Source organism: Glutamicibacter nicotianae, from assembly GCF_016907615.1.
In the GTDB taxonomy this organism is placed as follows: domain Bacteria; phylum Actinomycetota; class Actinomycetes; order Actinomycetales; family Micrococcaceae; genus Glutamicibacter; species Glutamicibacter nicotianae.
Genome location: NZ_JAFBCH010000001.1, coordinates 2,969,191 through 3,082,800 on the forward strand (window position 1 = coordinate 2,969,191; position 113,610 = coordinate 3,082,800).

At 62.7% G+C, this 113,610-nt stretch carries 106 protein-coding genes, 1 tRNA gene, 4 pseudogenes and 1 other annotated feature (2 of these 112 cut by a window edge); of the genes and pseudogenes, 58 read left to right on the forward strand and 53 right to left on the reverse strand.

Annotated features, from left to right (window positions below):
• Both JOE62_RS14145 and JOE62_RS14150 read right to left on the reverse strand, forming a co-directional pair.
• Window positions 1–50, reverse strand: the 5' portion of a protein-coding gene (locus JOE62_RS14145; RefSeq protein WP_066141310.1) for a hypothetical protein. The gene continues 133 nt to the left of window position 1, outside the view; 50 of the gene's 183 nt are visible here — the first part of the coding sequence; it begins with the start codon at window positions 48–50; its stop codon lies beyond the left edge, outside the window.
• 94 nt (window positions 51–144) lie between these two features.
• Window positions 145–576, reverse strand: coding sequence for a DoxX family membrane protein (locus JOE62_RS14150; RefSeq protein ID WP_204722837.1), 432 nt, complete (start codon window positions 574–576; stop codon window positions 145–147).
• Between the two features lie 161 nt (window positions 577–737).
• Between JOE62_RS14150 and JOE62_RS14155 the strand changes: the two genes are divergently transcribed.
• Both JOE62_RS14155 and JOE62_RS14160 read left to right on the forward strand, forming a co-directional pair.
• Complete coding sequence (locus JOE62_RS14155; protein WP_204722838.1) at window positions 738–1,445, forward strand: TetR/AcrR family transcriptional regulator; 708 nt, start codon at window positions 738–740, stop codon at window positions 1,443–1,445.
• 82 nt (window positions 1,446–1,527) lie between these two features.
• Window positions 1,528–2,760 carry an acyl-CoA dehydrogenase family protein gene (locus JOE62_RS14160; RefSeq protein WP_204722839.1) on the forward strand — a complete coding sequence of 411 codons (1,233 nt, stop codon included), beginning with the start codon at window positions 1,528–1,530 and terminating at the stop codon, window positions 2,758–2,760.
• A gap of 69 nt (window positions 2,761–2,829) precedes the next feature.
• Here the strand turns inward: JOE62_RS14160 and hrpB are convergent, their stop codons facing one another.
• Both hrpB and JOE62_RS14170 read right to left on the reverse strand, forming a co-directional pair.
• Entirely contained in the window at window positions 2,830–5,388 is a 2,559-nt protein-coding gene (gene hrpB / locus JOE62_RS14165) for an ATP-dependent helicase HrpB (protein ID WP_204722840.1), read from the reverse strand.
• A complete protein-coding gene (locus JOE62_RS14170; protein WP_239543401.1) occupies window positions 5,385–6,176 on the reverse strand; it encodes an alpha/beta fold hydrolase in 792 nt (263 codons plus the stop codon). The genes hrpB and JOE62_RS14170 overlap by 4 nt, the downstream gene beginning before the upstream one ends.
• 144 nt (window positions 6,177–6,320) lie before the next feature.
• Here JOE62_RS14170 and JOE62_RS14175 point away from each other — a divergent pair, with 144 nt between their 5' ends.
• The 3 genes from JOE62_RS14175 to JOE62_RS14185 all read left to right on the forward strand — a co-directional run bounded on the left by JOE62_RS14175 (window position 6,321) and on the right by JOE62_RS14185 (window position 9,494).
• Entirely contained in the window at window positions 6,321–6,482 is a 162-nt protein-coding gene (locus tag JOE62_RS14175) for a hypothetical protein (protein WP_204722841.1), read from the forward strand.
• Window positions 6,483–6,776: 294 nt separating this feature from the next.
• Complete coding sequence (gene mgrA, locus JOE62_RS14180; RefSeq protein ID WP_338085802.1) at window positions 6,777–7,838, forward strand: L-glyceraldehyde 3-phosphate reductase; 1,062 nt, start codon at window positions 6,777–6,779, stop codon at window positions 7,836–7,838.
• 273 nt (window positions 7,839–8,111) lie between these two features.
• Window positions 8,112–9,494, forward strand: a complete 1,383-nt coding sequence (locus JOE62_RS14185; RefSeq protein ID WP_204722842.1) for an NAD-dependent succinate-semialdehyde dehydrogenase — start codon at window positions 8,112–8,114, stop codon at window positions 9,492–9,494.
• Between the two features lie 67 nt (window positions 9,495–9,561).
• On the opposite strand, the gene JOE62_RS14190 is transcribed toward JOE62_RS14185, so the two are convergent.
• Entirely contained in the window at window positions 9,562–9,942 is a 381-nt protein-coding gene (locus JOE62_RS14190; protein WP_204722843.1) for an HTTM domain-containing protein, read from the reverse strand.
• Between the two features lie 259 nt (window positions 9,943–10,201).
• Between JOE62_RS14190 and JOE62_RS14195 the strand changes: the two genes are divergently transcribed.
• Complete coding sequence (locus tag JOE62_RS14195; RefSeq protein ID WP_204722844.1) at window positions 10,202–10,555, forward strand: response regulator transcription factor; 354 nt, start codon at window positions 10,202–10,204, stop codon at window positions 10,553–10,555.
• A gap of 17 nt (window positions 10,556–10,572) precedes the next feature.
• Here JOE62_RS14195 and JOE62_RS16665 read toward each other — a convergent pair whose 3' ends face one another.
• The 3 genes from JOE62_RS16665 to JOE62_RS14210 all read right to left on the reverse strand — a co-directional run bounded on the left by JOE62_RS16665 (window position 10,573) and on the right by JOE62_RS14210 (window position 14,464).
• Window positions 10,573–11,286 carry an SH3 domain-containing protein gene (locus tag JOE62_RS16665; protein WP_204722845.1) on the reverse strand — a complete coding sequence of 238 codons (714 nt, stop codon included), beginning with the start codon at window positions 11,284–11,286 and terminating at the stop codon, window positions 10,573–10,575.
• A 99-nt stretch (window positions 11,287–11,385) separates the two neighbouring features.
• Window positions 11,386–11,886: a ferritin gene (locus JOE62_RS14205; RefSeq protein ID WP_204722846.1), complete on the reverse strand. Its 501-nt coding sequence runs from the start codon at window positions 11,884–11,886 to the stop codon at window positions 11,386–11,388.
• Between the two features lie 145 nt (window positions 11,887–12,031).
• Entirely contained in the window at window positions 12,032–14,464 is a 2,433-nt protein-coding gene (locus tag JOE62_RS14210) for a Tex family protein (protein WP_420842180.1), read from the reverse strand.
• A gap of 75 nt (window positions 14,465–14,539) precedes the next feature.
• Here JOE62_RS14210 and JOE62_RS14215 point away from each other — a divergent pair, with 75 nt between their 5' ends.
• Both JOE62_RS14215 and JOE62_RS14220 read left to right on the forward strand, forming a co-directional pair.
• A complete protein-coding gene (locus JOE62_RS14215) occupies window positions 14,540–14,893 on the forward strand; it encodes a hypothetical protein (protein ID WP_204722848.1) in 354 nt (117 codons plus the stop codon).
• 44 nt (window positions 14,894–14,937) lie between these two features.
• Entirely contained in the window at window positions 14,938–15,348 is a 411-nt protein-coding gene (locus tag JOE62_RS14220; RefSeq protein ID WP_204722849.1) for an Hsp15 family ribosome-associated heat shock protein, read from the forward strand.
• Here the strand turns inward: JOE62_RS14220 and JOE62_RS14225 are convergent.
• Window positions 15,345–17,294, reverse strand: coding sequence for a S9 family peptidase (locus tag JOE62_RS14225; protein WP_204722850.1), 1,950 nt, complete (start codon window positions 17,292–17,294; stop codon window positions 15,345–15,347). The genes JOE62_RS14220 and JOE62_RS14225 overlap by 4 nt on opposite strands.
• Before the next feature lie 75 nt (window positions 17,295–17,369).
• Here JOE62_RS14225 and JOE62_RS14230 point away from each other — a divergent pair, with 75 nt between their 5' ends.
• Window positions 17,370–17,909, forward strand: coding sequence for a DUF1697 domain-containing protein (locus tag JOE62_RS14230; RefSeq protein ID WP_204722851.1), 540 nt, complete (start codon window positions 17,370–17,372; stop codon window positions 17,907–17,909).
• 60 nt (window positions 17,910–17,969) lie between these two features.
• The gene (locus tag JOE62_RS14235) at window positions 17,970–18,626 is read left to right on the forward strand and encodes a trimeric intracellular cation channel family protein (RefSeq protein WP_204722852.1); all 657 of its coding nucleotides are present in this window, start codon (window positions 17,970–17,972) and stop codon (window positions 18,624–18,626) included.
• On the opposite strand, the gene JOE62_RS14240 is transcribed toward JOE62_RS14235, so the two are convergent.
• Both JOE62_RS14240 and JOE62_RS14245 read right to left on the reverse strand, forming a co-directional pair.
• The gene (locus tag JOE62_RS14240) at window positions 18,623–19,879 is read right to left on the reverse strand and encodes an MFS transporter (RefSeq protein WP_204722853.1); all 1,257 of its coding nucleotides are present in this window, start codon (window positions 19,877–19,879) and stop codon (window positions 18,623–18,625) included. The genes JOE62_RS14235 and JOE62_RS14240 overlap by 4 nt on opposite strands.
• A 17-nt stretch (window positions 19,880–19,896) precedes the next feature.
• Window positions 19,897–20,451, reverse strand: coding sequence for a TetR/AcrR family transcriptional regulator (locus JOE62_RS14245; RefSeq protein ID WP_038991629.1), 555 nt, complete (start codon window positions 20,449–20,451; stop codon window positions 19,897–19,899).
• Between the two features lie 134 nt (window positions 20,452–20,585).
• On the opposite strand from JOE62_RS14245, the gene JOE62_RS14250 reads away from it, so the two are divergent.
• The 3 genes from JOE62_RS14250 (at window position 20,586) to JOE62_RS14260 (ending at window position 23,719) form a co-directional block, all read left to right on the forward strand.
• A complete protein-coding gene (locus JOE62_RS14250) occupies window positions 20,586–22,103 on the forward strand; it encodes an MFS transporter (protein WP_204722854.1) in 1,518 nt (505 codons plus the stop codon).
• A 292-nt stretch (window positions 22,104–22,395) separates the two neighbouring features.
• Window positions 22,396–22,599, forward strand: coding sequence for a cold-shock protein (locus tag JOE62_RS14255; RefSeq protein WP_013349999.1), 204 nt, complete (start codon window positions 22,396–22,398; stop codon window positions 22,597–22,599).
• A 127-nt stretch (window positions 22,600–22,726) separates the two neighbouring features.
• Entirely contained in the window at window positions 22,727–23,719 is a 993-nt protein-coding gene (locus JOE62_RS14260) for an MsnO8 family LLM class oxidoreductase (RefSeq protein ID WP_204722855.1), read from the forward strand.
• Here JOE62_RS14260 and JOE62_RS14265 read toward each other — a convergent pair.
• The gene (locus JOE62_RS14265; protein WP_204722856.1) at window positions 23,706–24,188 is read right to left on the reverse strand and encodes a hypothetical protein; all 483 of its coding nucleotides are present in this window, start codon (window positions 24,186–24,188) and stop codon (window positions 23,706–23,708) included. The two genes, JOE62_RS14260 and JOE62_RS14265, sit on opposite strands and share 14 nt — an antisense overlap.
• Window positions 24,189–24,209: 21 nt before the next feature.
• On the reverse strand, window positions 24,210–25,475 hold the full coding sequence (locus tag JOE62_RS14270) for an MFS transporter (protein WP_338085803.1): 1,266 nt from the start codon (window positions 25,473–25,475) through the stop codon (window positions 24,210–24,212).
• A 218-nt stretch (window positions 25,476–25,693) separates the two neighbouring features.
• Here JOE62_RS14270 and JOE62_RS14275 point away from each other — a divergent pair, with 218 nt between their 5' ends.
• The 4 genes from JOE62_RS14275 (at window position 25,694) to JOE62_RS14290 (ending at window position 28,642) form a co-directional block, all read left to right on the forward strand.
• Window positions 25,694–26,167, forward strand: a complete 474-nt coding sequence (locus tag JOE62_RS14275; RefSeq protein WP_204722857.1) for an Lrp/AsnC family transcriptional regulator — start codon at window positions 25,694–25,696, stop codon at window positions 26,165–26,167.
• A 135-nt stretch (window positions 26,168–26,302) separates the two neighbouring features.
• A complete protein-coding gene (locus JOE62_RS14280; RefSeq protein ID WP_204722858.1) occupies window positions 26,303–26,566 on the forward strand; it encodes a hypothetical protein in 264 nt (87 codons plus the stop codon).
• A 46-nt stretch (window positions 26,567–26,612) separates the two neighbouring features.
• A complete protein-coding gene (locus JOE62_RS14285) occupies window positions 26,613–27,518 on the forward strand; it encodes a LysR substrate-binding domain-containing protein (RefSeq protein WP_204722859.1) in 906 nt (301 codons plus the stop codon).
• Between the two features lie 59 nt (window positions 27,519–27,577).
• Complete coding sequence (locus JOE62_RS14290) at window positions 27,578–28,642, forward strand: 3-hydroxyisobutyryl-CoA hydrolase (RefSeq protein ID WP_204722860.1); 1,065 nt, start codon at window positions 27,578–27,580, stop codon at window positions 28,640–28,642.
• On the opposite strand, the gene JOE62_RS14295 is transcribed toward JOE62_RS14290, so the two are convergent.
• The 3 genes from JOE62_RS14295 to JOE62_RS14305 form a co-directional block, all read right to left on the reverse strand.
• Window positions 28,639–30,402: an FMN-binding glutamate synthase family protein gene (locus JOE62_RS14295; RefSeq protein WP_239543856.1), complete on the reverse strand. Its 1,764-nt coding sequence runs from the start codon at window positions 30,400–30,402 to the stop codon at window positions 28,639–28,641. The genes JOE62_RS14290 and JOE62_RS14295 overlap by 4 nt on opposite strands.
• A 62-nt stretch (window positions 30,403–30,464) precedes the next feature.
• The gene (locus JOE62_RS14300; protein WP_204722862.1) at window positions 30,465–32,225 is read right to left on the reverse strand and encodes an amino acid ABC transporter ATP-binding/permease protein; all 1,761 of its coding nucleotides are present in this window, start codon (window positions 32,223–32,225) and stop codon (window positions 30,465–30,467) included.
• A complete protein-coding gene (locus tag JOE62_RS14305) occupies window positions 32,225–33,919 on the reverse strand; it encodes an ATP-binding cassette domain-containing protein (RefSeq protein WP_204722863.1) in 1,695 nt (564 codons plus the stop codon). The genes JOE62_RS14300 and JOE62_RS14305 overlap by 1 nt, the downstream gene beginning before the upstream one ends.
• A gap of 164 nt (window positions 33,920–34,083) precedes the next feature.
• Between JOE62_RS14305 and JOE62_RS14310 the strand changes: the two genes are divergently transcribed.
• Complete coding sequence (locus JOE62_RS14310; RefSeq protein ID WP_204722864.1) at window positions 34,084–35,070, forward strand: acyl-CoA thioesterase; 987 nt, start codon at window positions 34,084–34,086, stop codon at window positions 35,068–35,070.
• On the forward strand, window positions 35,067–35,675 hold the full coding sequence (locus JOE62_RS14315; RefSeq protein ID WP_204722865.1) for a phosphoribosylanthranilate isomerase: 609 nt from the start codon (window positions 35,067–35,069) through the stop codon (window positions 35,673–35,675). The genes JOE62_RS14310 and JOE62_RS14315 overlap by 4 nt, the downstream gene beginning before the upstream one ends.
• A 23-nt stretch (window positions 35,676–35,698) precedes the next feature.
• On the opposite strand, the gene JOE62_RS14320 is transcribed toward JOE62_RS14315, so the two are convergent.
• A complete protein-coding gene (locus tag JOE62_RS14320) occupies window positions 35,699–36,250 on the reverse strand; it encodes an acyl-CoA thioesterase (RefSeq protein ID WP_204722866.1) in 552 nt (183 codons plus the stop codon).
• Window positions 36,251–36,400: 150 nt separating this feature from the next.
• Here JOE62_RS14320 and JOE62_RS14325 point away from each other — a divergent pair, with 150 nt between their 5' ends.
• From JOE62_RS14325 to JOE62_RS14345, 5 genes are all read left to right on the forward strand, one after another.
• Window positions 36,401–37,771 carry a sensor histidine kinase gene (locus JOE62_RS14325; protein ID WP_204722867.1) on the forward strand — a complete coding sequence of 457 codons (1,371 nt, stop codon included), beginning with the start codon at window positions 36,401–36,403 and terminating at the stop codon, window positions 37,769–37,771.
• Entirely contained in the window at window positions 37,768–38,433 is a 666-nt protein-coding gene (locus tag JOE62_RS14330; RefSeq protein WP_204722868.1) for a response regulator, read from the forward strand. The genes JOE62_RS14325 and JOE62_RS14330 overlap by 4 nt, the downstream gene beginning before the upstream one ends.
• A 79-nt stretch (window positions 38,434–38,512) precedes the next feature.
• Complete coding sequence (locus JOE62_RS14335) at window positions 38,513–39,394, forward strand: ABC transporter ATP-binding protein (protein ID WP_204722869.1); 882 nt, start codon at window positions 38,513–38,515, stop codon at window positions 39,392–39,394.
• Window positions 39,391–40,563 carry an ABC transporter permease gene (locus JOE62_RS14340; RefSeq protein WP_204722870.1) on the forward strand — a complete coding sequence of 391 codons (1,173 nt, stop codon included), beginning with the start codon at window positions 39,391–39,393 and terminating at the stop codon, window positions 40,561–40,563. Before JOE62_RS14335 ends, JOE62_RS14340 begins: the two co-directional genes overlap by 4 nt.
• 54 nt (window positions 40,564–40,617) lie before the next feature.
• Window positions 40,618–41,217, forward strand: coding sequence for a hypothetical protein (locus JOE62_RS14345; RefSeq protein WP_204722871.1), 600 nt, complete (start codon window positions 40,618–40,620; stop codon window positions 41,215–41,217).
• Between the two features lie 74 nt (window positions 41,218–41,291).
• Here JOE62_RS14345 and JOE62_RS14350 read toward each other — a convergent pair whose 3' ends face one another.
• Window positions 41,292–44,810, reverse strand: coding sequence for a bifunctional proline dehydrogenase/L-glutamate gamma-semialdehyde dehydrogenase (locus JOE62_RS14350; RefSeq protein ID WP_204722872.1), 3,519 nt, complete (start codon window positions 44,808–44,810; stop codon window positions 41,292–41,294).
• A gap of 234 nt (window positions 44,811–45,044) precedes the next feature.
• Between JOE62_RS14350 and JOE62_RS14355 the strand changes: the two genes are divergently transcribed.
• The 5 genes from JOE62_RS14355 (at window position 45,045) to JOE62_RS14375 (ending at window position 52,301) form a co-directional block, all read left to right on the forward strand.
• Complete coding sequence (locus JOE62_RS14355) at window positions 45,045–46,007, forward strand: LysR family transcriptional regulator (protein ID WP_204722873.1); 963 nt, start codon at window positions 45,045–45,047, stop codon at window positions 46,005–46,007.
• Window positions 46,008–46,143: 136 nt separating this feature from the next.
• Entirely contained in the window at window positions 46,144–47,649 is a 1,506-nt protein-coding gene (gene putP, locus JOE62_RS14360; protein ID WP_204722874.1) for a sodium/proline symporter PutP, read from the forward strand.
• 171 nt (window positions 47,650–47,820) lie between these two features.
• Window positions 47,821–49,224, forward strand: a complete 1,404-nt coding sequence (locus tag JOE62_RS14365; protein WP_204722875.1) for an NAD-dependent epimerase/dehydratase family protein — start codon at window positions 47,821–47,823, stop codon at window positions 49,222–49,224.
• A 226-nt stretch (window positions 49,225–49,450) separates the two neighbouring features.
• Window positions 49,451–51,076, forward strand: a complete 1,626-nt coding sequence (locus JOE62_RS14370; RefSeq protein ID WP_204722876.1) for a biotin carboxylase — start codon at window positions 49,451–49,453, stop codon at window positions 51,074–51,076.
• A complete protein-coding gene (locus tag JOE62_RS14375; RefSeq protein WP_204722877.1) occupies window positions 51,066–52,301 on the forward strand; it encodes a serine hydrolase domain-containing protein in 1,236 nt (411 codons plus the stop codon). Before JOE62_RS14370 ends, JOE62_RS14375 begins: the two co-directional genes overlap by 11 nt.
• A gap of 170 nt (window positions 52,302–52,471) precedes the next feature.
• On the opposite strand, the gene JOE62_RS14380 is transcribed toward JOE62_RS14375, so the two are convergent.
• The 9 genes and pseudogenes from JOE62_RS14380 to JOE62_RS16850 all read right to left on the reverse strand — a co-directional run.
• On the reverse strand, window positions 52,472–55,207 hold the full coding sequence (locus JOE62_RS14380) for an aminotransferase class I/II-fold pyridoxal phosphate-dependent enzyme (protein ID WP_204722878.1): 2,736 nt from the start codon (window positions 55,205–55,207) through the stop codon (window positions 52,472–52,474).
• A 246-nt stretch (window positions 55,208–55,453) separates the two neighbouring features.
• A complete protein-coding gene (locus JOE62_RS14385) occupies window positions 55,454–55,612 on the reverse strand; it encodes a hypothetical protein (RefSeq protein WP_204722879.1) in 159 nt (52 codons plus the stop codon).
• Window positions 55,613–55,667: 55 nt separating this feature from the next.
• Entirely contained in the window at window positions 55,668–55,934 is a 267-nt protein-coding gene (locus tag JOE62_RS14390) for an integrase core domain-containing protein (protein WP_204722880.1), read from the reverse strand.
• A 26-nt stretch (window positions 55,935–55,960) separates the two neighbouring features.
• A pseudogene (locus tag JOE62_RS14395) lies at window positions 55,961–56,840 on the reverse strand (IS5 family transposase).
• Window positions 56,841–56,911: 71 nt separating this feature from the next.
• Window positions 56,912–57,538, reverse strand: coding sequence for a hypothetical protein (locus JOE62_RS16345; RefSeq protein ID WP_239543403.1), 627 nt, complete (start codon window positions 57,536–57,538; stop codon window positions 56,912–56,914).
• A 355-nt stretch (window positions 57,539–57,893) separates the two neighbouring features.
• Window positions 57,894–58,124 (reverse strand): DDE-type integrase/transposase/recombinase, encoded by a 231-nt coding sequence (locus JOE62_RS16780; protein WP_420842196.1) that lies wholly within the window; start codon window positions 58,122–58,124, stop codon window positions 57,894–57,896.
• A gap of 5 nt (window positions 58,125–58,129) precedes the next feature.
• The gene (locus JOE62_RS16785; RefSeq protein WP_204722881.1) at window positions 58,130–58,459 is read right to left on the reverse strand and encodes an IS3 family transposase; all 330 of its coding nucleotides are present in this window, start codon (window positions 58,457–58,459) and stop codon (window positions 58,130–58,132) included.
• Window positions 58,457–58,588, reverse strand: a sequence feature (AL1L pseudoknot). It overlaps the preceding gene by 3 nt.
• Window positions 58,484–58,626: pseudogene (locus JOE62_RS16845) on the reverse strand (IS3 family transposase); the annotation flags it as partial. (Overlaps the previous feature by 105 nt.)
• A 57-nt stretch (window positions 58,627–58,683) precedes the next feature.
• Window positions 58,684–58,809 (reverse strand): annotated as a pseudogene (locus tag JOE62_RS16850) (transposase); the annotation flags it as partial.
• 96 nt (window positions 58,810–58,905) lie between these two features.
• On the opposite strand from JOE62_RS16850, the pseudogene JOE62_RS14425 reads away from it, so the two are divergent.
• A pseudogene (locus JOE62_RS14425) lies at window positions 58,906–59,505 on the forward strand (transposase); the annotation flags it as partial.
• A gap of 213 nt (window positions 59,506–59,718) precedes the next feature.
• On the opposite strand, the gene JOE62_RS14430 reads toward JOE62_RS14425, so the two are convergent.
• The gene (locus JOE62_RS14430; protein ID WP_239543405.1) at window positions 59,719–61,284 is read right to left on the reverse strand and encodes an MFS transporter; all 1,566 of its coding nucleotides are present in this window, start codon (window positions 61,282–61,284) and stop codon (window positions 59,719–59,721) included.
• A gap of 30 nt (window positions 61,285–61,314) precedes the next feature.
• Here JOE62_RS14430 and JOE62_RS14435 point away from each other — a divergent pair, with 30 nt between their 5' ends.
• Together JOE62_RS14435 and JOE62_RS14440 are read left to right on the forward strand one after the other, a co-directional pair.
• Complete coding sequence (locus JOE62_RS14435; protein ID WP_204722884.1) at window positions 61,315–61,872, forward strand: TetR/AcrR family transcriptional regulator; 558 nt, start codon at window positions 61,315–61,317, stop codon at window positions 61,870–61,872.
• A 277-nt stretch (window positions 61,873–62,149) separates the two neighbouring features.
• Window positions 62,150–62,359, forward strand: coding sequence for a hypothetical protein (locus tag JOE62_RS14440; protein ID WP_204722885.1), 210 nt, complete (start codon window positions 62,150–62,152; stop codon window positions 62,357–62,359).
• An 82-nt stretch (window positions 62,360–62,441) separates the two neighbouring features.
• Here the strand turns inward: JOE62_RS14440 and JOE62_RS14445 are convergent, their stop codons facing one another.
• From JOE62_RS14445 to mmsB, 5 genes are all read right to left on the reverse strand, one after another.
• On the reverse strand, window positions 62,442–63,257 hold the full coding sequence (locus tag JOE62_RS14445; RefSeq protein ID WP_204722886.1) for a Cof-type HAD-IIB family hydrolase: 816 nt from the start codon (window positions 63,255–63,257) through the stop codon (window positions 62,442–62,444).
• Window positions 63,258–63,263: 6 nt separating this feature from the next.
• Window positions 63,264–64,073: a polyphosphate--glucose phosphotransferase gene (ppgK, locus tag JOE62_RS14450; protein ID WP_204722887.1), complete on the reverse strand. Its 810-nt coding sequence runs from the start codon at window positions 64,071–64,073 to the stop codon at window positions 63,264–63,266.
• 69 nt (window positions 64,074–64,142) lie between these two features.
• A complete protein-coding gene (locus JOE62_RS14455) occupies window positions 64,143–65,207 on the reverse strand; it encodes an ROK family protein (protein WP_204722888.1) in 1,065 nt (354 codons plus the stop codon).
• 9 nt (window positions 65,208–65,216) lie between these two features.
• Window positions 65,217–66,335, reverse strand: a complete 1,119-nt coding sequence (locus JOE62_RS14460; RefSeq protein WP_204722889.1) for an alcohol dehydrogenase catalytic domain-containing protein — start codon at window positions 66,333–66,335, stop codon at window positions 65,217–65,219.
• Window positions 66,336–66,337: 2 nt separating this feature from the next.
• Window positions 66,338–67,282, reverse strand: coding sequence for a 3-hydroxyisobutyrate dehydrogenase (mmsB, locus tag JOE62_RS14465; RefSeq protein ID WP_204722890.1), 945 nt, complete (start codon window positions 67,280–67,282; stop codon window positions 66,338–66,340).
• A gap of 140 nt (window positions 67,283–67,422) precedes the next feature.
• Between mmsB and JOE62_RS14470 the strand changes: the two genes are divergently transcribed.
• Complete coding sequence (locus JOE62_RS14470; protein WP_239543407.1) at window positions 67,423–68,352, forward strand: LysR family transcriptional regulator; 930 nt, start codon at window positions 67,423–67,425, stop codon at window positions 68,350–68,352.
• On the opposite strand, the gene JOE62_RS14475 is transcribed toward JOE62_RS14470, so the two are convergent.
• Together JOE62_RS14475 and JOE62_RS14480 are read right to left on the reverse strand one after the other, a co-directional pair.
• Entirely contained in the window at window positions 68,349–68,891 is a 543-nt protein-coding gene (locus tag JOE62_RS14475) for a P-loop NTPase family protein (RefSeq protein WP_204722891.1), read from the reverse strand. The genes JOE62_RS14470 and JOE62_RS14475 overlap by 4 nt on opposite strands.
• A gap of 192 nt (window positions 68,892–69,083) precedes the next feature.
• A complete protein-coding gene (locus JOE62_RS14480; protein ID WP_204722892.1) occupies window positions 69,084–70,463 on the reverse strand; it encodes an MFS transporter in 1,380 nt (459 codons plus the stop codon).
• 170 nt (window positions 70,464–70,633) lie between these two features.
• Here JOE62_RS14480 and JOE62_RS14485 point away from each other — a divergent pair, with 170 nt between their 5' ends.
• Window positions 70,634–70,987 (forward strand): CHY zinc finger protein, encoded by a 354-nt coding sequence (locus tag JOE62_RS14485; protein WP_204722893.1) that lies wholly within the window; start codon window positions 70,634–70,636, stop codon window positions 70,985–70,987.
• Here JOE62_RS14485 and JOE62_RS14490 read toward each other — a convergent pair.
• From JOE62_RS14490 to JOE62_RS14500, 3 genes are all read right to left on the reverse strand, one after another.
• Window positions 70,984–71,433 (reverse strand): universal stress protein, encoded by a 450-nt coding sequence (locus JOE62_RS14490; protein ID WP_204722894.1) that lies wholly within the window; start codon window positions 71,431–71,433, stop codon window positions 70,984–70,986. The two genes, JOE62_RS14485 and JOE62_RS14490, sit on opposite strands and share 4 nt — an antisense overlap.
• A gap of 45 nt (window positions 71,434–71,478) precedes the next feature.
• Complete coding sequence (locus tag JOE62_RS14495) at window positions 71,479–72,690, reverse strand: NAD(P)/FAD-dependent oxidoreductase (RefSeq protein ID WP_204722895.1); 1,212 nt, start codon at window positions 72,688–72,690, stop codon at window positions 71,479–71,481.
• 120 nt (window positions 72,691–72,810) lie between these two features.
• Window positions 72,811–74,694, reverse strand: coding sequence for a BCCT family transporter (locus JOE62_RS14500; protein ID WP_204722896.1), 1,884 nt, complete (start codon window positions 74,692–74,694; stop codon window positions 72,811–72,813).
• 257 nt (window positions 74,695–74,951) lie between these two features.
• Between JOE62_RS14500 and JOE62_RS14505 the strand changes: the two genes are divergently transcribed.
• Together JOE62_RS14505 and JOE62_RS14510 are read left to right on the forward strand one after the other, a co-directional pair.
• Window positions 74,952–76,136: a S8 family serine peptidase gene (locus JOE62_RS14505; RefSeq protein WP_204722897.1), complete on the forward strand. Its 1,185-nt coding sequence runs from the start codon at window positions 74,952–74,954 to the stop codon at window positions 76,134–76,136.
• A 1-nt stretch (window position 76,137) separates the two neighbouring features.
• The gene (locus tag JOE62_RS14510) at window positions 76,138–76,371 is read left to right on the forward strand and encodes a hypothetical protein (protein WP_204722898.1); all 234 of its coding nucleotides are present in this window, start codon (window positions 76,138–76,140) and stop codon (window positions 76,369–76,371) included.
• Between the two features lie 8 nt (window positions 76,372–76,379).
• Here JOE62_RS14510 and purU read toward each other — a convergent pair whose 3' ends face one another.
• The 6 genes from purU to glyA form a co-directional block, all read right to left on the reverse strand.
• The gene (gene purU / locus JOE62_RS14515) at window positions 76,380–77,240 is read right to left on the reverse strand and encodes a formyltetrahydrofolate deformylase (protein ID WP_204722899.1); all 861 of its coding nucleotides are present in this window, start codon (window positions 77,238–77,240) and stop codon (window positions 76,380–76,382) included.
• Between the two features lie 174 nt (window positions 77,241–77,414).
• Complete coding sequence (gene soxG / locus JOE62_RS14520) at window positions 77,415–78,023, reverse strand: sarcosine oxidase subunit gamma family protein (protein ID WP_204722900.1); 609 nt, start codon at window positions 78,021–78,023, stop codon at window positions 77,415–77,417.
• Window positions 78,016–80,913: a sarcosine oxidase subunit alpha family protein gene (locus JOE62_RS14525; RefSeq protein ID WP_204722901.1), complete on the reverse strand. Its 2,898-nt coding sequence runs from the start codon at window positions 80,911–80,913 to the stop codon at window positions 78,016–78,018. The genes soxG and JOE62_RS14525 overlap by 8 nt, the downstream gene beginning before the upstream one ends.
• Entirely contained in the window at window positions 80,910–81,209 is a 300-nt protein-coding gene (locus JOE62_RS14530; RefSeq protein ID WP_204722902.1) for a sarcosine oxidase subunit delta, read from the reverse strand. The genes JOE62_RS14525 and JOE62_RS14530 overlap by 4 nt, the downstream gene beginning before the upstream one ends.
• Window positions 81,210–81,220: 11 nt before the next feature.
• Window positions 81,221–82,438: a sarcosine oxidase subunit beta family protein gene (locus JOE62_RS14535; RefSeq protein ID WP_038991586.1), complete on the reverse strand. Its 1,218-nt coding sequence runs from the start codon at window positions 82,436–82,438 to the stop codon at window positions 81,221–81,223.
• Between the two features lie 2 nt (window positions 82,439–82,440).
• A complete protein-coding gene (gene glyA, locus JOE62_RS14540) occupies window positions 82,441–83,757 on the reverse strand; it encodes a serine hydroxymethyltransferase (RefSeq protein ID WP_204722903.1) in 1,317 nt (438 codons plus the stop codon).
• A 150-nt stretch (window positions 83,758–83,907) separates the two neighbouring features.
• Here glyA and JOE62_RS14545 point away from each other — a divergent pair, with 150 nt between their 5' ends.
• Window positions 83,908–84,567 (forward strand): GntR family transcriptional regulator, encoded by a 660-nt coding sequence (locus JOE62_RS14545; RefSeq protein WP_204722904.1) that lies wholly within the window; start codon window positions 83,908–83,910, stop codon window positions 84,565–84,567.
• Here the strand turns inward: JOE62_RS14545 and JOE62_RS14550 are convergent.
• Window positions 84,564–84,956, reverse strand: a complete 393-nt coding sequence (locus JOE62_RS14550) for a helix-turn-helix domain-containing protein (RefSeq protein ID WP_204722905.1) — start codon at window positions 84,954–84,956, stop codon at window positions 84,564–84,566. The two genes, JOE62_RS14545 and JOE62_RS14550, sit on opposite strands and share 4 nt — an antisense overlap.
• 242 nt (window positions 84,957–85,198) lie before the next feature.
• Here JOE62_RS14550 and JOE62_RS16855 point away from each other — a divergent pair, with 242 nt between their 5' ends.
• The 9 genes from JOE62_RS16855 (at window position 85,199) to JOE62_RS14605 (ending at window position 94,653) form a co-directional block, all read left to right on the forward strand.
• Window positions 85,199–86,515, forward strand: coding sequence for an SLC5/6 family protein (locus JOE62_RS16855; protein ID WP_239543409.1), 1,317 nt, complete (start codon window positions 85,199–85,201; stop codon window positions 86,513–86,515).
• A gap of 4 nt (window positions 86,516–86,519) precedes the next feature.
• Window positions 86,520–86,984 carry a nucleoside deaminase gene (locus JOE62_RS14570; RefSeq protein WP_204722909.1) on the forward strand — a complete coding sequence of 155 codons (465 nt, stop codon included), beginning with the start codon at window positions 86,520–86,522 and terminating at the stop codon, window positions 86,982–86,984.
• Window positions 86,985–87,164: 180 nt separating this feature from the next.
• Window positions 87,165–87,959: a creatininase gene (locus JOE62_RS14575; RefSeq protein ID WP_204722910.1), complete on the forward strand. Its 795-nt coding sequence runs from the start codon at window positions 87,165–87,167 to the stop codon at window positions 87,957–87,959.
• 1 nt (window position 87,960) lies between these two features.
• Window positions 87,961–89,688 (forward strand): BCCT family transporter, encoded by a 1,728-nt coding sequence (locus tag JOE62_RS14580; RefSeq protein ID WP_204722911.1) that lies wholly within the window; start codon window positions 87,961–87,963, stop codon window positions 89,686–89,688.
• 295 nt (window positions 89,689–89,983) lie between these two features.
• Window positions 89,984–91,237 carry an aminopeptidase P family protein gene (locus JOE62_RS14585; protein WP_038991777.1) on the forward strand — a complete coding sequence of 418 codons (1,254 nt, stop codon included), beginning with the start codon at window positions 89,984–89,986 and terminating at the stop codon, window positions 91,235–91,237.
• A gap of 194 nt (window positions 91,238–91,431) precedes the next feature.
• On the forward strand, window positions 91,432–92,784 hold the full coding sequence (locus JOE62_RS14590; protein WP_204722912.1) for an MFS transporter: 1,353 nt from the start codon (window positions 91,432–91,434) through the stop codon (window positions 92,782–92,784).
• 31 nt (window positions 92,785–92,815) lie between these two features.
• A complete protein-coding gene (locus tag JOE62_RS14595) occupies window positions 92,816–93,589 on the forward strand; it encodes an IclR family transcriptional regulator (RefSeq protein ID WP_204722913.1) in 774 nt (257 codons plus the stop codon).
• Between the two features lie 2 nt (window positions 93,590–93,591).
• Window positions 93,592–94,008 (forward strand): cupin domain-containing protein, encoded by a 417-nt coding sequence (locus JOE62_RS14600; RefSeq protein ID WP_204722914.1) that lies wholly within the window; start codon window positions 93,592–93,594, stop codon window positions 94,006–94,008.
• Between the two features lie 57 nt (window positions 94,009–94,065).
• A complete protein-coding gene (locus JOE62_RS14605; protein ID WP_204722915.1) occupies window positions 94,066–94,653 on the forward strand; it encodes an NADPH-dependent FMN reductase in 588 nt (195 codons plus the stop codon).
• A 16-nt stretch (window positions 94,654–94,669) separates the two neighbouring features.
• Here JOE62_RS14605 and JOE62_RS14610 read toward each other — a convergent pair whose 3' ends face one another.
• Both JOE62_RS14610 and JOE62_RS14615 read right to left on the reverse strand, forming a co-directional pair.
• Window positions 94,670–95,242 carry a dihydrofolate reductase family protein gene (locus JOE62_RS14610; protein ID WP_073707857.1) on the reverse strand — a complete coding sequence of 191 codons (573 nt, stop codon included), beginning with the start codon at window positions 95,240–95,242 and terminating at the stop codon, window positions 94,670–94,672.
• A 128-nt stretch (window positions 95,243–95,370) separates the two neighbouring features.
• Window positions 95,371–95,446 (reverse strand) — tRNA-Ala (locus JOE62_RS14615).
• Window positions 95,447–95,635: 189 nt separating this feature from the next.
• Between JOE62_RS14615 and JOE62_RS14620 the strand changes: the two genes are divergently transcribed.
• On the forward strand, window positions 95,636–96,061 hold the full coding sequence (locus tag JOE62_RS14620) for a VOC family protein (RefSeq protein ID WP_204722916.1): 426 nt from the start codon (window positions 95,636–95,638) through the stop codon (window positions 96,059–96,061).
• A gap of 9 nt (window positions 96,062–96,070) precedes the next feature.
• Here the strand turns inward: JOE62_RS14620 and JOE62_RS14625 are convergent, their stop codons facing one another.
• Window positions 96,071–97,297 (reverse strand): MFS transporter, encoded by a 1,227-nt coding sequence (locus tag JOE62_RS14625; RefSeq protein WP_204722917.1) that lies wholly within the window; start codon window positions 97,295–97,297, stop codon window positions 96,071–96,073.
• A 145-nt stretch (window positions 97,298–97,442) separates the two neighbouring features.
• Here JOE62_RS14625 and JOE62_RS14630 point away from each other — a divergent pair, with 145 nt between their 5' ends.
• Window positions 97,443–98,384, forward strand: a complete 942-nt coding sequence (locus JOE62_RS14630; RefSeq protein WP_204722918.1) for an endonuclease/exonuclease/phosphatase family protein — start codon at window positions 97,443–97,445, stop codon at window positions 98,382–98,384.
• On the opposite strand, the gene JOE62_RS14635 is transcribed toward JOE62_RS14630, so the two are convergent.
• Entirely contained in the window at window positions 98,381–99,055 is a 675-nt protein-coding gene (locus tag JOE62_RS14635; protein WP_204723321.1) for an alpha-ketoglutarate-dependent dioxygenase AlkB family protein, read from the reverse strand. The two genes, JOE62_RS14630 and JOE62_RS14635, sit on opposite strands and share 4 nt — an antisense overlap.
• A gap of 290 nt (window positions 99,056–99,345) precedes the next feature.
• Here JOE62_RS14635 and cobA point away from each other — a divergent pair, with 290 nt between their 5' ends.
• The 5 genes from cobA (at window position 99,346) to hutU (ending at window position 105,219) form a co-directional block, all read left to right on the forward strand.
• On the forward strand, window positions 99,346–100,332 hold the full coding sequence (gene cobA / locus JOE62_RS14640) for a uroporphyrinogen-III C-methyltransferase (RefSeq protein ID WP_204722919.1): 987 nt from the start codon (window positions 99,346–99,348) through the stop codon (window positions 100,330–100,332).
• Entirely contained in the window at window positions 100,332–101,432 is a 1,101-nt protein-coding gene (locus JOE62_RS14645) for a uroporphyrinogen-III synthase (RefSeq protein WP_204722920.1), read from the forward strand. Before cobA ends, JOE62_RS14645 begins: the two co-directional genes overlap by 1 nt.
• 46 nt (window positions 101,433–101,478) lie before the next feature.
• Window positions 101,479–102,387: a carbohydrate kinase family protein gene (locus tag JOE62_RS14650; protein WP_204722921.1), complete on the forward strand. Its 909-nt coding sequence runs from the start codon at window positions 101,479–101,481 to the stop codon at window positions 102,385–102,387.
• 202 nt (window positions 102,388–102,589) lie between these two features.
• Window positions 102,590–103,363 (forward strand): IclR family transcriptional regulator, encoded by a 774-nt coding sequence (locus JOE62_RS14655; RefSeq protein ID WP_204722922.1) that lies wholly within the window; start codon window positions 102,590–102,592, stop codon window positions 103,361–103,363.
• 179 nt (window positions 103,364–103,542) lie between these two features.
• Window positions 103,543–105,219, forward strand: a complete 1,677-nt coding sequence (gene hutU, locus JOE62_RS14660) for a urocanate hydratase (RefSeq protein ID WP_204722923.1) — start codon at window positions 103,543–103,545, stop codon at window positions 105,217–105,219.
• Window positions 105,220–105,301: 82 nt separating this feature from the next.
• Here hutU and JOE62_RS14665 read toward each other — a convergent pair whose 3' ends face one another.
• Window positions 105,302–105,811 (reverse strand): Dps family protein, encoded by a 510-nt coding sequence (locus tag JOE62_RS14665; protein ID WP_038990915.1) that lies wholly within the window; start codon window positions 105,809–105,811, stop codon window positions 105,302–105,304.
• 381 nt (window positions 105,812–106,192) lie between these two features.
• Between JOE62_RS14665 and JOE62_RS14670 the strand changes: the two genes are divergently transcribed.
• The 4 genes from JOE62_RS14670 (at window position 106,193) to panD (ending at window position 109,646) form a co-directional block, all read left to right on the forward strand.
• Window positions 106,193–106,558 carry a hypothetical protein gene (locus JOE62_RS14670; RefSeq protein WP_204722924.1) on the forward strand — a complete coding sequence of 122 codons (366 nt, stop codon included), beginning with the start codon at window positions 106,193–106,195 and terminating at the stop codon, window positions 106,556–106,558.
• Window positions 106,559–106,840: 282 nt separating this feature from the next.
• On the forward strand, window positions 106,841–107,392 hold the full coding sequence (locus JOE62_RS14675; protein WP_204722925.1) for a DUF3060 domain-containing protein: 552 nt from the start codon (window positions 106,841–106,843) through the stop codon (window positions 107,390–107,392).
• A 179-nt stretch (window positions 107,393–107,571) separates the two neighbouring features.
• The gene (gene hutH, locus JOE62_RS14680) at window positions 107,572–109,113 is read left to right on the forward strand and encodes a histidine ammonia-lyase (RefSeq protein WP_204722926.1); all 1,542 of its coding nucleotides are present in this window, start codon (window positions 107,572–107,574) and stop codon (window positions 109,111–109,113) included.
• Between the two features lie 110 nt (window positions 109,114–109,223).
• Entirely contained in the window at window positions 109,224–109,646 is a 423-nt protein-coding gene (gene panD, locus JOE62_RS14685) for an aspartate 1-decarboxylase (RefSeq protein ID WP_058256373.1), read from the forward strand.
• 94 nt (window positions 109,647–109,740) lie between these two features.
• Here panD and JOE62_RS14690 read toward each other — a convergent pair whose 3' ends face one another.
• Window positions 109,741–110,133: a hypothetical protein gene (locus JOE62_RS14690; RefSeq protein WP_204722927.1), complete on the reverse strand. Its 393-nt coding sequence runs from the start codon at window positions 110,131–110,133 to the stop codon at window positions 109,741–109,743.
• A 168-nt stretch (window positions 110,134–110,301) separates the two neighbouring features.
• Here JOE62_RS14690 and JOE62_RS14695 point away from each other — a divergent pair, with 168 nt between their 5' ends.
• On the forward strand, window positions 110,302–110,781 hold the full coding sequence (locus tag JOE62_RS14695) for a DUF6328 family protein (protein WP_058256375.1): 480 nt from the start codon (window positions 110,302–110,304) through the stop codon (window positions 110,779–110,781).
• A 6-nt stretch (window positions 110,782–110,787) separates the two neighbouring features.
• Here the strand turns inward: JOE62_RS14695 and JOE62_RS14700 are convergent, their stop codons facing one another.
• Together JOE62_RS14700 and JOE62_RS14705 are read right to left on the reverse strand one after the other, a co-directional pair.
• Window positions 110,788–111,600 (reverse strand): oxygenase MpaB family protein, encoded by an 813-nt coding sequence (locus JOE62_RS14700; protein ID WP_204722928.1) that lies wholly within the window; start codon window positions 111,598–111,600, stop codon window positions 110,788–110,790.
• Window positions 111,601–111,710: 110 nt separating this feature from the next.
• Window positions 111,711–113,610, reverse strand: the 3' portion of a protein-coding gene (locus JOE62_RS14705; protein WP_420842183.1) for a GH32 C-terminal domain-containing protein. The gene runs 716 nt beyond the window's last position; the window shows 1,900 of its 2,616 coding nt (coding positions 717–2,616); the start codon falls outside the window, past its right edge — the gene reads right to left on this strand; the stop codon is at window positions 111,711–111,713.

Sequence of the window (113,610 nt, forward strand, 5' to 3'; positions counted from 1 at the left end):
TTTTCGACTGCCTCGCCCAGCTTCTTCTTTGCATCATCTAAGAAACCCATTGGTTCTCCTCTTAGCTTGTGGTTCAAATATGGCCGCTGAAAACCGCAGTCTTCAAGATCAACTTAAGGCCAGCTGAGCACTTTGCTCAAGCGTTTATTTCGCTTTCTTGATCTTCTTGGCTGCCTTGCGGCCAAAGATCAAGGCCACAGCAATACCTGCCAGCCAGACATCCTTGGCCAGGGCGGTGCCGTCCGCGGTCGGACGGATGCCATCGGATTCCGTCATGCCCGGGGTGCGCAGGTAGGAAGCCAGCAGCACGCCGGAGAAGGCACCCAAGCCCAAGCCGGCAAGACGCGATGGAATCAAGGGAAGCAGCAGGGCGCTACCCAACGAGATCTCGCTGATGGAGACAGCCTTGCCGAAAACTGCTGGTTCCAGCTCGGCCAGCTGCGGCACGCCGTTGGCTGCCATCTGCTGCAGGCCTGACGCGCTCGCTTCATCGATGCGCAACTTGTTAATGCCGCTGTTGAGAATGAACGCGCCACTGACCAAACGTAGCGCGGCGTTTGCAATCGAGATTCCCATGGGCCCTCACTTCTCTTTCTTTTCGTCCAGAAATGGCGATCTTCTATAGAACGCCCTGATGTTCAGCGTAGTCACGGGCGCAGTAGTTCACAATCATTTGGGCGGCGCGCAAAGCTGAACCCAAGAATCTCCCAGCTTGAATCATGCTAAATTCGTGAATCATGATCGCTTCTTCCGCAGTTCCCCCAGCAGCCTTAGATCTGCTCATTACGCAGGGCTTCGATGCCACCAGCGTCGACGAGCTGGCAGCTGCCGCCGGTATTTCCCGTTCCACCTTCTTCCGCCGTTTCGGTTCGAAAGAGAACATGGTCTTTGCCGACCAGGAAATGATCATTGCGCACGTCGAGACCACGCTTGCAGCCTCGTCGGTGGATGCGATCACTACGCTCATCGATGCTGCGCATGTAGTTTTCGACCAGTACACGGTCAATCCCGAAGGAGCCGCGCTGCGCCACAAGCTGCTCTCCTCTGTGCCATCGTTGCGCGAGCGCGAGCTGGTTTCCACCCACCGCTACGAACGTGCTTTCTATGGATTCTTGAAGCGCCGCGACTTGGCGAAGACCGCAACGGAGAAGTCGTTGTGCCTAGGCGTCAGCGCCGGTCTGGTGGCCATCCATAATGACCATTTGCGCAGCTGGCTGAAGGATGCGCACAGCACTGACCGCACCAAGCTGGCCAACGATGTACGCCAGTTCCTGAACCGCTTCGCAGATCTGCTCGATCCGGACCAGAAAGCAGCCCCTGCCAAGCCCGCGGCCCCCAGCGTGGTGGTCTCGGTGCTGGACGCCGGTGCCGAGGAGAAGGATATTCTCCAGGCGGTATCGCGCGCGCTCAAAGAGCACGGAGAACAATCAATCCCCACACTTTGAAACCTAGTTTCTTGACATGGCACTGCGTTCCACTAGTCTAGTGAATGAAGCTTTTTCACCCTAGCTATTAGGAGCACCCGAAATGTCCCAGCTGGAGCCCGAATTCGAATTTCCCGCAGGCGTTGTCGAACCCGAATACGACCTGTGGTCGGAGGACGTCAACATCGATCCGACCGGAGTCTTTGCCGAAGTCGGCGAAGCGGACAATGCTTGGCGTAACAAGGCCCGCAAGTTCATCCTCGATGAGGTCAAGCGCGACATCCACGAGTACTGGGACAAGGCCGACTACCCGCTGCACCTGGTCAAGAAGCTTGGCGATGCAGATCTCCTGCGCGATGGCCTGAATCTCGAGGGCTACGAGGAAATGAGTCCGTTGGCTGCCGGCCTGGTCAACATGGAAATGGCCCGTGGCGACGGCTCCGTCTCCACTATTGTCGGCGTCCAGGGCGGCCTGGCCCTCCGCTCGGTGCTGTACTGCGGCAACGAAGAGCAGATCCAGAAGTACGCCATCCCCATGCTGCGCGGCGAGCTCCCAGGCTCCTTCGCGCTGACCGAGCCCACCCACGGTTCCGACTCGGTATCGCTGGAAACCCGCGCAACCAAGGTCGAGGGCGGCTACCGTCTGAGCGGCGAGAAGAAATGGATCGGCAACGGCTCCATCGGCGGCGTGAGCATCGTCTGGGCTCGTGATGACGAGGGCAAGGTCCGCGGCTTCATCGTCCACCAAGATGCCGAGGGCTACAAGGCCACCACCATCGAGAACAAGCTGTCCCTTCGCGCCATCTGGCAGGCGCACATCCGCATGGACAACGTCTTCGTTCCGGATGAGGATGTGATGCCGGAAGCCAAGAGCTTCAAGGACACCTCCCGCGTCCTGTTCGCCACCCGCCTGGGCGTCGCCTGGTCTGCCGTGGGCCACGCGACCGCATGCTACGAGTCTGCAGTGAACTATGCCAAGCAGCGCGTGCAGTTCGGCCGCCCGCTGGCTGCCAGCCAGATCGTCCAGGAACGGCTGGCGCGCATGCAGTCCGAGCTGGCCACCATCCAGGTTCTGGTGATGCAGACGGCCAAGCGCGAAACCTCCGGTGAGCTGACCGGGCCGCAGGCTTCGCTGGCCAAGTACACCGCCACCCGCACCGCACGCTCCATCGCGGCGAATGCCCGCGACCTGCTCGGCGGCAACGGCATCCTGACCAGCAACCGCGTGGCCCGCCACTTCGCCGATGTGGAAGCGATCCACACCTATGAAGGCACCGAAACCGTGCAGGCTTTGATCATGGGCCGCGACATCACCGGCTTCTCCGCCTTCGCCTAGTACCCGGACGCAGAAAAGCACGCCGGGACCTGACTCAATCTTCTGAGCCGCGGTCCGGGCGTGCTTTTTCTATTGCTCGCCCAAGCGCCTCTTGGTCTTTGCCGTGGCCACGTGATCCCACGGATTCTCCGGCCAGGGATGCTTCGGGTAGCGCCCGCGCATTTCGGCACGCACCTGGGCATAGGGTCCATTGAAGAAACTCACCAAGTCATCAGTTACCGCCAGCGGCCTGCCACCTGGCGACAGCAGGTGGAATTGCACCGGCAGCTTGCCTTTGACCAGGCGGGGCGAATCCTCCAGCCCGAAACATTCCTGCAGTTTCACCGCAACAACCGCAGGACCAGATTCACCGACCTCGGGGTAGGCCACGGAAATTCTCGATCCGGAAGGCACCTGCAGCCGCTCAGGCACCAGGGAATCGAAATCATGGGCATGCTCCCAGGGCAGCAATGTCCGCAATGCCGAATACAGGTCGACTTTGGCCGCGTTCGTGCCGGAAGCAATCTTCCGCAGCACCGGCTGCAGCCAATGATCCGCCGCGTCAACCAGGCTCTGGTCGTCAACCGGAACAAAAGGTTCTCCGAGCAAGCGGTGGGCCACTGCCATGCGCCGGCGCAAGGCATCGAATTTCTCGTGGGTACCGAAGAAGCGCATGCCATGCGTGGCAAGGGCGCTGGCCACAGCCTGCATCCCCAGTTCCTCGGTGGCCTTGATCGGATGGGCTGCCAGCTCGATCTCGCCGAAGCTTTCGATCCGGCGGGCGGTGATCCTGCCGTCGGACATTTCTGCCACCTCACGCATCTGGTGCATCTGCGGCAACAGGTCTATGGCCGTCTCCAGGTCAATGCCGATGGCCCGCCGGATCATGGCCTTGGATCCGGTGCGGGACACCTCGGCGACCGCGAGAAATTCTTCATGCATCAGCGCGCTGCCCCGAGGCAGTGTGGCCCGGGTTCCCGAGGCCAGCAGGTACTCGTCCGGCCCGGCTTTGCGGGCAATCCATTGCGGGTACGCCAGCGCGCACACCCCTGCCAACGCCGTGGCTGCCGATGCAGCCTGCCTTCCGGTGCTCGGCCCCGCAGCTCCCACGAGCTTTTCCAGGCGCTGCGCTTCATGCTTCCAGGCGCGGTGCGCCGGATGCGAATTCCGGGCCATCGCGGCCAGCAGCTCGTTCAGGTCCGCGCTGGCGATGCGCTCGGAGCTGGCCAGCAAGGCAACAGCATCCGCAGCAGCCCGGGCACCGAAGATCCGGCTTCCCTCCAGCAGCGCGCGGGCGGCACGCGGGTCCGTTGGAATCTTCATCATCTGCTCGCCCAGCGAGGTGATCTGGCCTGCCTCATCCACTGCGTCTAGGCTGCGCAGGACCTGTTCGTCGCTGGCCATGGCTCCAGCTGGCGGTGCCTCCCACATGGCAAGCCCCTCGCCGCGCGGGGTTCCCCACGCTGCCAGCGACAAGCCCGCTGCCACCAGATCTCCTGTGCGGATTTCCGGCGTGGAGTGCTCCGGTGCCGCCGCGAAGGATTTCGGATCCAGGGTGCGCACCACCGTGCCCGGCCCCAGGCGTCCTGCACGGCCCGCCCGCTGGGTGGCTGCGGAACGGCTGGCCACCACGGTCATCAACCCGGAGAAACCGCGCGAGCTGTCTCGGCGCGGCTCGCGGGCGTAGCCGGCATCGATGACCAGGTGCACCCGCGGCACCGTAACCGATGATTCAGCGATGGAGGTGGAGACGATGATGCGCGGGTCGCTGCCGGGTTCCGGTTCGCCCAGGATCCGGTCCTGTTCCTTGGAAGAAATCTGCGAGTGCAAGGCAAAGGCCGGCACGCCGGCGGCAGTGATCTGCGAGCAGACGCGTTCGGCTTCCCGAACGCCGGGCACGAAGACCAACGTGTCCACCGGGGTGCCGCTGGCCGCATTGGCCTCCGCCGCATGGCGTACCGCGACGGACGCTACATGGCGCAGGTAGTCGTCGTTCAGCCCGCGTTCGGCATTCCTGATCCCCGCGAAACTGTCGAAGGCTTCTTGCACCTCGAACTGGGCGGTTTGCGCGCTGAGCACCGGTGCTGCCGTATCGCGCACCATAAGCGCCGACAGCTCGCGTGCATGCAAGGTAGCGCTCATCACGATCAGCGAGAAGTCATCGCGCAATTCGCTGACCTGGTTGACCATGGCCAGCAGCAAATCGGTATCAATCGACCGCTCATGGACCTCGTCAATGATCACCGCGCTCACACCATCAAGATCCGGATCCGCCAGCAGCCGGCGCAGCATCAGGCCCGCTGTCACGAATTCCACACGGGTCTGCGCCGACGCTTTGCGTTCGCCTCGCACGGCGAAGCCGGCGCGCAGCCCCACCTCCGATCCGTCCAGCTGGGCGAGGCGTCGGGCTGCCGCGCGTGCGGCGACACGGCGCGGCTGGGTCACGATGACCTTGCCGGCTAACCCGGCCTGATGCAGCGCGTTGGCTACCGTGGGCGGAACGATGGTCGTCTTGCCGGATCCCGGCGGAGCCTGGATCACCAGCGGCTGTGCGGGATTGGCCGCCACGGATGCGAAGAGCACTTCCCTGCTGGGCCCGAAGGCCAGACCGGAAGAGATCCGGTTCAGGTCGAAGGGGGCAAAACTCATGCCTGGCGACCTGCCCAGAAGGACTCGATGGCGCTCACTACCGGTTCAATCGGGTACAAGGTGCTGCCATGGGTTCTGCCCGGCAGCGCGACCATGCGCGCATTGGGCAGGGTGCGGACCATGATCTTGTTCTGGTCGAAGCGCGGCTGGTCCCGGGTGCCGATCAGCAGCAAGGTAGGGATCCGGATCTTCGCCAGCTCGGATACATCGATGTTCTGCAGGGTCTCGGCAGCCTCGTAGTAGGCGGCCAGCGCCAGCGGGTCATTGGACCTGAAGGCCAGGCGGGTTGATGGATCCAGACGCCCATTCTTTTCCTGCCCGGTGACGAAACCTTCGATATCGCCGCTGCGCAGGACATCTAGATATCTGGGGAAGAAAAGCTTCCCGATTTCCCCGGGGGTGATTTCATAGGTGCCGCCGAGCATGATCAACGAAATCACCTGCTCCGGGTGGTGCATGGCCATGTGCAATCCGGTGCGTGCGCCGAAGGAGTAGCCGACGATATGGATGCGTTCGATGCCCAGGTGATCCATCATGGCGTGGATGTCGCTGACCACCTTGTCCATGGTGTAGTCGGCAACGTCGTGGGATTTGGCTGATTTCCCATGCCCGCGCAGGTCCATGCGGATGGTGCGGCGGTCTTTGCCCAGCGCCTTGGTATAGCCGAGTCCCCGCCAGATGGAGCGGGACAGGGCGGAGCCGTGGAGGAACAGAATCGGTTCCCCGGCAGCACCGTCATCGTCAAAGAAGATTTCGGAACCGTCGGCGGGATTATTGATCATCGGCATGCCTCCGATTAAATCCTGTGGCGACGGTGAAGTCGAAATCAGAGTTCCGTCCCGCCCTCGACAACCGCGCCGAATAGGTGAACACTGAAGACACAGGGTCAAGCCACCCGTTGGGGGTGGCCCACGGAAGTTGGGAGGAAGAGCATGCCTGAACAATCAGCTGCTGGGCAGCCCGAAGGCGTTGAAGAGGAAAAGCTGCGGCTTGCGGAAGAGGAAAAGAAGCACCATGACGAGCACGATGAAGCGCTCGTTGAAGAGTGGGAAGACGAATCATTCCCCGCTTCGGATCCGCCCTCGAATTATTAGCAACAACATTCCCTGAGAGACCGCACACGTAGTGCTCAGCTATTTACAAGAATCAGCTCCTAGTGTTGTTAATACCTTCTCAAGGTGCGAGTGATCTAGATGAACCGACCCGCACAGGCGTTACCTCCTTGGCCTGGCGGGTCGGTTCATCATTTAACGCGATCCACTAATCCTTTACGCACACAGCGGATTTATCTGCCCTCTGTTTGTTTAGTTCAGCCTCTGGCCTATTGTGGAAATTGACTTCACATCGACTTCCGCACGCCAGTGCTTGGCCTGGCAGAAAGGTGCCTCGTGGAATACGAACGCCTCCCGTCCATCCCTGAACTGCACCGCCCCTACACCGCCGCGGCAGACCGCTATGAGCATTTCGGCTACCGCCGCGTGGGCGAGTCCGGCCTGCGCCTGCCGCCGCTGTCCCTGGGCCTGTGGTGGAACTTCGGCGACAACCGCCCCTTCGACACCCAGCGCGAGATCCTGCGCCACGCCTTCGACCACGGCATCAACCACTTCGACCTAGCCAACAACTACGGCCCCCCGGCAGGCTCAGCCGAAGAGAACTTCGGCCGCATGATGCTCAAGGACTTCAAGCCCTACCGCAACGAGCTGGTCATCTCGTCCAAGGCCGGCTACGACATGTGGCCAGGCCCGCACGGCACCTTCGGATCGCGCAAGTACCTGCTGGCCTCCTGCGAGGCTTCGCTGAAGAAGATGAATCTGGACTACGTGGACATCTTCTATTCGCACCGCTTCGACCCGAAGACTCCCCTGCACGAAACCATCGGCGCACTGGACACTCTGGTCCGCCAAGGCAAGGCCACCTATGTGGGCATCTCCTCGTACTCGGCAGAACGCACTGCTGAAGCCGCCGCCATCGCCAAGGACCTGGGGACCCCGCTGGTCATCCACCAGCCGTCGTACAACATCCTGAACCCCTGGGTGGAGCACGGCCTGCTGCAGACCCTGGAGAAGGAACGCATGGGCTCCATTGCCTTCACCCCGCTGGCCCAGGGCCTGCTCACCGACAAGTATCTGGAAACCACCGATGTGGTGCGCCAGGGCGGACGCCGCACGCTCGAAGCCCAGCTGACCGATGAGAACCTCGCCAAGATCCGAAACCTGAACGAGGTCGCCAAGAAGCGCGGGCAGTCGCTGGCGCAGATGGCCTTGGCTTGGCTGCTGCGCGATGGTGCGGCAACCTCAGTCTTGATTGGCGCTTCGTCCACCAAGCAGCTGGACGAGAACCTTGGTGCGTTGGAGAAGCTCGACTTCTCCGAGGCTGAATTGACCCAGATTGCCACGATTGCCCAGGGCGATGCAGGAATCGATTGGTGGCGAACTTCCGCTATCAGCTAGCGATCCACTGATCACAGTGTAATTATCTGTGTTCTGAAGCCGTGGTTTCCAAGACATGACTTGGAAACCACGGCTTTTTCGCTCGCTTCTGTCTGCATCTTTTTCGCAAGCGAAATTCCTGCTGTTCCTTGGTGGCTGAAACTTGTTTCTGCGGATAAGCTCGGAGTAGACGCAATATGAAGTGAATTACATTCATTTATTGTGTGGAGTCCGCTAACGTTAGGGCCACGCGGCTTTCGCTGGCCACTTTTTGTGCAAACGACAGGAGCATTGATGAGCGCCCCAACCTACAAGGTCTTGAACCCGGCTACCGGTGAAGTTGTCGAGGAGTTCGAAGCAGCAACCGACGAGCAAGTCGAGCAGGCATTGGCTGCAGCGCAGACCGCCTACGAATCATGGCAGGACGTTGACATCAACGAACGCGCCAAGATCGTCTCCAAGGTCGGAGCGCTCTTCGCCGAGCGCGCGGCCGAGCTCGGCAAAATCATGACCACCGAGATGGGCAAGCCGCTGTCCGAGGCCGTGGGCGAGGCAGAATTCTGCCAGGAGATCTTCGAGTACTTCGCCACCGAGGGCCCTGCATTGGCTGCGGACCAGGAGATCAAGTCCTTCTCCGGCGGCAAAGCTATCGTGCAGAAGCGCCCGGTGGGCCCGCTGCTGGGCATCATGCCGTGGAACTTCCCGCTGTACCAAGTGGCCCGGTTCGCGGCGCCAAACCTGATGCTGGGCAACACCATCATCTTGAAGCATGCAGAGTCCTGCCCGCGCTCGGCTCTGGCCATCCAGGAAATCATGGATGAGGCCGGCATGCCTGCAGGCGTCTACAACAACCTGTTCGCCACCCACGATCAGATCTCGACCATCATCGCTGATCCCCGGATCCAGGGCGTTTCGCTGACCGGTTCGGAACGCGCGGGCGCGATCATCGGCGAACAGGCGGGCCGCAACCTGAAGAAGGCAGTGCTGGAACTGGGCGGATCGGATCCATTCGTCGTACTCGACTCCGACGACGTCGCCGGCATTGCCGAGACCGCGTGGGGCTTCCGCATCGACAACACCGGTCAGGCTTGCAACTCGAACAAGCGCATGATCGTCATGGAAGACATCTTCGATGATTTCGTTGCCGAGCTGACCCAGCGTGCGTCGGGCTTGAAGGCCGGCGACCCGATGAAGGAAGAGGAAGGCACGTTCGCCCCGATGTCCTCGCGCAAGGCCGCCGAGGATCTTCACGCACAGGTGCAGGATGCGGTCTCCAAGGGCGCGACCCTGCATGCCGGCGGTGTGTTGCACGACGGCCCTTCCGCGTACTACTCCCCTGCGGTGCTGAGCGGTGTCACTAAGGACATGCGTGCCTACTACGAAGAGCTGTTCGGCCCGGTAGCTGTGGTCTACAAGGTCTCCAGCGATGAGGAAGCCACTGAGCTGGCTAACGACACCATCTACGGCCTGGGCGGTTCGGTGCACTCCACCGACGTCGAGCGTGCCTCCAAGGTGGCGCAGAAGCTGCAGTCCGGCATGACTAACGTGAATGTGGCCAGCGCGGAGGGTGCAGAAATGCCATTCGGCGGCGTGAAGCGTTCAGGCTTCGGCCGCGAACTTGGCCCGCTAGGCATGGACGAGTTCGTGAACAAGCGCCTGTTCTACGTAGGCGAATAGTCCGCCAAGCGCAGCGAGGGGCTGTTTCCTGATTATTCAGGAGACGGCCCCTCGGTTTTATCGGGTACTAGACGCTGACTTTTTCGTGCAGCTCTTCATTCCGTTCGTCGTCCACAGTCCTCTTCCCCTCTGGAACGGCAACATCGGCAGGCGTATCCTTGGCTGCCTTCTTGAACCAATTCGCTAAGCGGCTCCAGGTGACGTCACGGATGAAGATGGCATCTACGCCAACCATTGCCAAGGAGAACCACGGAAGACCCATAAAGATGGCAATACCGATATGGAACGACACCATCGCGAAAAGCACCGGTACTCGTGTCCACCGGAATAGCAGTGCCCCTGGGAAGCTGACTTGCAGAACGATTGATCCAATACTCGCGATGGCCACAGACCATCCCATCGTGGTGCGAATAAGCGTATTAATCTGGCCGATAGTGACCTTTTTCACGGGCCGGGATTGCTGGCGTCTTGGCTGCTGCCAATGACATGGATATCGAGTATGGTTCGGATTGCATGTCAGAAGCTGTTCAGGCGGCGAGCGAGTTGAAGCCTGACGTTGTCATCTTGGAATCGTCGCTCAACGGGACAGACCTGCTCTGCTCGATCCGGGAAATATCCGAAAAACCCCAACTACCAAGATCGTTGTACCGGCTACCCGATACCGTCGCGACGAGATCACACAGGCCTACGATGCTGGCAGCTCTGCTTTGCTGTCGAAAAGCTCCATCAGCACTGAATTGCCCAGCGCGTTGCGGATGCTCATCGCCGGGTACCAGCTGTTTACCCAACCCGAAGATGGCTGGGAGCCGACAACGAGTATTGTCCGCCGAGCAACGCAGCAAACTGCCGTACGCAAGCTCAGCGATCGCGGCTTTACGCGCTTGGTCGCGGCGGGGATGACGAACTCGCAGATCGCGCGTATCTCGCACATCTTCGAGGGATCGGTTAAGCTCCACTTGGCACGCATCATGGAGGAACTTGATGTGACCAACAGGGTGCAGCTTGCGGTCATTGCTACAGAATGCGGACTAGTTTCTTCAGCAGATCTGCAGATCGCCTAGCGTTATTGCCCGGTTCGTTAATACACCGTACGCAGCTGGCTGGCAGGGATCCACATTTCTTCGCCGTCACGGTCGATCCGCCGCCACGCGCCCTGTCGGGCCACAATGACAACTGCAGTATCTGCAGGCAGGATTCGCGCCAACGAATAATGGTCGCCAGGACCACGACGCGCGTTCAAGCCAATGGTGGTCAGTGCACGCTGGTTGGGAACGGCAATCAAACCGCCCTTGGCTGGACGCGATGGAATCTCCTGCAAGTACATGCTTGGAACCCAGCCGAGCAATTTGCCGCACTGCACTTGGGACCATAGGCCCTGCTGGAGCATCGAGCGGACCTTGGATCCCTGGTCAATGACCTTGAGTACCGGATAACCGGTGCCGCCGCCCTTGCGCAGATTCAACGTAGCTGTCGTCACATGGGTGGCTTCGATCAATGAATAACGTGAAAGAACCGGCTCGGCCAGTTCGTCATCGTCTTCTGCAACTGCCGGCTCGTCGAATACCGCTGGAATCGGTTCAAGATAGATATTCGGCAACCAACCATACGTATGGTGCACGAGAACGTGCGCCCACGAGCCCTTGACCTCGATCAGAACTAGCTCGGTGCCTTGCTCCAAATGGCTTTGCACTACATAGTGGCGGCCGGCGCCCTTGCGTAGCTTGAGCGGGGCAGTCGTCCGGTGGGTATTGGCAACGGACGACGTCCGCGCCGACTGATGTGGAAAGCCCACCTGGTTCACGACCACCTCAACTGAAAAACTTAGGGAAGCAACCACCGGTTGCTTCCCTAAGTTTATTCCATATTTAGAAGATGCGTGCTTCGCAGCCTCTTAGGATGCGGAAGAGCGCGAACCGAGTTCTGCGTCCAGTCGCAGCAGGCCGCTTCCGTCGCTGCCGATCAGCTTGACGCGGTCCAGGATTTCGCCAACAGTGGCTTCCTCTTCCACCTGCTCGTCGATGAACCAGTGCAGCAGCGGCATGGAGTCGATGTCTCCCTCGGTCTGTGCCAAGCGGTACAGCTCGCGGATTGCTTCGGAGACCTTCTGCTCGTGCGCCAACGAGGCAGCGAACGCGTCGGCAACACTGTTCACGTTGACGGTCGGTGCAGGCTGCTCGCCAATCTTCGGGTGGGCCGAACGGTCGGTCATGTGGGTCATGAACTTTTCCGCGTGCACAATTTCCTCGCCAGCCTGGGCGCGGAACCAGCCAGCAATGCCTGGGAGGCTCAAAACGTCCATTTCAACTGCCAGCTGACGGTAAACCGTGGCTGCGGTTAGTTCGAGAGTTACCTGGGTACTGAAGGCTTCTGCCAGTTTTCCTGTAAGTTCCATGCCTCCAGAATAACCCTGGACAAGGGCCTTGTCACCGAAGTTTGGACTCACTTAGTCCAACCTGAATTAGGGAATCATCCCAAGTTGGGATCAAGTTAACATAGCCGATACTAACCTAGGTTAGGTCAACCGAACCGCTCGCAATCTACTTGCCCAACCCTGCCCGACGCAGTGCCTCAGCCATCGCGGTGTTGCCCGGTGCAGCAGGTTTGCCCTGGGCGGAACGGGCATTGCGGTTCTGCCCGTTCCGGTGCTGGCCAGTGCGTGCAGAACCATCGATTCCCTGCCCCTTCCGCTCGCGCGGTCCGGAGCCCTTGGCTGTTTCCCCGGCCGCGGGCAGTTCATCGTCTAGGCGCAAGGTCAGCGAAATGCGCTTGCGTGCAATGTCCACGTCCAGCACCTTGACCTTGACGATTTGGCCGGAGCTGACCACCTCGCGAGGATCCGAAATGAACTTGTTGCTCATGGCCGACACGTGGATCAGGCCGTCCTGGTGGACACCGAGATCCACGAACGCACCGAAAGCCGCGACGTTGGAGACTGTGCCTTCCATGATCATCCCCGGCTTGACGTCCTTGATGGTCTCCACGCCTTCTTTCAGCGTGGCCGTCACGAACTCTCCACGGGGGTCACGGGCAGGCCGCCGCAGCTCCGCGATCACGTCGCGAATGGTTGGCTCGCCAAACTGCTCAGTGGCGAAGTCCTGCGGGTTCAGCTCCTCAAGCCGGCGGCCCTGGGCCTCGGCGCTGGCCTGCAGGGTCTTGGCCAACGCGTAGGCTTCAGGGTGCACCGAGGAAGCGTCAAGCTTCTCCTTGCCTCCAGTGATGCGCAGGAATCCCGCGCACTGCTCGAAAGCCTTGGCTCCCAGACGCGGTACCTTCAGCAAATCCTTGCGGGTGGCGAACGGTCCGTTTGCGTTGCGGTGATCCACGATGTTGCGGCTGAGCAGCGGTCCCACGCCGGCCACACGGGCCAGCAGCGACGGAGATGCGGTATTCACATCGACACCCACGGCATTCACGCAGTCCTCGACCACCGCGTCCAGTGCGCGGTCCAGCTTCGAGGCAGTGACATCATGCTGGTATTGCCCCACGCCGATGGACTTCGGATCAATCTTCACCAGCTCGGCCAGCGGGTCCTGCAAGCGGCGGGCAATCGATACCGCGCCACGCAGTGACACGTCCATGTCCGGCAGTTCCTGGCTGGCCAGTTCCGAGGCCGAGTACACAGAAGCGCCAGCTTCCGAAACGATGACCTTGCTGATGCCCTCGCCGCCCAGCGCCTTGATGGCTTCAGCCGCCAGTCGGTCCGTTTCACGCCCGGCCGTGCCATTGCCCACCGCAATCAGCGTCGTGTCGTGCTTCTTTGCCAGATTAGCCAGCACTGCGATGGATTCATTCCACTTATTTGCTGGTGCGTGCGGATAGATCGTCGCGGTTTCCACCGATTTGCCGGTCAGGTCCACCACGGCAACCTTCACACCGGTGCGCAGGCCTGGGTCCAAGCCCAGCACGGCCTTGTTGCCAGCCGGTGCAGCCAGCAAGACGTCGCGCAGGTTTGCCGCGAAGATCTTCACCGATTCATCTTCGGCGGCTTCGAACAATCGCGAACGCAGGTCGGATTCGAAACGGGTCAGCAGGCGGGCTTTCCACGCCAACCGAACGGTCTGCGCAATCCATTTGGCTGCAGGTGCATCGCCAGGAACATTCAGCCCCAGGGACGCGGCAATGGCGTTCTCGTAATTGCCTCGGGCGTCGGCCAAAGCCTGTTCATCTCGTGGGTCAGCTTCGGCAAGCTGCAGATTCAGCACCCCTTCACGTTCGCCACGCAACAGGGCAAGGACCCGGTGAGAGGGCAAGCGATCAAGATCTGCCACGTAGTCCAGGTAATCGGAGTACTTTCCCTGTCCTTCTGCGGTCGCGCCGGTGGCGACGCTGGCACCGATCTTTCCGGTCTTCCACAGGCGTTCTCTCAATTCCCCTGCGAGAACTACATCTTGGGATACCCGCTCGGTCACGATGGAACGTGCGCCAGACAGCACATCGGCATCGGTGGCAAAACCTGCCTCCGGGTTCACGTAGCCGGCAGCCGCCCGCACCGGATCCGTCGATGGATCAGAGAGCAGCAGATCAGCCAGGGGTTCCAGTCCGGCTTCGCGGGCAATCTGGGCTTTGGTGCGGCGCTTTGACTTGAATGGCAGATACAGGTCTTCGAGCTCCGCCTTGGTGCCCGCCTCACGAATCGCTTGGGCCAGCTGGTCTGTCAGCTTTCCGGCTTCGGCAATGGCTTCAAGTACAGCCGCTCTGCGGTCCTCCAGCTCGCGCAGGTACCGCAGACGTTCTTCGAGCAAGCGCAGCTGGCTATCGCTGAGCATGCCGGTGACTTCCTTGCGGTAGCGAGCAATAAAGGGAACCGTTGATCCGGAGTCCAAGAGCTCGATCGCGGCCTTGATCTGCCATGGTGCCACAGCGGATTCGCTGGAAAGTTCCCGGGCCAGTTGGGCGATGATGTGCTGCCCGGTCGCGCTGTCTTTTGCGGTGTTCTTCTGCTCGCTAGTCACCGATCCATTGTGCATCATGCGGTCCGATCTTCTGATGATCGACTCGGTTGGCATTCAGCAGAAACTCAATCTCCGTAGCTATGATTTGTTGTCATGGGGATTGTGAAAGTTCGAAAGTCAGCGGCGCTAATTGCTATTTCAAGCATGGCGCTTTTGAGCAGCGGATGCGCATTTGTCGAGGACACTGCAGCCGATGCAGCCAATCAGTTGACTGATGCAGCGTCCAAGGAAATCGTGCGCCAGGCGTGCGCTCCCGTCCAGGACGGCACGATCGACGCAAGCGAACTTCGCGTCCTCTCATCCATAGTGAAATCAGTTCAAGGTGGCGGCCTGCCACAGGAATTGGTTGATGTGCTCCAAGAGCTGGCGAACTCCGGAGACCAGGCACCCGAAGCCCTGCAGCAGCGCCTGGTCGAGATTTGCGACGAAGCGGAAATTTCCAACTAGCCGCCGTGGGCTGCACCAAGTATCCGGTGATCTAGACTTCTCTCATGGTCGACATTCCAACAAGCGGCAAAGTACGTCTCGATGCCTGGCTGTGGGCGGTGCGCATCTACAAGACCCGTTCGGCTGCGACCACTGCCTGCCGCGCCGGGCATGTCCGCTTGAACGGCGACCCGGTTAAGGCTTCGCAAGCTGTGGTTTCCGGTGATCGCATCCGTGTGCGCAAAGACGGTTTCGACCGTGACCTGGAAGTCAGCGGGCTGATCTCGAAGCGTGTTGGCGCGCCAGTTGCCGCCAAATGCTACATCGACCACACGCCGCCCCGCGAGCGCCTGGTCATTCCCCAGGTACCGATTCGCGAGCGTGGCGCCGGCCGGCCCACCAAGAAGGACCGCCGCGAAATGGATCGCTTGCGGGATTCCTGGCAGGCCCCTCAATCAGGTTCTGATCTGTTCTAGGACAGTTCAATCGCCGGAACGTCGGTGGTGAATCCGAAGATCTGCGCGTAGAAAGCCAAGGAGCTTTCCAACGCCTTGATGATGTTTTCCGACTTCCTGAAACCGTGCTGTTCCCCTTCAAAGAGGATGTAGGCATGGTCGATGCCGCGTTCGGCGAGCGCGTCAGCTACCACCTGCGACTGCGCCGGCGGCACCACTTTGTCTTCATCACCCTGCAGCAGCAGTACCGGGCAGGAAATCTTGGATACGTGGTTGATTGGCGCGCGCTTCTCATACAGTTCAGCGGCTTGAGGGTACGGTCCCACCAGCGAGAACATGTACTGGGATTCGAAGTCGTGGGTGTCCTGTACCAATCCCACCAGATCCGAGACGCCGTAGCGGCTGATGCCTGCGGTGAAGGCGTCTGAGAAGGTCAGTGCGCACAGCACGGTCCACCCGCCAGCACTGCCTCCTTCGATGCCGATGCGTGCCGGGTCGGCGATCCCCTGCGCCACCAGCGCATTGACCACGGCGACAGTATCGGCCACATCAACCACGCCCCAGGCACCGCGCAGGCGGTTGCGGTACTCACGTCCGTAGCCGGTGGAGCCGCCATAGTTCACGTCGACAACACCGATTCCGCGCGAGGTGTAGTAGGCCACCGTGGCGCTGAGCGTCGGCGAGGCTTGGCTGGTTGGCCCGCCGTGCACGAAGGTGACGAATGGCGGCAGTTCACCTTCCATTCCTGCATAGCCTTCCTGGGATGGGCGGTAGAGCAGGGCATGGACGGATTGTCCCGCGAGGTTCTTGCACTCGAATTCCTCGACGTCTGGAAGCATCGCTGGGTTCGGCAGCTGGGCGATCGCTCGGGTCACCGCGTGATGCTCCAGCGTATCTAGGTTGATTAAGGTAATTTCTTCGCCCTGGGTCATCGATGACGTGCCGGCGAGCAGCCAGCCCTCACGCACCGCGAACGGTCGAACGCGGGTAAACGGCAGGTCGAGGTCCTCCAGTCCACCGGTATCCGCGTGCAGGCGTGCCAGTCTGGTGGTTCCCGTGCCGTAGGAGCAGAGCATGGTGCGGGCGCTTTCTGCCAGGTACCACCCGGTACCTACCTGCCAGAGCGGGCCAGCGAATTCTGCGGGACGGTCAACGAGCCGGGTGATGCGCGCTGAGCTGTCCTGGTAGAGATAAGGGTTCCACCAGCCGCTGGCATCCGAGATGAAGGTCAACTGGTCATCGTCAAGCCACTCTGGCTGCATGACCGAGATATCGGTTCCACCGGCAATGACAGTGTCCTTGAGTTCGCCTTCGCCAGCGAAATCGGCCAGGTGCAGTTCGGTGGAGTCCCACGGCATATTCGGGTGTTCCCAGCTGATCCAGGACAACCGGGTTCCAGCTGGATTCATCCGAGGCGCTGCGACAAATCGCGCAGGGGCGCTGAGCATGCGGATCTTGTCCAGGTCTTCGGCTGCGCTGCCGTCCAGCGGGATTTGCACGATATGGCGTACCGGATCTGCTCGCAGGTCTTCCATGATGGCCAGGATGGTGCCTTCCGGGCCTTCGGTGAATTCTGCGAATCTCAGCTGCGGGTCTGCGCCGTTGCCGCTGGCCGGTGTCAGTGCCGTGGGGTTGTGCGTGCCTGCAGTCTGGGAGTACACCCGCTGGTCAGCGAAGTTCGCGAAGACAATGGCCGGCGTGCTGCTTTCAATGAGCATCCAGCTGGAGCCGCCGTATTCGTGGACTCGGGAGCGCACGTTGTACGGGGCCTGGATGAGTTCTGCGCCGGGCGTGCCGTCGGTGCCGTATTCCATGAGCGTGATGCGCCCGCCTTCGGCGGGACGGCCTTCTTGGACAATCAATTTGTCCCCGTAGAAGCAGGCACCGCCCAGTGGCTTGGTTCCTGCTGCAACGTCATGCGCGGAAATCGATGATGGCCAGGATCCAAATGGCAAGTGCGTAGGCATATTCTTGATCCTAGCGATTTTTGCGATTCATCACGACCCTCGACAAGAATCAATTCGATGCGCTTGGATTGATCCATGACGAGATATGCAGTTTTCCTGCGTGGTGTGAACGTCGGCGGGGTCAAGGTCCTGATGAAAGATCTGGTCCGCCTGCTTGAAGATGCTGGTTTCACCGATGTGAAAACGCTTCTGGCCAGTGGCAATGTCGTGCTCAGTGCGCGCAGTGCTGACCTGCTGGCCGTCAAGGAAAAATGCGATGCGGTCCTGGCCGAACACTATCAGCGGCCGATTCCCACGATTGTCTGCACCGTAGAGGAAATCCAACGGCTCTCCCAGCCTTTCCCGCTGCCTTTGCCTGAACCGGCCAGCGAGCACCACGGGTATTACTCGCTCTGCGAATCAGCTGCGGATGCCCAGGCGTTGGGCTCTGCCATCCAGGACCTGGCTGAGCCCGCAGCCCATCTGGTCCAGGACCGTGCCGTGGCATGGATTGTCCGCAAGGGGCAGAGCACCACGAATCCCGTCGGGAAGCTCATGGACGCCCAGGCTAAGCAACGCCTGGTGACGACCAGGAACCACAACACCCTGGTCAAGGTCGCAAAGATTCTTGGCTGAGATCGCCGGTGAGCAATAATTGAGCCTTGTCCCCCTGATTGACCTGCAAAAGGCTTCGGAATGTACATCCTGTTCGAACTCATTGGCATTTTCTTCTTCGCCGTCGCGGGTTCCTTGATGGCCGCGCGCCGCGGATTCGACCTGCTCGGCTCCGCCTTCCTCGGCGGAGTCTGCGGTTTGGGCGGTGGAGTGGTCCGGGATTTGATTCTCAATCAATCACCGGCGACGTTCGAGCACCCAGTGTATTTTGTGCCCCCGCTGCTCGCTGCACTGTGCGTTTACGCGTTTACCCCAGCGGTGCAGAAATTGCACCGACTGGTCCAGCTCTTCGATGCGGCGGGGCTGGGCCTGTTCTGCGTCACCGGTACGCTCAAGGCCCTTGAAAACAACTTTAATCCGGTTACGGCGGTCTTGCTCGGTGTCATCACGAGCGTGGGCGGCGGCTTGATGCGCGATGTCATCTCCAATGTCACCCCTGATTTGTTCAACCCGCGCGACATCTATGCGCTGGCCGCCATGGTGGGCGCGGCGCTTACCGCCGTGGCATGGCATCTGGGTGTGATGAACGTTCCGGTGGGTGCGGGCATTGCCGCTTTGGCTTTCGCTATCCGCGTCGCGTCCATCCGCTTCAGTTGGTCGGTGCCGCTGGCCGCTGGCCATTGGCATCGATCCCATCCCGCGCCGGGGCCCAGTGATGGTCCCCAGCGCCACTATTAGTCGATGCGCTCGAGCTTGCCCAGCTCTTCGGTGCCTGGCGAATCGTCTTCGATGGTGCGTGGCGGGTTGATGATGATCGCACCGATCAGCATCACCACGACGCAGCCACCGAGCATGGAGAAGGCTGCTCCCCACGAATCGGTGGCCTTCTGCACCACGCCGAAGAGCATCGGAACCACTGCGGCGCCTGCGTAGCCCAGGCCCTGGGCGAAACCGGAGAGTACCCCCGAGCCGTATGTAGTGCGCGAGCGCAAGTTCATCATCAGCAAGGCGACGGCAAAGGTGCCCTGCCCGAGCCCGGCCAGGCAGATCCACAGCGCCGTATTCTGTGTTGGCGACAGGTAGATGCCAAGGTGGCCGGAGATCCAGCAGGCGGTGAAGACCAGCACTGCAATGATCGGATGCTTCAAGCGCGGTACCCAGAGCGGGACCAGGAGGCTGACCGGCAAGCCGAGGATCGCGAAGAGCGCGAGCATGTTGCCGGCAGCCAGTTCGTCCAGGCCGCGGTCCTGCAGGTACGGCGGAAGCCAGGTGAAGTAGACGTAGGTCTGCGCCGAGTTGCCCGCCAGGAAAATCGCCAGGCCCCATGCCACCTTGGACGTCCACGGGTTGATCTTGGCGATCGGCTGCGGTAGCCCACTGGGGTGCACCGGGTTATCCGGGCGTTGCGTCCCGCGGTCGGCGAAAAGCTGCACCACCCAGGGCACCAGAACGATGCCCGACAGGGCGGCCCAGGAGCCGATGGACACCTTCCAGTCGCTGAGGTTGGCCAGCGGGACAGAGAACTGCGGGGCCATCCAGGTGCCGACGGCCAGCATCGTGACATAGCCGCTGGTGACCATGCCGATGCGGTCCGGGAAGTACTTCTTGACCAATGGCGGCAGCACCACGTTGCCCATGCCGTAGCCGGCCAAGGTAATGATCGACAGGGCGAGGAAGGAGTAGACCTCGGGCATGAAGACCCGGGCGACCTGGCCGATGACTGCCAATGCCAGCGAGATCATCAGGGTTTTTTCCAGACCGAACGCCTTGATCAGCCGCGGGGTGAGCAGCCCGAAGACCGCGAACGCAATGGGTGCGAGCATGGCCAGCAGGCCGATGGTGAACTCCGTGAATTCAATGTCCGACTCAATGCGGGAGAGCAGTGGGGATACGGAGACCACTGCGGCGCGGAGCGAGAGCGCCAGCAGCAGGATGCCAAGCAGTGCTCCAACTCGTCCTCTGATTGGAGAAGCGACGCTCTGGTTCTTCATTGATTTCTACCTGCTCGCTATTCGTTGAGGTTTCCCAACTTTTTTATTTTCGAAACTAACTCTAGTAAGCGATCGAGCTCACCATCAAAATTGCGCTCGTACCAAGTCCCGGGCAGGGCCAGGTTTGCGTAGAGCCCCTCGCCGGCAAGCATCACCAGATGCGCGATGTCCTTGCTGCCGACTTCATCCAGAATGCACCGGTACCACCGCTCATTGGTGCTCTCGATTTTCTCCGTCGCCGCCTTGACCCCGGCCTGGGCCAGGCGTTGCAGGGCCACCAGATGCCGGTCCAATTCGGTATCGACTTCCGCGCTGGTGCGCACGTAATAAACCGACGCGCCCTCCGCCGCGGTGCGCATCGACTCCGCATCCCGGGCAACATGCTCCTCCGCGGCTTCGATGACTGCGTCGGCCAGGGCTTCCTTGGAGGCGAAGTGGTACAGCAGCCCTCCCTTGGAGACTCCAGCGCGTGCGGCCGTGGCGTCCAGCGTGGCAGCCCGCTCCCCTTCTTCGCACAATAGTGCGATGTAGGCGTCAAGCACTTTGCCGCGGGCAGCGGGTGGGCGAGCCATAGTTCTCCTTTTCCAGGGCATAGTTCGTGATCGATCTGACTTTACCAACAATTGTAACTATACCGTCTAGACGGTACAGTTATTAACTGCGGCAGAGAGCCGCGCATTCCACTTCCTACCCAAGGGCGAACGTCATGACCTCGAATATCTCCGAACGCGCACTCATGCTCAGCAAGCCGCGCCGTTGGGCGGCGCTGGTTGTCCTGCTGTTCCCCGTCCTGCTGATTTCTGTCGACAACACTGTGCTGTCCTTCGCGGTGCCGTCAATCACCGAAGCACTGTCCCCAACCGGAAACCAGCTGCTGTGGATCATCGACATCTACCCGCTGATCCTGGCCGGATTGCTGGTGCCGATGGGTTCACTGGGCGACCGCATCGGCCGGCGCAAGCTGCTGCTGATCGGCGCTACCGGCTTCGCGCTGGTGTCTGCCCTGGCTGCATTCGCCACGGACCCCACACAGCTGGTCGCAGCCCGCGCCCTGCTGGGCATCTTCGGCGCCATGCTGATGCCGGCCACGCTGTCGCTGATCCGAAACATCTTCCCGGATGATGTTGAACGCCGCACCGCCATTGCGGTCTGGGCGGCTGCATTTTCCGGCGGCGCAGTGCTGGGCCCAATTGTCGGCGGCGTGCTGCTGGAGCACTTCTGGTGGGGCTCGGTCTTCCTGATGGCCGTGCCAATGCTGCTTCCCCTGCTGATCGGCGGCATGATCCTTGTTCCCGAATCCAAGGACCCGAACCCTGGCCGTGTGGATCCATTCTCGATCCTGCTCGTGGTCTTCACCCTGCTGCCTTTCGTCTACGCGATCAAGACCGCGGTCAGCGCGCCGTGGTACTTCTCAGCCGCGGCCATCGTCCTCGCCATTGTGTGCGGCGTTGCTTTCGTGCGCCGCCAGCTCAAGACCCAGCAGCCGATGCTCGATGTCCGGCTGTTCAGCAACGCGCTGTTCTCGGGCGCGCTGATGGTCAACCTGATCGGCATCTTCTCGCTGGTGGGCTTCATCTACTTCGTCTCACAGCATCTGCAGCTCATTGCAGGGTTCTCCCCGCTCCAGGCGGGGCTCTGGATGACGCCCGGTCTGGCGCTGACCATGGGCTTCGGCTTGCTCTCGGTGGCACTGTCCCGCCACTTCGGCACGCCGAATGTCATGGCCATTGGACTGATCCTCTCCGCGGCCGCCTACCTCATGGTGATCATGGCAGGAGAAGGTTCCAACACTTTCCTGCTGCTGGCCGCATTTGCAGTCCTGGGCACGGGCATCGGCATGACCGAGACCTTGTCCAATGACATGGTGCTCGCCGCGGTTCCAGCGTCCAAGGCCGGCGCGGCCTCGGCCATCTCTGAAACCGCCTACGAGGTGGGGTCGGTACTGGGTGTCGCGGTGCTGGGGACCATCTTGAATACTGTCTATTCCTCGCGGCTGCTGGTTCCGGGCTCGCTCACCGACACCCAGGCGCAGCTGGCAGGTGAAACATTGGGTGGTGCACACCATGTGGCCGCTTCGCTGCAGCCTGCCGACGCGCAGGCCCTGCTGGACTCCGCCGCGCTGGCTTTCGACCACGGCGTGGTGCTCACTTCCGGTATCGCCGCAGTCTTGTCACTGGTCGCTGCAGCAGTGGTGTTCCGCGTTATCAAACCCGCATTTCGATGAACTCCCCGAACCAGTTACCCAAATTTTTGATTAATTGGTTCAAAGTTGTTCATTTGTCGTCAGCAAACACGTAGGCTAGGCAATGTAGTTCCAAAGTAATTCGCGAAGTACCCGTTAGAAGTTTGTGAATGTCTTACCACCTCGGTTGACGCGAGCCCCTTCTAGACGTGAAGTGAATGACTTGGCTGCTTCGCATCATTCGTAATCCTTCCCGGATGCCGAACGGTGCGTAGATTACAACCAAGCTCGCCAGCTAAACGGCGAGAAACGTCTGAAAGGACCAAATAAGAATATGGCAACCGGAATCGTCAAGTGGTTCAACGCTGAAAAGGGCTTCGGCTTCATCGCTCCAGACAGCGGCGATCCAGACGTCTTCGCACATTTCTCCGCAATCCAGACCCAGGGCTTCCGCACCCTGGACGAGGGCCAGAAGGTGGAGTTCGAAGTCGTTGAGGGTCCAAAGGGTCTGCAGGCTGCAGACATTCGCGCTCTCTAAAGCAGGGCTTTGGCACTTACGCCAGACTTAGCCTAGGAAACGGCTATCCGCACAGCGGGTAGCCGTTTCCTGCGTCTGCGGCAGAAATTGAAGGAATATTTCCTAGCCATCGGCGGTTGTACCGGATGTGAAGCTTTCTATCCTGGATCTGGCACCGGTTGCACCCGGGTCAACGATTTCCGATTCTTTCAAGTCCTCCGTCCGCCTGGCGCAAACCGCAGAACGCCACGGGTATGAACGCGTCTGGTACGCGGAACATCACAATATGCCCACCATCGCTTCCAGTGCGACCTCGTTGCTGATCAGCCACATTGCCCACCACACCGAAACCATCCGGCTGGGCTCGGGCGGCATCATGCTGCCAAACCACTCCCCGCTGGTGATCGCCGAGCAGTTCGGCACGCTGGCCGAAATCTACGGCGACCGCATCGACCTGGGCTTGGGCCGCGCCCCGGGCACCGACATGACCACCTTGCGCGCCTTGCGCCGCGATCCCTCGGCCGCAGATTCCTTCCCGCATGACGTGCTGGAACTGCAGGCTTACCTGGCCGGCGAATCCCGGGTTCCCACCGTGGCAGCCACTCCGGGTGCAGGGACCAACGTCCCGCTGTACATTTTGGGATCCTCGCTTTTCGGCGCAAAGCTCGCAGCCCAGCTGGGCCTTCCATATTCCTTCGCTTCGCATTTCGCACCTGCGGCGCTGCATGAGGCAATCCGCATCTACCGCGACGAATTCACCCCATCAGAGCAGCTGGCTGAACCGTATGTCATTGCCGGAGTAGGCGTACTGGCTGCGGAAACTGCCGAGCGCGCGCATGAACTGCTGGAAGTTGCCCAGCGCCATCGGGTGGCCAGCTTCATCGGCCGCTCGGCGAAGAAGGAGTTCACCGAAGCAGAGGTCGATATGCTCATGGATACTCCGCAGGCGCAGCAGATCCTGGACATGATGCGCTACACGGCAGTGGGCACCGGGGAGCAGGTAGCTGAATACTTGCGCCACTTCGCTTCGGCAGCGCAGGCGGATGAACTGATCACCATCCATTACCCCACCGAGGAGCAGGCCCGGCTGGATTCGGTGATGATTACCGCCGAGGCCTGCCAGCTGGCTATTGCCCAGTAATTCCGATCCAGCGCTTTGCTGCCATCACCAGCAGCGCCACCAGGGCGAGGGTCAAGCAGAACTCGACGCCAATATAGGCATAGTGCCATAGCGATCCGCCATCCGAATTTCCTGCAAGTACCGCATCGGTACGCGCGGAAAGTCCAGGGCGGATCGCTGCGGTTTTAAGCAGCAGCATCAATCCGACCAGCCCTACGCCCCAACTCCATGCCTTGCCGGCACCACGCTTGAGCGAACCGGCAAGCAGGGCGATGAAGAACAGGATCTCGACCATGTTCATGGCGAAAAAGACCCGGCGGCCAATGCCCAAGCCCAAGGGAATGGTAATCCCGGGTGCGGTGAATTTCAGTGGAGCCTCGATGAACGAGATGCCGATAATCAGGCCGAGCCACAGTGCAGGAATGTAGATCCGTGCGGCCATAGCGCACTTGGCGCCCGTGCTGGCAAGCGCGTGCAAAGAACTAGTCATGCTTCCACAGTACGCCGGATCCTAGCGTGCTCGGCGCAGTCCCGTCCATGCCCAGATCGTGAGCGCAGCGGCCACCACGGAGCAGAAGAGGGAGAAGACCAAGATGCTTTGCTGCTGTCCGAAGACTCCCACGGCCCAGCCCAACGCGATGACCGGAACAGCGCTGCCAAGGTAGGTCACCAGGTAGATGGTGGACACCGTTTGGGCGTGCTGATGGTCGCTGACTGCATCCACAGCGGAGGCGAATGCGGTGCGGAAGGCGATGCCCTGGCCCAGGCCAAGGAGCACCAAGGCAGCGATCGCCCAGGCCAGCTGGCGATGCTCGGCGGCCACCGCCAACCCTACGGTGGAGGTTGCCATCAGCCCGAGTCCAATCGGCAGCAACTCCTTCCCGCCACGCACCACCAGCTGCGACAGGGCGGAGATGCCCAGTGGCAGGCCGGCAATCAAGCCAATGGCCAACAGCGACTCCAGGCCGAAGGCACTGGCGAAATAGCCCGGGGCCAACGACAGCACGAACCCGAAGATGGCAAAGCTCAAGAAGCCGACCAGGGCAGCGATCCAGAATTGCTCCCGGGCCGAGCTGGGGATGCCCAAGGGGCGTGGGGCCAGCGCCTTGCTCCGCTGACCGCGTTCGGCCAGTGCGATTGCGGGACGTGCCTGCAGGGTGCTCAAGGGAATCAAGACCAGCAGCAGCAAGAATGCCTGCACCACGAACACTGTGTGCCGTCCGCCGGGCAGATCCGCGAGGGCGCCGCCGAGCACCGGACCGAAGGCGACACCTCCAGAAGATGCCAGCAGCGTGAAGCGCGAGGCCCACTCGGGCCGGGATGGAAGCAGCTCGCGAAGCGCCGCTGCGCTGGCGCCTGTAGCCAAGGCGACCCCGGTGCCCTGCAGTCCACGGCCAAGGCACAGTTCCAGCAGATTGCTGGCCGAAGCGAACACGAGGGTACCGGCGATCGAGACGACGACTGCTACCACCAGCGCTGCACGGCGGCCTATATGATCCGACCAGTGTCCCACCGTCGAGAGGAAGAGCATCAGCGAACAGACATAGCTTGCGAAGGCCACTGTGGTTCCCATGGCACCCAGACGCAATTCGGCTTGCAGTGCCGGGTATAACGGGGTAGCCAGGTTGGCCCCGACCAGCAACAGGAAGCTGACTGCCACGGTGATCACCAGCCGGGCGGTGAGCCCCGGGTTCCAAGAGAGGACGCGATGGTTCATGGGCTGCATGCGCAGCTCGCTGATGACCGACAAATTCACTCCCAGAATCAAAGTAGCCACTACCAATTGGGCAAGAACGGTGCCCGGAAAAGTTTTTACCGGTGGGGCCACTCGCTGCCCCACCGGTGAGTTGAGCGTTCTGCTTGCGTTTGTCTACTGCAACAGAGCGTTCAATCACTAATATCCGCTCACCAGAAGCAAGCAGGGATCTTTCTTGATAGAATTTGAGCAGTTTGTTCAAAAAATTGACCCCGCAGTTGACCCGGAGTGAGCATATAGTGCGATTAGATGATGTAGACCTGAAAGTGCTGCTCGCGCTGATCATGGATCCCCGCATCCAGATCTCTGAACTCGCAGATGAGGTCGGTGTTGCGCGCAACACAGCGCAGTCGCGCTTGCGCCGGTTGCAGCGTGCCGAAATCCTGCGTGATGGCGGCCGTGACGTCGATTTGAGCAAGCTCGGCTATGACGTCCTGGCCTTCGTGACCCTGGAGGTGAACCACCGCGACCTGGATTCGGTCATCACCGCACTGCGCCAGATCCCCAACGTGCTCGAAATCCATGAGACCTCCGGACGCGGCGATGTCTGGGTGCGGCTCATCGCCACCGACACCCACCAGCTGCAGTCGGCGTTGCGCCAGATCCTGCGCATCAAGGGGGTCACCCGTTCGGAAACCACCTTCGCGCTCCATACGCATTTGGCCTACCGTGCCGCTCCCCTGCTGGAGCATTATGCGGAACATGACCACTAGGAAGTCATTCACTATCCACTGCAGAAAACAAGTCTTTCGTTTCGAGTATTCGGGTCCTACTCTGGGAATACGAGAAGTCACGAGGTAAATCCCCGGCTTCCGGCGGATCCCTCGTATTCGACGAAGGAGTACGCAATGAGCAAGGATTTCGACACTACAGAATTTGCGCCGGAGTACGGCAACGATATCTACGAACCCGATGACGGTCGGGATTCCCAGGCTTATGAGGGCTCCAGCGACATGCCCGAGACGATGCGCAATCTCGACCCGCTGGCACAACGCCACTACCTCTATGACGATGATCTGGAAACCGAGGATGATCTGGACAACGAATTCACCTCAGAAGAAGACGAGGACGGGGAAAATTCGGAGCTCGTTGATCTTGAGGACGAACTCTAGTCCGCGGGCTAAGCAAACCTTGGGCTAAAGGCCATAGACTTTAGAAGTGATTAATCCAGTTCATCTGCGCACATTGCTCGAAGTGGTGGCGCATCGTTCCTTTGCCACGGCCGCAACCCGCTTGGGCTACACGGCCAGCGCTGTCTCCCAGCAGATGACAGCATTGGAGCGGAGCACCGGAACCACGCTGTTCCTGCGCGGCGCACGCTCCATCACCCCGACGCCAGGGGCGGTGCGCATGGTGCGCCACGCCAAACGAGTCCTGACCGACCTCGACGCACTCATGGCAGACGTCGCCACGATATCCACCGAGCCTACTGACCTTGAGGAAATCAAGCTCGGCATCTTCCCATCGCTGGCCACCTACGCACTGCCGCAAATTCTCGAGGCCCCGGATTGGTCCTCCTTGGGCATCAACCTGCGCCTGTGGATCGGCGAACCCCAGCAGACTGTCGCGGGGCTCGGCACCGGCGGCGACCTCGACCTCGCACTGATTTTCCAGGTGGGACCCGGCGGACTGTCCTGGCCGGCATCCCTTGAACGCACCTGGCTGGGCGATGACCAATTCCGCGTGGTCATCCCGGCATCCTGGCCAATCGCCGAAGACTCCCAGCTGACCGTGGACCAGTTGGCCGAATGGCCATGGATCTTCCACCACCCGGGCACCTCGGACGCCACCCTGATTTCCCGGTTGTTCTCGTCCTACAACATCCACCCGCAGGTGGCCGCCTACTGCGATGACTTCAATGCGTCGCTGAGCCTGGTGTCCTCGGGTCTGGGAGCCGCATTGGTCCCCGATCTGGCCATGGCCAACGCTCCGGAAGGCATCCGCATCGTGGATGCGCCCGAAATCCGGCTGGCCCGCTCCATCTTCGCGCTGAAGCCTGAGAATTCAAGGAAACCGAAGGCAGCGCTGGTCTTGGACCGGCTCGCCCAGGTCCTCTCCCGCTAATTCATTGCGCCGCGGCCCCAGCGATGGCCGCCTGAGTCCCAAGAAAGAGGAGTATCCCGGTGGAGAACCCAAGCCCTGCATCCTCCAGCGACAGCGTGGTCATCTCGGCCGTGCATGGCCCCATTGGCCATATCCAGCTGAACCGCGCCGGCAAGCTCAATGCGCTGACTCTGGAAATGCTTACCGAGCTGGGCCGGGTGCTGCGCGCATGGGCCGCGGACCCTTCGATTTCCCTGGTGTTGCTCACCGGCCGCGGCGAGCGCGCCTTTTGCGCCGGCGGGGATATTGCCGATTTCCATGCAGCGGTCACCACCGGACGGCACCAGGATTTTGTTGATCTGCTCTCCGCCGAATTCGAGCTCGACTATCTGATCTCCGCCTACCCCAAGCCGCTGATCAGCTTGGCCCACGGCATCACCATGGGCGGAGGCATCGGGTTGGCCTCGCACGCACCGGTGCGTCTGGTGACCCCGAACGCCACCATGGGAATGCCCGAAGCGAAGATCGGCTACACCCCTGATGTGGGCGGCAGCCACCTGCTGGCCAACGCACCGGGACACTTCGGCGAATACTACGCCATGAGCGCGCAGTCCTTCACCGGAGCAGATGCAGTGCTTCTCGGCTTCGCCGACGTCGTGGTCACCGAGGAATTCGCCGCGAACATCCTCGATGAGCTAGAGGAATTCGCCGGGCTGAATGCCGGCGAGATCGCGGCAGCCATCGAGGTCATGCACGGAGCCCCGGAATCCTTCGCCTTGGAGATGGACCGCGGCTGGATCGACCATGCTTTCAGCGCCGGCTCCCCGCAGGAAGTCATCGAGCGACTGGAGCAGATGATCCATCCCGCGGCGCAGCGTGCAGCGCAGCTACTGGCAGCGAACTGCCCCACCAGCATGGCCAGCGCCTTCTACAACGTGCGTGCCGCCCGTGCTGAGCAGGACCTGCGTTCGGCATTGGACCGCGAACTGCGCTCGGCCCGCTACCTGATGCACCGCCCGGATCTTGCCGAGGGAATCCGTGCCCAGGTCATTGACAAGGACCGCAATCCCACATGGATTCCGTCTTCGCTGGACGAAGTCGACCACGCGGCCTTGCGGTCCCTGGCTACTGGTTCCGAAGGCTAGCTGTCGGCCCCGGGCTTGCCTTCTGGCCGGGTCACATCCGCATGCACCGGACGCACCTTCGCTGATTCCCGCGGCTCGATGCGCGGTGCGCTCACCGCATCTTCTGGTTCGTAGACCGTCGACGGGGTGATGTCCACGCTCCTGGGTGCCGCATAGTCCAGCGGTGCATGCTCGCCGAAGTGGTCCGCATCCGCCTCGTCCCAATCGTCCTTCCAGGAACTTGGAATGTCCTCTAGCAGCTCGCCAGGACGCAGCCACTGGAACAGCGAAGCGTAGGAGCGGGTGGACTGCAGGTTCACCCGGCGGCGCAGCATCCTGGTGTTCAGCTGTTCCGGGCTGGTCAGCCCCATCGAGGCCATGATCTGCGCGCATTCGGTCACAGTCAGGCGATGGTAGTTGTAGACGCGGTGCCCCTTGTCCTCCACATCCAGTGCGCGCATCAGGCGCTTGTTCTGCGTGGCAACGCCCACCGGGCAGTGGTTGGTGTGGCATTGCTGGGCCTGGATGCAGCCGGTGGCCATCATCATGGAGCGTGCCGAGAAGGTGAAGTCCGCACCCTGGATCAGCCGCTTGATGATGTCCGAGCCGTTGGCGACCTTGCCCGCGGCGGCGAGGCGGATTTCATCGCGCAATCCGGCACCCACCAGGGTGTTGTGCACCAGCATCAACCCTTCGGTCAGCGGCGCGCCGACATGGTCTTCGTATTCCAGCGGGGCGGCGCCGGTGCCGCCCTCGGCACCGTCAATGGTGATGAAATCCACCAGGATTCCGGTTTCCAGCATGCCCTTGCACAAGGCCATGACGTCGGTGCGGGAACCGACGCAGAACTTGATCCCCACCGGCTTGCCTCCACTCAGTTCGCGCAGCTTCGCCACGAAATGCATCAATTCGCGCGGGGTGGAGAACTCTGCGTGGCTTGCGGGCGAAATGCAGTCCACGCCCATCGGGACATCGCGGGCCGCGGAGATCTCTTCGGTGACCTTGGCAGCTGGCAGCACGCCGCCGAGCCCGGGCTTGGCGCCCTGGGAGAGCTTGATGGTGATGCCCTTGACGTTCTCGTGGTTCGCCTTGGCCGCAAAGGTTTCAGGGTTGAAACGGCCTTCCGGGGTGCGGCAACCGAAGTAGCCCGAACCGATTTCCCAGAACAGGTCGGCACCGTATTCCAGGTGGTACTTGGTCAGCCCGCCCTCGCCGGTTTCGTGGACGAACTCGCCCATCGCCGCTCCCTTGTTCATGGCGAGCACGGCGTTGGCGGACAGCGACCCGAAGCTCATCGAGGAGATGTTCATCAGCGAGATCTCATAGGGCTTCGAGCACTGGCTGGAGCCCACCCGGACGCGGTGCTGCGAGGTTGCCGGAGCCACCGGGGCCGCCGAATGCAGCAGGTATTCGTGGCCGACTTCATTGACGTTCAGCTCCGTGCCGAAGGCCTTGTGGCTATCTGCGCCCTTGGCCCGTGCATAGATCAGCGAGCGGGTATCGCGGCTGAAGGGACGTCCATCGGTATTGCGCTCGATGAAATACTGCTGGATCTCGGGGCGGATGAACTCGAAAAGGTAGCGGGCGTGCCCGACGATCGGGAAGTTGCGCAGGATCGCGTGCTTCTTCTGCCACAGGTCCCTGATGCCCAGCAGCACCAGCAAGCCGGTCAGCACGACAAGGATCCACCAGACCCATTCTCCGGAGGTGCCGGCAAGGATCGCCGTCACCACGAAGCCAGTGAATAGGACAGCCAGAAACAGGAGAACCACTATTCGCATCATATTGCGAGCCTAGTACGTCCCTTCCAGCTTGTCAGTCCCCTCAAACCAGCGCCCATGAATCAGCTGGGCAGGACCCTGTCTGCTTCGCGCACGGACATGCGGGAGAACAAGGATTGCTCGTCGGCCAGCAGATCCTGCGCCGCACCGCGTTCGCACACCCGGCCATCGCGGAGCACCAGCACGCTTTGTGCCCGGTGCAGGATCGAGAGCCGGTGGCTGATCATCAGCACCGCCATCCCTTCGGCGCGCCGGCGCTCCACAGCATCCAGGACCAGCTGCTCGCTGCTGGCGTCCAGCGCGCTGGTGGATTCATCGAGGATCAGCACCGCAGGCTGGCGCAGCAGCGCCCTGGCCAGGGCCACCCGCTGCCGCTGGCCGCCGGAAAGCCGTGCAAAGCGATCCCCCAGCCGGGTCTGCAAACCGTCCTTCTGCTTGCGCAGCCATGGCCCCATTCCCAGCTCTTCAAGGACCGCTTCCATCGCCGCGTCGCTGATCCCCTCGGCACCGAGCAGCAGGTTCTCGCGCAGCGTGCCGCGGATCATCACCGCCTCTTGGGAGACCAGGATGATTCGCTGGCGCAATTGCGCCAAGCTCGCCGCTTCCAGCGGCACATCAGCAAAGCTCGTCATGCCTTCCGCTTCCACCGACCCCACGAGGGCGGCGGCGATCGAGGACTTGCCGGAGCCACTCTCGCCCACCATGGCGATCAAGGATCCCGGTTCGAGGTCGAAGTCCACGCCCTGAACGGCGCGACAGCCGTCGAATTCAACACAGAGATCCGAAACGCGCAAGGTGCCGGTGGCAGGCAGTGGCAGCGGGTTGGCCGTTTCATGCACCGGATGGCTTGCTGCTGCGGTGGCATGCAGCCGGCGAGCGCTGGCCAGCGAATCCTGCAGGCCCAGGATGAAGCCGTCCACGGCGCGCACCGCTTCATAGGACGGGACCAGGGCGCAGCACACCAGGAGCAGCGTGCCGAATTCCCCGGCGGATCCCAGCAGGACAAAGAGCGTGAGCAGGCTGCCCCAGATCACCAGCTGGGTCAGCGTGGCCCGTACTGCGGTCCAGATACCGGCCGAGCGGGTGGCCTTCCTGGTCTGCTGCAGGCTGCCGCGCAGGCTCTCCATGACCGATTTGCCGGCGTTGAAGCCGTGGATCACGTCGATGCCAGCCAGCGTGTCGGTCAGCAGCTGATTCTGGACGCCGCGGGCGGCGGCGGTGCTCCTGGCGCTGGAGCGCAGGGAGCCGACGCCGATGGCCGGGATGAGCACGCCAATGAGCACATAGCCGGCGAGCAGCACTAGGGCTGGTTCGCTGCCGAAGAGCGTCCAGGTGCCCCATGTTGCCAGGACGCTGACCACCACGGCCGCCACGGCCGGGGGCAGGGTGTGCGCGAAGAACACCTCGACCTTGTCGATGTCGCTGGTGGCCTTGGCGAGCATCCCGCCGGAATTCTTGGTGCCCGCATTGAATGGCGCTTGGCGTTCGAAGGCCTCGTACATGCGGTTGCGCAATCGCGCCAGCGAAAGGAACGCCACCCGGTGGCCAACATACTGCTCCAGGTAGCGCAGTGCTCCCTTGGCCAGTCCTAGGAAGATCACCGCGGCTGCTAGCATGCCCCAGTCGGTGCCGGCTGGCAGCATCCCGGTGTCCAGCTGCAAGGCCTTGGCCAGGCCGAGGCCGGCGATGACGTAGATTCCCAGGGACGCCAGCCGGGTGGCGCAGGCGAGCACGCAGGCCAGCAGCAGCGGCGGGAGCAGATCCCTGGTGCTGCCCAGCAGCCAGGCGACGGTCTTGAGCGTGGAGGTTTTCCGCGTATGCATCAGTTTCCCTCCCCTATTTCGGTCCGGCCGCCGGTGTGCAGGGCTTCGGCGCGGTGGCGGAATCCGTCCATTGCCTCTTTGAGATAGCCATCGGTGGCAAGCAGTTCTTCGCGGCTTCCGGCCTGGATGAGCTGTCCCTGGTCCATGACCAGCACATAGTCGTAGTCGGCGAGCAGACCCAGACGGTGGGTGACGGTAATGACCGTGGTGCTGCGGTCCAAGCCGCGCAGGGTTCCGAGCACCTCCGCTTCGCTCTGCACATCCAGGGCGCTGGTCGGTTCATCGAGCAGCAGTATCGGCCGCTGCGCGAGCAAAGCCCGGGCAAGCGCCAGGCGTTGGGCTTGGCCTCCAGAGAGGCGTGCCCCTCCTTCGCCCAGGCGTTGGTCCAATCCATCGGGCTGTCCGTCGAACCACGGTCCCAACCCGACCCGGCGCAGCGTGTGGAGCAGTTCGCCGTCGCTGGCGCCGGGCGCGCCGAGCAGGAGGTTCTCGCGCAGGCTCATGCCAAAGAGCGTTGCCTGCTGTTCCACCACGGCGGTGCTGGCTTTCAGGGTTGCCGGGCCCATGGCCTGGCGGGCATCGCGGATAGTGCCCTCCGACGCCTCGAGCTGGCCCTGGAGCACGCGCAGCAGGGTCGTCTTGCCGCTGCCCGAAGGCCCGATGATGGCCGTCCGCGAGCCTGCCGGGAAATGCCAGGAAATGCCGGATAGCGCATGCTGCCCGCTGTCGTAGCCGGCGCTGACGCCTTCCAGGAGCAGATCGCGATGGCGCAGGTCCACGTCCAGCGGGTTGGCCATGGAACGGTGCATCGGGATGCCAGCGACTTCCGCCAGCTTCTTCTCGGCGGCTTTACCGGTCATCCCGATGTAGAAGAAGCTGCCCACGTAGTTCACCGGGGCGAGCATCAAGAAGCTCAGGATCACCAGGGACAGCGCTGCACCGGGCGAGATGGCCCCGGAGCCGGCGCGCCACCAGGCCAGCAGGCAGGCGGTGGCAAGCAGCAGCACGGCGAAGCTTGAATCGATGACCAGCAGGATCAGCTGGTTGCGGGCCAGCAGCTTCATCACCTGCTGTCGTACCCGTTCGGTTGCCTTTTCGATGCGGGCGCCCATCCAGCGGCTGCCGCCGTTGAGCTTAAGCATGCCCAGGGAGCGCAGCGCATCAAGGAAGGTCGCTGAGAGGATGCCCTGGGCTCGGCGGTATTCTCCGTTCGAGGCGCCGAAGCGCCGCTGGAAGCCCAGCACGATGACCGGGACAAGGGCGGTGGGAACCAGCATCAGCAGTGCGCTGAGCGGGTCAATGGCAAAGGCGATGAAGCACAGGATCAACACCGGGGTGGCCACTGCGGAGACAGCCGGGCCGATGAAGCTGGAACGGTACTTCACCGATCGTTCCACCGAATCCATGGCCGCATGGACAAGTTCCCCCTCGCCTGCGGCACGCGCCGCCAGCGGGCCTATGGACAGATAGTGCTTGAGCAGCTTCAGGCGGTGGTGCTCGGTGAGGTCTTGGCCGTTGCGCGAGATCACCACGGGAATCAGGAAGGTGGCGACGGCCACGGCCAGCAGCTCGCCGATAGCACTGAAATACCATTGGGCGCCCAGCCGGCGATGGGACAAGAGCTCATCCAGGCCCTGGCCCACGACGATCACCAGGCCGGCGGTTCCGGCCGCGGCAATCAGGCTCAGTGCCACCACTATGGCTGTTGACGCCGAAAAAATTCCAAAGACCCTACGCACCCTCCTATCCTAGGCCAGAGCCACCCGGCAGCCGCCCGCCGCGGAATGTGCCGTCAAAGCGCGGGCCGTGAAGCGTCATACGTTGCCTGTGGCCTGCGAAGTGCGCGAAACTGGAGTGCATGAGCACTCCGGAGCTGAAACAACGTCCGCATTCTGTCACCTTGCGGTTCCTCGCCGCGCCGACCGACGTCGATGTGACCGGGATTGTGGCTGCGGGCACCGTTCTCGAATGGGTCGACAAGGCCGCCTACGCCGCAGCGGTGGGATGGTCCTCCAGCTATTGCGTCACCGCCTATGTCGGCAACATCCATTTCGAGGACCCGATCCACTCCGGGGATCTGGTGGAGGTCACCGCTTCGGTGGTGTACACCGGCACCAGCTCGATGCATATCCATACCGAGGTGTCCTTCAGCGATCCGCGCGAATTGCGGCCGGTGAAATCCAGCAGCTGCCTGGTGATCTTCGTAGCCGTGGACGAGGGGGGCAAGCCGACACCGGTTCCAACGTTCACCCCGGGCACGGCCAAGGAAATCGCCATGCGCGAGAATGCGCTGGCCCGTATCGAGATCCGCGAGCAGATTGTCGCGTCCATGAATGGCCAGGTCTACACCGATGAAGGCACCGCCGAGCGGGTTGTCCTGCGCTTTTTGGCGGCGCCGACCGATGTGAACTGGGGCGGCAAGGTGCACGGCGGCATCGTGATGAAGTGGATCGATGATGCCGCGGAGCTGTGCGCGGCCCGCTACTGCCAGCAGGAAACCGTTGCGGTGTTCTCCGGCGGGGTGCGCTTCTACCGGCCGCTGCTGATCGGCCACCTGGTGGAGGTCGAAGCCCGCCTGGTCTATACCGGCAACAAGGGCATGCACATTGCCGTGCATGTGCGTTCGGGCGATCCGAAGACCACCAACATGCAGCTGACAACCTACTGCCTGACCGTGATGGTCACGCGGGATGAAACCGGGACTGCTGTTCCGGTCAAGCCGTGGGTCCCGGTCTCCGAGGAGGACCGGCGGCTCTGGAATCACGCCCGCGACCTGCTGGCCATCCGCGCGAACGCGCCCGGCGGCTACACCCCAGTGCATCTGGCCGAGGAGAACGCCAAGTGAGCACAGATAAGCCATTCGTCAAGGTTTGCGGCCTCTCCACAGCCCAGGACGTGGACGTCGCCGTGGCCCACGGCGCCGATGCCGTCGGGTTCGTGCTGACCGAAAGCGTCCGCGAAATTCCGGTCCAGCGCGCTGCCGAACTGGTCAAGGCGGTTCCCGCAGGCATTGCCACCGTCGCAGTCTTCCGCGGCGAGGACATCGGCAAGGTGCTGGAGCGGGCCGGACAGGCCGGCGTGGGCTGGGTGCAGCTGCATGGCCAGCGCACCGCAACGGATGTGGCCGCCGCCCACGAGGCGGGGTTCAAGGTCATCCGTGCGGTACGCCGCAATGACCCCGAAGAGCAGTTCGCCGATTGGGGCGAGGAGCTGCTGCTCATCGACGCCTCGGTTCCAGGCAGCGGCGAAAGCTGGGACTATGCGGCGGTGAAGGACCTGGCCGCGGGACGCCGCTGGCTGGTGGCCGGCGGGCTGTCCACGCAGAATGTGACTGAAGCCTTGGACGCCTCCGGCGCTTTCGGCGCCGATGTCTCTTCCGGCGTGGAGTCAGCGCGCGGGGTCAAGGATCCCAAGCTGATCGCCAGTTTCATCGAAGCAGCCAAGTCCTAGCCAAGCTCCCCGCGACAGCTGATTCAGCGGATCCAGTTATGCGGGGCGGGCTTGCGGGTGCTGGGCAGCGCACCGTCCTCGCGCCATTGGTGCAGCCATTGAGGCAGCACCAGGTCTTCCGGCATTTCCAAGCCGACAGCCGACAGGATTTCCTCATTGGGAACTGCGCCCTTTTTCGAGGTCATGCGGGTGGCAATGTAGGCGCGGGCGTAGATCTCGCCCTTCACCACGATGCGCTGCTCGAAGTAGATGCACTTGTCGTCCATGCCGATCAGCCGGGTTTCCTGCGAGAACTTGGTTCCCAGGCGGACCGACTTGCGGAACGTGATGGTCTCGGTCTGCACGACCGGAACCCACTTGTTCTTGGACATGATGTCCCAGACGCCTGAGCGGAACATCAGATCGAAGCGTCCGAGGTCGAAGATGGAGAAGTACATGCCGTTGTTGATGTGGCCGGCAAAGTCGATATCGGTCAGCGTGGCGCGCATGTCCACTGAGCCGGTGTCGAACAAGGTCAGCTTGGAAGCCGTCTTGCTTTTCAGGTAGACCAGGAGGATTCGGAAAATCATGTGCATACCATCACATTACTCGTTAGTAACCTTTATTCCTAGATCATGTCCTTCCCAGCTCAGCATCGAGACTAAGCCTCCAGGCTCATGCCCGGAACAGCGCAAAACGGTAAAATCGGTTCCAATGCCTGGCCAACGCAACAAACAAGGAACATCATGCGCCGACTGCCCGAGCTAGTTCACCGTCGGCTCCCGACGCTGCCTCCGGTGGATTGGGAACGCCCCGCTCCCGGTCGGAAGGGACTGCGCCGCGATGTGATCGTTGCCGCGGGCTTCCTGCTGCTGGCGCTGGCCATGCACGAACTCATGCAGTCCCTGACCGAACGGGAGGACGCGCCAGATCGCCTGCTCTCCTACCTGGTGCTGGCGTCCTTGATCGTGCCGCTGATGTTCCGCCGGCGCTGGCCGATTTCGATGATGCTCATCGGCTCGGCTGCCTTCTTCGGCGCCGGTAACGAGAACACCTACCGGGTCGGCATGGAACTCTGCGCGCAGCTGGCCTATTTCATTGGCATCTACACGGCGGTTACCTGGTCGAAGAACCGCCGGGGACTGTGGACAGCGATGAGCCTGGTGCTGTTGTTCATGGCCACCTGGCTGATCATTTCCTTTTTCTCCTCGGACTTGTTCAAGGCGACCGGCACCTCCATGGTCGAAGAACCGGCAGGCGTCCTGCCCGCAGCCACGGCCTTCGTCCTCTACAACCTGCTGATGAACCTGATGTTCTTCGGTGGTGCGATCTTCCTTGGCATGGTCAGCTGGACCAACGCCTACGCCAGCCAGATCGTCGAAATCCAGGCGCAGCGCATTGCCGAGCAGTCCCAGCAGCTGGCAGACCGCGCGGTCAACCAGGAACGGCTGCGCATTGCCCGCGAATTGCACGATGTGATCGCGCACCACATCGCCTCGGTGGGAGTCCAGGCTTCGGCCGCCCGCATGGTGCATGACCGGGATCCCCAGCAGTCAATCGAGCTGATGCGCGGCATCGAATCCTCGGCGCGCAGCGCGGTCAGCGAAACACGCGCCCTGCTGGGCGTATTGCGCGAACATGACGACCCGGATGATGTGCCGGGCTCGGCCGAGCGCGCACGGAACCCCGAACCGTCCATGGCGCAGCTCGATGAGCTGATCGCCACGAATGAACGGCAGGGACTGGGCATCCAGCTCTCGTGCGATGAGCACCAGCCCGGCTTCATTTCTTCCCTGCCAGCCGGCCTGTCGCTCGCGCTCTACCGCATCAGCGGCGAGGCCTTGGCCAACGTCCGCGCGCATTCCACTGCCCGCACAGCCACCTTCTCGCTGCGCTCGGGAACCGATGCGGAGGGCGCATGGGTAGAAGTCGAAGTCACCGACAACGGCCGCCCGCGTCCCGATTCAGCCGGAGGCGGCTACGGTCTGCGAGGCATCCGCGAACGTGCCAAGCTGCATCACGGGTTGGTGGAAATCGGCCCGCGCATTCCGCACGGCTGGCGTACCCGAGCCCGGTTGCGGGTGGTCTCCGACGCGGCAACTAGACTGTCATCATGAGCAAAATTACCGTGGTGATCTGCGACGATCAGTCCCTGATCCTGTCGTCGCTGAAATTGATCTTGCAAACCGACCCGCAGATCCAGGTCATCGGCACCGCAGAGAACGGCCAAGCGGGCCTGGACATGGTCCGCGACCTGAATCCCACGGTGGCGCTGATGGATATCCAGATGCCACAGATGGACGGCATCGAAGCCACCAAGCTCATCGCCAGCACCACGCAGACCAAGGTCATCGTGCTGACCACCTTCAACCGCGACGACTACCTCTTTGACGCCATGGATGCCGGCGCCAGCGGTTTCCTGCTGAAGAATGCCGACCCTGAAATGCTGGTCACCGCTGTGCACCAGGTCGCCGCCGGCCATGGGCTGCTCTCCCCCGAAGTCACGCTGAAGCTCATCCAGCGTGGGACCGGGGCTGACGCTGGCGCGGATTCGGCAGAGCCATCTGCCGAAGCACAGCAGCTTGAAACGCTCACCGAACGCGAACGCCAAGTCCTGTCCGAGCTGGCCCAGGGCAAGAACAACCAGGAAATCGCCGCGGTGCTCTCGCTGTCTGAAGCCACGGTGAAGACCCACCTGTCCAACCTGTTGGCAAAACTGCACCTGCGCGACCGGGTGCAGGGTGTCCTCTTCGCCCACCGCGCCGGACTCATCCAATAGTTTCATTCCCCAGAGGGAGCGCAAATGCTCCGTCTTTTCCTAAGCTGATGACCAGGAACAATATCTGGCAGAGGAAAGCATGCTTGAGCTACATCATGTCTCGCGGTCATTCGCGCAGAATCCAGTCCTGAACGACATCAGCTTCACCGTTCCCGGCGGGGCGCTGACCGGATTCGTCGGCGCCAACGGTGCCGGGAAGACCACCACCATGCGCATCATCATGGGATTGCTCAGTGCCGATTCGGGTTCCGTGACGCTCAACGGCCAGCCGCTGACCGGGGCTACGCGCCCCAACTTCGGCTACATGCCCGAGGAGCGCGGCCTATATCCCAAGCAGCCCGTTATCGACCAGCTGGTCTACCTCGGGCAGCTGCATGGCATCTCCCGGTCCGGTGCGCGCGAACGCGCCATGGACCTGCTGGCCCGCTTCGGACTCGATGACCGGGCCAAGTCGAAGCTCGAATCGCTGTCCCTGGGCAACCAGCAACGCGTGCAGGTTACCGCTGCTTTGCTGCACGAACCCGACGTGCTGATCCTCGACGAACCCTTCAGCGGCCTCGACCCGATCGCAGTGGATGCAATGAGCTCCATCCTGCGCGACTATGCGGCGCGCGGCGTTCCGGTGCTCTTCTCGTCGCATCAGTTGGACCTGCTCGATGTGCTGGTGGATCACCTGGTGATCATCCAGGACGGCAGGATCCTGGCTAATTCCTCAGCTGCCGAGCTCCGTGCAACCCAGGCTTCCCGGCACCGGCTCTCCCTGGGATCCGACACCGGGTGGCTGCGCAGCGAACCGGGCGTCACCGTCATCGATATTTCAGGCCACGAGGCTTTGGTGAATTTCCATTCCGAATCAGATGCCCAGCGCGTGCTGGCCACCGCCATGAGCCGCGGCCCGGTGGCAGAGTTCGCGGTCCACCGCCCTTCGCTGGCCGACATCTACCGGGAGATCATCAAGTGAACGCTTCCACAGCCCCATGGCTCATCGTTGCCCTGCGCGAAGTAGAAACGAAGCTGCGCGACAAGGCCTTCATCATCAGCACCATCGTGACCTTGCTCTTCATCGTGGGCTCGGTCGCCATTACCGGTGTCCTGGGAAATCGCACCTCGCATTTCGCCGTGGCGGCCACCGACGATACGAGTTACCAGGTGCTGGAGCAGGTGATCAAGGATCACCCCGATGACGTGGAGATGAGCATTTCACGGCTCACTGCCGAGAATGCAAAGCAGCAGCTCTCCAACGAGCAATTGAGCGCCACGTTGTCCGCTTCGGGAGATGCGCAGGAATTCACGCTGACCGGTTTCGCCGAGGTTGATCAGGAGCTCAGTTCACTGGTTCGCGAGGCGATGAAAACGGTGATGACCGATCGGCTGCTTGCCGAGGCCGGGCTGGACTCATCCAGCATGCCGGAAAACGACGATTTGGTCACTGAGCAGCTTCACGGCGATTCCGAACGGGCGGCGATGGCCAGTGTCATGGGGTTGGTCTTCTCCTTCCTCTTCTACATGGCAGCGTTCCTGTTCGGCATGCCCATTGCCAATTCGGTAATTGAGGAGAAGCAGAACCGCGTGGTCGAGATACTGGCCAGCACCATCCGCCTGCGCCAGCTGCTGGCAGGAAAAATCATCGGCAATGTCATTCTGGCGATGCTCCAGCTGCTGTCCTTCCTCAGCATCGGCTTGCTGGCCGCCTATATTTCCCCGATCCAGATTCCGTTCCTCGGAATTGTCACCCAGGTGGCCGGATGGTTCGTGGTGTTCTTCTTCGGCGGCTTCCTGCTCTTGGCCGGGATCTGGGCGGCCCTGGGGTCCTTGGCTACCCGCACCGAGGATCTGCAGCAGTCCAGCGGGCCGGTGGTAGGGCTGTTGATGGCGGTGCTGTTCATCGGGTTGTATGCCAAGGGCAGCTTCCTGGTGGTCGCTTCCTACATTCCCATCGTCTCCTCGGCCGCGATGCCCATCCGCCTGCTCTCCGGCGAGGTAGCGATCTGGGAACCGGTGCTTTCCCTGGCTATCCTGCTTGCCGCCTGCTGGCTCGTCTTGCTGTTCGCGGAGCGGATCTACCGCCGGGCGGTAATGCACACCGGTGGCGCGCTGACTTTGCGCAAGGCACTGAAGCTCGAGGTCTGAGCCGGTGAAGCGGGACCAAGACGTTGCACAGCCAGCGTCACTAGACTTGAACAAGTGAGCGAAGAAAAACCACTGTTGCATCTGCCGGCCCGCCTGATCATTGTCTGGCTGGTGCTGATCGTTGGCATTACCGGATCCACGCTGCTGTCCACCGCCGACTATGTCACCGGTGGCAGCCTGTTCTCGCTGATTGCCCTCTGGGTGATCAGGCTCGTGGCGATCGGCAGCTTCTGGCTGCTCGAAGCACGCAAGGACACGAAGATCTTCGCGATGCTGGTGGTCCTGCTGTCGCTGGTCCTGGACATCCTGCTGAAGCTGCCAGTGCTGGACACCGTGGAGTACGGCGACTGGTTCCTGGTCTCCGCGCTGGATCTGACCGGCATGTACACCGGCTACTTCACCGTGTGGGGCATCGTGCTCCCGGTGCTGTCGCTGGCCGGCTGGTTCATCCTGCGTCCGCGCAAGCTCGCCGGCTGGATTGTCGGCCTGCTCTCCGCGGTGGGCCTGGGCTTCGTTGCCCTGTCGGTAGCTGGTTCGGCCAGCGGATCCGTCTTCGCCTTCACCCTGGCGACCTTGGCGCGCTACCTTGTTCCTGCGCTGCTCGCCGCCGCGGCCGATTTCCTGGCCGCCAAGCTCAAGGAACGCAAGAAGTAGATAGTTCTCAAGAAAAAGGCTGTGGCCAGCATCCATTCACCTGGATGCTGGCCACAGCCATATGTGCTTACTCGCTAGATCAACTCATCGCTGAGGTGATTAGGGGTGCCGAAGCGGTGCGCGGTAATGGATACCGCCTGCTCATGCAGGAACGGAAGCATTTCCACACGCCCGGCAGCGGTCACCGGAGAAGCATAGACGGCCACGTCCGGCTTGCCGTTGGTCGCCTCGGCAACCGCCTTCACCGAGCCGCCGATCAGTCGGATGCGGGCAGCGGAATCCGGGCCGGTCTTCGCAGCCAGCTTCGCCGCGCGGGCGGCGAAGGCCGCGGCATCCTCGCGCACCACGGTGACCGAGTTCTCGGCCAGCAAGTTGCGCACGCCTAGCGGCAGCGGCACATCAGCGGAGAAGAGCACGCGGGACCCTGCGGTGACGCCGGCGGCGATAACGCGCAGCGCCTCGGCCAGTCCGTGGCCGCTGGTGGCTTCCTCGAAGCGCACGGTCACATCGACCGGACGGTAGCGCAGGATGTTGCGTTCTGCGAGCAAGCCCGAGCGGTCCTTGGCCTGGTTGAACTCGTTGTTCCACCACAGCTTGTCGCTGGCCAGCGCGGAGCTCAGCCACTGCGCCTGATCGGCTTCCAGTTCGGCGGTGTTCAGCAGGCGTTCGTCGAAGGCCGAGAGCGCCGCGCCCTGCTTGGCCGGGGCATCGGTCCACGAGCCCATGCCGACCAGGTAGTTCGGGCCGCCGGCCTTGGTGCCTGCGCCGATGGCCGACTTCTTCCAGCCGCCAAATGGCTGGCGTTGCACGATGGCGCCGGTGATGCCGCGGTTGGCGTAGATGTTGCCCGCCTGGATGTTCTCCAGCCAGTAGCCCATCTCCGCCGAATCCAGCGAGTGCAGGCCCGAGGTCAGTCCGTAATCCACCTCGTTGACGATCTCTACCGCTTCTTCCAGCGTATCGGCGGTCATCACGCCGAGGATCGGGCCGAAGTATTCGGTCTTGTGGTATTCGCTGCCGCGGGCCACACCGTAGCGCACGCCCGGCGAGTAGAGCTTGCCCGAATCATCGAGCTGCTTCGGCTCGATAGCCCAGCGCTCCCCGGCGCCCAGGGTGGTCAAACCGCGCTTGAGCTTCTCGCCCGGCTCGCCGATCAGCGGGCCCATCTGCGATTCCGGATTCCACGGGTAGCCGACCTTCAGCGACTTCACCGCGTCGATCAGCTGGTTGTTGAAGCGGCGGGATTCTGCCACAGAGCCCACCAGCACCACCAGCGAGGCGGCCGAGCACTTCTGGCCGGCGTGGCCGAAAGCCGAGGCCACGACATCGCGGGCGGCCAGGTCAAGGTCCGCGTTCGGGGTGACGATGATGGCGTTCTTCCCGGAGGTCTCGGCCAGCAGCGGCAGGTCCTTGCGGAAGGAGCGGAACAGCTCGGCGGTCTCGTAGCCGCCGGTGAGGATCAGGCGGTCAACGCGCTCATCGGCAACCAGCTGCTGGCCCAGCGAGCGGTCGCCCACGAAGACCAGTTGCAGCACGTCCTTGGGCACCCCGGCATCCCACAGGCACTGCACCATGACGGCGCCCACGCGGGCGGCCTGGGTGGCAGGCTTGATGATCACCGCGGACCCGGCAGCCAGCGCGGAGAGCGTGGAGCCGGCAGGGATCGCCATCGGGAAGTTCCATGGCGGGGTCACCACGGTCAGCTTCGAGGGGACGAACTTCGCGCCGTCCACGGCATCCAGTTCGCGGCCCAGTTCGGCATAGTAATGCGCGAAGTCGATGGCTTCGGAGACTTCCACATCGCCCTGGTCGATGGTCTTGCCGCATTCGGAGCCCAGCACCTCCAGCAGGGTGGCGCGGCGCTCCTCGAAGAGCAGGCCGGCGCGGTGCAGGATCTGCGCACGCTCGGCCGAGCCCAGCTGCTGCCAGCCGGCTGCCGCATCCACGCCCATGGCGATAGCCTCGTCGAGCTCGGCGGCGCTATTCAGCGTATTGCCCTTCACCAGGTCCTTGCCCAGCGGCGAGTCCTGCATCTTGGACAGGATCTCGCGTCCCCAGGCACGGTTCTGCGCCAGATCCGGGTCGGTATCAGGGGTGTTGAAGAATTTGGTGGTGCCGTCGGCGAAACCTGCCACGCGGGCGCCCAGCTCAGGGTCCTGGACCTGGCGGTTCTGCACGCGGTGCGGGGCGGGAACCACATTGGTCATGGTTTCCAGCGACGCGAGGAAGCGGTTCTTCTCGCGTTCGAACAATTCCTCGTTCTTGGCCAGCTCGAAGACTGCCGACATGAAGTTTTCCTGGCTGGCGCCTTCTTCGAGGCGGCGGATCAGGTAGGCGATGGCCACGTCGAATTCCTGCGGATGCACCACCGGGGTGTAGAGCAGAAGCGAGCCAACTTCCTTGCGCACCGCTTCGGCCTGGCCGGTGGCCATGCCCAGCAGCATTTCGAACTCGATGCCATCGGTGACGTTGCGCGACTTGGCCAGCAGCCAGGCCAGGGCGACATCGAAGAGGTTGTGCCCGGCAATGCCGATGCGGATATTCTCCACATGTTCCGGGCGCAGTGCGTATTCCAGCACCGACTTGTAGCTGGTGTCGGAGTCCTGCTTGGTGTGCCAGGTGGCCAGCGGCCAGCCGTGGATGTCCGCTTCCATGGTTTCCATGGGCAGGTTGGCGCCCTTGACCACGCGGACCTTGATTGGCGCGCCGCCGTCGGCCACGCGGGCCGCGGAGAATTCCTGCAGCTGGATCATCGCGCCCAGGGCATCGGGCAGATAGGCCTGCAGCACGATGCCGGCTGGCAGCTCCTTGAACTCCGGCTTGGACAGGATCTTGGTGAAGACCGCGATGGTCAGCTCCAGGTCCTTGTACTCTTCCATGTCCAGGTTGATGAACTTCTTCTTCGGGCTGCTGGCAGCCAGCTGGTACAGCGGCTGCAGCTTTTGAACGATGTGCTCCACTGCTTCGTCGAAGGCCCAGTGGTTGTGCGGGGCGACGGTGGAGGAAACCTTGATCGATACGTAGTCCACGTCATCGCGTTCAAGCAGCTTGGTGGTGCCATCCAGCCGGCGGGCGGCTTCGCCTTCGCCGAGGATGGCCTCGCCGAGCAGGTTGACGTTCAGGTGCACGCCCTCGCGCTTGATCTTGGAGATCGCGCCGCCGAGCTTGGCGTCGGAGGCGTCGATGATCAGGTGGCCCACCATTTCGCGCAGGACCCTGCGGGCGATGGGGACAACTACCTGCGGCATAACCGGGGCCAGGGCGCCGCCGACGGCGACGGCCTTGCGCATATACCAGGGCAGGAAGCCTGGAACCATGGGGGCCAGCTGCTTGAGGTTGGCCGCCGCGACCTTCAGGTCTTCGGGGCGGATCACGCCATCGACGAAGCCCACGGTGAAGTCCAGGCCCTTGGGATCCTTGAGCACGCCGGCCAGGCGGGCGGCGGCGGCATCCACCGGGTAGTCGGAGGCTTCGGTGAGCCAGCGGCGCACCAGCTTGATGACGTCGTCAGCAAGTTCGGCCGGCGAGGTGAGCGGGTTCCCGTCGGCATCTAGTGCGGCTGGCACTGCCTGCTGGGTATGGGTGAAAGACACTGGTGGTCCCTTCGATGCAATTCGTACTTGTGGTTCGGCACCGAACGCTGATGTCGTTATGGCTTTTCCCGGCGTTTGGCCGTTGCCGGCGGAGCGCAAGAAAAAGCTGTGTGCAAGATCGAGTATGAACCCTTATTGTCTTAAGCAAAAGTGAACAAAGCTGAAGATAATCGTTCGGTTTTGCCAAAGTATCCGGGCTCGGTGAGTCCGCATTAACTGAATGGCGGGAAAACCTTGCTTGAACTGAGAAGATTGCGCCTGCTTCGCGAGCTGCATATCCGCGGAACCATTGCCGAGGTGGCCGATGCGCTGAGCTACTCGCCCTCCTCGGTGTCGCAGCAGCTGAGCCAGCTGGAAGCGGAAACCGGGGTGGAGCTCCTGCGGCGCACAGGGCGCACGCTCAAGCTCACCCCGCAGGCGCAGATCCTGGTGGCCCACACCGAAGAGCTGCTCGACTCGATGGAACGTGCCGAAGCCGATTTGTCCTCGGCCATGTCCACGGTGTCAGGCACCGTCAGGCTGGCAGTTTTCCAGACCGCCATGCTGCGTCTCATGCCGCCGGTGCTGCGCGAGCTGCGCACCAAGCACCCGAACCTGCGGGTGGAAATGAGCCAGCAGGAACCAGCCGATGCGTTGAATGAAACCAGCAGCCGCAACTTCGATCTGGTGGTCGCCGAGCAGTACTCGGGGCACTCGGCGCCGCACTACGACAACCTCGACCGGCGTGTTCTGACTCACGATCCGATCCGCCTGGCCCTGCCGGCGCGAGGCGGAGCCGGGAACGCCGAATTCGACCGGGTGCACCACCTGGAGCATGCCCTTTCCCTGCCCTGGGTGGTCGAGCCCGACGGGGCCGCCAGCCGGCACTGGGCACTGCAGGCCTGCCGGCTGGCCGGGTTCGAGCCTGACCTGCGCTACGAAACCGCTGATTTGCAGGCTCACGTGCAGCTTGTCGCCTCGGGCAATGCCGTGGCGATGCTCCCGGAACTGGTGCTGCGCGACCAGCGCCACGCGCTGCGCACGGTGGATCTTCCCGGCGCTCCCGAGCGCACGATCTTCACCGCCATGCGGCATTCTTCCTTCCAGTCCCCGGCCATCCGCGCGGTACGCAAATCGCTGCATGCGCAGCCCGGAATGAGTGATGCAAGCAACTCGGCGATTTTGGCTACACCTGCAGACTTCGATACGGTCGACTAGATGACAGATAGATCACAGACCGAATGACACCCGGCGACAAACCCGGGAAATAGTGCCATAGTGGTGACTCGCACCACAGAAATCCGCGCCTTTGGCGGCTGGGAATAGCCGCGGGCACAAACGGTAATGAGGAAAAATGTCCGACCAGACTTTCCAGATGATTGCGATCGCAATTTACATGGCCGCGATGCTTGGCATCGGCTACATTGCATATCGCCGCACCAACAACATTGACGACTACATGCTGGCCGACCGCGGCCTGAAGCCCTGGGTTGCCGCCCTGTCCGCCGGCGCCTCCGACATGTCAGGCTGGCTGCTCATGGGCCTGCCCGGCGCCATCTACCTCGGCGGCCTGCACGAGTCGTGGATCGGCATCGGCCTGCTCATCGGCGCCTGGCTGAACTGGAAGTTCGTCGCCCCACGCCTGCGCTCCTACACCGCAATCGCGCAGAACGCCATCACCATCCCGAGCTTCTTCGAAAAGCGCCTGAAGGACAAGGCGCACCTGCTGCGCATCGGCTCCTCGCTGATCATCCTGGTGTTCTTCACCTTCTATGTCTCCTCGGGCATGGTGGCCGCAGGCAAGTTCTTTCAGGCATCCTTCGGCTGGCAGTACCTTGCGGGCATGATCTTCGTCGCAGTCATCACCCTGCTCTACACCCTGTTCGGCGGCTTCCTCGGAGCTTCGCTGACCGATATGGTCCAGGGCGTGCTGATGTTCGCGGCGCTGATTGCCGTGCCAATCGTGGCAGTCATCCAGATCGGCAGCATCGGGGACATCACCTCGAAGGTCACCGAAGTCAATCCCGAAGCCTTCAACCTGTTCTCCTCCTTCAATGACAACGGTGCGATCCTTGCCACCGTGGCCATCTTCTCCACCGCTGCCTGGGGCCTGGGCTATTTCGGCCAGCCGCACATCATCGTGCGCTTCATGGCGCTGCGCACCCCCGCCGAGGCCAAGACCGCACGACGCATCGGCATCGGCTGGATGTTCCTGACCACCCTGGGCGCCGTGGCCACCGCGTTCATCGGCGTCGCCTACTTTGCCAAGGAGCCGCTGGATGAGGCCAGCAGCGAGACCGTCTTCCTGCTGCTCAGCCAGATCTTCTTCCACCCGCTGATCGCCGGCCTGGTGCTGGCAGCGGTGCTCGCAGCCATCATGTCCACCATGTCCTCGCAGCTGATCGTCTGCTCCTCGGCACTGGTGGAGGACCTCTACAACATCACCGGCCGCAAGACCTCGCCGAAGGCCCTGGTCAACCTGGGCCGCGCCTGCGTACTCCTAGTGGCCATCATCGCGGCCCTGCTGGCGCTGGACCCTGGCTCGTCCATTCTCAAGCTGGTCTCCTTCGCGTGGGCGGGCTTCGGCGCCGCCTTCGGCCCGGTCGTCCTGCTGGCCCTGTACTGGCGCAAGCTGACCGCCGTAGGCGGTTTCGCCGGCATGGTCACTGGCGCCGTCGTGGTCTTCATCTGGGGCAACGTCAAGCCGCTGTCCGCGGCCATGTACGAGATCGTCCCGGGCTTCCTCGCCGCACTGGTTGTCGCATGGCTGGTCTCGAAGGCCACCTACCGCCCGAACGCGGAGATCGAAGCCGAGTTCACCGAAATGGAACAGGAAGTCGGCGCGAAGGTCACCGCCTAGCCGGCATCCCGGTGCAAAGCTCCCCTGGTATTCTGGGCCAGGGGAGCTTTCCCGTTGCAGGGCCCGGTGTAACAGTTCGGCCTGGCTTTCAGCTCCTGCCAGCCGAAGCGCACCGGGCACAGTAGCCTAGAGCTATGCCCGAGCAACCGAGCTGGAAGGAACGATTCCAAGATGAGCACCACGAGCAAGTTCACGCACTGGCAGCGCACCGAGTCGCAATTCCTGGCCGCTGACCCGCAAGCCGTCTACTCGATCGTGGGCAACCTGTCGCAGACCGGGCAGTGGATGAAGAGCTTCGACGGCTTCATCGTGCACGATGACCAGCGCGGGGTGGGCACCAAGGTCGACCTGCTGCCGCCGGGCAAGCTCTTCGGCCCATTGCACCGCAGCACCGCCCCGTCGGGTTCCATCACCCGGCGCAACCAGGACACCCTGATGGTGGAGTTCACCCAGCCGCAGCCCGCCGGCGAGATGGTCTTGCGCTGGCAGGTCGAGCCGCATGAGCACGGCTGCGTGCTGCGCTTCACCGTTGAGCTCAACGGCCCGGGCACCACCGCCTTCAAATTCACCGTGGCCAACGCGTTGTGCAAGGACTTCGCCATCGCCGCGGCCCGCCTCTACCGGATCATCGCCCCAAGCGCTCACCGCAAGCGCGATGGCCAGGTGGTCATCTCCGGCGGACGCGGATTCCTCGGCCGCAATCTGGTCGCGGACCTGGTCTGCCGCGGACTCTCGGTTTCGGTGCTGACGCGCAACCCCGAGGATGGTTTCCCTGCCGAGCAGTACAGCTGGGACGGAGTCCACCAGGGTGCCTGGGCCAATGTGCTGGCCAGCAAGCATCCGGTGCACCTGGTCAACTTGGCCGGCGAGCGCGTCGACAAGCGCAACACCCCGGAAAACCTGGCGGCGCTCACCGGTTCGCGCGTGGCCTCCACCCAGACCTTGGCCGAAGCCGCTGCGACGGCACCGAAGCTTGCCACCTGGATCCAGGCCAGCACCACCGCGATCTTCGGCGATGCCGGCGAAGAGGAGCTGACCGAATCCAGCCCGGTCCCCACCGACCAGCGCGCCCTGCCGGAAATGACCGGAGTCGCCTCCGCCTGGGAACAGGCCTTCACCGAGGCCGAGGTCAATGCCGAGCAGCGCTACCTGCTGCGCACCTCGCTGGTGATGCACCCCGACGCTCCGCTGCTCGGCCCGCTGAACCTGCTGGTGAATACCGGCCTGGGCGGTCCGATGGGCGATGGCAAGCAGTGGTTCAGCTGGATCGGGCTGGAAGACTGGTTGCGCCTGATCCGCTGCCTGCTCGGCTTCGAGGAGCCGGCCATCCCTGCCGGCCTGGTGCATGCAGCCTGCCCGAAACCGCTGCGCAATGCCGAGGTCATGGCAGCCTTGCGCTCCATCGCCGGGTTGCCTGGCCTGCCCACCGGTTCGGTGCTTCCGAAGGTCGGCGCCGCAGTCATGGGCTCCAACGCCCGGGTCGCGTTGACCGGACGCAAGGTCACCAGCGAAGTCCTGCAGCAGGCAGGATTCGAGTTCCAGCAGCTGGATTTCGCGGCCACGGTATCCAGCTAGCGTCCGTGCGCTGTTGCAATGGGGAGTGATCTTCACCGCGCATTGATCCCGCGCCCGCCGTTGCATGCCAAGTCACAAGCTGCAACAGCGGGTGCTGGCGCAATGTTCACCACCCGTTAAGCAGAACGTGTGCCGGTGCTTGCAAAGAGCCCTGAGCATGAAACTGTCACGCATTGCGCCGTGCCATTGCCCTACTTCGGACAGTTTCAAAGGACATCTCCACATCATGGCCAACATTCTTGAAGCCCACGCCCCGGCTTCTCGCCACCGCATGCCCAAACCCAGCGATCTCGACAAGCTGCGCCACAAGGCACGCACCGTCACCGATCAGCTCAGCGCCAACGTCGCGGTCGACGCGGCCTACAACGAGTCCGAACCGGCAAATCTCCCGGCCAAGGTCCTGCACATGGACCGCAAGCTGAAGAACATGAGCGAAGTCCGCCATTTCTTCCGTACCAACACCACCCCGATCTTCTTCCTCGGCGCCACCCCGGTCAACCTGCTGGGCCTTGACCGCTGGGTCCGCAAGTTCAGCTACATCACCTACTACGACGGCTGGGATGGCCATCACCCGCGGGTCTTCACCCCCGCCGAGAAGCCCTATGTCGATTTCCAGAGCGCCGAAGAGATCAACAACTGGCTGCTGGAGAACTCCGAAGTCCGCGAATACATCGATTCCCAGTGCACCCCGGGCGGTCCACGGCCGAAGATCGCGATGGTCTTCTTCGACGAGGAAACCGAAGCGATCTGCGAGGAGCTGGGCTACGACCTGATCCTGCCTTCGGCGGCACTGCGCACCGAACTGGATTCCAAGATCGTCACCACCAAGCTGGGCAATGCGGCCGGCGCCCCATCGGTGCCCAACGTGCTGGGCACCGCCGATAGCTACGAGGAGCTCATGGTACTGGCCGAGGAAGCCGGCCTGGGCGATGACCTGGTGGTGCAAACCCCCTACGGCGATTCGGGCAAGACGACCTTCTTCATCGATTCCAAGGCGCAGTTCAAGCAGCACTCCAAGAACATCATCGGCGAGCAGCTGAAGATCATGAAGCGCATCAACAACCAGCCGGTGGCCGTCGAAGCGGTGCTGACCGAATGCGGCACCGTGGTCGGTCCGATCCTGACCGAACTGGCAGGATACAAGGAGCTGACCCCGTACAAGGGCGGCTGGTGCGGCAACGAGATGCACCCGGATGTAGTCACCGACTCCCAGCGCTCGCGCGCCATCGACCTGGTGCGCAAGGTCGGCAACGGCCTGAAGGACACCGGCTACCGCGGCTTCTTCGAGGTGGACGTGCTGGTGGACACCGACACCGACGAGGTGTACCTCGGCGAGCTGAACCCGCGCATTTCCGGAGCCAGCGCCATCACCAACGTCACCGCCGGCGCATACGCCGACGTGCCGCTGTTCCTCTTCCACCTGCTCGAATACCTCGACGTGGACTTCGAACTGGATGTCGACGAGATCAATGCCCGCTGGGAAGAGATGAGCGGGGCCGATGTCTGGAGCCACATGATCATCAAGGAAACCGATGACATCCTGCAGTACATCACCCACGCGCCGCGCACTGGCAACTACTACCTCGATTCGCGGGGCAAGCTGCAGTTCTCCCGTTCCGCCCTGGACTGGCACCAGCTGCAGACCCACAAGGAAGCATTCTTCCTGCGCATCTACGGCGTTGAGGATTACCGATGGAAGGGAGCCGATCTTGGGGTCCTGGTCACCAAGGCCAAGCTGCAGTACGAAGGCAAGAAGAAAACCAAGCTCAGCATCGATGCCAAGCACTTCATCTCCTGCATCCGATCCCAGTACAAGGGAATTGACGTTCCGCCATCAGAGCATGGCAACTGAAGCGACTGATGCCGTCGGGGAAATGGCAGCTAACCTCGCAGGTCCTCCGAGCAAGGCGCTGAACATCGCCACCTGGCAGTACCCGCAGAACATCAAGCGCTCTTTCCAGAACATCGCCCGGATCCATCCCACCGTGAAGGTTTCGCGCGGAGACGGCCCGATCGTCAGGTTGCACCTGGCCGAGGAGAAGCTGGGCAAGCTGGAAGTTGCCAAAGCTAGCATTACCGACCCTGCACTGACCGTGCGCGGGGTAATGCACGCGACGAATACCGATGCCGTGCTGGTCATGCACAATGGACGGATCCTCTGGGAGAAGTACTACAACACCATGACCTCGCTGACCGATCATCTGCTGATGTCGGTCAGCAAGACCCTGGTGGGCTCCCTGGCCGGTGCGCTGGCGGATGCCGGAAAACTCGATACCGAGCAGACGGTGACCACCTACGTGCCGGCTCTGGAGCGCAGCGGCTATGCCGGCGCACGCGTGCGCGACCTGCTGGATATGCGTTCGGGGATCAGTTTTTCCGAGGAGTACCTGGATCCGCAGGCCGAGGTGCGCCAGCTGGAGGAAGCCATCGGCTGGGCGCCGGAGCGTGGCGGCATCGGCCCGATCGGGATGTACGAGTTCCTGCTGACCTTGAAGGCCAAGGGACCGCACGGCTCGGTGTTCGAATATCGTTCCTGCGAAACCGATGCCTTGGGCTGGGTGCTGGAAGCCGCCGGCGGCGCCCCGATGCAGGAACTGCTTTCGGACTATGTGTGGTCGAAGCTCGGAGCCCAGCAAGACCTGGTGATGGGTGTTGACCAGTTCGGAACCGGCATGTTCGATGGCGGATTCAACGCCTGCCTGCGCGATTTGGCGCGGTTCGGCCATCTCTATGTCAATGGCGGGCGGGCGCTGACCGGCAAGCAGGTGCTCTCCGAAGCATGGATTGCCGATACCTTCATCGATGATCCCGCGCTGGTCCGGGCATTCGCCCAATCGCCGGGCGACAACATGATGCCCGGCGGGCACTACCGGAACCAGATCTGGTTCCCGAACCCTGCCACCGGGGCCGCGGTGGCCCTGGGCATCCATGGACAGATGATCTACATGGATCCGGCGACCAAGCTGGTCGCGGTCAAGCTCTCCAGCTGGCCGCTGCCGCAGGACGCTTCCAAGCTGTTCCCGACCATTCGCGCGTTCGAGGCGATCTCGGCGCATCTGGCGGAACGGAAAATATAGCCTCCAGGCCACTGGCCAAGGCCTTGGTTTGCGCATCGTGCGCGAACCAGGGCCTAGGACGTTGTGCCGGCGGCCATCCAGCGCTCCAGTCCCTGCACAACTGATGCGCGAATCCGCCCGGCAAAACCGGGCGGATTCGCACTGTGTTCAGCTCAAGCCGCTCTGCACGCTCAGGACTGCTGCGCCGCGACCTGTTCCAGGGCTTCGCAGGTGAACACCTGATAGCCCAGATCCTGGTGGTAGCCGTGGATCTCGCGGGTATCGAGCCGGTCCATGTAGTCCAAGATGCCCAAGGTGATCTCCTGCCCCGGAACCAGCACCGGGAAGCCTGGCGGGTACGGGGTGACGAACACCGCCGAGACCACGCGGTCCCCCGCCAGCAGCTGCGTGCGGATCTGCGCCGAGGACAGGAAATGCGTCGCCGGATCCTGGTAGGTAAGGTAGTAGGCCGAGCGCATGTCGCCGCTTCCGCCGCCTCCGGAGAATTCAGGAGCGAAGGCGCTGAAGTCCGGCAGTGGAACCTCTTCGGCCGCAGGCTTCTTCCCCAGCGCCAGCACGCGGCCATCCAGCCGGCGCTTGCGGTCCAGTTCCTCGGCGATCTTCACCAGCACCTCGATCAGGTGCGCCACTGCGGAACGCGTGGTGCCGATATTGGTCATCAGCAGCACCGAGGTGCGGCTGGTCTTGTTGACCTGGATCGAGTGCCCATCCATCAGGTACTCGTGCTTGAAGGTGTCCCCGTCCACGCCGGTGCGGCTGATGTCCAGGGTCAAGCGCGAGGGGTCCACCACGAACTCGTCTGCCGCCCAGGCTTCGTCCCAAGCCGCCAGGCCGTCACGCACCGGGTTCTGCGTCCCGGACTGACGGTACTTCTGCGGAATCAGATCCGTCGAGTGCAGGATCTTGAAATACTTGCCCAGCAGCTCGTTGCGCGCCATGGCCCGCGAAATCGACTGCGCCAAATCGACCTGTCGCTGCACCAGCGCATAGCCTTCCAGCTCTGCCTGCCGGCGGCCGATATCCAGCGAGGCAAGGATCTGGTAGTTCGGCGAGGTGGAGGTGTGGGTCATGTAGGCCTCGCGGAAGGCGTTGAGGTTGCGCACCGCGAAATCCTGGTCATAGATGTGGATCATCGAGCCCTGGCGCAAGGAGGTCAGGGTCTTGTGCGTGGACTGGGTGGAGTACACGCGCAGGCGGACCTGCTCCGGATCCGGAATCAACCGGGTGTCCAGCCAGGCCTGGTCGTTCTCCGGGTGCACAATGGTGCCGGGTTCCGGCAGCGCAACCTGCTGCGCGGCGTAGCGCTCGCGGTATTCAGCGCTTTCCAGTTCTGCTTCCAGCACCCCGGCCACCGTCATCGCGGTCCGCTGGCGGTACATCGGATGGAATCCGGCGAAGGCGAACCATGCCTCGTCCCAGAGGAATACCAAATCCGGCTTGATCGCCAGGCATTCCTCCATCACCCGGCGCGGATCGTAGATGATCCCGTCGAAGGTGCAGTTGGTCAGGGTCAGCATCTTGACCTTGTGCAGCAGCCCCTCGCGGCGCAGCTGCAGCAGCCGTCCCTTGATCTCCTCCAGCGGCACCGCACCGTACATCGAGTGCTCGTTGAGCGGGTAGGCCTCTAGGTAGCTGACGTTCGCCCCGGCAAGCACCAGTGAGTAGTGGTGGGACTTGTGGCAGTTGCGGTCCACCAGCACGATGTCCCCCGGCGCGAGGATCGACTGGTGCACGATCTTGTTCGCCGTCGAGGTGCCGTTGGTGACAAAGTAGGTGCGGTGGCTGCCAAAGGCGCGGGCCGCCAGCTCGTGGGCCTTCTTGATGGAGCTTTGCGGGTCCAACAGGGAATCGAGGCCGCCGGAGGTGGCCGAGGTCTCGGCCAGCAGCAGGTTCTTGCCGTAGAAGTCCACCAAGTCGCGGGCCCAGGGCGAGTTCTTGACCGAGGCGGCACGGGAGATCGGCAGCGCGTGGAAGACCCCGCCAGGGCGCTTCGCGTATTTCTGCAGCGCCGCGAAGAACGGGGTGTCATAGCGGTCGGTAATTTCCGCAAGGATCGAAAGGTGCAGATCCATACGGTCGTTGCGGGAAAAGATCCTGCGGAAACGGCCGGTGATTTCATGGGCAATTGATTCCAGGGCGACCCCGGCGATCAGGTAGACAGGGACTTCGGGCCGCAGGCCGTCCAAAATGTTCTCCAGGTCCAGCAGACCACGGATCGGCTTCGTGGATTGGAAGTAGCGCTCCATGCGGCGGGCGATGAAATTCTTCAGCGTCGAGGAGAGCCGGCGACGCGTGCAGATATCATAGCGGGCGGTGAGGACCACCGCCTGGATGCTGGAATTGATTATTATCGCGGCCAAGGCGTCTTCCACGCTCGGCACCACAACGAAGTTGTAATGGAACGGATCGGTGTGCTGGCGCTGCTCGGCGATTTCTTCCTTGAAACGCTCGATTTCATCCGCCGGCCCATTGTCTACCAGCAGGATTTCCACCATTGGGACCTGCACCTTGCCGTGGCTCGGTGCGCCAGTGACCAGTTGGGCCGGATCCGTTTCCGCCCCTTCATGGCCTTCCAGATCCATGTATTGGGCCTGGGTCCTGAACGCCTGGTTCGCTTGGTAGACCAGCTTCAACGCACTATCGTACTGTCCGACAGACATGAGCCGGGAAACCTCATTGAAGAATTCGATGCCGGGATTCGCCCAGTATGGTTCAATGGCAGCCAGCAGTCCCAGCAACCGGCCGGCTTCCAATTCATGTTCTGCACGGCGTGCTTCCCCCTGGAATTCAGAAGAAATCTCGCTGAGCAGATAGCCAAGGTGTTCCCACGCGTCCTTGCGCTTGCGCCACGCGCTTTCAGGCGTAGCTGTTCCTTGGTTCTTCCCGTAGGTCAACCTCTTGCTCACGGTTGCCGGTCTTCCTTTCACCCCTGCAGGGTTAACTGGTTGTTAACCGCACGAGCGAAGCTGCGCCGCTCGGTATCGTGAGAATATGCCACTTCTGGAACCGTTTCGAACCATTGCGGCGATATTACGCGTTCATTATTGCCTTTCGGATAAGTGTTCACTCCGCGTTTACCGCCGGTGGCCCAGTCCGGATTCGATGGCGAAAACCAGGTAAATTCATGCTGAATTCTTTGTCTGGCTGACCGCTCAGGATCCGGCTGGCTGCCCACCGCTCTTGCGCGCCCCGAGCACCATCGAGGTGCGCAGCTGCACCATTTCGCCCAAGTTGGTCGTGGCGATGAATTCATACAGATCTCGCTGGGTGGGGACGATGACGTCCACCAGGAGCTGAGCATCACCGGCCACCGCTGCGACATATTGTCAAGCCCCGGGTTTTGTAGAGGCTCTTTAACTTGTTTTTCTAAGCAGCCGCAAGGTCCGTCAGGGACAGTTCGGTCCACTGTTGATGGACCTGAGCCGGCGATCTATACCCGAGAGCCGAATGCAGCCGCTGGGAGTTGTACCAGCCAACCCACCTAGACGTCTCAGCCATGACCTCGACCTGTCCAGACCACTGCTTCCGGTCGATCAGCTCCGCCTTATAGACCGAATTCAGCGCTTCGGCCATGGCATTATCGTAGGAATCGCCCCTGGAACCCACCGAAGCAACGACCTTAGACTCGGCCAAGGCCTGCCCGTACCTAGGGCGTGTTGCTAAAGGGTAGTAGTCAGCCAATGCAGTGTCGCGGCGAGGCAGAGCCCGGCGTGATAGTTCCGGGCGTACTTGTCCGAGCGCATCGCGATTCCTCGCCACTGCTTGAGCCGGTTGAAGCACCGCTCCACGACATTGCGTCCCCAGTAGCGCTGGCGCTGGTCTTCACCGAAGTCGATCGGTCTTCCTGGGCGGCGGCGCCGGTGCGCGATCTGATCCGCTCGCTCCGGGATCGTGGCCGCGATGCCATGCCGGCGCAGCCAGGCACGGTTCGCCTTCGAGGGGTAGCCCTTGTCCGCAATCAGGCGGTCAGGCCGTGTCCGGGGCCGCCCACGGGCGCCGGCCACGCTGATCTGCTCCAGCGTGGTGGCCAACATCGAGGTGTCGGCCACCTGCCCGCCGGTCACCAAGAACGCCAGCACCCTGCCCTTGCCATCACAGACCAGATGCGACTTCGTCGTCAGACCGCCGCGGGAGCGTCCGATGGCATGATCAGCCGGCTCCGCCCCGGATTTCTTGTAGTTCATCAGGGCCCCCTGTGGGGCAGGGCAGGGTCGCCCCGCGCTGGTGGACGCGCACGATCGTGGAATCGATCGAGGCCACCCAGTCCAGCTCGCCAGCCTGCTGTGCCAAGGACTGGGTCTTCTCCAGCACCCGCTCCCACACGCCCTGAGCGGCCCACCGGTTGAAGTTCTTGTAGATCGTGTTCCAGTTCCCGAACCGCTCGGGCAGATCCCGCCACGGCGCGCCGGTGCGGAAGCGCCACGCGGTGGCCTCGACCACGATGCGCCGATCCACGGGCGGACGCCCGGTGGTCTTGGCTTCGGGGAACAGTGGGCCGATCACGGCCCAGACCTCGTCCGAGATGACATCACGCGACACCCCTCAAGACTGACGCATCCACCCCTTGAAACCTTTTAGCAACACGCCCTAGGGCGTGAGCCCGGATTGGGTCACGCGGCAGACTGTTCTGTGGCTGCTGTGGTGCCCGGGGCGTGTTGTCGGAACGCCTGCACTGCCACGATCACGAGCATCGCCGCACCGGCCGCCGCGGCGCCGGCCGGCCCGGCCACGTGCATGCCCAGGACCGCCAGGAGTGCCCCGCCGAGGCCGAGGGCGACCATGGACCCGCCGATCCACCAGAACACCGGGGCATGGAAGACCCGAGCGAAGGGGAGGAAGTGCGCGCCGACGACGGCGGCCACCAAAGCGCTCTGGGCCGTCGGGGCATGTAAGGCCTGAGCGACCAGGCGCGTGACCGGCATCAGCAGGAGCATTACGACGACGGCGACCCCGTAAACACGTGCCGCCCCCGGTGCAGGCGGGCGCAGCTCGGGGAAGACCCTGCGGCGGAACAGGATCACTGCAAGGGTGAAGGTGGCCAGGGCGGCAGCCAGCCCGCGCAGTGGGCCCTGTGTCGGTGAGGACACCCCAAGGACGCCGGCGAAGAGGAAGGCTGTCCCGCCGATGACTCCGATGAGCCCGCCGGAGACCACGGGGTGGCGCAGCGCGCTAATCCCGCGGACTGCCGTGGGAGTCTCGGATGGCTGGCGGCCGGCCGTGGTGGTGTGCGTTGTCATCGGATCCCTTCCGTCCGCGTGTGACCGAGTTTATCATCCCATGGGGGCCTCGACGTGGGTGTCCAGGCGGGTATGGGTGGAAGCATGTCCCGGCTCGCCGGCGAGGGTTGTGGTGCGGCTTCGGCCTTCCAGAAACAACCGACTCTGCCTCAGTCGCGCCCGGGCGTGGGCCGGGTGCCTGGCGCACCCCAGGGGAGGATTCGGTCGGGTCTATGGCCATGCACTCCCGAAGGTGGGTGGGAAGGGGGCCGGGTAGGTTAGCCGCCGTGACTAGCACCGCGTCCACCATGTCCACGGGTCTGATGGCATCGCGCGACATGACTCCAGACTCGCGCATTCACCGTCCCCGAATCCTTTAGCAACACGCCCTAATAGACCGGAATTGCACGCCACGATCTGAGTGGTGCACGAGGCCGGTCACGTCCTCACCATCCCTGTATTTCCCTGCCAAAGCCATCATTAACGCGTCCCTGGCCAATGACTCCCGCATATGGTTGGTGACTTGCCAGCCCACGATTTCGCGGGTGAACACATCAAGGATAGACATGGCATAGACCCACCCGGCCTGGGCCGGAACATAGGTGATGTCAGCTACTCAAAGCTTGCAGGGGGGTCCGCGGCAAACTGGCGGTCCACCAGATCCACCGGGCATGACTCTGGATCTGCGGAGCGAGTTCTCGGTTTTCTCCGATTGCGGCGGATCCCGTCAATACCAGCGATTTTCTTTAATCGTTCCACGGTGCACCGAGCAATGGGCCCGAACTGATAGGCATGCTCATTGTTTATTGCGTGCCACATTTTTCGTAGCCCGTAGCAGGAGTAGTTCTCCTCGTATACGTCAAGAAGTTTCGGCAGTAGTTGCTCATCCCGCACGCTGCGGGCTGAGGGCTGTCGTTTCTCGAAGGCATAGTACGAGCTCACGGCGATCTGCGCGCGGGTTCCATGCAACGCGCGGATGATCGGCTCGACCCCGAGCTCGTCCTTGTGCTGATCAATGAAATCAACAGTTACTTTGAGGGGCGGTCGAGCTCCACCCTGAAGAAAGTCGCTGCTTTCTTCAGGATCTCGTTGGCACGTTTGGTTTCGGCCAGTTCGGCGCGCAGCCGTTTATTCTCGGCTTCCAGGTCAATGGACTGCGCTGGTGTCACCGCGCCGCTGTTCTTGTAGTTGCGCACCCAGGTGCGAAGCGTTTCGCTGCTCAGGCCCAGCTCCTTGGCGACGCGTCGGATTGCGCCGTTCGCGGTGCTGGGGTCGGCCTGCGTGTGGATCACGAGGTCAACGGCGCGGATCTTGATTTCGTCGGTGTATTTGATCGGCAAGAGAGAAGTGTTCCTTTTCCAATTTCTTGCGTCTATTAAACCCGGAGCGATCCAAAATACTGGGAACCAGCCCTGGACGCTGACGGGGATCAGCGTGATAACGCGTGGGTGATCGACGCGTCCAAGGTGATAGAGCTGAAGGACTACCTGCCAGGAACCCGGATCTATTTGCGTGCTGAGCCGTTGCATCCCGGGGCGAAAGCGAACCTGTTCGACACGGACGGGAACCGGGTGACCGCGTTCTTGACCAATGCCCCGCGGTTCAACGTGGCGTTCCTCGATGCGAGGCACCGGGCGCGGGGCCGGTGCGAAAACAGGATCAAGTCGTTGAAGAACACGGGGCTGGGCAAGCTGCCGTATTGGTCTTTTGCCGCGAACCAGGCGTGGGCGGACCTGGCGATGCTTGCACTGAATCTGGTGGCCTGGTTGCAGCTGGCCGTGCTGCCCAGCGGGCATGAGGCAAGTTGCTGGGATGTGAAACGGTGGCGGTACCGACTGTTTTCCACGGCGGGGAAGATCGTCTCTGGCGGTAGGCAGCGCCGGCTACTGATCCATGAAAGTGCACCAGAAGCGCAACTGCTATTCCTGCTTCAACAGAGTATTGGCTTGCTGTTCCATCGGTGGCGGCATGGTGAGCTGGCCGCCTGAATTGGCAGTTGTCCTATTGTTCCTTGTTTTTGAAAGGTCCTTTCAGTCCAGGATGGTGGAGCCTGGCACCCTGCGCTGGTGGTTCAGGCGCTTTTTGTCGTGGGTGGAATCGACGGCGGCCACCGGGAATCCTTTGGTACTGGATTCCGGTGGCCGTCAGCGGCCTCATGAAAAATTTGGGCTAATGCGACCAGTGTATGCGACTGGGGTCGCTCACTGCTCTTGTTCCTTCGGAGACTGATTGCTTTTGCGTCCAGCGACCAGAGTCCATATGACGTCGATAACGAAGACAATGACCCATATCTTTCCTGCCCCGGCCAGGAAGCTTGGGATTCCTTCGAGGTCTGGTCGCCCACCGGAAGAGAGGTGTTCGCCGAAGTCGTTGGTGCTGAATGAGTCCACAATCCAGGACAAGCCCATGAAAGCCAATGCGATCTGAGCGATGGCGAAGATGAGCAGATGCCAGCCAAGGCCCGTGAGCTCGGAGTTACTGGTTTTGGACTTTGCTATTTTTGTTTCCTCTTGGTTGTCTTCTGGTTCCCTGACCTGGGGGACTGGCGTATTCATTTCTTCTGAAACGAAAACTGTCGGTGTGATGTTCGGGGTTGCTTCGTGACTGGGGTGGTTGGTGACGCCAGCCCGGCGGACAGCCCACGGCGTAACGATGGCCCCAGCGGCGATCACGACCGCAAACAGGATGCAGGCAACCTGCCACGATGTTGACTCATAGCTGACCCCGGCTATTAGCGCCCCGGCTCCCGCGCCGGCCAGTCTGGCCGACTCGTAAAGACCAAACCCTTTTCCGGCGCGATCACCTGAAACCTCGGCGACGACAGATTGCTCGATCGGGATGATCGCTGCCCATGCTGCAGCACTCAGAATCCACATGGCGGCAATGAGCAAAGGTGAGGGTGCGAAGGCCAATGCGAACGCAAATGTGGCACTGGATAGCGACGCGATTGCTGCGACTCTTCGCCGTCCGATGCGCATGGTGAGCTGGTGTGCTGGTCTTGGAATGATGCTCATCGCAATGGCTCCAGGCAGGAACACTAGCGCGATGGAAACTACGTCGAGCTCGAATGCCCTTTGGAGGTGCAGCAGTAACAGTAATCCAATGGCGGCTTCAGCCAGCGAAGTCAGTGCGGTGGCAATCAGCATTGGTCGCAGCCGCTGCGTCGGAAAGTTTGACTCTCCTGGTTCCGGAAGCTTTGAGGGGCGTCGAGGTGCTGCTGCGATCATCGCCACTGCTACAAAGCATGCGCCGGAAGCAGCCAAGAAGACACCCTGGAAGTTCAGGGAGCCCATGAGTGTCAGGCCAGCGACGAAAGCGACCCATGATCCGGTTTCCTGCCACGTCATAAGCTTCGGGAAGGCAAATGAATCTGAGCCCACTGATTCACTGACTATCGCCCGTAGGGACACCCAGAGCAGCGCGCCTCCGATGCCTCCAAATATGGCGGAGATGAATGCCATTGTTGGGCCCGTGGATAGCGCGTACCCAACGCACGAAATCCCGTACAACGCTGCTCCAGCAGCTGCAATATTCCGGTGTTCCCAAATGTCTGCCAGCAGTCCTGCAGGGAACCTTGCGGCGAATGAAACAAACAGTTCAGCTGCAACTAGCAATCCAATCACCGCTGCATCTAGCCCGAGTGCGGTTCCCGCCCATAAGGGGATCAAGAAATCCAGCAAGTCAGCGGGGCCACCGACTAGCGCTGCCGACCACCTCGCTGCGGACTGGCGCACGGGATCGCTGTGAGTGTGGGGAGGCGATTTCATATTCAGAGAATACACACGTATTCTAGGTTTATGAAATCAGGTGTAGACAAGCGGGACGTCTTTGCTGCATCGGTGCTGGACTTGATCGTCCGCGGCGGTATCCAAGCTGTCAGCATTCGGACCGTTGCTGCAGATTCAGGTTGGTCCGTCGGAGCCTTACAAAAGACGTTCCCTAACAAGGAAGCCTTGCTCCGTGCCGCCGTCGATCTGGTGATCGCCAGGGCCGAGGCGCGTATGGATGCTCTCCTTTTCGTTGGTGACGCGGTGGACTACCTGGTTCGCATGGTTGAAGAGACCTTGCCCCTCGACCAGCAGCGCAGGGAAGAGGCCATCGCTTGGAATGCGTTTGCTGCCGAGGCTGTCCACACGCCTTGGATCGCTGAAATCCTTATAGGCCAGGATGAGCTGGCCTCTGGGCAGTTGGTGGAGGCTTTGCGGGCTTTCGGGGTGGCAGATCCGGAAGCTGCTGCGGCTGGCATTATTGCTGTTTCGGACGGCTTTGCGCTTCGGCTTCTGTATGACCCACGACAGTCGGAGGAGCTACGCACGGCGCTACGGCCCATCATTAATCATTTGCTCAGCATCTAGAGCATCTAGAGCATCTAGGGCAAAGATTTCTACGAGCCAGACAACGGCAGATCGTTCGGTAACGTGCGGAATCAAAGCCGCGATACAACAAGCCTGATTCTCCTATCCACGATGCAACAACAGATATTCGGGTACAGAAAATCGAGACGCCTCGGGAGCACCGCAGCCGAAGATCGTACAGCTCTACGCCTTCCCGCGGCTGTACAACGCCCCGGAGCACACCGGCAATGTCGTCGGCGCGCTGCGCCAGGAGTTTGGCGAGGAGCAGGTCCGCCTGGTGCCGCCGATGATGGGATCCGAGGACTTCGGTTCGCTGGGCGATGCCATCGGCGTGCCGAATGTGTTCTGGATGTTCGGCGGCGCCGACCCGCAGGACCCGGCACCGGCAGGCAACCACTCCCCATTCTTCCTACCTGAGTACCGTGGAGCGTTGGATTCCGGCGTGCGCGCAGCCTTGGCCGGAATTCGCCATTATCTCGGCGCCTAACTAGCCAACAAGAGCGCGAAGGGCCTGGGTGAAGGAAAATTTCCTTCACCCAGGCCCTGAGCTGTTTCAGCTACCCGGCGTGTCAGAGCTGGGCGCGCCCGTCGAGGTAGGCGCCGAGAACCTGCAGCACGCCGTGATCAAGGTTGGACGGCGCAGTGAAATTCGCGGCTTCGGCGACCACGGGATGGGCATTGGCCATTGCGAAGGAGTAGGTGGCGGCCTTGATCATTTCCAGGTCGTTGGGGTAGTCGCCGAAAACTGCGGTTTCATCGGCGCTGATTCCCAGCTTGTCCTGCAACGCATTCAGGGCCAAACCCTTGTGCACGCCATGATTCATCGCATCGACCCAGTGGCTCCCCGAGATCACCACCTGCAGCGGAACTTCCAGCGCCGTCGCCATGTCCTTCACTGCACCGGTGCCGACGTTGATTGCCATCTTGATGATCGAGTCCGCGACCAAAGCCAGGTCATCCACCACCTGCACTGCACGGTAATACGGGGCAATGGCTGCGGCGAACGCTTCATCGGCGCGCTCAACATAGGCGGTGCGGCGTCCGCATAGCACCAATCCGGCATCGAGCGCAGATTGCGCGCGGACGGCCTGGATGACCGCGTCAACCGAGGACTTGCCGATGATGTTGGAGTAGATCTCGTTCTCGCCATGCATCACGACGGTGCCGTTCTCGGCAATGATCGCGATCTCGCCTAAGGGGGCGAACTGCTCGCGCAGGGTGGCGAACTGGCGCCCGGAAGCCGGCACGAACTTGATGCCGCGTTCCTGGAGCCGGTCGATGAGCGCCCAGGATGCCTCCGGGATTTGACCCTCGCCGTCCAGGAAGGTGCCGTCCATGTCAACGGCGACGAGCTTGATCTGGGCGTTCGGGTCTATCGTATGCATAGGTTCCTAGTTGCCGGGATTCAGCGCGCGATGCGCGGCGCCCAATACCCCGGCGGCGTTGTTGAAGCGGGCGGGCACGATCTTGGCACGCAGTTCCAGCTGCGGCAGGAATTTCTCGTGGTCTTCGGAGATCGCTCCGCCGATAATGATCAGATCCGGGCTGCAGAGGAATTCCACATGGGACAGGTAGCGCTGCAGGCGGGCGATGTACTGTTCCCAGCTGAGGTTTTCCTCGCGCATGACTCGCGCGGCGGCCTTGCTCTCGGCATTGAAGCCGTCGATTTCGAGGTGGCCGAATTCGACGTTAGGGAAGAGCACTCCGTCGCGGAAGAAGGCCGAGCCAATGCCGGTGCCCAGGGTCAGCAGCAAGGTGCTGCCCTTGACAGGCTTGCCATTCTCGGCTCCCGCACCCGCGTAGACCTCGGCGACGCCGGCGGCATCCGCGTCATTGAGCACAAAGACGTCGCGGCCCAGGAGCGCACTGAACGAGGCGGTGACATCCAAGCCGATCCAGGCCTTGTCGATATTGGCCGCCGAGTGCACGACGCCGTCGATGACGATACCTGGCACGGTGACACCGGCGGGGATCCCGGCCAGCTCATCGCCGGTGAGCTCCTGCAGGTCGGCAATGATTCCTGTCATCACCTGGGCGACGGCCTCCGGATGCGCGCCTTCTGGGGTGGCGGCCTTGCTGAAGGTGCTCTCAACGAGCTTGCCGTCGGTTCCAACCAACCCGTACTTGATCGACGAGCCGCCCAGATCAAGGCCGATGGCAGCGAACTGCGACGTGGATTCCGATGCGTCAGATGGTGCCATCAGTTCTCTCCCCGGTGATGCACATGTAAATTAAGGACTCTTAACAATATATAGCTTGGATCACTTTGGTCAACGTGCCCGGTAGTTTTCCCACAAGTTGCCCAAGGCGAGCTCCCGGGCACCAGCCAGTGCCCCGCGTGCCGCGGCTTCGGTTCCCAATGCGGAAAGCTGCACATGGACCGGCTTGGGCAGCAACCCATTCAGCTCGCTCTCCAGTGCGGCGCACAATTCAGGGGTCAGGCCCGGACCGATGGCCACCACCCGCTGCGGATCGACGAAGCCAATCAAGTTGGCCAGGACCTGGCCGAACGGCGCAAGGAATGCCGACCAGTTCCGTTCGTCGGCCAGCTTCTCCCAGAGCACGCGGGTCTGGAACATCCCCGCCTCGGCGAGCGCTTCGCGCAGGTTTGTCCCGCCCACCAGCTGGGTCTCCAGCTCGCCAGCGGTGCCGTGCTTGCCGCGGTGCAGCGCACCGTCGATGACCAGTCCTGCGCCCAGGCCAGATCCGATATAGATCATCATCAAGGAGTCTGCCTGCTCCCCCGCTTCGGCCAGGGCCATCCAGTTCACGTCGTTATCCAGCAGCACCGGAACACCGTCAGCAAATTGGCCTGCAAGGTCAGCTCCGGAGGAAGGGAAAATCGGGGTAGCCAGCACGCGCAGCTCGCCATCGCGCTCCACCGGGGCCGATTGGCTCACGGCCGCGGCCAGCAGCGGGGAGCCGAGCTCGGCGGCCACGCGCGAAATCTCCCTGGCCCCCATTTGCGCTACTTCCGCTTCAGTGGTTTGCGCGGTGAGCGGGTAGAGGCGGTCCACCAGGGTTTGCCCGGCCAGGTCGGTGGCGCGGACCTGCAGGAATTCAGCCTGCAGGCACAGGGCCAGCAGGTGGCCGAAGCTGCTGTCCAGCGCATAGTGCTCTGGTACGCGTCCGCGCTTGGGCTCGTTTTCCCGCTCGATGGCCAATGCCAACCCGTTCTCCTGCAGGCGCGAAATCGCCTGCGATGCGGTGGGCTTGGAGATGCCCAGATCCGCGGCGATCCGGGTCCGTGTCGCCGGGGCCTTGCAGAGGTAGTCGAAGACCCGGATGTCGGTCAGGGTTGCCAGGGCACGGGGCCCCGCAGTGGAATCAGTCACCCACCAATCCTACTGGGCTTCCTCCCCGATTCCGGGCAGCAGAACTTGGCGTATCGAGCGCCCGTCAGCCAGATCGTCGAGGGCTTCGTTGATCTGCGCCAGCGGCCTGGTCTCCACCAGCTTCTCTACCGGGAGCCTGCCTGCGCGCCAAAGCTGCTCGTAGTAGCCGATATCCTGCTTTGGCAGCGCAGAGCCCATATAGCTGCCGATAATCGTGCGGGCGCCGGCGGTCAGGGCCAATGGCTCGATGCTGCTCATCGCGCCCGGGGCCGGCAGCCCCACAGTCACCAGGGTTCCGCCCACGCCTGTGGCCTGCAATGCGGTTTCGAAGGCCCGCGGATGACCGGCGGCCTCAACCACGATCTGCGCACTGCGCTGCCCCAGCTCCTGCGGCGTGCAGGCTTCATCGGCACCCAAGGCCAGCGCGGCCGCCAGCTTCTGATCATTGGCATCAATGGCCAATATCCTGCCGGTAGTCCGCTGCCCGGCGGCCACCAGCAAAGCGGCCATGCCCACTCCGCCCAGTCCAATGATGGCCACATCCTCGGCACCTGTTGCCCTGGCGGCATTGCGCAGCGCGCCGCCGCCGGTGAGCACCGCGCACCCCAGCACCGCAGCCACCTCGGCCGGCACATCCACGCCCACCGGAACCAGGCTGCGCGCATCCATCACCGCGTAATCGGCAAAGGCCGAGACGCCCAGGTGGTGGTGGACCGGCTTGCCATCGAGCATCAGCCGGCGAGCGCCAGTCAGCAGGGTTCCAGCGGTGTTGGACGCGGTGCCGGCGCTGCACGGCAGCTTGCCTCCGGTGGCGCAGGCTGCGCAGTTCTCGCAGCGTGGCAGGAAGACCGAGATCACCTGCTGGCCGATGTCCAGCTGAACCCCTTCGCCAACCTGCTCGATGATGCCGGCCGATTCATGCCCGAGCACCATCGGCACCGGACGCGGCCGGTTCCCGTCGATGACCGACAAATCCGAATGGCAGAGTCCGGCAGCCGTAATGCGCACCAGCACTTCCCCGGGGCCGGGGTCGCCCAGCTTCAGCTGGCGGATGGCCAGCGGCCGGTGCTCGGCATAGGGACGCTGGTTCTGCGTGTGCCCCAGCACCGCTGCCTGGATCTGGCGCATGCTCAGCCCTCAGCTGGCTGGTTGGCGTTGGCCGGTTCCGGGCTCCACCCGCGCACGGCGCCATCAGGCAGCAGGTTCTTCACGATCAGCGAGCAGTCCTTGTCCCCCAGCCCCTGCTCGATCAGTTCGTCGAAGTGCTCGCGGGCCAGGGTTGCTGCCGGCAGCCGCACCCCGGTGCTTTCGCCGGCATCCAGGGCCAGCCCGACATCCTTGCGTGCCAGATCGGTGCGGAAGGTCGCTTCGAAGTTGTTGTTTGCCGCAGCGGTATCGATGATGCCGGGCACCGGGTACCAAGTCTGCTGCGCCCAGGACCGGCCCGAGGAGACCGAGGCGATCTGCCAGAAGACCTCGGGATCCAGGCCCAATGCCTCGGCCAGCTGGGAACCCTCGGCGCTGGCCATCAGGTCGATGAACAGCATCATGTTGTTGCAGATCTTGGCGGCAATGCCCATGGAGGGCCCGCCTGCGACGATGGTCTTGCCGCTCATCGGGGCGATGAATCCGGCGGCCCGTTCCATCAGTTCCGGTGCACCGCCGAGCATGAAGGCCAGTGTTCCGGCCGCGGCCCCGGAGATGCCGCCGGATACCGGGGCATCAACGAAGTGCAGTCCACGTTCGGTGGAGCCTGCGTGGATGTAGCGGGAAGTTTCAATGTCCACCGTGGAGGAATCCAGCAGGAGCATGTCCTTGGTGGCGTTGGCCCAGATGCCTGCCTCGCCCTCGTATACCGAGCGCACATGCGCGCCCTTGGGCAGCATAGTGAATACAACATCGGCATGCTCCATGGCCTCGGCCACCGAGCCGGCGATCTGCACCCCGCCTCCCGCCGCGGCGGCACAGGCCTCCGCGTCCAGGTCGTAGCCGCGCACCTGGTGCCCGGCGGCCACCAGATTCGCTGTCATCGGTCCGCCCATGTTGCCCAGGCCAATCCATGCGTACGTGCTCATCTGCACACCCTTCATCGTTGTGTACTACCCGTTCAGGCCAGCGTAGGATGACGGTCGGGCCGGACTCAATGGACCCCGGCACGGCAATTGCGCAAGCCCGGTGTGCGCTAGCGCACACCGTCCATGGCAGACTGTGGTCTATGGACCGTCAGATCGATTACCGCCATCTCGAATCACTCATTGCCCTGCTGACCGTTGCACGACTGGGCCGCTACACCGCCGCCGCGAATGTCCTCGGGGTGAACCACTCGACGATTTCCCGCCGCATCGATGCCCTGCAAAAGGCGATGGGCGGCCACCTGCTCACGCGCACCCCCAACGGCTGGGAACTGACCGATCTGGGACGCCGGGCGATGGCCAGCGCAGAAACCATCGAGCAGGCAGTGGAGGCCATCGGCGCCGAGAAGGACTCCGGAGCGCTGGCAGGCCATGTGCGCGTCGCTGCCCCCGATGCATTCAGCGCGCACCTCGCTGCCCCGGCACTGGCCAGGCTCCAGGTAAAGCATCCGCAATTGGTCTTCGAGATCGTCTCGGAAACCACCCGTGCACGGCAGACGCGTACCGGCATGGACTTGGAGATTGTCATCGGCGAACCCCATGTCCGCAAGGCGGCTTCGATGAAGCTCCTGGATTACGAGTTGCGGCTCTTCGCCACTGCCGAATATCTGGAAAGCCACGGAACGCCAAGATCCATCGAGGATCTGGCAGGACATAGCTTGAACTACTACATCGATACCGCTCTGACGGTGGACAAGCTTGATGATGCCACCAGCGCACTGCCACCGATGCGGCGGTCCATCTCCTCCACGAGCATCGCGGTGCAATATGCGGCCACCATGAACCATGCCGGCATCGGGCTGCTGCCAACATTCCTCTCCCGGCACTATCCCAATATGATTCCGGTGCTGCACGACGAGTTCACCTTCCGCTCCGAATATTGGCTGGTGGGACGCGACGAGGCTTTGCGCAGCCGTGCGGTTCAGGAAACGGTTCGCGCACTGAATGATGCTGCCACCGCCGGCGACTGGTTCATTCCGCCGTTCCCCGTGCCGAGCACGTCCGGAAGCTAGGGCGTTCGGGCTGGTTCCCAGTCAATGATGGCTTGGCACATCCGTGCTGTTGATTGCGCGCTGTCCAGGCGGAGCACCGGACGGGACTCGTCCTTCAACCATGCCTCGTGGTGCGCGCGGCTGCGTCCGGCGAACTCCGAGTCATCGTAGCCAGCCGCCCACAGCATGAATTGCTCCACAGCCTTTGGATCCGGGGCTTGCCCGGACTGCCGAAGCTGCTCGCGTTCGGCAAGCCGTCGCAGGCGCACGTCGGGATCCAGCGTCAAGAACACGAAGGCATCGCATTCGGCCAGCACATCATTCCCCCACCCCTGCATGGATCCCGAAAGCACCCATGCGCTGCGTGGCACGAAGATCTCATGCATGAGCTTGGAGCGTTCAGCTGGCGCTCGCTGCTGGGAGTACGGCGGGTCGTTGGGGACCCAGAAATAGTCGTCGCTATCGGCATGCGGAACTGACCAGGCGTTCGCCACGGCACGGGCAAGAGTCGTCGTACCACTGCCGCTGGCACCGAAGATATTCAGCCTGCACTGCTTCATCTGGAGATCCCCTGCCTGGCTGCTTTCTCATTGTTCTCCCGATGGCTCCGATGCCACCAGCAGCATGTGGCTACCAGAATTGCAGATCGAACCAGTCCCGGCAAACAATCTCTCTGCCCGTTGGATGCGGGCACGCCAAAGGCCAGTCCCTGCAACGGAACTGGCCTCCGGCTTGATGTTCGCTCCTCCGACTTACTTCTGCATCTTCATTTCGGCGCTCGAAGCGTCCCCGCCGTTCAACGCCAAGCGGTCAGCCTCGTCGATCTCGCCGAGATCCAGCCCCTTGGTTTCCTTCATGAAGTACACCGCCACCATGGTGACTGCTGCGGCGAAGACAATATACCCGGCGACCGGTACCCAGGATCCGTAGACCTTCAGCAGGAAGGTTGCGATGATCGGTGCCATCGAACCGGCAACAATCGAGGTGACCTGGTAGCCCAGCGAGACACCCGAGTAGCGCATGCGGGTCGGGAACATTTCCGCCATGATGGCCGGCTGCCCGGCATACATCAGGCCATGCACGAACAGTCCCAGCATGATGGTGGCCAGGATGACCGCATCGTTTCCAGTGTTGAACAGCGGGAAGGCTGCCACGCCCCACACTGCCATGAGCACCACGCCGGTGGCATAGACCGGTCGGCGTCCGCGGCTGTCGGTGAAGCGTCCAACAATTGGCACCAGGATGGCGTGGAAGACGTGTGCCACAAGCATCAGGCCCAGAATTGTGGAGGTGTCCATCTTCAGCTGGGTGGCCATGTAGGTGATGGAGAAGGTGACCACCATGTAGTACATGATGTTCTCGCCGAAGCGCAGCCCCATGGCGGTGAACACCCCGCGCGGGTAGCGCTTGAATACTTCGCCCACGCCATAGCCGGCGGCCGCGTTCTGTTCCAGCTCCGCCTTGGCTTCCTTGAAAATCGGGGCATCGGAAACACGGGTGCGGATGTAATAGCCCACTACCACGATGACCACCGAAAGCCAGAAGCCGATGCGCCAACCCCATGCCAGGAAGGCAGCCTCGCTGAGCGTTGCCGAGAGCACCAGCAGCACCACCGTGGCCAGCAGGTTGCCCACCGGCACTGCTGCCTGCGGCCAGGAAGACCAGAATCCGCGTTCCTTGTTTGGTGCGTGCTCTGCAACCAGCAGCACCGCGCCGCCCCATTCCCCGCCTACCGCGAAGCCCTGGGCGAAGCGCAGCACAATCAGCAGGATCGGTGCTGCGTAGCCGATGGAATCGAAGGTGGGCAGGCAGCCCATCAGGAAGGTGGTTGCGCCGACCAGCACGATCGCCACCTGCAGCAGGTGCTTGCGTCCGTACTTGTCACCGAAGTGGCCGAAGACGATGCCGCCGATCGGGCGGGCGATGAATCCGACCGCGTAGGTCAGGAAGGCCTTGATGATGTTATCCAGATCGTTGCCCGTATCCGGGAAGAAGATCTTGTTGAAGACCAGCGTCGCCGCCGTCGCGTAGAGGAAGAATTCATACCATTCGACGACGGTGCCAGCCATGGAGGCTGCTACGACCCGGCGCAATCCCTTGCGCTCGGCCTTCGATGACGTTTCACTTGCCACTGTGCGTTCCTTCCGCCTTCGCCAGTACCTCCTGCGGGACCAGCTTCATCAGCGAGTATGGCCTAGATCACATGGCGAAAGATAGGCGGAAAGAGGCATAGTTGGAGGCAGTTTCTGCACATTCAGCGTGCATTTTTGCACATGGCATGGCCACTCGCGGAAGGGTTACGATGACAGCTTGGGAAAACCCAGCGCACCAGGTCACGTTGCGCGGCGTGCGCATGGACGTGCACACCCGTTGCGCCCACTACCACTCGCTGATCGATGTGATTGCGTTGAAGCACCACTGCTGCGGCATCTACTATCCCTGCCACCTATGCCATGGCGAACTGGCCGGCCACGAAGCGATGCCGTGGCCGGCGGACAAATTTGATGAGCCTGCGGTGCTCTGCGGGGTCTGCAGCACGCAGCTGAGCCCTGCCCAGTATCTGGAAGCCGATTCCTGCCCCAACTGCCAGGCGCTATTCAATCCCGGCTGCAAGGCGCATCGGCACCTGTACTTCGAGGTGGAATCTGGAGCCTAGTCCCACGGCAGGTCGTTCTCCTCTGCAGGCTGTTGCGGAACCACCAGCACCGGCCGATGCTGCTTGTGGGCCAGCGCCACGGCAATCGAGCCGTCGAGCAGCTGGGCCATCTTGCTGCGGATCCCCGGACGGCGGGTGCCGATGACGATCATCTGCGCATCCAGCTGCTCGGCCACCGCCGCCAGCACCTTGGCCGGTTCACCGGGCACCGTATAGCTCTCGAACTCCACGCCGGTCACCACCGAAGCGATTTCCCAGGCGAGCTCCTCGGAGACCGAATCTGCCGAGGCCAGCAAGTCGCCTTCGGACAGTTTGTCGGTCACCAGTCGTCCGTAATCTGCATGGATGCACACCAATCGTGCATCCAGCCCGCGAGCCAGCGAGGCGGCCGCCGCCAATACCGCCGGCGACATGCCTTTTTCCACGCCAACGACCATGGTGCTCATCAGCTATTCCTGCTTTCCTAGTCGGTCCATTCCTTGCTGAAAATCCTATAAATCACCGAGGTCGATATCCGGATCCGCCAGCGAGGCGGCTGGCACCGTCTTACCCACCAGCTCACGCAGGCGATCATTGACGTCCCAGATATTCACATTTGCCGCCGCGGTGATCTTCTCGCCATCTTGCCAGAACAACAAGAATTCTCCGCTTTCCATGCTGCCGCGGACTACCGAGACGTTATCTGGGGAATTATGCCCCACATATTCCATTCCCAGATCGAATTGGTCCGTGAAGAAATACGGCAACCAGTCATAGGATGCGTCGGCACCGGTGAGCGTCGCGGCCGCCAGCTTGCCCTGGCGGATCGCGTTGTCCCAGTGCTCCACGCGCAATTGGGCGCGCAGCTTGGTATTGAACGCCTGGGCGATATCCCCGATGGCCAGAATCTTAGAGTTGCTGCTGCGCAGCGACGCATCGACCACCACCCCGTGATCCACTGCCAGCCCGGCAGTCTCGGCCAGTTGCAGATTGGGTTTGGCACCAATAGCCAGCAGCACCACATCGGCACGCGATGAGCCGGCATCCGAAAGCACCTGCAGGTGCCCGTCGACCTGCTCGATGCCCTGCACGCGTGCGGTGCGCACATCCACTCCATTGGACTGGTGCAGCTCCCGCAGGTGGTTCCCGAAGCGTTCTCCGAAGACCTTGGCCAACGGCACCTCGGACGGTGAATAGACGGTGACCCGGGCTCCGCGTTGGCGGGCTGTGGCGGCCACTTCCATGCCGATCCAGCCCGAGCCGACCACGGCCACTTGGGCACCCTCGACCAGTTTTTCGCGCAGCGACTGGGCATCTTCCAGCGTGCGCAGCACGTGCACGCCTGGCAGGTCATAGCCGGGCATCGGATTCTCGCCGCCCACACTGGCCCGCGAACCGGTCGCCAAAACCAGCTGGTCGTAGTCCACCGCGCTGCCATCAGCCAGCAGCACCTGCTGCTTGCCGGTCTCCACGCTGATTGCGGCGGTTCCCAGCCGGAGGGTGACCTCCTGCGCTGCGTACCACTGCGCGTCATGCACGGTGAAGTCTTCTGGCTCGTCATTGCCCTGCAAGAAGCCCTTGGACAGGGGCGGACGCTCATAGGGCAGGTGCGATTCCTCGCCGATCAGGGTGATCGGGCCGGCATGTCCCCGCTCGCGTAGTGCTGCCACCGTACTGGCGGCGGCAAGCCCGGCACCAACGATGACTATCGACTCCTGGTCCATGGAACAACCCCTCTGCTTCCCGCCGCGGTGACGGCCCGCGGCCAGTGGATAGTGCTTGTCACCTTGATCCTCACACCCCGATGCCCTGCTTGGCAAGGCATCGGAGGCCAGGCCACGGACCTAGTCGTCACTTGGCTTCACGTGCCGGGATTTTGCTTCTGATTCCACGCGCTTGCCGAAGATCCCGCGCGTGCGCGAGACCCGGTAGTCGATACGGTCATCGACGTAGCGGCGCAGTTCGGGCTGCTCGTCCAAGGCGCCCCACAGCTCATCGGAGACGTGCTCGGTGACCCGCGCCAGCCGGCGCTTCTGCTCGATGAATTCCAAGGCCCGGCTTTCATGGCGCAACCCCTTGATCGTGGCCACCGACATCATGATCATGATGATGCTGAATGGCAAGGCCGTGGCCAGCGAACCGGCCTGCAGCGTCTGCAGCCCGCCGGCCACCAGCAAGGCAGCGGCCAGCACGCCTTCGAGCACCGCCCACAGCACCCTGGACCAGGTCGGCGGGTTCGGGTGCCCGCCGGAGGCGAGCATGTCGACCACCAGCGAGCCGGAGTCCGAAGAGGTGATGAAGAAGATCGCGACCAGCAAGATCGCCACCACCGACAGGATCGAACCCAGCGGCAAGGCTTCAAGCACCTGGAACAGCGACCCCTCCGCGGAGACCGCGCCATCCTCGACCATATCTCCGGCGCCGAAGAACTGGCGGTACAGCCCCGAGCCGCCCATGACCGAGAACCAGAGGAAACCGACTATGGTCGGCACCAGCAGCACGCCGGTGACGAACTGGCGCACGGTACGCCCGCGCGAAATGCGGGCAATGAAGATGCCCACGAACGGTGCCCAGGCGATCCACCAGCCCCAGTAGAAGACCGTCCAGCTGGAGAACCAGGTGGCCGATTCCTCACCCTGCTGGAAGGCACCCACGTCGAAGGTCATGTTCATGAAGTTGGCCAGGTACACGCCCAGGGACTGCACGAAATTCTGGAACAGGAACAGCGTCGGGCCCAGCAGCAGCACGCTGATCATCAGCAGGCCTGCCATGGACAGGTTGATGTTCGACAGCCACTTGATCCCGGCGCCCAGGCCGCTGACCACGCTCATGGTGGCCAGGAACGTGATGACCACGATCAGGATGACCAGCAGCGTGTTATCCACCGCACCGACCAGTCCGATCGCCTTCATGCCCGAGCTGATCTGCTGCACGCCCAGGCCCAGCGAGGTGGCCACGCCGAACACCGTGCCGAAGATGGCCAGTACATCAATCACATCTCCCAGCCAGCCCTTGACCCGATCTCCCAGGATCGGTTCCAGCGCCCAGCGGATGGACACCGGGCGCCCGCGGCGGTGGATCGCGTAGGCCAAAGCCAAGCCGATCACCGCGTAGATGGCCCACGGGTGCAGGCCCCAGTGGATGAAGGTCTGCGCCATGGCCAGTCCGGCCAGCTCCGATTCGCTGCCTTCCCAACCCGGCTTCGGATCCACGGTGGCGTACATCAGAGGTTCGCCGACCCCGTAGAAGACCAGGCCAATGCCCATGCCGGCGGCGAAGAGCATCGCGAACCAGCTGAACAGGCCGAATTCGGGTTTCTCTCCGTCATTGCCCAGGGTGATCCGCCCGAGCTTGGAGAAGCCGATGGCGATCACCAGCGCCACAAAGCCGCCGATGATCAGCATGTAGTACCAGCCCAGGTTGGCTACGATCCAGTTCTGCACGGCGTTGAAAGTCGTGTCCGCCGCGTTGGGCGCGAGGATCGCGAAGACCGCCACAGCCAGGATCACCAGCAGCGCCGGCCAGAAGACCGCAGGGGCGATCCCGCCCTTGCCTAGGCGCACGCCCTGCCGGCGCAGCTTCGCGGTGATCTGCTCGTCGGTGTCGTCCTCGGCAATGTGCATGTGCACCGGGATCGGCGCGGTATGCGGGGATGCTTCCAGCACAGCATCTGCGTGCTGCCCATTATCTGCTTCGGGAGGTTCAACTTCGTCAATGTTCTTCGTCATGGTCCAGGCTCCTTCACTCAGAGAAATGCCCTAGGACTTCCACCCTTGTTCTTTCGCCGCGAAGAATCAAGTGGCCAGCGAAGAATAATGGCTTCTTTCTGCCCGTCGGGCATCGCCGGGCCGTGCGCCGCGGTTGCTGTGCGCTGCATAGGTGCTTGTTGCCAGGCATGGCAGCTTGTCCATGCCGCCGGGTACAGTGCGAGGTACCTCGTAGGCCTTGGCATGAAAGCCTCTCGGAACCAGCAAGGAGCCCCGTCATGTACAGCAACCAGACCCGTCAAGCAACCGTCGCCGAAATTCCCAACCGCTACGTCTTGGTCTTCGACCCGCAGGAATCCGGAGCCCCGGGCATCGCAGCAGCCCAGCGCGAATCAGAACTTCCGCAGCTGCTGGCTGAACAGGGCTATTCCAGTACCGAGTACTTCCCGATGCTGGGCATCGCTGTGGTCACCAGCTCGGCTGACCAGCTTGAGGACTTCCGCCAGCGCTGCGCCGGGCACAAGCTGCCAGCCTCGGTGGTACCCGAGCTGGTCTACCGGATCCTGCCCGACGCCCCGGCCGCTACGGAGTCCTATGCGGACACCGGCCAACTCACCTGGGGCCTGCAGGCCGTAGGCGCTTCGCTTTCGGGCTACACCGGCAAGAGCATCAACGTGGCCGTCTTGGATACCGGTTTTGACAGTGCGCATCCGGACTTCGCAGGCCGCACGGTGACCGCCAAGTCCTTTGTCGCAGGCGAGGACGCCACTGACGGCCATGGACATGGCACCCACTGCATCGGCAGCGCCTGCGGTCCGCGCGAACCGCAGCAGGGTCCGGGCTACGGGGTCGCCTCGGAAGCCAATATATTCGCTGGAAAGGTGCTGGGCGCCGATGGCTCAGGTTCGGACTCCACGATCCTGGCCGGCATCAACTGGGCACTGGAAAACAAGTGCGAGGTCATCTCCATGTCGCTGGGTGCTGATGTGAGAACTGTGCACCCGCCCTATGTCACTGCCGGACGCCGCGCCTTGGAGCTGGGCTCCTTGATCGTGGCGGCCGCCGGAAATAATGCACAGCGCTCTGCCGGGAACCCGGGATTCGTCGGCGCACCGGCCAACAGCCCGTACATCATGGCCGTAGCGGCTTTGGACTCGAAGCTGGCCGTGGCGGACTTCTCGGCCCAGGCGTTGGACACCGACGGCGGCGAGGTGGATATTGCAGGCCCCGGCGTTGCTATCTACTCTTCGTGGCCCGGCGCCAAGCGGTACAACACCATCAGCGGAACGTCCATGGCCACCCCGCATGTGGCCGGCGTGGCAGCGCTGCTGGCCGAATCCACCGGCCTGCGCTCCCAGCAGCTGTGGGACAAGCTGGTGGCAACTTCCCGCGATATCTCCCTGCCGGCCATGGATGCCGGAGCCGGGCTGGTCCAGGCCCCGGCCGGAGCGGAAGGCCAATAGGATGTGCGGCGACACAGTGCATATCTATGTGATCACCGTGGCGGCCACGGTGGCCCCCGAGTCCATCGTTGATGAGCTGGCGGCCCACGGGCTGCGGGTTAAACAGGTGCTCGCTGCCCTGGGCCAGATTATCGGCGAGGGCAGCGAGCAGGTGGCCGCAGCGCTGCGCCAGCTCGACGCGGTCGAATCGGTGGATGCCGAGCAGCACTACCGGGCGATCGGCGAGGAGGGCTAGCTAGCTAGCTAGCGCAGGATCACCGTGCGGTTGCCGTAGAGGAAGACCCGGCCCTCGCAGTGCCAGCGCACCGCATTGGACAGCGCCTTGCACTCGGTGTCGCGGCCGGCAGCCACCAGGTCCTGCGGGCCAAAGGTATGATCCACCTCGACGACCTGCTGGGCGATGATCGGGCCCTCATCCAGCTCGGAGTTCACGTAGTGGGCAGTGGCGCCCACGGTCTTCACGCCGCGCTCCCAGGCCTGGTGGTATGGCTTGGCGCCCTTGAAGGAAGGCAGGAAGGAGTGGTGGATGTTGATCGTCTTGCCGGTCAACTCGCGCGAGAGCTCGTCGGAGAGCACCTGCATGTAGCGGGCCAGGACCACCAGCTCCGCTTCGTGCTTGGCGATCAGCGAGAGCAGCTCCGCCTCGGCCTGTGGCTTGGTCTCCTTGGAGATCGGCACATGGTAGTACGGGATGCCGTGCCACTCGACCAGCGACCGGCTGTCCGGGTGGTTGGAGACCACCGCGACGATCTCGATCGGCAATTCGCCGGTGCGGGCACGGAAGAGCAGGTCGTTGAGGCAGTGGTCGAACTTCGAGACCATGATCAGCACCTTGGTCTTCTCACCGCGTTCGCGCAGCTGCCAGTCCATCTCGAACTGCTGCGCCACCTCGGCGAATTCTGCACTCATCTGCTCCAGCAGGTCGGCTTGCCCCTCGCCGGCGAAGTCCACGCGCAGGTAGAGCCGGCCGGCGGCCATGTCGTCGAATTGCTTGAGCTCGACGATGGTGCGTTCGTGCTTCAGCAGGAATCCGGTGACCGCGTTGACGATCCCCATTCCCTCGGGGCATTGCAGGGTCAGCACGTGGCGGATTTGCTCGCTCATGATTGCTTCAGGTCCTTTCGGCTAGCGGGTTAGACAGCACTGTGCCAGAGCCGGTGTCCGAACGCCACGAACTGGCCGGGTTGCTGCTTTGCATGCTTGTGCTTTGGTCTTTGCGGGTACAGGCCAGTCCGGCCCCGCCCCGGCGTCGGGACGGGGCCGGATCAGCCGGTGCGGCTACGGAACCGGTGGTGCGGCGAACTCCGCCATGGCGTCGATCAGCCAATGCACGGTGTGCTCGGTGAACGATGCGCGCGGGAAAATCCGCCAGCTGGTTTCGCCGGTGCGCCACAGCAGCACCGGAATGTTCGCCAGCGAGGTGGTGATCGCCTGGTTCACGCCGAAGGCTCGCGGGTGCAGGTCCGCCGGGCAGCTCTTGCGCAGCACCAGCGGCGCATCCGGGCCTTCCAGTTCCAGCACCGAGCGGTTGGCCGAGAGGTCGACCACCTGCCCGGGCTCATCGCCCAGGGCGTCGGCAAGCGCACCTGCCAGTTCGGCGTTCTCCGGGCTGGTGGCCAGGAACTCGTCCGGGCCCAGCCAGAGCACCGCAGTGCCCGATACGTCGCCGGCCACCTGGCCCACCGTGGCGGGCAGGCCCACGCCGGTGGCCGCGGACAGCGCCACGTGGGCTGCCCCGCCCGGTGCGCTGCGCAGCGAGATCTGGGTCGTGAACGCGATTTCGCGCAGGGACACTCGGCCAGCGACGCTGGCCGCGTCCATCTGGGCTGCCAGGTGCTGCGCCGGCGAGCGGCGCACGTCGGTGTCAATCAGGGTGTCGTTAGCCATCACGGCGGCTTCCTTCCGGGTCGAAGAGAACGAGTTCGGAGACCTGGACGTCGACCAGCTGGCCGCCAACCGGGGTCTTGAGCACTTCGCCGATGCGGTTGCGCCCATTCTTGATCAGCGCCAGGCCGAAGGTGCGCCCAAGGGCCGGCGAGTTGTACGAGCTGGTGACCCAGCCTTCCATCGGGGTGATGCCATCGGTGGCCAGCGCGTCGGCGGCCACCAGCGCGGCGCCTTCGGGCAAGCGCAGCGAAGAATCCACCGGCAGCACCGAAACCAGGTGCTTGCGGTCCTCGCGCACATTGTCCTCGCGGCTGTAGGAGCGCTTGCCGACGAAGTCCTTGAGCTTGGAGACCACCCATTCCATGCCTGCATCCTGCGGGGTCACCGTGCCGTCGGTATCCTGGCCGACGATGATGAATCCCTTCTCGGCGCGCAGCACGTGCATGGTTTCGGTGCCGTACGGGGTGATGTTGAATTCCTCGCCGGCGGCGTACACATCTTCCCAGACGCGAAGCCCATGCCAGGCAGGGATCGCGATCTCGAAGGCCAGTTCGCCGGAGAAGGAGATGCGGCTGATCCGCGCTTCGATCCCGGAGTCCAGCACCACGTCCTTGAAGGCCATGAACTTGAAGCCCTCGTTGGACACGTCCACCGAGCTGGCCAGCTTCGCGATGACCTCCCGGGACTTCGGCCCGACAACCGCGACGGTGGCCAGCTGCTCGGTCACCGAGGTGCAGGTGACGTCCAGTTCAGGCCATTCGGTCTGCAGCCATTCTTCCAGCCAGTCCAGCACGTCGGCGGCGCCGCCGGTGGTGGTATGCATCAGGAAGCGGTCCTCGGCCAGGCGCAGGGTCACGCCGTCGTCGAAGATCATGCCGTCGGCCTTGCACATCACGCCGTAGCGTCCCATGCCGACTTTCAGCTTGGTGTAGCCGTTGGTGTAGATGCGGTTGAGGAACTCGGCGGCGTCCTTGCCGCGGATCTCGATCTTGCCCAGCGTGGTGGCATCGAGCATGCCCACCGAAGCGCGCACCGCGGCGGATTCGCGGTAGACCGCCTCGTCCATGCTCTCGCCCGGCTGCGGGTAGTACCAGGCGCGCTTCCACTGCCCGACGTCCTCGAACTCGGCGCCGTGCTCCACATGCCAGGAGTGCATCGGGGTGATGCGTGCCGGATCCAGCAGCTGCCCGCGGGTGCGTCCGGCCAGCGCCGCGAAGGCCACCGGGGTGTACGGTGCGCGGAAGGTGGTAGTGCCGATCTGTGCCGGGTTCTCGATGCCCAGCACCGCGGCGATCACACCGATTGCCGCGACGCCCGAGGTCTTGCCCTGGTCGTTGGCGGTGGAGATCGAGGTGTACCGCTTGATGTGCTCCACGGACTGCATGCCGGCGCCGGTGGCGCGCAGCACGTCGGCCACGGACTGGTCGCGCTGCAGATCCACGAAGTGGGTCTTGTAGTTCGCGGCGTCGTCGCCGTTCAGCGACGGCACCAGCCAGACCGGACGGGTTTCCCCGGCCGGGGCTGCTACCGCCTGCGGAACTTCTGCGATGCGCTGGAAGCCTGCTGCGCTGGCGGCCGCGGCGCCGGTGGCGGCCCCGGTGCTCAGCGCACTGGCGGTGTCGAAACGGCCAGTGACAGCGCCGGCCAGGTGCTGGTTGGCCACTGCGGCGGCCGGGACGAAGGCGTGGATCGCAGTGTCCCAGTCCAGCTTGCCCTGGCGCTGGGAGTGCAGGTGCACCACCGGGTTGAAGCCGCCGCCCACGGCCAGCACGTCGGCCTCGAAGCGCTGCGGCGCGCCCAGGTTGCGCTGCTCGTCCAGCTCGGCGACGATCACTGCCGACAGCTCGCCGGAGGCATCCGCTTCGGTGTCCACCACGACGGAGCCGGTCAGCACGGTGACCCCGTCGGCCACTGCTTCCGCGGCGGCCGCAGAGACGGTGGTGCGTGCGTCGATCACTGCAACCACCCCGCCGGTGGCTGCCAGGTCGGAGACCAGCGGGTAGACCGAGTCGTTGGTGGTGGCCACCACGATCTGCTGACCGGCGCGCACGCCGTAGCGGTTCAGGTAGCTGCGCACCGCGCCGGCGAGCATGATGCCCGGGCGGTCGTTGTTCTCGAACACGATCGGGCGCTCGTGGGCGCCGGTGGCCAGCACGACCTGCTGGGCGCGGATGTGCCAGATGCGTTCGCGGGAAACGCCGTCGCCGGCCGGCCCGTCCAGATGCACGGTGCGGCGCTGCGCGGCGATCAGGTAGTTGGCATCGTAGGAGCCGAAGACGGTGGTGCGCTGCAGGTGGGTGGTCTCCTCGGCGGCTGCCAATTCGGCGGCGACCGTGTCGATCCACGCCGCGGCGTCCACGCCGTCGATCTGCTCGCCGGCCGCATCGCGCAGGGTGCCACCGGCTTCGGCACGCTCGTCGAGCAGCATTACCCGGGCGCCGGAGCGCGAGGCCTCGCGGGCAGCGGCCAGGCCTGCAGGCCCGGCGCCGACCACCAGCACGTCGGTATGCACGTGGACGTGGTCGTAGTAGGCGGGGTCCTCGTTCGGATCCAGCACGCCCAGTCCGGAGAGCAGGGTGGCGTTCAGCGATTCGGTGACCGGGACGGTGGTGGCAGGCAGCATCGACTCGGCGATGTCCTGGCTGTGCCGGGCGTCGACGGTGATCAGCGCGTTGGGTTCCTCGACGCCGGCGGCGAAGATGCCGCGCGGGCGGTCCAGGTACAGCGAGTTGCCGCATGAACGCATCCCGTTGGCCAGCATTGCGCTGGCCACGGTGTCGCCGCGGAAGGCGGAAAGCTGCTGCCCGTTCACTCTCAGGGCCAGTGCTTCCTCGCGGTTAATGCGGGCGCCGGCGCTGTGCGCGGCGGCAAGGCGCTGGGACTTGCTCATCGGGTGCCTCCTTCGGTGGCCTGGATTTCTGGACGTGCTTCGCCGGCACGGTAGACGGCTTTGAATTCGTAGGTGACGGTGTCGCGCAGGGCGTTGAACCACTTGCGGCAGCCGCCGGAGTGGACCCAGCGTTCGGCGAAGATGCCCTTCTCGTTCTGCCGGTAGAACAAGTAGCGCGACCATTCCTTGTCGCTCAGCGCGTTCGGATCCTCCGGATAGGCAACGTGGGCTTCTCCCCCGTATTTGAATTCGTTCTCGTTGCGTGGCCCGCAGTTCGGGCAATCAATCAGCATCATGGCGGTTGCTCCTAGTGTGCGACGGCTGCTGCGCCGTGCTCGTCGATGAGGTGGCCGGTTTCGAAGCGCTCCAGGCTGAACGGCTTGTTCAGCTCATGAGGCTCGTCGTGGGCGATGGTGTGCGCCATGGTGAAGCCGGCGCCCGGGGTGCCCTTGAATCCGCCGGTGCCCCAGCCGCAGTTCACGTACAGGTTCTGGATCGGGGTCTTGGAGACGATTGGCGAGGCGTCCATGGTGGTGTCCACGATGCCGCCCCAGGTGCGCAGCACGTGTGCCCGGGCGAAGATCGGGAACAGTTCCACCGCGGCGGCCATCTGCTCCTCGATCACGTGGAACGCGCCGCGCTGGCCGTAGCCGTTGTAGCTGTCGATGCCCGCGCCCATGACCAGTTCGCCCTTGTGAGCCTGGGAGACGTAGACGTGGATGTGGTTGGACATGACCACCGTCGGGTGCACCGGCTCGAACAGCTCGGAGACCAGAGCCTGCAGCGGGTGGGACTGGATGGGCAGCTCGAAGCCTGCCATTTCGGCCAGCACAGAGGAGTGCCCGGCACCGGCGAGAGCGACCTTGCCGGCATTGATGGTGCCACGGGTGGTCTTCACGCCGGTGACCTTCTCTCCATCCTTGATGAATCCGGTGACTTCGCAGTTCTGGATGATGTCAACGCCCATTTCGTTGGCCTTGCGGGCGAACGCCCAGGCCACGTGGTCGTGCTTGGCGATGCCGGCGCGCGGCTGCCAGGTCGCGCCCATGACCGGGTAGCGGATGTTGTCGCTCACGTTGATGATCGGGCAGGCTTCCTTGACCTGCGATGGGTCCAGCCATTCGGCGTCCACGCCGTTGAGCTTGTTGGCTTCCACGCGGCGCACTGATTCGCGCACATCCCCGAGGGTGTGGGCCAGGTTCATCACGCCGCGCTGGGAGAACAGGAAGTCGTATTCCAGGTCCTCGGGCAGCTGTTCCCACAGCTTCAGCGACTTCTCGTAGATGCCTGCCGACTCGTCCCAGAGGTAGTTGGAACGGATGATGGTGGTGTTGCGGGCCATGTTCCCGCCGGCCAGCCAGCCCTTTTCCAGTACCGCCACATTGGTGATGCCATGGTTCTTGGCCAGGAAGTAGGCGGTGGCCAGGCCGTGCCCGCCGCCGCCGACGATGACTACGTCGTAGGACTTCTTCGGTTCCGGATTGTTCCAGAGGAATTCCGGGTGTTCTGGGAGCAAATCAGCCATGATTATTCCGCTACTTTCTTGAGATTTGGGTAGAGTGGGTGGGCTTCAGCCAACGCCAGAACACGTTCCTTCAGCTCTGGCAGTGCAGCCGTATTGCCGTCGGCCCCAGCAATCAACGCCTGCGCAATAATCTCCGCAACCTCAGCAAACGCAGCCTCGGAAAAACCACGCGTCGCCAATGCCGGAGTACCAATGCGCAGGCCCGAGGTGACCATCGGCGGACGCGGATCAAACGGAACCGAATTACGATTCACCGTGATCTCCACCTGCGCCAGCAAATCCTCAGCCTGCTGGCCATCCAACTCGCTGTCACGCAGATCCACCAGCACCAAATGCACATCAGTACCACCAGTCAGCACGCTGATGCCCTTGGCTGCCACGTCGTCCTGGGTCAGGCGCTCGGCAAGGATCTTGGCACCAGCCAAGGTGCGCTGCTGGCGCTCCTTGAACTCTTCGGACGCAGCGATCTTGAAGGCTACAGCCTTGCCAGCAATCACGTGCTCCAGCGGGCCACCCTGCTGGCCTGGGAAGACTGCGGAGTTCAGCTTCTTGGCGATTTCAGCGTCGTTGGACAGGATGATGCCGCCACGAGGACCGGCGAGGGTCTTGTGGGTGGTCGAGGTGACCACGTGGGCATGCGGCACAGGAGACGGGTGCAGGCCTGCTGCGACCAGGCCAGCGAAGTGCGCCATATCCACGAACAGGTAGGCGCCGACCTTGTCGGCAATCTCGCGGAAGCGCTTGAAGTCCAGCTGGCGTGGGTACGCCGACCAGCCGGCAACGATCATCTTTGGCTGGTGCTCCACGGCAAGGCGCTCGACCTCGTCCATGTCCACAACGTTGGTCTCTTCGTTCACGCCGTAAGGAACGATGTTGAACAGGCGGCCGGAGAAATTGATCTTCATGCCGTGGGTCAGGTGTCCACCGTGAGCCAGGTTCAGGCCCAGTACGGTGTCGCCTGGGCGAACCAGCGCGTGGTACACCGACGCATTAGCCTGGGCACCGGAATGCGGCTGCACGTTCGCGAACTTCGCGCCGAACAACTCCTTGAGGCGCTCAATCGCCAACGTCTCGATGACGTCGACTTCTTCGCAGCCGCCGTAGTAGCGGCGGCCCGGGTAGCCTTCGGCGTACTTGTTGGTCAGCACCGAACCCTGCGCCTGCATGATGGCCTGGGCGGTGTGGTTCTCCGAGGCGATCATTTCCAGGCCGCGCTGCTGGCGAGCCAGCTCAGCGTCGATGCGCTGCGCCACCTCCGGGTCGAGATGCGCGAGGTCTGCGGTCAGGGAATCTGCCGCGAGTGTTGAAGCTTGTGCCATTGCCCATTCCTAAATGTATGAATTGCCGACAACTGATATATCAATCTGCAATTCACTGTATGATGGAACTCACACCCCGGTCAATGGGTAACCGAAAATATTTCAGCACGCAGTAACCCTGCGGAACAGAGCAAAGAAATCGGAGTCAGGATGACAATCACCACGCAGCTCCCCCTGGGTGCCGAATCGATGGCTGAGCGCGCCTACCAGGTCTTGCGCGACCGACTCATCATGATGGACATCGCCCCCGGTGACCCGATCAACGAAGCCCAGCTGGTCGCCGAGCTCGGAATCGGCCGCACTCCCCTACGCGAAGCGCTCAAGCGCCTGGAGGTCGACCACTTGGTGCAGTCCTACCCGCGCCGCGGCACCTTCGCTAGCCGCGTGGATATCACCGAACTAGCTGATATCACCGAAGTCCGGCAGGCCCTCGAGCCTTTGGCCGCAGCCAAAGCCGCCACGCTCCGGGGAGGCAGCGCGCGGGCTGGCATCCAGGCCACCCTGAAGGCGGTCCAGCAGCTCTCGGGCGAAAATCTGCGACGCACGCTCATGGAAAACGACCTCGAAGTGCACCGGCTGATCTACCAGGCAGCCGGCAACCATCATCTGGAGCAGACGCTGATCCGCTTGGATAATCTGGCCACTCGTATCTGGTGCATGGCGCTGGATCGCCTGCCCAGTATCGATGAGCACATCGGCGAGCACGTAGCATTGCTCCAGGCGATTCTCGATGGCCACGCGCAACGCGCGCAGGAACTGGCCCGGGAGCATATCGTCCATTTCGAGAAGTCGGTTCGGTCCGTTCTCTAGGTCCCTACACGCGGCGTGCGCACGTGTTGCGGCCTGCCCATGGCCAGCCAGCGGGCCAAATGCACCCGCAGCAGCCGGCCGCCTTCATGCAGGTCGCCGCCGAGCAGCGCGAAGATCCTCGCCAGGCGCTTATGAAGCGTCTGGCGCTCCAGATAGAGCTGATGGACTGCATTCGTCGTATTGCATCCGGCATCCAGCCACACCAGCAGCGTGGCCAGCCGCACGTTGCCGCGCTGGTCCTCGTACTGCAGCAAGTTCCCCAGCTGCTCTGTAATGAAATGATCCAGATCCTCCCGGTGCCCGAACTTCGCCGCCAGCCTCTCCAGCGCATGGTCCGACGCATCGCGCACCCTGCCCTGGTCCAGGGTGGACTCGGGAAATGATTCCAAGACCAGTGCCTCGGCCAGGGACCACTGCGCGCGCCAGATCCCCTCGGCCGAAGGGCCGGCGCAGCATTCAACCGACAGTCCCGCCAGGCCGCGGCGCAGGCTGGCGATCGCTTCCCGCCGGGCCCCGTGCGGATCACCCGAGGCGAGCGCGAGCAGCGCCTGGAGCCGTCCGCTCTCCAGCTAGGTGCGGATCGAGGGCAGCGCCTGGTGCAGCTGGCGCGGATCCTGGCCATGTCGTAGCTTTGGAATACCAGCATCAGCACCGGCTCGTCGCTGCCGATCTGCGCCTGCCGCGCCAAGTCAGCCACGAAGAGCCCGTCGGCGCCGCTGGCAATGGCCTGCAGCAGCGACGCATTGGCCGCCTGCACCCCACTCGGCCGGTAATGCTGGGCATAGGCCAGGCCGACGATGCTGCCCAGCCGTTCAGCCACCAGCTCCAGCCGCTCGGCGGACACCGACTCGGAGCCGGGGAGCACCTGCCGGGCTGCATTATCGCTGCCGATGAACAGGTCCGTGGCCACTTCCAACGCTTCGGCCTGCGCCACGCCAGCCCCGGCCGCCGGACTGGATTCGGCAATCATCCGGCCGCCCAAATCCTACAGCACCGCGCACGATCCCAGCGCCTGCTCGATCATTTCCAGCAGCTTCCGCAAGTTGGGTCCAGCCGAGACCATGTGCCTGGCCAGCAGCTGGGCAATCTCGTCGGCCTGCTGCAGGGCCTAGGCGTGCTCGGAGACGATGCGGCGGTTGGTTCTCTCGGCCAGTTCCACAAAGGGCACGGTGACTTCCAGCCGGAAAACCGGCTGCCCGATCTGCTGGGCATGCTCGATGAACCGCGCCGGGATCCTGGTTTCCGGAACCAGCGGCTCGAGCAACAAGGCCGCCACGCCGCGCTCGGACAGCGAATCCAGATAGGCCAGCTGCGCCTCGGGCTTCAGGTGGAAAACGGCTTCCCCGGTCGTGAGCAGCAGCTCGTTGCAGTGCAGCAGGCCGGCAATGCCGAACTTCTGCACAACTTCATTGCCTCCATCTCGGCCCGGGTCGTCACCCGGGGCGGCATCATGGCAGTGCCCTACTTCATTTTCGAGCGCAAGCACAAGGACTTCTCCTACCTATTCCTCGATCCGAAGTCCTCGCTCCTGGCGTCGGTCAACGGGTCGGCGTTCATCGCCTTCGCCGCCGGCCTCATGACGATTTGGATGCGCATGTACGGCTCGGTCCCGGCGCTGCAGGGCCCGATCGCAAGCGCCGTGGGCGGCATCGATTTCTCATGGCCGGGCGGAACGCTTACCAGCGCCGCGGTCTACTTCGCCCTGGGCTACCCCCGCTTCCGGGCCCGGATCAACGCCGGAGTTCCGCTGGGACTGAAGATGAACCTGTCCGAGGGTGCATTCATCAAGGAGTTCAGCAGCGCCGAGGACCCGCGCAAGGAGCAAGGAGCAGCATGTGGCCAGCAGGCCGGCTGCTCTTCCCGAACCAGATGCCGCTCCAGAGAAGGCCCCGGCTGGCAACTGACCTGCCGGAATAAAAGAATAGGCTGGCGCAGGAAGAAAGGATGACCTGATGAACCAGGAAATGATTGACGAGGCAGGCTACGAGGCGGCGCTGCAGGCTGCGCGCACCGGCGCTGCCGAAGGCGGAGTGCCGATTGGCTCCAGCCTGGCCGGAGCGAAAGGAGTCATTGCCACCGGGCACAATCGGCGGGTGCAGCAGTCGGATCCGACCGGGCATGCCGAAATCGACGCCCTGCGCTCGGCCGGACGGCGCACCAGCTACCGCGACCTCACCCTGTACACCACACTGGCTCCCTGCGCCCTGTGCTCCGGAGCCATAGTCCTGTTCAAGATCCCGCGGGTAGTGGTTGGCGAGGCCCACACCTTCGGCGGGGAGATCGCCTGGCTGCGCGAGCGCGGCGTGCAGGTCGAGGTCCTGCAGGACGAGCGCGCCCAGGCGCTGATGGAGCGCTTCATCTCCGAGCACCCCGAGATCTGGAACGAGGACATTGCCGAGGAGCCGGCTGGCAGCTGAGCGCTTGCCGCGGCCCGCGAAAGGAATTCAGCAGTTATTGGCAATTAACACTCTTGACTGTGAGATGCACCACTGGAATGATTCAGTGCAACAGTGTTGCACTCATCGCAACCAAAATTTTCCAGGATCTCGCAAGGCGATCACCCTTTCCCAACTCCTGCCATTGCCTAGGAGGCAACGATGCCCTCTGTGTTCATCGAAGAACTCGACGCCGAATTTTACGCCACAATGGTGACCCGCGAAGGCTCGACCATCATCATCCCGACCGGAGCCACCGAGCAGCACGGCCCGCACATGCCACTAGGCGTGGACGCCATGCTGTCCAGGGCCATCGCCGGCATCGTGGCCGAGAAGATCGGCGCCCTGGTTGCTCCGGTCTTCTCCTACGGATACAAGTCCCAGCCGCGTTCCGGCGGCGGCAACCACCGGGTCGGCACGACGAGCCTGGGCGCCGCGGCCCTGACTGGCATGGTCGACGACGTGGTCACGTCCTTCATCGCCCAGGGCTTCACGAACGTCGTCGTGCTCAACGGCCATTTCGAGAACTACCAGTTCATCTACGAGGGCCTTGACAACGCCGTCGCCCGCGCCCGCGCCACGGGGTCCGAATCCCGTGCCGTACTGCTGTCCTATTGGGACTTCGTCGACGAGGCAACGTTGGAAAAGGTATTCCCTGACGGCTTCCTGGGATGGGATATCGAGCACGGAGGGGTGCTTGAGACCTCGCTGATGCTCCTGTTGCATCCGCAGAAAGTGGACATGACCCGCGTGGTGGACCACCCGCCGGCCAAATTGACCCCGTACGACATCTTCCCCGAGGATCCCGCGCGCACCCCGGCTACCGGCTGCCTCTCCAGCGCCGCCGGCGCCAGCGCCGAAAAGGGCCAACTGCTGCTGGATGCGGTCACGGCTGCCGTAGCCGATTCGCTCCAGGGCGAGCTGCTCCTGGGATCCATCCAGGTGGAGGTCGAGTAGCATGTCCCTCAACGAAACCGAACGGAAGAACGCCCGGAAGGGCGAGGGCTCAAGCCAGGCGCCCGTCGAAGTGCCCCGTTTCATGGGACGCGTGATCCCGCCCTTGGATCGCCTGCTCATCCGGATTATCCCGCCCGCATTGATCGTCGCGGTGCTGCTCTGGGTACTGCTTTCCCCCGAGCAGGCATCGGCGGCCATCTCCGAGATGCGCACCTTTGTCACCGGGAAATTCACTTGGCTGTTCATCCTGTACTCGGTCTTCACCGTGGTGATGTGCCTCTGGCTGTCGATGAGCAAGGTGGGCAGAATCCGCCTAGGCGGGCCCAAGGCCAAGCCCGAGCACAGCAAGTTCGCCTGGTATTCCATGCTCTTCGCCTGCGGCCAGGGCATCGGCCTGATCTTCTGGTCTGTCGCAGAACCGATCATGCTGCGCGACGAGAACCCTGTCATCCCATCCACCACGCCTGCCGGCGCAGCCGAAGGCGGGATCGTGTGGACCTACTTCCACTGGGGACTGACCGCCTGGACCATGTACTGCGTGGTGGCGGTCTGCTTGGCCTATTCGCACCACAACCTGGGCAAGACGCTGACCTTCCGCGAAGCCACCGTGGACCTCCTGCCCCGCTGGTCGCGACGCGGTGCGGGCGTGGTCATCGAGCTGCTGGCCATCATCGCCACCGTGCTAGGCCTGGCGACCTCGTTCGGATTCGCCGCCTTGCAATTCACTTCCGGGCTTTCCTCGTTCACCGGCCTGTCGTCCAGTCCTGCACTGTGGCTGGTGGTCATCGCGATCTTCGCCGGCATCACCTGCATCTCCGCCATCGTGGGCATCAGCAAGGGCATGGCGCGCATTTCCAGCCTGAACTCCATTCTGAGCATCGTGCTGGTCGGTGCGGTGCTGGTCTTCGGCCCGACGCTATATATCGTCTCGATGCTCTCGCAGACCTTTGGCAGCTTCATGGCCAATTTCGTGAATATGAGCCTCTGGACCGATGCCAGCATCACCTCCAGCCCCCTAGCCAGCTGGCAGGACAGCTGGAATGGCTGGTGGACGGTATTCATCTGGTGCTGGGTCATCGCCTTTTCGCCGTTCGTGGCAGGGTTCATCGCGCGGATTTCGCGCGGCCGCACCATCCGCGAATTCGTCATCGGCGTGACCATCATCCCCACGCTCATCGTGATGATCTGGGTCGGAGTCATCGGGGCGAGCGCGATCTACTATGACGACGCGAGCAACCGGAGCATCAGCGATGCCGTGTCCGCGGACACCTCGGCCGGCCTGTTCGCGATGCTCGAGCACCTTCCGCTGGTCGGCACGATCCTGCTGGTGGTCTCCACCATCCTGGTCGCGACCTACTATGTCACCTCGCTGGATTCCGGGATCTATGCGCTCAGCGAGTTCGTCTCGGCGCCGAACAAGTCCGGACCGGTCTTCCGCGTGGTGCTGGTGCTGAGCATCGCCACCGTCGCCACGGTGCTGCTCACCCTGGGCGGCACGGCGGTGGTCGATACGGTCCAGACGGGCACCATCATCGGAGCCTTCCCGTTCTCCTTCGTGATCATCCTGATGATCATCAACCTGATCCGCAGGCTGCTCAAGCGCGACAAGGCAATCAAGCAGCTAGAGAAGGACATCAACAACCCCGACCCGAACCTTGTTTTCGTCGCTGATCCCGACGGCGATGGGGCGATCCTCAAGGAAGTCCCAGGGCAGGAACGGCACACCTAGGCAGTGGATCCGGCATCGGAACGAAGGCCGCGGAACTCGTCATATTGAGTTCCGCGGCCTTCTTAATTGCCGCTTTACCGCCTCATGCGTACAGGCCAACACCGATTTTCCGGCTTCGGGAAAAAGTTTTCACAAGCACCCTTGACAGTGACGCAGGGCACACATAATCTAAATGCAACGGCGTTGCAGTGAGCGCAACACGTAAATCTTCTCCGGCGATTCCCATGAATCCTCGCAATCCATCTGATTGGGCCGGCCTCCCTTGACAGTTGATTTCCCACAAGGAGCCAAAACCATGACTACCGCCAATATCGCCACCAATGTTTCCGAACTGGCCCGACTGAAGACCCTGCACAACGGCGCCAAGGAGCAGCTGACCTTCTCGGATGCCGAGTTCGAGCGCCGCCTGGCCGGCCTGCGCCAGATCATGGCCGCGAAGTCGCTGGACGCGGTCATCCTGACCAGCTACCACGGCATCAAGTACTACTCGGACTTCCTGTACACCACCTTCGGCCGCAACTACGCGCTGGTGGTCACCGCCAGCAACTCCACCACCGTCACCGCGAACATCGATGCCGGCATGCCATGGCGCACCAGCTACGGCGACAACATCGTGTACACCGACTGGAAGCGCGACAACTTCTTCTACGGCCTGCAGGAAGCACTTAAGCGCGACGGCGTGAAGGCAACCCGGATCGGCGTGGAAGACGACTTCCTGCCGGGCCGCACCCGCCAGCAGATCGCCGACACCTTCGACGGCGCAACCCTGGTGGATGTCTCGCAGGACGCCATGCGCCAGCGCATGATCAAGTCCGCCGAGGAAATCGAGGTCATCAAGCACGGTGCACGCATCGGCGACCTGGGCGGCGAAGCCATCAAGGCAGCGATCCGCGAAGGCATCAGCGAATACGAGGTCGCACTGATCGGCACCGAGGCCATGGTGCACGAGATCGCCAAGACCTTCCCACACCGCGAAGTGCGCGACACCTGGGTCTGGTTCCAGTCCGGCATCAACACCGACGGCGCCCACAACTGGGCCACCACCCGCAAGCTTCAGCGCGGCGACATCCTGTCGCTGAACTGCTTCCCCATGACTTCCGGCTACTACACCGCACTGGAGCGCACCCTGTTCCTGGGCGAGCCGGATGCCCGCAGCCTGGAACTGTGGAACATCAACGTCGAGGTGCACAAGCGCGGCCTGGAGCTGATCAAGCCCGGTGCTGTCTGCAAGGACATCGCCGCCGAGCTGAACGAGATCTACATCGCCCACGGCCTGCTGCCGAACCGCACCTTCGGCTACGGCCACTCCTTCGGCGTGCTCTCGCACTACTACGGACGTGAAGCCGGTCTGGAGCTGCGCGAGGACATTGAGACTGTCCTGGAGCCAGGCATGGTCGTCTCGATGGAACCGATGATCACCGTCATGGACGGCGAGCCAGGTGCCGGCGGCTACCGCGAGCACGACATCCTGGTCATCGGCGAGGATAACACCGTTGAGAACATCACCAAGTTCGGTTTCGGTCCGGAGAACAACATCATCGACGCCTAAAGGCGAGCGATAACCGTGGGGCGGGGCCCGAACCCCGCCCCACGGTTGCCTTAACCAACTGATGCGCGGCATGCACGGGGGCTGCGCCAAGAACCGAGGACCACCTACCTGGTCCATAGGAACACTTCATCATTCCAGCGGCAAAGAAGCCAGAACTGGCCCAAGCCGCTACCCTCCAGAGGCGGTTTCGCACCATGAACCATTCCAGCAACTCCCCACTGCAAGCCACTGACGCAACCGCGGCCGCGCCGGCCACCGGCACAGCTGCATCCCGTACCATTGATTCGAAGACCCGTCGCAAGGTGATCACTGCCAGCTTCATTGGCAACTTCGTGGAGTGGTTCGATTACGCGGCCTACGGCTATCTGGCCGTTACCATCGCCGCGGTGTTCTTCCCCAGCGACGATCCGCAGGCGGGTCTGCTGATGACCTTCGGGGTCTTCGCCCTCTCCTTCCTGGTCCGCCCCATTGGAGGCTTCATTTGGGGGCATCTGGGTGACAAGATTGGCCGGCGCGAGGCCCTGTCTTGGTCGATTCTGCTGATGACCGGCGCCACCTTCTGTATCGCGCTGCTGCCTGGCTACGCGTCCATCGGTTTCGGAGCGCCGCTGCTGCTCTTGGCCTTGCGGCTGGTCCAAGGCTTCTCCGCCGCCGGCGAGTATGCCGGAGCCTCGGCCTTCCTAGTCGAGTACGCCCCAGCCAACCGGCGCGGCCTGTACGCAGCAGTCGTTCCGGCAAGCACTGCCACCGGCCTGCTTTTCGGTTCGTTGATGGCCGCCGGGCTGACCGGATTGCTCTCAACTGAGGATCTGGAGACCTGGGGCTGGCGCATTCCGTTCCTGCTGGCGGCTCCCTTGGGGCTAATCGGCCGCTACATCCGCACCAAGCTGGAAGACTCTCCAGCCTTCGTTGAAGCATCCGAGTCCGGTGCACCTGAAAGCTCCCCGGTCGGGTCATTGCTGAAGAACCACTGGCGCAAGCTGCTCCAGGCCGCAGGGGCGGTCCTGCTGAACGCCGTCGGCTTCTACGTCATCCTGTCCTACATGCCGACCTACCTGTCCGAGGAACTCGGACTGGACGCCACTCGTTCCTACCTGGCCACCACCGTTGCACTGCTGACCTATGTTGGTTTCATCTTCCTCACCGGCATGCTTTCGGATCGCTTCGGCCGCAGGCGGGTATTGATCAGCGCATCAGTCATGTTCGTCCTCTTCACCGTGCCAGCCTTCATGGCTCTGGAATCGGGAAACTTCCTAGTGATCGTCCTGGTCCAGATTCTGCTCGGCGCAATGCTCACACTCAACGACGGCACGCTACCAAGCTACCTCGCCGAAATGTTCCCGACCAAGGTCCGCTACTCGGGCTTCGCGGTCTCGTTCAATCTCTCGAATGCGCTCTTTGGCGGAACCGCGCCATTCGTCGCAACCTTGCTGATTGCCACCAGCGGCAATGTCCTGGCTCCAGGTTGGTACTTGATGGCTGCAGCCGTTGTTTCGCTCGTGGCAGTAGCCTGTTCAGTGGAAACCAGCCGCAAACCGTTGGCATGAGCCGTAGGATAGTAGCAACTCAGGAGGGAAAATGACTGAAACCCGTAGCGAGACACGAGGTGCCTCGGTAATCGTCAACGTGCTCGATGTGCTTCGATGCTTCACCGTTGAGCACCCGGTAGTCGGCGTCACCGAAATCGCTGAACAGGTAGGCCTTCACAAGTCAAGCGTCTCGCGGATCCTTAACACGCTCGAGCAGGAACGCGTGGTGGATAGGGAAGAGGAAACCCGCAAGTACCGTTTGGGAGTAGGACTGATTGCCATCGCCGGCCCATTGCTGGCCAATCTGGACGTGCGCCAGGTTGCCTACCCCCTACTGGAAGACCTGCGCGAAGCGACCGGCGAGACCGCAGTGCTGAACATCTGGGACGGCAGCGAGTCGATTTCCGTGGAACAGCTCTCATCCACCCATCCGGTCAAGCACACCTCGGTCATGGGATCCCGGTACCGTTCGGGGCTGAGCGCCACCGTTCAGGTATTCCTCGCCAACGAGGAACCAACGCGCCGCGCGGAGCTGATCTCCAGCGGCGAGATCGATCTGGCCGGCATCCCCCCCGTTGAATACGAGGCACGCCTGGATCTGGTGCGCGAACGCGGCTATGCGGTCAACTACGGAGAGACCTCCGCAGAAGAAGTCGGGGTGGCCGCTGGAATTCTCGATCACCGGGGTGAGCTTGTCGCCTGCGCCATGACCGCCGCCCCGTACTACCGCATCGGCGCCGACGAACTGGAGCAGCTGTGCTCCAGCACCCGGATCGCGGCACGGCGCATCAGCACGAGGCTCGGATACCACACGGAAGGTTAGCCATGGGCCCGTTCGAAGCACGTGATGCCTACGCCTTCGACTACCGGATGCACGAAGGCTCGGCCATGAAAGTCAGCCACCATTTCGCCGGGCACACCGGGATGCCGGTGGCCATCCAGACCTGGGTGATTGAACCAGGCGGCTTCGAGGGCTTCCACCGCCACGAGGGACAGGCGGCGTTGCAGGAGTTCTACCAGGTGATCGAGGGGCAGGAGACGATGCGGGTCGGCGAGCGCGAATACAAGCTGAGCCCGGGCGACAGCATCTTGGCCTATGCAGGGGTGGGCCACGACCTGCGCAATACCGGTACGGATGCCCTGCGAGTCCTAGTCGTTTGGGGGCCTGCGGGCGATGCCGACTTCTCGGCCTTCGGTTCGCACCAGCTAGCGCAACGGGACCGGGCCGGCGGCGTGGCTTAGCTGGGAGTATGCCCAAGGCTCTTTGGCTGGGTGCATGCCCGGTGCTGAAGTGGTGCCATGAGTTACAACATCGGCTATTTCGTTGGTTCGCTCGCTTCGAACTCCATCAACCGCGTCGTGTCCAAGGCGTTGATTGCCTTGGCACCCGAAAACCTCAGCTTCACGGAAATCCAGATCGGCAACCTGCCCTTGTACAGTGCTGACTACGATGCCGACTACCCGGAAGCAGGGACCGCTCTGAAAAAGGCCATTGAAGCCTCGGACGGGCTGCTGTTCATCAGCCCGGAGTTCAACCGGTCGATTCCCGGTGCGCTGAAGAATGCCATCGACTGGGGTTCCCGGCCCTGGGGCACCAATTCCTTCGCCCGCAAACCCACCGGCCTGCTCGGCGCCTCACCCGGAGCTATCGGCACCGCGGTCATGCAGTCCAGCATGCGCAGCGTGCTCAGCTTCCTGGATGCCCCTCAGCTGAACTCCCCCGAGGTCTATCTGCAGTACCGTCCCGAGGACTTCGGCGAGGACGGAAGCATCAGCAACGCGGACACGGAGAAGTTCCTGGCCCACTACATGGGCGAGTATGCGGCGTTCGTAGAGCGTGTGCTCGACTCAACCGCCCCGGGCCACATCGGCGACGAAGGTATGTAGTCGCCGCTAACGGCCGCTAGGCCCGCGAGTACTCGGCAAGGGAAACACCAGAGGCAAAGGACTGCATGCTTTCCAGCTTCCAGCTCTCCGGGGCATATCCGGTGTCTCCGAAGAGCCTGACTCCCGACCCGAACATCACCGGCTGGATTTTCAACGCCAGCCGGTCGATGTCTGTGCGCAGCCTGGCCGCCAGTTGCCCGCCGCCGCATAGCCAGATGCCCTCCCCTGGCTGGGCCTTGAGATCGCGGATGACCTCCCTCGGATCCGCGTTGGTGAACTGCACCGCTTCGCTCCCCTCGGGTGACGAGTGCTCTCTCGTGAACACAATCTGCTTCAGATGCGCATAGGGGTTGGGCAGTGCCGGCAAGCCGACGGCGTAGGTATTCCAACCCATCAGCACCGTGTCGAAGGGGCACCCGTCGATGGGCAGTCCGGCTGCCTCCGCCAGTTGGGTCGGCGCCGTGCCGCGATAGCGCTCCCAGATGGGCGCTGCGTGCTCACCCTCCACTGCGAAAGCATCGAATTCGCCGTTCGGACCGGCAATGTATCCGTCCAGGCTCATTGCAACGAAGTAGGTCAGTTCCCGCATTCTTCTCCCTTGGCTCATGGCCGGAGGCCAGGTGAATTCTGGGCTAACCCTACCGCACTGGCGAGCGCGAGCTGGGGAGAATGAAAAAACCGGGAAGCACCTTTTGGATGCTTCCCGGTTTTTTCATTTGGTGGAGGTAAGGGGATTCGAACCCCTGACCTTCTGCATGCCATGCAGACGCGCTACCAACTGCGCCATACCCCCAAATGAGGCGGTTTCAGCAGTTTGAACAACTCCTGAACCGAGATAAAACTCTACCGGAGCCTTATCGAAAACACCAAACCGGGAACTCGAGACGCTGATCACATCCGGCTATTCACACGATGCCCTCGTAGTGGAAGAATGTGGGCGGGACCTACCGGTCCCACCACTTCCTTCGAAAGGCGCATTCCCATGAGCATCGGACTGACCCCCTATCTGCGTTTCGCCGGAGACGCCAAAGAAGCGATGGAGTTCTACCACCAGGTACTAGGTGGCGAGCTTTCCATGATGACCTTCCGGGAAGGCGCGAATGAAGGCAATCCAGCCTTCGCCGACCAGATCATGCACTCCTCGCTATTCGTCGAGCGCGGCCTGCACCTCATGGCCTCGGACACCCCGCCGGAAATGGACGTCCGGGGCAACGGCGTGATGGCGCTGAGCAGCGACGGGACAACCGGAGCCGATGCAGAAACCCTGACCAAGTGGTGGGAAGGCTTGGCCGAGGGCGGCCAGATCAATATGCCATTGGAGAAGGCACCGTGGGGCGACTCCTTCGGAGAGCTGCGCGACAAGTTCGGCGTAATCTGGATGTTCAACATCACCGCGGTCGCGAGCTAGCCCAAGCAGCTAGTGGGTGCCTGCCTGCTCGCGGGCTTCCAAGGCTTCGCGGCCCACGAGCAGGCCCACCTTCTTCGCGCGGATCTGGGTGATCCACGCAATCAGCAGGCCCAGGGCGGCCAAGCCGGCACCGACCACCGACGGGGCACGGAAGCCATAGCCGGCAGCGATCACCGCGGCACCCAGCGCGGCGCCCAACGCATTGGCGACGTTCAGCGCCGAGTGGTTCAGCGAGGCGGCCAGCGACTGCGCATGCGGAGCCGAGTCCATCAGGAGGGTCTGCAATGCAGGGATCAGCAGGGAACCCACCGCCCCCATCACGAAGACCATGATCATCGTGGGAACGACCCAGCTGGTCACGGCAGCGAAAATCAGCATGGTCGCGATCATGAAGACCGACGACAGCTTGATTGCGCCGAAGATCGACCAGTCGGCCAGCCTGCCACCGACCAGCGAGCCGACCACCATGCCCACGCCGTAGAGCGCCAGGGCCAGCGGTACCAGCTCGATCGGCAGGCCCGCCTCTTCGGTCAGCGTAGGCGAGATGTACGAGTACACCGCGAAGAAGCCGCCGAATCCGACAATGCCGGTGAGCATCGCCAACCAGACCTGGGCGCTGCGCAAGGCAGACAGCTCGCGGCGGATGCTCGCTCCGGCGTCAATCTTGCGCCACGGCACGAACACGCTGATCAGCACGGCGGTCAACACGCCAACCGCGGTGACTACCAGGAACATCGAACGCCAGCCATATTCCTGGCCCAAGCGGGTCACCAGCGGAACACCGGCAACGTTGGCCACCGACAGCCCGAGCATGACCCAGGCGATGGCGCGTCCGCGCATCGTGGCAGGAACCAGGCTGCCTGCGAGCACACCCGCCAGCCCGAAGTAGGCCCCGTGCGGCAGGCCCGCAAGGAAACGGGTCACCAGCATGGTGCTGTAGTCGGGGGCGAAGAACGAGGAGAGGTTGGCGAGCGTGAAGAAGAGCATCAGCAGCTGCACCGCACGCTTGCGCGGGATCTTGGCGGCCAGCGCGGTGAGCACCGGCGCGCCCACCACCACGCCAATCGCGTAGGCGCTGATCATCAGGCCCATCTGCGCATAGCTCACCTCAAGATCGGCAGCGCCTTCCTGGAGCAGGCCCATCATGGCGAATTCCGTGACGCCGATGCCGACGCCGCCCATCGCCAAGGCGAGGATTGCCAGCAGCAATTTTCCGCCAGATAAGTAGGCAGTCATTCAAGTTCTCAATTCGTGGCAGGGTCTTGGGACGCGGCTCCCTCGGCGCTCTTACCCATCGTAGTGACTGCATCGTGCGAGACTGGCAATCCCCTAGCCGAAAATTACGATTCCCACAGTATTTTGTGCCACTCTATTAAGTCCTATGGCTCATTCATCGCATCAACGCCTGTCGGCCTCGCGAATTATCGCGAGGTTCTTCTTTGCCCTGCTCTGCCTCGCGCTGGCCGGACTGATGGTGTTCCACCAGCAGATCCCCGATGTCATGGGCCTTGGATTGATCGTCGACAATCTGGCCCCGTGGATGGGCCTGGGAATTCCAGCGCTCCTGCTGATGGCCTTGGTGGTGCGCGGGCGCATCAGCTTCATCGCGCTGCTTGTGCCCATGGCCGTCTGGGCTGTCCTCTTCGGACCGGCGTTCCTGCCCTCGGATCAGCGCGTCCCGGACGCTTCGCTGCAGGTCGGGACGCAAAACGTCCACGAGTCCGCCGGTGTGCAAGCCGCCCGCGAGCTGGCCGCGCACGGAGCACAGGTCATCACCCTACAGGAAATCGGCGAAGGCCAAGAACCTGAGATCACCGCCGAGCTGGCCGAAACCCACCCCTACCGCTACATGGTCAGCACCGTCGGGGTGTGGAGCGCCTATCCGCTGAAAAACCCGGAACCCCTGGACCTGGGCCTGGGCTGGGACCGCGCGTTGCGGGTTGACGTGGCCAGCGGCAACGGCGACGTGCGACTGTACGCGGTGCATGCAGCGTCGGCCAGGCCTACCGGTCACCACGAGCGGGACATGATGCTCAGTTCGCTGGCCGGCTACTTGGCCGAAGACGATTCTTCGAAGATCGTAGCGGCCGGCGATTTCAATGCCACCAGGTCCGACCGCCACTTCGCACCGGTCGCCAACCAGTTGCAGGAAGCCCACTACAGCGACTGGGGCCTGGCCCTGACCTGGCCGCGGACGATGTTCCCGATGCTCGGCATCGACCATGTGATGCTGCGCGGAGTCGAATCAGCCGGCTTGGAGCGTCTGGAAATCGCCGATTCCGACCACTACGCGCTGGCGGCCACCATCGATCTGGGGAACTAGACCGCTTCCAGCCCGGTCTGGCGCAACGTGATGTTGATCCTCCCGCCACCAAGTCCGAGGCCTGCCGGCGCGGTCCCGGCATGGATCTTCGTCACCCCGTGATAGGCGAAGCGTGAGGGGCCGTCGAAGACAAACAGGTCTCCCGAGGCCAGCCGGATCTCTTGCCATGGCCGGTTGCGGTTCTCCGTATTGCCCAAGCGGAACGTTGCCGAATCGCCGATGGACAATGAAACCACCGGCGCGTTAATCCGCTCTTCGGCGTCCTGGTGCATGCCCATCACCGCGTGCGCATCGTAGTAGTTCACGATGGCGGCATCCGGCTGGTACTCCTGCGCGCGCTGCGGATCCCCGGTAGCCTCGGCTACCGCCTGCTTGCCCAGGCGGACCAGCCAGTCTTCCATGGGCGCCACGGTTTGGCCGCCCAGGTCGCCAGCGGTCCTTGAATAGCTGCCCGGGCTCCAATGCCAGCCCAGGCACAGGCTTTGCACGCTCATCGGATGCCCGTTGATACGAGTACGGTGCGGCGGAACCGGCCCGCTGCCCCACTCGAAGAAACGCCGCACGATCCCCTGCTGCGCAGCCGCGTCCAGCCATCCCGGCAAGTGCCAGGCGCCTGGGCGCACCGCTCCCCCGGTGCGGGGCAACGCACTGTCATCGAAAAGCGACTCCATGCTTCCAGCGTGCCCGTTGCGGGCAGGGCTCGGCAAGTCTCCTGCGTATTCGCTCACTGAACTTTGCAGGATAAGCCGGCACGGTGCCTTGCAACAATATTGACGATAGTGACTTTGTGTTTCGTCTTGCCCCCGCAAAGATTTCGAAGAGGTTAACCCTTATTCGATTTATTGCGCTTGAAACAATTGCGATACCTCTGGGAAAACCTGGGCACCTAAGCTGAGTGCATCCACTAGTTCAAGGAGAACCCCATGTCACCCCGAGCAACTCAAGCAGAATCAAGGACACCATGATTGGCATCGACCTCGAACTGCACGGATGCACGGTACTGATCGCTGGAAGTAAATCCGGGAGCAAAAATACCGCGAAACGCTTCGAAGCAGAGGGCGCCACGGTGCTCGCCGCCGAGGAGCCCTTCGAGGCAATACAGCTGCTGGAACAGGCAGGAATGCTGGTGATCTGCGATGCCGACCCGCTGCGCTTCACCTCCCTGGCGCAAGCAGCGTGCATCCCAGTGATTCGCCTGCGCCCCACACCCAAATCCGGATCCATCACGCTGCTCGGCGGCGGGCCCGGCGCACTGGATCTGCTCACCCTGCGCGGGGTCCGGGCGCTCGCCGAAGCCGAGATCGTCTTCGCCGACCGGCTCGGCCCCGCAGCGCACCTGCCGGCGCTCGCGCCCCAAGCTGACATCATCGACGTCGGCAAGCGCCCCGGGCACCACAAGCTCACCCAGCGCGACATCGAAGCCAAGATGATCGATGCCGCCCGCGGCGGAGCACGAGTAGTGAGGCTCAAGGGCGGAGATCCCTTCGTCTTCGGCCGCGGCTTCGAGGAAGTCGCCGCCGCGACCGCAGCCGGCATCCCGGTCAGCGTCATCCCCGGGCTGAGCTCCTGCATCACCGTTCCGGCAGCGGCCGGCATCCCGGTGACCGCCCGCGGCGTGAACACCATGTTCACGGTCGTCTCGGCCCACGACCCGCTCAGCGAAGCGCAGCTGGAGCACCTGTCCAAGCTGGGCGGCAGCATCGTGATCCTCATGGGCATGGGCACCGTCGAGCAGACCGCCGCTGGCTTGCGCCGGGTCGGCATGGACCCGCGCATGCCCTGCGCCATCATCGAATCCGGCACCACCGACATCCAGCGCACCAGCTGCACCCGGCTGGCCGAACTGGCCGACACCGCCCGCGGCCATGCAAACCCTGCGGTCATCGTCATCGGCGAGGTTGCCGGGCTGCCGGCCAGCCTGCTGGCACCGCAATTGGAGGTGGCCTGATGGGCAGCCCCAAGCCCCTGGCCGGCTTCCGGCTGGCAGTGACCAGCGACCGGCGTTCGGCAGAACTCATCGAAGCCTTCGAGCGCCGCGGAGCAGAAGTCACCCATACCCCGCTGCTGCAGCTGGCACCGCTGGACGATGAGCAGCAGCTGATCGCGCAAACCCGCAAGCTGATCGAGTTGCGCCCGCAGGCAGTGGTCATCACCACCGCCTACGGCTTGCGCCGCTGGGTCGAAACTGCCGAAGCGGCCGGCATCGGCGACGAGCTGCTGAATGCGCTCGGCCAGGCGCGGCTCTACGTCCGCGGCGCCAAGGCCCACGGCGCCGTCAAGGCCCTGGGGCTGGAACCGGCGGCCGTCGCCGCGGACGGGCGCAGCGCCTCCATGCTCCAGCTCCTTGAAGGAAAGCTCGACGGGGCCACCGTCGCCCTGCAGCTGCATGCCGATTCCGATCACGGCCTGCCGCAAAGCCTGCGTGAGCTCGGCGCTCGCCGGGTGATGGCGGTGGAGCCCTACCGTTGGCAGGACACCAGCAGCGACAGCGGGATCTCCGCCCTGGTGGAAGGGCTTTGCACTGCCCGCTTCGACGCGGTGACCTTCACCAGCGCGCCGAGCGTGCACGCGCTGTTCGCTGCCGCCAAGGCCCGCAACCGCCTGCCCGCGCTGCTGCGCTCCCTGGCCGATCGCGTCGTGGTGGCCACCGTTGGACCGGTGACCGCGGCGCCGCTGATCGATGCTGGCATCAGCCCGCTGGTGCCCGAGCGCTATCGCATGGGTGCCATGATCGGGCAGCTCGTGGAGCACCTGGATTCGCTGGGCACCTTGCAGGCACAGACAATTCACGGCCCGGTGCAGCTGCGCGGGCGCACCCTGACGGTCCAGGACGAGGACTGCGAGCTGACGCCCGGGCAAGCCGAGCTGGTGCGGGTGCTGATCGAGGCTGGCGGCAGCGTGCTCTCACGCGACGAGCTGGGGGCGGCCCTGCCCGAAGCCAGTTCCAAGCATGCCCTGGACATGACCTTGAGCCGCCTGCGCAAGGCATTGCCCCAGCCAGAAATCATCGCCACGGTCATCAAACGCGGGTATCGGCTGAACGTTTGATCGCCCGAATGGGCTTTTTCCCGCCGGGTTACGTAGGATCGGTGTCATGGTTACTATTCAGGTTGCCGGAGAGGCGCTGGTCGACATCGTCGATGGCGTAACGCATCCCGGCGGTTCCCCGATGAATGTTGCTGTTGGACTGGGCCGGCTGGGCCACGACGTCCTGCTCCAAACCGACATCGGCGATGACGAGCATGGCAGGCTGATCGCTGAGCATGTGGCGGCCTCTGGCGTTCAACTCGCTGCCGGATCGCACACCGATGCGCAGACATCCAGTGCCACCGTGATGCTCGACGAGTCGGGAGACGCCAATTACGAGTTCCAGCTCAACTGCACCTTGCAGAGCATGGCGTCAACCCAGGCCGCATTGTTCCACTCAGGTTCCGTGGCAGCGTTCCAGGGCCCCAGCGCCGCGCGGATCCATGAGGCGTTCGAAGCGTCCCCTGAGGGCCAGATCCTGAGCTTCGATCCGAACCTGCGCCCGGAACTGGTTGAGGACCGGGCCGAATCGGTCAAGCAGATCGAGAAGCTGGCCGGGCTGGCGGATATCGTCAAGCTCAGCGACGAGGACGCCCTCTGGCTCTACCCGGGGTGGGATACCGACCGCATCCTGGAACACTTCCTGGATCGCGGGGCATCCCTGGCGGTCATCACCTTCGGTGCCCGCGGCGCGGAAGCACGGACCAAGCACACCGAAGTCATGGTCCCGTCGATCTCGGTGCGCACAGAAGATACGGTTGGCGCGGGCGATGCGTTCATGGCCGGGCTGCTGCACGCCATCTTGGACAGCTCGCTGGCCCAGTCGCTGCGCGATGGCACGGAATTGGACAGCGTGGAGCTGGAGAAGGTCATGCAGATCGCTGCGGTGTGCGCGGGAATCACCGTCTCGCGCACCGGCGCCAACCCGCCAACGCTAGACGAGCTCAACCAGTTCCTCAGCACTACGACGCGCTAGCACCTTCTGGTTATGGCAGCTGGCCGCTGGGATCTGCGCCTGGAAAAGGCGCTGATCCCAGCGGCTTTTCATTTCATCCAGGTGGGTGAAGGTGTTTTGCTGGCGTGTCCTGCCGGGGCGGCTTGGATGCAGCGCGAAAAATGCAGATCAGGTTGCTAGAGTTCCTTAGCAGTGCATTTGCCTTATTCATCGAGGAGGCCCCATGGGGAGCAAGGTTCCAGCCGCCGACAACACCTTGCGGATCCTCAGGCTGCTGGCCAGCCGGAAGACCCCTACCCCGGCGGCGATGATCGCCACGCTGCTGGAGCTTCCCCGCTCCAGCGTCTACCAGCTGCTGAACGTGATGCTGGAACACGGATTCATCAGCCACTATCCAGAGGACAAGTCCTACGGTTTGGGGGTCTCGGCGTTCGAGCTGTCCAGCGCCTATACCCGCCAGGAACCGCTGGCCCGGCTGGGCGCTCCGCTGATTGCCCAGCTGGTCGACAAGGTCGGTGAAAGCGCGCACCTGGCAGTGCTACACGGTTCGGACGTGCTCTACATCGTCGAGGAACGCGCCAAGGGCCGCCCATCGCTGGTCACCGACGTGGGTGTCCGCCTGCCCTCGCATCTGACCGCCTCAGGCCGGGCCATTCTCGCAGCGCTGCCCAAATCGCAGGTCCGTGCGCTCTACCCCAGCGCCGCCAGCTTCTCTGAGCGCGTGGCCGAATCATCGATCTCCAGTTACGCGCAATTGCGCCGCGAGCTGGAGCAGAGCACGCAGCGCGGCTACGCAGTGGAGCGCGGGGATGTCACCCCGGATTTCCACTCGCTGGCGATGGAAATCCGGGACTCCAATGATTGGCCGGTGGCTGCTGTGGCCGTCACCTTCCTGGCTGACCGGGTTCCCGAAGAGAAGCGGGAGGCCCTGCTGGCCCAGATCCGCGCCACCGCGGCGGCGATCACCTCGCGGGTGCAGGGCAAGCGTCCTGCCTAGACCGCAGGAGATCGAGAGCAGCGCGCTGGCGCTGATCTGAACCAGATGACAGCCGAACGCACCCGTAAATTCCTATGAATCTGATATACCGGACAGCTCTGCCGATTCTCCGGTGTCCAACCCATGGCTCATGGCCAATGATGGAATCAGTTAGCTACGTTACATCTTAAGGAATTGCCATGAGCCACGAACCACGAGTCGTCCGCGCCCCGCGCGGCACCGAACTGACCGCCAAGTCCTGGGCCACCGAGGCCCCACTGCGCATGCTGATGAACAACTTGGATCCGGAAGTTGCCGAACGCCCCGAGGATCTCGTGGTCTACGGCGGAACCGGCAAGGCGGCCCGTTCCTGGGAAGCATTCGACGCCATTGTCGAGACGCTCAAGGATCTGGAAGAGAACGAAACGCTGCTGGTGCAGTCCGGCAAGCCCGTGGGCGTCTTCAAGACCAATAAGTGGGCGCCGCGGGTGCTGATTGCCAACTCCAACCTCGTTGGCGACTGGGCCGACTGGGAGCACTTCCGCAAGCTCGAAGCCGAAGGCCTGATGATGTATGGCCAGATGACCGCAGGGTCCTGGATCTACATTGGCACCCAAGGCATCTTGCAGGGCACCTACGAGACATTCGCCGCGATCGCCAAGAAGCGCTTCAACGGCACGCTGGCCGGCACCTTGACCCTGACCGGCGGTTGCGGCGGAATGGGCGGCGCCCAGCCGCTTGCGGTAACCCTCAATGGCGGTGCCGTGCTGATTGTCGACGTCGATGAAACCCGCCTGCGCCGCCGTGCATCCAAGCGCTACCTCGACGAGGTCGAGCTGGATCTGGACAAGGCCCTGGAGAAGGTGCTGGCCGCAAAGGCCGAGGGACGTCCGCTGTCGGTGGGCTACGTCGGCAACGCCGCAGAGGTCTTCCCGGCACTGCTCAAGCGCCACAAAGCCGGCGAATTCGCCTTCGACATCGTCACCGACCAGACCAGCGCCCACGATCCGCTGAGCTACCTGCCGGTGGAATACACCATGGAGCAGTGGCACGCCGAAGCCGAAGCGGATCCGGTGGGCTTCACCAAGAAGTCGCAGGCCGCGATGGCCGCGCATGTCGAGGCCATGGTCGGGTTCCAGGATGCAGGCGCCGAAGTCTTCGACTACGGCAACTCGATCCGCGACGAGGCGCGCAAGGGCGGCTTCACCCGCGCCTTCGAATTCCCGGGCTTCGTCCCTGCCTACATCCGCCCGCTGTTCTGCGAGGGACTGGGCCCATTCCGCTGGGTCGCACTGTCCGGAGATCCGGAAGACATCAAGGTCACCGACCAGGCGCTGAAGGAATTGTTCCCGGAGAACGAGCACCTGCACCGCTGGCTCGATGCCGCCGAGAAGCATGTGGAATTCGAAGGCCTGCCGGCGCGCATCTGCTGGCTGGGCTACGGCGAGCGCCACAAGGCGGGCCTGCTGTTCAACCGGCTGGTGGCCGAAGGCAAGGTGTCCGCTCCGATCGTCATCGGCCGCGACCACCTGGATTCAGGTTCGGTAGCATCGCCATACCGCGAGACCGAGGCCATGAAGGACGGCAGCGATGCCGTGGCCGACTGGCCGCTGCTGAACGCGCTGACCGCCACCAGCTCCGGTGCCTCGTGGGTATCGATCCATCATGGCGGCGGCGTCGGCATGGGCCGTTCCATCCACGCCGGCCAGGTTTCCTTGGCTGATGGCAGCGAACTGGCTGCCGCGAAGCTCGAAGCGCTGCTCACCAATGATCCGGGCATGGGCGTCATCCGCCACGTGGATGCCGGATACGAACGTGCCGCCGAGGTCGCCGCCGAGCGCGGAGTGCGCATTCCGATGGCAGCGCAGGAGAAGTAGCACCCTTTTAAATCAGCTTGAGGCGCCACCGAGGTGGCGCCTCAAGCTATTGTCATCTAATTGCTGGTCATCACTTCCGGCACTATGGCTTGCGGGTTTCGGCACTGATGAACCATGCCTGCTGTTCCAGATCCGCAATGTACTGGTGCAGGATGTCGGCCGTAGTTGGATCCGCCTCGTCTACCGGATCATGGACCTCGCGCATGACGCCCACGGTTGTCTGCAACGCCTTGACAACCATGTCCACTGCATTAGTCGTGAGGATTTCGGTGTTCACCGGTTGTTCCAACTTGGTGTACTTTGTGACCGTTGCCGCCAGCCCATCGGGAGTGGCATGCAATGCGCGCATCCGCTCGGCGATTTCGTCGGAACCGCGACGTGCGATATCAACGATTTCGTCAAGGTTCTGATGCAGGTCGCGGAAGTTGGGACCGACAACATTCCAGTGGATCTGCTTGCCTACCAACTGCAGATCCAGCAGCTGGACCAGCACGGTCTGCAAGGAATCGCGCAGCACCTCCGGGGCCACGAAGCCATTCTCTGCGTTCTCGCGATCGGTTTTCTTCGCTGGAGTATTCTTCGAATTAGCCAATGCTTCTCCTTACGTTGTCATGGACGCTTGGGGCAAGACCTTTCTCGGTGTCCCACTTTTGACACTATCGACTTGGCACCCCGATTCCGAACGAGTGGATCTTTCTTTCGGGCAACGTCCAGCTTTCTCTTCTCTCGTGCCGAGGTTCTCCTGCAATCCCAGCGCGAGCCATGCTGCCTGCCTTTCGGATTCACGGAATTGGCTGGAGCCAGCTCCAGTCGCAGCACAACTTGGTGGATGTTGGCCTGTCTCTGCAAGTTGCATGGGGATTGCATTATCTGCAGGTTGCCAGCTGCTCAGAGCTTCCCGGAAAGCTTGAGCAAGCACCTTCAGGCACCTAGCCCTAGGCACGTCAGGAATCACCGATCCACGGAGGACGACATGTCTGAGCGGGATGCAAACGAGCAATTCGGGAACTTCGACAACAACGAATCTGAAGGCTATGAGAGCCAGTCCAATTCAGATTTCGATTCAGGAAGCAATGGCGGATTTGAAAGCCAGCCGTCAGAACAGCAGTCCTTTGGAGGCGGAAACGAATCCGGCCAGGAATCATTCAGCGGCGAAAGCCAAGGAGGATCCTACTGCGGCGACAACGAATCCAGCCAAGAATCATCCGGAAAGGACGAGGGCCAGTCTTACGGCAGCAGCAACTCGGGGCAGGAATCCTTGGGCGATAGCCAGTCTGGCCAGGCGTACGGCAACGAAGAAAGCCAGTTTGGTTCCCAAGAACAAGGCCAAGAGTCCTAGGGAGCTTGCAGCTCGGCAGGTCCTCCTGCTAGCCAGATTTGTGGCCCATTCTGCAGTTGGGCACTTGTAATCGCTTCACTGCTTGCACCGGGCAACTGGTGAAGCGATTATTCTTTTTGCGACGCAGAATCGCCAGCAGATCTTCTCGGGTTGGGTCTCCCAGACCTGAATATTCGTTCGTTCCTCTGCCACTCCCGTTGGTTATTAATTGCTGTTCGACGCAGAATGGATATAGGCACCGTGTATCCGAATGTGCTGGCCGGTTCGACTGACAGGATGTAAATGTTCTCGAAAATTGCCAATCGCTTCGCTGGCCCGCTGGCGGTTGGATTCCTTGCCGTAGCGCTGTCAGGTTGCGTGAGCATTGAATCCTCCAACGAAGAGACCAAGGCTCCGGAGAACGCTGGTCCCATCGAAGGTACCGTCACCCCGAGCGCCAAGGCCTCGGAGGGCGCGGCTACCGGCACGCCTAATGTTCCGAAATCACCTGCGGACAGCTCGTTCCAGTCCGTCTATGATTTCCTCGATGCGCAAGCGACCGAAGTCAGATGCACGGGCAGCATGGATATCACCGACATGGGCCAAATGCTCAAGCTCGTCGGTGATTGTGAAAACGTCACCGTCTCTGGAGACGGAAACATGATCGTCGCTCCGCACATCACGAACCTCGAGCTAAGCGGCATCGGAAATATCGCAGCGGTCAAGAATATCAAGCAGGCAACTTTTAGCGGCATCGGTAATTCGGCCGCATCCCTCAACGAGAACGCCAAGTTCACTGACAACGGTTCGTCGAACAAGTTCGGCGAGGACGCCTTCGAAGGCATCACCTTCTAGAACCCGGAATTTTCAACGGACCGCGATTGGCATGCCATTTGCGGTCCGTTCCCTTCTGCCTCCGTGGCGCTGTCTGGCATTTCGGACAGATGACCCGATTATCGATGCCGTGCCATCCCGTTCTGCCGAACAATGGAGTTTAGAGACCTCATTGCAGCGCAGAGAACGGATTGAACACCATGACTGCTTCCCCGAACGTAACCCTCGACCTGGCTGGCGCCACCGCCGATGACGTCATTGCGGTAGCACGGCACAACGCGCAGATCCGCATCGCACCACAGGTCCTCGAAGAACTGGCCACGGTTCGCGCCCACATCGATGCCCTCGCCTCGGCCGACACCCCGGTCTATGGCATTTCCACCGGTTTCGGCGCCTTGGCTACCCGCCATATCGCGCCCGAGGACCGCGCCAAGCTGCAGCGTTCGCTGATCCGCTCGCACGCAGCCGGCATGGGGGAACCGGTGGAGCGAGAAGTGGTGCGTGCGCTGATGTTCCTGCGCGCCAAGACCCTGGCCTCCGGCCGCACCGGCGTCCGCCCGGTCGTGCTGGAGACCATGGTTGGACTGCTCAACGCCGGCATCACCCCTGTGGTCCGCGAATACGGTTCGCTGGGTTGCTCGGGCGATCTTGCTCCGCTCTCCCACTGCGCCTTGGTCCTGATGGGCGAAGGCGAAGCCGCCGACCGCGAGGGCGTGCAGCGCTCTGTGCCGGAACTCCTCGCAGAGGCAGGAATTCAGCCTGTCGAACTGGCGGAGAAGGAAGGCCTGGCGCTGGTCAACGGCACCGACGGCATGCTCGGCCAGCTGCTGATGGCACTGGCAGATCTCGAAGAGCTCGCAGACATTGCCGATGCCACCGCGGCCATGAGCGTCGAAGCCCAGATGGGCACCGACCAGGTCTTCCGCGCCGAACTGCACGAGCCGCTGCGCCCGCACCCGGGACAGGGCCGCAGCGCGGCGAACATGTACAACTTCCTTTCCGGTTCCCCCATTGTCGCCTCGCACCGCGAAGGCGACGGCCGGGTGCAGGATGCCTACTCGCTGCGCTGCTCACCACAGGTGACCGGCGCCGTGCGCGACACCATCGCCCACGCCCGCCTGGTTGCCACCCGCGAACTGGCGGCGTCCATCGACAACCCAGTGGTCCTGCCATCGGGCGAGGTCACCTCCAACGGCAACTTCCACGGCGCTCCGGTCGCCTACGTCCTGGATTTCCTGGCCATCGCGGTTGCAGATCTGGGTTCCATTGCCGAACGCCGCACCGACCGCATGCTCGACCCAGCCCGGTCCCGCGACCTGCCGGCTTTCCTTGCCGATGACCCGGGCGTGGACTCGGGCATGATGATCGCCCAGTACACCCAAGCAGGATTGGTTGCCGAGAATAAGCGCTTGGCCGTACCGGCGAGCGTGGATTCCATTCCGTCATCGGCAATGCAGGAGGACCATGTTTCCCTGGGCTGGCATGCGGCCCGCAAATTGCGCACCGCGGTGGGCAACCTACGCCGCATCCTCGCCATTGAAATGCTGATTGCCGGCCGTGCGCTGGACCTGCGCAAGCCATTGCAGCCGGGCCCGGCCACCGGTGCCGTGCTGGAGCTGCTGCGCAGCAAAGTCGCAGGTCCAGGCGAAGACCGTTTCCTCTCTGCCGAGCTGGAAGCGGCCTGCGAATTGCTGGCTACCGGCGAAGTGCATCGCGTGCTGGAAACCCATCTGGCGAAGTAGCTGTTCGAGGGCCACTGTGTGGGGTGCCGGACATTGCTGGGGCTTCTGCGGGCAAGGGGCGTAAACTTGGATACCGGGAAACCACTTACCTCGCGTGAAAGAATCATCTAATGCAACGCACCATGTTCAAGTCCAAGATCCACCGGGCGACTGTCACCCAGGCTGACCTGCACTACGTAGGCTCGGTCACCGTTGACTCTGAGCTGCTCGAAGCCTCGGATATCCTGCCCGGTGAACTGGTCAGCATCGTCGACATCACCAACGGCGCACGTCTGGAAACCTACACCATTGCCGGCGAGCCTGGCAGCGGGGTTATCGGCATCAACGGCGCGGCCGCGCACCTGGTGCACCCAGGGGATCTGGTCATCCTGATCAGCTACGCGCAGATGGAAGATGCCGAGGCGCGCAGCTACGTGCCCAGCGTGGTGCATGTGGATGCCGATAACCGGATCATCCACCTGGGTGATGATCCTGCCGAGGCTGTCGCCGCGGATGTGCAGACTCCCCCGTTCGCACAGCTACGCGGCCACTAACCAGCAACGCGGAACAGCTTGATCGCTCAACAGCTTCATGGCAATGGACTTCATTGCCATGAAGCCGTTTTTGCATGAAATGAGAGTCGAGACCCTATAGCTGGCAGACCGTTTCGGGGCATCCTTGCCGGGTCTTGGAGAAGTAACCGACAATCTGCAGGGTATGCCGAAGCGGGTAGAACTCGTCGACACCACCGTGCATGGCTTTGGCGGAATCTTCCACCGCCAGTTCGAAGAAGCGGCAGACTTCTTCGTAGTTCCATACCGCTGCGGTGAGCTGGACCCGTTCCGGGTGAGTCAGCATGCGAGTAGGCTGCAGGCCGATATCGATTAAAGTACTGAAAACGAAGTCTTCCGTCAGTTCATGGTCCTCTCCGCAATCGCACCATTTGATGCCTCGGCTGGGCATATCCAAAGCATCCACGGAGATCTGGGAAGAAATCATCCATTCGGGAAGGCTTCCTTCGGAACCGGTACCTTGTGCCATCGTCTTCGCCGCCTTTCTATCCAACCCGCTGTGCCCAATGAAGGCTGCGGCTCCGACATTTTGGACGTGCCCACTCTTTGGTTATTGCCTGTTCGACCTAGTGTTGGCATAGTTCAAGTGATCAGTAGCAAGCCAATCCACACCGAGCCGAGTCTAGGAGTCTTTCCGATGAATACACGGTCCCACCCGGACACCAGCGATGGTGCCGCGCACCGTCAGTGGAACGAACTGCTCCAAGAAATGCGCGTCATGCAAACCGGTGTGCAGATCCTCGCAGCATTCCTGGTAGTTCTCCCTTTCCAAGCTCGATTCAACATGCTGAACCGGCCGGAAGAGATGATCTACATCGTGCTCTTGGTCGCGGCGACACTGCTGATCCTCCTGATGATCACCCCGGTTGCAGTCCACCGATTTTTCTTCGGCCAGCGGCTCAAGGAACAGACAGTCAGCCTCGGACATGCTGTGATGAAAATCGTGGGCATCGGCGTAGGCCTGCTGGTCTCTGGCTGCGTCTGGTTTGTCCTGCAGGTACTGTTCGGCTGGCAACTAGGCGCATCCGTTGGCGGCGGGCTAGTCGTCGTGACCTTGTTCCTGCTGGTGGCACTGCCGCGCATCCTGCGTCCGAAACAGGCGAAGGATGCTGACTGACCTGCGCTAGCTGTGGTTCATCCGATCCACATGCCTGAGCATCAGCTTCATCGGAAGGTGCCTGATCGCTCTGGGCAGCCAGCGGGTGGCGAATCGTACAACAGCAATTGTCCTGTTGTTGCGCCGGAGTACCTTCTCGCCCAATTCAAACCCGAACGCCTCGCGCACCGCTGCCGGCAGCTGGGCAATGGTGACGTCCCGCATCAGCGGCAGGCCGGCTCGAATCCACCACGGTGCCTCGGGCGCGGTAAAAAGTTCTTCGGCAAGCTGGCGGGTTTGATCGGTGACTCTCGCCGTTGCCAGCGTCTTCTCCAAATAGAGGTCGAAGTCGTGCAGCGTTGCGGGCCAATAGTCCACCGGCATCTGCAGGGCATCACCCAGCAGCGAATAGTGCTGATATAGCCCTTCATCGTGGGCGAGGTCGTCGCTCAAGATCTGCTCCGCGATGACACGTGCCGAGTCGAAGAGGGTGGCGGCAACCCAGAGTTGAAGCCGGGGGTCCAGGGCCGAATAGGCCGGAGTCCCAGCGGTTTCGTTGCGGGTTCCACGGACGTCCTGATGCGCCTTGTTGACGTAATCAATCATCGTGCGTTGCTGTTCGGCAGTGCCGTTGCTCAAGGCGTAGATATAGCCGAGCGTATGTATGAGGCGACTGAGCGGGTTGCTGGCGAAGTCGGAGTGCTGGGCGATAGCGGTGCCGATTTGGGGGTGGGCCAGTTGCATCAATATCGCTCGTCCGGCCCCGAGCAGCAATCCGGCTTCTGGGGCAACGCGAGAGAAAGTGGTTGTTCCATCAGTTTTTCCTGCGTTCGGGCCCATGTTCTCGATTCTAGATCTTGAGGCTGTGCTGCGGCTTTAAGCAACACGGTGGATGCTGCCACGTCCTGTGCGACGTGAGAGCATCCACCGTGTTTGCTGCAGCTGCTGTCCTACTTCGTTGCCAAGGTGAACATCGACGGCTGCAGCTCGGTCACCTTCAGCGACTTCAGCTTCGCCGTGCCACCGTTGGCGAAGACGCCAAGCTGGTCGGCCCCCGCATTCGGGAAGACCTGATCGGTCAGAGTTCGCTGACCGTTCTGCGCGAAGACTTCTACCGAAGAACGGTCAAGGTAAATCCGCAGGGTCACTTCCCCTTTACTGTTCAACTTGACGGGCATCTCTTCAACCGAGGCAAAGGAAGGATGGAATCCGACATTGCCCGAATTGCTACGGTCAACATAGACCTTTTTGCTGTCCGCGTCGTAACCGATCACCGTGGAGCTGTTGGCATCGCCATGAACAGTGATGCCCGAGGTCGTGGCGGTGCCGGGATCAAGGACCACGTCAACTTGCGCGATAGATCCAGCCGCTTGCGGTGGCAGGATGCGTGTCCCCTGAACGATTGTCTTGTTGTTTTCCCTGTATTTTGTCTTGCGACTCAGCTTGTTGACCTGTGTCACTGGCGCCTGGGTCAAACGGGGACCATCAGCGGTTTGAGTCAGGCCCACCTTGCGCGGCAGCGTCATGGCGCTTCGCCATGGCGAGGTTGGAATGTCGTTGGCGTAGTCCCAGTTGTTCATCCATCCCAGCATGATGCGCTGGTCCTGTGGCATGTTGCCGAAGGACACGGTCGCATAGTAGTCGCGCCCGTAGTCCAGCCAGTCATAGTTCTCCAGGGATGACTTGGCCGCGGTATTGGACTGGGTGAATTCGTCGGCCAGGATGTGGCCCCAGCCTTCCTTGTTGTTATCGACAATTTCGATTTGGGCCTGCTTGCCGGCGAATTCCTTCACGTTCCATGAGGCAAAGTCCAGGCTCTCGCTGTCCGTACCCGTGGCCGTACGCACCGTCTTGTCATCCACCACCAGGTTGACGGTGGTTTCATCGGAGCGCGGAACGACTTCTTCATCGGTTTGCACGAGGTGATCCAGGGTCAGGTGGCCCCAGCCGCCGGTGGCCTGGTCCACGACCCGGATCTGGGCTTTCTGCCCTGCATAGCTGGCGGTGTCGAAGGACTTCCAGTTCATCGCACCAGCGTTGTCACCGGCCAGGGACTGGACCACGTCGCCGTTGACCATCAGCTGGACTTCAAGTTTTTGGCTTGGATCGTTGCGCCGGTGTCCGCCGCCGATCAGCATGCCGATCCGCTGCTTGGTGATGGTGAATTCCGGTGACGTTGCGGTGCCCGTCAGGTCATCGCCGCCACCGCCGGCTTCCCAGGTGTTGATGACATGGCTACCGATGGCCATGTTGCCGCCGCCGGCGAAGGGCAGGTTCTCTGGAACCAGCGAGCCGGTTCCACTCCAGCCGAATTCTGACAGGTCGGAGCCTTCTGGGACTTCGAATCCCTCGAAGAGCAAGTCGCCTGCCGGGGCCTTGTTATCCCGCTTGTCGCTGACGCGTGCATGCTTGCCGCCACCGACCAGGAAGTTCAGGTAGTCGTGGTCTACGATGAACGGGTCGGAGAGCATGGTGCCTGTTGGCTGGTCAAAGCCAAGGAAGGAATTCACCAGTCCTGCGCCCTGGTAGCCGGTGACTTCTTGTTGCCCCGGAACGGTTCCGGCCACTGGCTTGGTTCCGAAGGGCCCTGCCTGGTCGCTGTTCGGATCGTTGGTGACGCTCCAGCCGTCGTAGGTGCCGTCATTGAACCCGGCGAGCAGTTCACCCTCGGGCATGGTTGGCGCTGGCTTGGTGGATTCCGAGGTGAAGGTGGTGCCGTCGAAGTCGCCGACGAAGTATTGGCCAGCGGAACCACCGGAGACGCCGCCCGGGTTCATGTTGATGACCATGACCCATTTGACGTTGTTCGGGTCGCCATCGACTGCCAGCGGGAACAGATCCGGGCATTCC

Coding starts and splice junctions, on each gene's coding strand:
- JOE62_RS14150 (WP_204722837.1), bottom strand. CDS start 576: ATGGGAATCTCGATTGCAAACGCCGCGCTACGTTTGGTCAGTGGCGCG.
- JOE62_RS14155 (WP_204722838.1), top strand. CDS start 738: ATGATCGCTTCTTCCGCAGTTCCCCCAGCAGCCTTAGATCTGCTCATT.
- JOE62_RS14160 (WP_204722839.1), top strand. CDS start 1,528: ATGTCCCAGCTGGAGCCCGAATTCGAATTTCCCGCAGGCGTTGTCGAA.
- hrpB (WP_204722840.1), bottom strand. CDS start 5,388: ATGAGTTTTGCCCCCTTCGACCTGAACCGGATCTCTTCCGGTCTGGCC.
- JOE62_RS14170 (WP_239543401.1), bottom strand. CDS start 6,176: ATGCCGATGATCAATAATCCCGCCGACGGTTCCGAAATCTTCTTTGAC.
- JOE62_RS14175 (WP_204722841.1), top strand. CDS start 6,321: ATGCCTGAACAATCAGCTGCTGGGCAGCCCGAAGGCGTTGAAGAGGAA.
- JOE62_RS14185 (WP_204722842.1), top strand. CDS start 8,112: ATGAGCGCCCCAACCTACAAGGTCTTGAACCCGGCTACCGGTGAAGTT.
- JOE62_RS14205 (WP_204722846.1), bottom strand. CDS start 11,886: ATGGAACTTACAGGAAAACTGGCAGAAGCCTTCAGTACCCAGGTAACT.
- JOE62_RS14210 (WP_420842180.1), bottom strand. CDS start 14,464: ATGATGCACAATGGATCGGTGACTAGCGAGCAGAAGAACACCGCAAAA.
- JOE62_RS14215 (WP_204722848.1), top strand. CDS start 14,540: ATGGGGATTGTGAAAGTTCGAAAGTCAGCGGCGCTAATTGCTATTTCA.
- JOE62_RS14220 (WP_204722849.1), top strand. CDS start 14,938: ATGGTCGACATTCCAACAAGCGGCAAAGTACGTCTCGATGCCTGGCTG.
- JOE62_RS14225 (WP_204722850.1), bottom strand. CDS start 17,294: ATGCCTACGCACTTGCCATTTGGATCCTGGCCATCATCGATTTCCGCG.
- JOE62_RS14230 (WP_204722851.1), top strand. CDS start 17,370: ATGACGAGATATGCAGTTTTCCTGCGTGGTGTGAACGTCGGCGGGGTC.
- JOE62_RS14235 (WP_204722852.1), top strand. CDS start 17,970: ATGTACATCCTGTTCGAACTCATTGGCATTTTCTTCTTCGCCGTCGCG.
- JOE62_RS14240 (WP_204722853.1), bottom strand. CDS start 19,879: ATGAAGAACCAGAGCGTCGCTTCTCCAATCAGAGGACGAGTTGGAGCA.
- JOE62_RS14245 (WP_038991629.1), bottom strand. CDS start 20,451: ATGGCTCGCCCACCCGCTGCCCGCGGCAAAGTGCTTGACGCCTACATC.
- JOE62_RS14250 (WP_204722854.1), top strand. CDS start 20,586: ATGACCTCGAATATCTCCGAACGCGCACTCATGCTCAGCAAGCCGCGC.
- JOE62_RS14255 (WP_013349999.1), top strand. CDS start 22,396: ATGGCAACCGGAATCGTCAAGTGGTTCAACGCTGAAAAGGGCTTCGGC.
- JOE62_RS14265 (WP_204722856.1), bottom strand. CDS start 24,188: ATGACTAGTTCTTTGCACGCGCTTGCCAGCACGGGCGCCAAGTGCGCT.
- JOE62_RS14280 (WP_204722858.1), top strand. CDS start 26,303: ATGAGCAAGGATTTCGACACTACAGAATTTGCGCCGGAGTACGGCAAC.
- JOE62_RS14295 (WP_239543856.1), bottom strand. CDS start 30,402: ATGCGAATAGTGGTTCTCCTGTTTCTGGCTGTCCTATTCACTGGCTTC.
- JOE62_RS14300 (WP_204722862.1), bottom strand. CDS start 32,225: ATGCATACGCGGAAAACCTCCACGCTCAAGACCGTCGCCTGGCTGCTG.
- JOE62_RS14310 (WP_204722864.1), top strand. CDS start 34,084: ATGAGCACTCCGGAGCTGAAACAACGTCCGCATTCTGTCACCTTGCGG.
- JOE62_RS14320 (WP_204722866.1), bottom strand. CDS start 36,250: ATGCACATGATTTTCCGAATCCTCCTGGTCTACCTGAAAAGCAAGACG.
- JOE62_RS14325 (WP_204722867.1), top strand. CDS start 36,401: ATGCGCCGACTGCCCGAGCTAGTTCACCGTCGGCTCCCGACGCTGCCT.
- JOE62_RS14330 (WP_204722868.1), top strand. CDS start 37,768: ATGAGCAAAATTACCGTGGTGATCTGCGACGATCAGTCCCTGATCCTG.
- JOE62_RS14335 (WP_204722869.1), top strand. CDS start 38,513: ATGCTTGAGCTACATCATGTCTCGCGGTCATTCGCGCAGAATCCAGTC.
- putP (WP_204722874.1), top strand. CDS start 46,144: ATGTCCGACCAGACTTTCCAGATGATTGCGATCGCAATTTACATGGCC.
- JOE62_RS14365 (WP_204722875.1), top strand. CDS start 47,821: ATGAGCACCACGAGCAAGTTCACGCACTGGCAGCGCACCGAGTCGCAA.
- JOE62_RS14370 (WP_204722876.1), top strand. CDS start 49,451: ATGGCCAACATTCTTGAAGCCCACGCCCCGGCTTCTCGCCACCGCATG.
- JOE62_RS14375 (WP_204722877.1), top strand. CDS start 51,066: ATGGCAACTGAAGCGACTGATGCCGTCGGGGAAATGGCAGCTAACCTC.
- JOE62_RS16345 (WP_239543403.1), bottom strand. CDS start 57,538: ATGACAACGCACACCACCACGGCCGGCCGCCAGCCATCCGAGACTCCC.
- JOE62_RS14430 (WP_239543405.1), bottom strand. CDS start 61,284: ATGAAATCGCCTCCCCACACTCACAGCGATCCCGTGCGCCAGTCCGCA.
- JOE62_RS14435 (WP_204722884.1), top strand. CDS start 61,315: ATGAAATCAGGTGTAGACAAGCGGGACGTCTTTGCTGCATCGGTGCTG.
- JOE62_RS14445 (WP_204722886.1), bottom strand. CDS start 63,257: ATGCATACGATAGACCCGAACGCCCAGATCAAGCTCGTCGCCGTTGAC.
- ppgK (WP_204722887.1), bottom strand. CDS start 64,073: ATGGCACCATCTGACGCATCGGAATCCACGTCGCAGTTCGCTGCCATC.
- JOE62_RS14460 (WP_204722889.1), bottom strand. CDS start 66,335: ATGCGCCAGATCCAGGCAGCGGTGCTGGGGCACACGCAGAACCAGCGT.
- mmsB (WP_204722890.1), bottom strand. CDS start 67,282: ATGAGCACGTACGCATGGATTGGCCTGGGCAACATGGGCGGACCGATG.
- JOE62_RS14470 (WP_239543407.1), top strand. CDS start 67,423: ATGGACCGTCAGATCGATTACCGCCATCTCGAATCACTCATTGCCCTG.
- JOE62_RS14475 (WP_204722891.1), bottom strand. CDS start 68,891: ATGAAGCAGTGCAGGCTGAATATCTTCGGTGCCAGCGGCAGTGGTACG.
- JOE62_RS14485 (WP_204722893.1), top strand. CDS start 70,634: ATGACAGCTTGGGAAAACCCAGCGCACCAGGTCACGTTGCGCGGCGTG.
- JOE62_RS14490 (WP_204722894.1), bottom strand. CDS start 71,433: ATGAGCACCATGGTCGTTGGCGTGGAAAAAGGCATGTCGCCGGCGGTA.
- JOE62_RS14495 (WP_204722895.1), bottom strand. CDS start 72,690: ATGGACCAGGAGTCGATAGTCATCGTTGGTGCCGGGCTTGCCGCCGCC.
- JOE62_RS14500 (WP_204722896.1), bottom strand. CDS start 74,694: ATGACGAAGAACATTGACGAAGTTGAACCTCCCGAAGCAGATAATGGG.
- JOE62_RS14505 (WP_204722897.1), top strand. CDS start 74,952: ATGTACAGCAACCAGACCCGTCAAGCAACCGTCGCCGAAATTCCCAAC.
- JOE62_RS14510 (WP_204722898.1), top strand. CDS start 76,138: ATGTGCGGCGACACAGTGCATATCTATGTGATCACCGTGGCGGCCACG.
- purU (WP_204722899.1), bottom strand. CDS start 77,240: ATGAGCGAGCAAATCCGCCACGTGCTGACCCTGCAATGCCCCGAGGGA.
- soxG (WP_204722900.1), bottom strand. CDS start 78,023: ATGGCTAACGACACCCTGATTGACACCGACGTGCGCCGCTCGCCGGCG.
- JOE62_RS14525 (WP_204722901.1), bottom strand. CDS start 80,913: ATGAGCAAGTCCCAGCGCCTTGCCGCCGCGCACAGCGCCGGCGCCCGC.
- JOE62_RS14530 (WP_204722902.1), bottom strand. CDS start 81,209: ATGATGCTGATTGATTGCCCGAACTGCGGGCCACGCAACGAGAACGAA.
- JOE62_RS14535 (WP_038991586.1), bottom strand. CDS start 82,438: ATGGCTGATTTGCTCCCAGAACACCCGGAATTCCTCTGGAACAATCCG.
- glyA (WP_204722903.1), bottom strand. CDS start 83,757: ATGGCACAAGCTTCAACACTCGCGGCAGATTCCCTGACCGCAGACCTC.
- JOE62_RS14545 (WP_204722904.1), top strand. CDS start 83,908: ATGACAATCACCACGCAGCTCCCCCTGGGTGCCGAATCGATGGCTGAG.
- JOE62_RS14570 (WP_204722909.1), top strand. CDS start 86,520: ATGAACCAGGAAATGATTGACGAGGCAGGCTACGAGGCGGCGCTGCAG.
- JOE62_RS14575 (WP_204722910.1), top strand. CDS start 87,165: ATGCCCTCTGTGTTCATCGAAGAACTCGACGCCGAATTTTACGCCACA.
- JOE62_RS14580 (WP_204722911.1), top strand. CDS start 87,961: ATGTCCCTCAACGAAACCGAACGGAAGAACGCCCGGAAGGGCGAGGGC.
- JOE62_RS14585 (WP_038991777.1), top strand. CDS start 89,984: ATGACTACCGCCAATATCGCCACCAATGTTTCCGAACTGGCCCGACTG.
- JOE62_RS14590 (WP_204722912.1), top strand. CDS start 91,432: ATGAACCATTCCAGCAACTCCCCACTGCAAGCCACTGACGCAACCGCG.
- JOE62_RS14595 (WP_204722913.1), top strand. CDS start 92,816: ATGACTGAAACCCGTAGCGAGACACGAGGTGCCTCGGTAATCGTCAAC.
- JOE62_RS14600 (WP_204722914.1), top strand. CDS start 93,592: ATGGGCCCGTTCGAAGCACGTGATGCCTACGCCTTCGACTACCGGATG.
- JOE62_RS14605 (WP_204722915.1), top strand. CDS start 94,066: ATGAGTTACAACATCGGCTATTTCGTTGGTTCGCTCGCTTCGAACTCC.
- JOE62_RS14610 (WP_073707857.1), bottom strand. CDS start 95,242: ATGCGGGAACTGACCTACTTCGTTGCAATGAGCCTGGACGGATACATT.
- JOE62_RS14620 (WP_204722916.1), top strand. CDS start 95,636: ATGAGCATCGGACTGACCCCCTATCTGCGTTTCGCCGGAGACGCCAAA.
- JOE62_RS14625 (WP_204722917.1), bottom strand. CDS start 97,297: ATGACTGCCTACTTATCTGGCGGAAAATTGCTGCTGGCAATCCTCGCC.
- JOE62_RS14630 (WP_204722918.1), top strand. CDS start 97,443: ATGGCTCATTCATCGCATCAACGCCTGTCGGCCTCGCGAATTATCGCG.
- JOE62_RS14635 (WP_204723321.1), bottom strand. CDS start 99,055: ATGGAGTCGCTTTTCGATGACAGTGCGTTGCCCCGCACCGGGGGAGCG.
- cobA (WP_204722919.1), top strand. CDS start 99,346: ATGATTGGCATCGACCTCGAACTGCACGGATGCACGGTACTGATCGCT.
- JOE62_RS14645 (WP_204722920.1), top strand. CDS start 100,332: ATGGGCAGCCCCAAGCCCCTGGCCGGCTTCCGGCTGGCAGTGACCAGC.
- JOE62_RS14650 (WP_204722921.1), top strand. CDS start 101,479: ATGGTTACTATTCAGGTTGCCGGAGAGGCGCTGGTCGACATCGTCGAT.
- JOE62_RS14655 (WP_204722922.1), top strand. CDS start 102,590: ATGGGGAGCAAGGTTCCAGCCGCCGACAACACCTTGCGGATCCTCAGG.
- hutU (WP_204722923.1), top strand. CDS start 103,543: ATGAGCCACGAACCACGAGTCGTCCGCGCCCCGCGCGGCACCGAACTG.
- JOE62_RS14670 (WP_204722924.1), top strand. CDS start 106,193: ATGTCTGAGCGGGATGCAAACGAGCAATTCGGGAACTTCGACAACAAC.
- JOE62_RS14675 (WP_204722925.1), top strand. CDS start 106,841: ATGTTCTCGAAAATTGCCAATCGCTTCGCTGGCCCGCTGGCGGTTGGA.
- hutH (WP_204722926.1), top strand. CDS start 107,572: ATGACTGCTTCCCCGAACGTAACCCTCGACCTGGCTGGCGCCACCGCC.
- panD (WP_058256373.1), top strand. CDS start 109,224: ATGCAACGCACCATGTTCAAGTCCAAGATCCACCGGGCGACTGTCACC.
- JOE62_RS14690 (WP_204722927.1), bottom strand. CDS start 110,133: ATGGCACAAGGTACCGGTTCCGAAGGAAGCCTTCCCGAATGGATGATT.
- JOE62_RS14695 (WP_058256375.1), top strand. CDS start 110,302: ATGAATACACGGTCCCACCCGGACACCAGCGATGGTGCCGCGCACCGT.
- JOE62_RS14700 (WP_204722928.1), bottom strand. CDS start 111,600: ATGGGCCCGAACGCAGGAAAAACTGATGGAACAACCACTTTCTCTCGC.